The organism is Chelatococcus reniformis (assembly GCF_014640075.1).
GTDB lineage: Bacteria > Pseudomonadota > Alphaproteobacteria > Rhizobiales > Beijerinckiaceae > Camelimonas > Camelimonas reniformis.
The window spans coordinates 247,036-361,439 of sequence record NZ_BMGG01000003.1 but is presented as its reverse complement, the minus strand read 5'-3'; the positions used below and the strand labels follow the sequence as shown (position 1 = coordinate 361,439).

The 114,404-nt window shown below is 68.1% G+C and carries 100 protein-coding genes (1 of these 100 running past the window's edge); 47 read left to right on the top strand and 53 right to left on the bottom strand.

Translation table 11 applies throughout. From position 1 onward, the window contains the following. The 6 genes from IEW34_RS09770 to IEW34_RS09745 all read right to left on the bottom strand — a co-directional run. On the bottom strand, positions 1-244 hold the 5' portion of the coding sequence (locus tag IEW34_RS09770) for a hypothetical protein (RefSeq protein WP_188608977.1). Its footprint begins 215 nt before the window's first position; only the first 244 of its 459 coding nucleotides appear in the window; it begins with the start codon at positions 242-244; its stop codon lies beyond the left edge, outside the window. Between the two features lie 116 nt (positions 245-360). Next, complete coding sequence (locus IEW34_RS09765) at positions 361-1,242, bottom strand: alpha/beta fold hydrolase (RefSeq protein WP_210324477.1); 882 nt, start codon at positions 1,240-1,242, stop codon at positions 361-363. Further along, entirely contained in the window at positions 1,226-2,419 is a 1,194-nt protein-coding gene (locus IEW34_RS09760) for a M24 family metallopeptidase (RefSeq protein WP_188608975.1), read from the bottom strand. The genes IEW34_RS09765 and IEW34_RS09760 overlap by 17 nt, the downstream gene beginning before the upstream one ends. A gap of 24 nt (positions 2,420-2,443) precedes the next feature. Further along, entirely contained in the window at positions 2,444-3,856 is a 1,413-nt protein-coding gene (locus IEW34_RS09755; RefSeq protein WP_188608974.1) for an MFS transporter, read from the bottom strand. A 150-nt stretch (positions 3,857-4,006) separates the two neighbouring features. After that, positions 4,007-4,792 carry an alpha/beta fold hydrolase gene (locus IEW34_RS09750; RefSeq protein ID WP_188608973.1) on the bottom strand — a complete coding sequence of 262 codons (786 nt, stop codon included), beginning with the start codon at positions 4,790-4,792 and terminating at the stop codon, positions 4,007-4,009. Between the two features lie 18 nt (positions 4,793-4,810). Continuing rightward, complete coding sequence (locus IEW34_RS09745; protein WP_188608972.1) at positions 4,811-6,418, bottom strand: FAD-dependent monooxygenase; 1,608 nt, start codon at positions 6,416-6,418, stop codon at positions 4,811-4,813. A gap of 219 nt (positions 6,419-6,637) precedes the next feature. Here IEW34_RS09745 and IEW34_RS09740 point away from each other — a divergent pair, with 219 nt between their 5' ends. After that, positions 6,638-7,381: a TetR/AcrR family transcriptional regulator gene (locus IEW34_RS09740; protein ID WP_188608971.1), complete on the top strand. Its 744-nt coding sequence runs from the start codon at positions 6,638-6,640 to the stop codon at positions 7,379-7,381. 117 nt (positions 7,382-7,498) lie between these two features. On the opposite strand, the gene IEW34_RS09735 is transcribed toward IEW34_RS09740, so the two are convergent. Continuing rightward, positions 7,499-8,485: an NADP-dependent oxidoreductase gene (locus tag IEW34_RS09735; RefSeq protein ID WP_188608970.1), complete on the bottom strand. Its 987-nt coding sequence runs from the start codon at positions 8,483-8,485 to the stop codon at positions 7,499-7,501. Between the two features lie 46 nt (positions 8,486-8,531). Continuing rightward, the gene (locus tag IEW34_RS09730; RefSeq protein ID WP_188608969.1) at positions 8,532-9,695 is read right to left on the bottom strand and encodes an HlyD family secretion protein; all 1,164 of its coding nucleotides are present in this window, start codon (positions 9,693-9,695) and stop codon (positions 8,532-8,534) included. A 318-nt stretch (positions 9,696-10,013) separates the two neighbouring features. Here IEW34_RS09730 and IEW34_RS09725 point away from each other — a divergent pair, with 318 nt between their 5' ends. The 3 genes from IEW34_RS09725 (at position 10,014) to IEW34_RS09715 (ending at position 13,652) form a co-directional block, all read left to right on the top strand. Next, positions 10,014-11,738, top strand: a complete 1,725-nt coding sequence (locus IEW34_RS09725) for an amidohydrolase (protein WP_188608968.1) — start codon at positions 10,014-10,016, stop codon at positions 11,736-11,738. A gap of 60 nt (positions 11,739-11,798) precedes the next feature. Beyond that, positions 11,799-12,245, top strand: a complete 447-nt coding sequence (locus IEW34_RS09720) for an NUDIX hydrolase (protein ID WP_188608967.1) — start codon at positions 11,799-11,801, stop codon at positions 12,243-12,245. Positions 12,246-12,737: 492 nt separating this feature from the next. Beyond that, positions 12,738-13,652: a LysR family transcriptional regulator gene (locus IEW34_RS09715; RefSeq protein WP_188608966.1), complete on the top strand. Its 915-nt coding sequence runs from the start codon at positions 12,738-12,740 to the stop codon at positions 13,650-13,652. 235 nt (positions 13,653-13,887) lie between these two features. On the opposite strand, the gene IEW34_RS09710 is transcribed toward IEW34_RS09715, so the two are convergent. Beyond that, positions 13,888-14,484: a hypothetical protein gene (locus IEW34_RS09710; RefSeq protein ID WP_188608965.1), complete on the bottom strand. Its 597-nt coding sequence runs from the start codon at positions 14,482-14,484 to the stop codon at positions 13,888-13,890. Positions 14,485-14,788: 304 nt separating this feature from the next. On the opposite strand from IEW34_RS09710, the gene IEW34_RS09705 reads away from it, so the two are divergent. Continuing rightward, positions 14,789-15,073 (top strand): hypothetical protein, encoded by a 285-nt coding sequence (locus IEW34_RS09705; protein WP_188608964.1) that lies wholly within the window; start codon positions 14,789-14,791, stop codon positions 15,071-15,073. Between the two features lie 132 nt (positions 15,074-15,205). On the opposite strand, the gene dmeF is transcribed toward IEW34_RS09705, so the two are convergent. The 4 genes from dmeF to IEW34_RS09685 all read right to left on the bottom strand — a co-directional run bounded on the left by dmeF (position 15,206) and on the right by IEW34_RS09685 (position 18,547). Beyond that, positions 15,206-16,195, bottom strand: coding sequence for a CDF family Co(II)/Ni(II) efflux transporter DmeF (gene dmeF / locus IEW34_RS09700; protein ID WP_188608963.1), 990 nt, complete (start codon positions 16,193-16,195; stop codon positions 15,206-15,208). After that, positions 16,192-16,464, bottom strand: a complete 273-nt coding sequence (locus IEW34_RS09695; RefSeq protein WP_188608962.1) for a metal/formaldehyde-sensitive transcriptional repressor — start codon at positions 16,462-16,464, stop codon at positions 16,192-16,194. Before IEW34_RS09695 ends, dmeF begins: the two co-directional genes overlap by 4 nt. Before the next feature lie 102 nt (positions 16,465-16,566). Then, positions 16,567-17,793, bottom strand: coding sequence for a zinc metallochaperone GTPase ZigA (gene zigA, locus IEW34_RS09690; protein ID WP_244641898.1), 1,227 nt, complete (start codon positions 17,791-17,793; stop codon positions 16,567-16,569). A gap of 445 nt (positions 17,794-18,238) precedes the next feature. Next, a complete protein-coding gene (locus tag IEW34_RS09685; protein WP_244641897.1) occupies positions 18,239-18,547 on the bottom strand; it encodes a GCG_CRPN prefix-to-repeats domain-containing protein in 309 nt (102 codons plus the stop codon). Between the two features lie 215 nt (positions 18,548-18,762). On the opposite strand from IEW34_RS09685, the gene IEW34_RS09680 reads away from it, so the two are divergent. Beyond that, positions 18,763-19,290 carry a Spy/CpxP family protein refolding chaperone gene (locus IEW34_RS09680; RefSeq protein ID WP_188608960.1) on the top strand — a complete coding sequence of 176 codons (528 nt, stop codon included), beginning with the start codon at positions 18,763-18,765 and terminating at the stop codon, positions 19,288-19,290. A 289-nt stretch (positions 19,291-19,579) separates the two neighbouring features. Next, on the top strand, positions 19,580-20,068 hold the full coding sequence (locus tag IEW34_RS09675; RefSeq protein ID WP_188608959.1) for a DUF992 domain-containing protein: 489 nt from the start codon (positions 19,580-19,582) through the stop codon (positions 20,066-20,068). A gap of 18 nt (positions 20,069-20,086) precedes the next feature. Here the strand turns inward: IEW34_RS09675 and ku (IEW34_RS09670) are convergent, their stop codons facing one another. Continuing rightward, positions 20,087-20,914 (bottom strand): non-homologous end joining protein Ku, encoded by an 828-nt coding sequence (ku, locus tag IEW34_RS09670; protein WP_188608958.1) that lies wholly within the window; start codon positions 20,912-20,914, stop codon positions 20,087-20,089. 32 nt (positions 20,915-20,946) lie between these two features. Then, complete coding sequence (gene ku / locus IEW34_RS09665; protein ID WP_188608957.1) at positions 20,947-21,825, bottom strand: non-homologous end joining protein Ku; 879 nt, start codon at positions 21,823-21,825, stop codon at positions 20,947-20,949. Between the two features lie 308 nt (positions 21,826-22,133). Between ku (IEW34_RS09665) and IEW34_RS09660 the strand changes: the two genes are divergently transcribed. Together IEW34_RS09660 and IEW34_RS09655 are read left to right on the top strand one after the other, a co-directional pair. Continuing rightward, on the top strand, positions 22,134-23,489 hold the full coding sequence (locus IEW34_RS09660) for a hypothetical protein (protein ID WP_188608956.1): 1,356 nt from the start codon (positions 22,134-22,136) through the stop codon (positions 23,487-23,489). Positions 23,490-23,528: 39 nt separating this feature from the next. Next, entirely contained in the window at positions 23,529-26,636 is a 3,108-nt protein-coding gene (locus tag IEW34_RS09655; protein ID WP_188608955.1) for a hypothetical protein, read from the top strand. A gap of 36 nt (positions 26,637-26,672) precedes the next feature. On the opposite strand, the gene IEW34_RS09650 is transcribed toward IEW34_RS09655, so the two are convergent. Next, complete coding sequence (locus IEW34_RS09650; RefSeq protein ID WP_188608954.1) at positions 26,673-27,896, bottom strand: ABC transporter substrate-binding protein; 1,224 nt, start codon at positions 27,894-27,896, stop codon at positions 26,673-26,675. Positions 27,897-27,948: 52 nt separating this feature from the next. Then, on the bottom strand, positions 27,949-28,605 hold the full coding sequence (locus IEW34_RS09645; protein WP_188608953.1) for a TetR/AcrR family transcriptional regulator: 657 nt from the start codon (positions 28,603-28,605) through the stop codon (positions 27,949-27,951). 93 nt (positions 28,606-28,698) lie between these two features. On the opposite strand from IEW34_RS09645, the gene IEW34_RS09640 reads away from it, so the two are divergent. The 8 genes from IEW34_RS09640 (at position 28,699) to IEW34_RS09605 (ending at position 41,188) form a co-directional block, all read left to right on the top strand. Further along, positions 28,699-29,523, top strand: a complete 825-nt coding sequence (locus IEW34_RS09640) for an SDR family NAD(P)-dependent oxidoreductase (protein ID WP_188608952.1) — start codon at positions 28,699-28,701, stop codon at positions 29,521-29,523. Positions 29,524-29,795: 272 nt separating this feature from the next. Continuing rightward, entirely contained in the window at positions 29,796-31,349 is a 1,554-nt protein-coding gene (locus IEW34_RS09635; protein WP_188608951.1) for a long-chain-fatty-acid--CoA ligase, read from the top strand. A 711-nt stretch (positions 31,350-32,060) separates the two neighbouring features. Continuing rightward, positions 32,061-34,184: a SulP family inorganic anion transporter gene (locus IEW34_RS09630; protein WP_210324476.1), complete on the top strand. Its 2,124-nt coding sequence runs from the start codon at positions 32,061-32,063 to the stop codon at positions 34,182-34,184. A gap of 151 nt (positions 34,185-34,335) precedes the next feature. Next, a complete protein-coding gene (locus IEW34_RS09625; RefSeq protein WP_188609240.1) occupies positions 34,336-35,358 on the top strand; it encodes an LLM class flavin-dependent oxidoreductase in 1,023 nt (340 codons plus the stop codon). A gap of 138 nt (positions 35,359-35,496) precedes the next feature. Beyond that, positions 35,497-36,231 carry a dienelactone hydrolase family protein gene (locus IEW34_RS09620; protein WP_188608949.1) on the top strand — a complete coding sequence of 245 codons (735 nt, stop codon included), beginning with the start codon at positions 35,497-35,499 and terminating at the stop codon, positions 36,229-36,231. A 146-nt stretch (positions 36,232-36,377) separates the two neighbouring features. Continuing rightward, positions 36,378-36,965, top strand: coding sequence for a DMP19 family protein (locus IEW34_RS09615; RefSeq protein ID WP_188608948.1), 588 nt, complete (start codon positions 36,378-36,380; stop codon positions 36,963-36,965). A gap of 202 nt (positions 36,966-37,167) precedes the next feature. Beyond that, the gene (locus IEW34_RS09610) at positions 37,168-39,057 is read left to right on the top strand and encodes a Hint domain-containing protein (RefSeq protein ID WP_188608947.1); all 1,890 of its coding nucleotides are present in this window, start codon (positions 37,168-37,170) and stop codon (positions 39,055-39,057) included. Between the two features lie 226 nt (positions 39,058-39,283). Further along, entirely contained in the window at positions 39,284-41,188 is a 1,905-nt protein-coding gene (locus IEW34_RS09605) for a Hint domain-containing protein (protein ID WP_188608946.1), read from the top strand. Between the two features lie 71 nt (positions 41,189-41,259). Here IEW34_RS09605 and IEW34_RS09600 read toward each other — a convergent pair whose 3' ends face one another. After that, positions 41,260-44,091: a phosphoenolpyruvate carboxylase gene (locus IEW34_RS09600; protein ID WP_188608945.1), complete on the bottom strand. Its 2,832-nt coding sequence runs from the start codon at positions 44,089-44,091 to the stop codon at positions 41,260-41,262. A 130-nt stretch (positions 44,092-44,221) separates the two neighbouring features. Between IEW34_RS09600 and IEW34_RS09595 the strand changes: the two genes are divergently transcribed. Beyond that, positions 44,222-45,574, top strand: coding sequence for an amidase (locus tag IEW34_RS09595; RefSeq protein WP_188608944.1), 1,353 nt, complete (start codon positions 44,222-44,224; stop codon positions 45,572-45,574). A 31-nt stretch (positions 45,575-45,605) separates the two neighbouring features. On the opposite strand, the gene IEW34_RS09590 is transcribed toward IEW34_RS09595, so the two are convergent. Further along, positions 45,606-46,088: a VOC family protein gene (locus IEW34_RS09590; protein WP_188608943.1), complete on the bottom strand. Its 483-nt coding sequence runs from the start codon at positions 46,086-46,088 to the stop codon at positions 45,606-45,608. A 279-nt stretch (positions 46,089-46,367) separates the two neighbouring features. On the opposite strand from IEW34_RS09590, the gene IEW34_RS09585 reads away from it, so the two are divergent. Beyond that, positions 46,368-47,660: a CaiB/BaiF CoA transferase family protein gene (locus IEW34_RS09585; RefSeq protein ID WP_188608942.1), complete on the top strand. Its 1,293-nt coding sequence runs from the start codon at positions 46,368-46,370 to the stop codon at positions 47,658-47,660. A gap of 74 nt (positions 47,661-47,734) precedes the next feature. Here IEW34_RS09585 and IEW34_RS09580 read toward each other — a convergent pair whose 3' ends face one another. The 7 genes from IEW34_RS09580 to IEW34_RS09555 form a co-directional block, all read right to left on the bottom strand. Next, positions 47,735-48,529, bottom strand: coding sequence for a TetR/AcrR family transcriptional regulator (locus IEW34_RS09580; protein ID WP_188608941.1), 795 nt, complete (start codon positions 48,527-48,529; stop codon positions 47,735-47,737). A 3-nt stretch (positions 48,530-48,532) separates the two neighbouring features. Then, entirely contained in the window at positions 48,533-49,828 is a 1,296-nt protein-coding gene (locus tag IEW34_RS09575; protein WP_244641896.1) for a TRAP transporter large permease, read from the bottom strand. Further along, positions 49,825-50,406 (bottom strand): TRAP transporter small permease, encoded by a 582-nt coding sequence (locus IEW34_RS30510; RefSeq protein WP_244641895.1) that lies wholly within the window; start codon positions 50,404-50,406, stop codon positions 49,825-49,827. The genes IEW34_RS09575 and IEW34_RS30510 overlap by 4 nt, the downstream gene beginning before the upstream one ends. A 96-nt stretch (positions 50,407-50,502) precedes the next feature. Continuing rightward, on the bottom strand, positions 50,503-51,240 hold the full coding sequence (locus IEW34_RS09570) for an enoyl-CoA hydratase/isomerase family protein (protein WP_188608939.1): 738 nt from the start codon (positions 51,238-51,240) through the stop codon (positions 50,503-50,505). A gap of 68 nt (positions 51,241-51,308) precedes the next feature. Then, positions 51,309-52,346 carry a TRAP transporter substrate-binding protein gene (locus IEW34_RS09565; RefSeq protein ID WP_188608938.1) on the bottom strand — a complete coding sequence of 346 codons (1,038 nt, stop codon included), beginning with the start codon at positions 52,344-52,346 and terminating at the stop codon, positions 51,309-51,311. Positions 52,347-52,439: 93 nt separating this feature from the next. Next, on the bottom strand, positions 52,440-53,636 hold the full coding sequence (locus IEW34_RS09560) for a TRAP transporter substrate-binding protein (protein WP_188608937.1): 1,197 nt from the start codon (positions 53,634-53,636) through the stop codon (positions 52,440-52,442). 232 nt (positions 53,637-53,868) lie between these two features. Beyond that, positions 53,869-54,330: an Rrf2 family transcriptional regulator gene (locus tag IEW34_RS09555; RefSeq protein WP_188608936.1), complete on the bottom strand. Its 462-nt coding sequence runs from the start codon at positions 54,328-54,330 to the stop codon at positions 53,869-53,871. Positions 54,331-54,457: 127 nt separating this feature from the next. Here IEW34_RS09555 and IEW34_RS09550 point away from each other — a divergent pair, with 127 nt between their 5' ends. Continuing rightward, positions 54,458-55,351 carry an NAD(P)/FAD-dependent oxidoreductase gene (locus IEW34_RS09550; protein WP_188608935.1) on the top strand — a complete coding sequence of 298 codons (894 nt, stop codon included), beginning with the start codon at positions 54,458-54,460 and terminating at the stop codon, positions 55,349-55,351. A 522-nt stretch (positions 55,352-55,873) separates the two neighbouring features. On the opposite strand, the gene IEW34_RS09545 is transcribed toward IEW34_RS09550, so the two are convergent. Both IEW34_RS09545 and IEW34_RS09540 read right to left on the bottom strand, forming a co-directional pair. Beyond that, positions 55,874-56,746, bottom strand: coding sequence for an NmrA family NAD(P)-binding protein (locus IEW34_RS09545; RefSeq protein WP_188608934.1), 873 nt, complete (start codon positions 56,744-56,746; stop codon positions 55,874-55,876). A 45-nt stretch (positions 56,747-56,791) separates the two neighbouring features. Further along, on the bottom strand, positions 56,792-57,214 hold the full coding sequence (locus IEW34_RS09540; protein ID WP_188608933.1) for a DoxX family protein: 423 nt from the start codon (positions 57,212-57,214) through the stop codon (positions 56,792-56,794). A 118-nt stretch (positions 57,215-57,332) separates the two neighbouring features. On the opposite strand from IEW34_RS09540, the gene IEW34_RS09535 reads away from it, so the two are divergent. After that, entirely contained in the window at positions 57,333-58,238 is a 906-nt protein-coding gene (locus IEW34_RS09535; RefSeq protein ID WP_188608932.1) for a LysR family transcriptional regulator, read from the top strand. Positions 58,239-58,318: 80 nt separating this feature from the next. On the opposite strand, the gene IEW34_RS09530 is transcribed toward IEW34_RS09535, so the two are convergent. From IEW34_RS09530 to IEW34_RS09495, 8 genes are all read right to left on the bottom strand, one after another. After that, entirely contained in the window at positions 58,319-59,575 is a 1,257-nt protein-coding gene (locus IEW34_RS09530; RefSeq protein WP_188608931.1) for a TetR/AcrR family transcriptional regulator, read from the bottom strand. Beyond that, positions 59,575-60,564 carry an ABC transporter ATP-binding protein gene (locus IEW34_RS09525; RefSeq protein WP_188608930.1) on the bottom strand — a complete coding sequence of 330 codons (990 nt, stop codon included), beginning with the start codon at positions 60,562-60,564 and terminating at the stop codon, positions 59,575-59,577. Before IEW34_RS09525 ends, IEW34_RS09530 begins: the two co-directional genes overlap by 1 nt. Before the next feature lie 3 nt (positions 60,565-60,567). Then, positions 60,568-61,587 carry an ABC transporter ATP-binding protein gene (locus IEW34_RS09520; protein WP_244641894.1) on the bottom strand — a complete coding sequence of 340 codons (1,020 nt, stop codon included), beginning with the start codon at positions 61,585-61,587 and terminating at the stop codon, positions 60,568-60,570. Beyond that, positions 61,584-63,296 carry an ABC transporter substrate-binding protein gene (locus IEW34_RS09515; RefSeq protein ID WP_188608929.1) on the bottom strand — a complete coding sequence of 571 codons (1,713 nt, stop codon included), beginning with the start codon at positions 63,294-63,296 and terminating at the stop codon, positions 61,584-61,586. The genes IEW34_RS09520 and IEW34_RS09515 overlap by 4 nt, the downstream gene beginning before the upstream one ends. A 102-nt stretch (positions 63,297-63,398) precedes the next feature. Continuing rightward, entirely contained in the window at positions 63,399-65,111 is a 1,713-nt protein-coding gene (locus tag IEW34_RS09510; RefSeq protein WP_188608928.1) for an ABC transporter substrate-binding protein, read from the bottom strand. Between the two features lie 160 nt (positions 65,112-65,271). Beyond that, positions 65,272-66,168, bottom strand: coding sequence for an ABC transporter permease (locus tag IEW34_RS09505; RefSeq protein WP_188608927.1), 897 nt, complete (start codon positions 66,166-66,168; stop codon positions 65,272-65,274). After that, positions 66,165-67,118, bottom strand: a complete 954-nt coding sequence (locus IEW34_RS09500; RefSeq protein ID WP_188608926.1) for an ABC transporter permease — start codon at positions 67,116-67,118, stop codon at positions 66,165-66,167. Before IEW34_RS09500 ends, IEW34_RS09505 begins: the two co-directional genes overlap by 4 nt. Positions 67,119-67,676: 558 nt before the next feature. Beyond that, a complete protein-coding gene (locus IEW34_RS09495; protein WP_188608925.1) occupies positions 67,677-68,069 on the bottom strand; it encodes a YciI family protein in 393 nt (130 codons plus the stop codon). Positions 68,070-68,211: 142 nt separating this feature from the next. Here IEW34_RS09495 and IEW34_RS09490 point away from each other — a divergent pair, with 142 nt between their 5' ends. Together IEW34_RS09490 and IEW34_RS09485 are read left to right on the top strand one after the other, a co-directional pair. Next, positions 68,212-68,676: a hypothetical protein gene (locus tag IEW34_RS09490; protein ID WP_188608924.1), complete on the top strand. Its 465-nt coding sequence runs from the start codon at positions 68,212-68,214 to the stop codon at positions 68,674-68,676. A 23-nt stretch (positions 68,677-68,699) separates the two neighbouring features. Then, positions 68,700-69,716 carry an alpha/beta fold hydrolase gene (locus IEW34_RS09485; RefSeq protein ID WP_244641893.1) on the top strand — a complete coding sequence of 339 codons (1,017 nt, stop codon included), beginning with the start codon at positions 68,700-68,702 and terminating at the stop codon, positions 69,714-69,716. A gap of 514 nt (positions 69,717-70,230) precedes the next feature. On the opposite strand, the gene IEW34_RS09480 is transcribed toward IEW34_RS09485, so the two are convergent. Both IEW34_RS09480 and IEW34_RS09475 read right to left on the bottom strand, forming a co-directional pair. Next, positions 70,231-71,595, bottom strand: coding sequence for an aspartate aminotransferase family protein (locus tag IEW34_RS09480; protein ID WP_188608923.1), 1,365 nt, complete (start codon positions 71,593-71,595; stop codon positions 70,231-70,233). Positions 71,596-71,602: 7 nt separating this feature from the next. Continuing rightward, positions 71,603-73,060: an amidase gene (locus tag IEW34_RS09475; protein ID WP_188608922.1), complete on the bottom strand. Its 1,458-nt coding sequence runs from the start codon at positions 73,058-73,060 to the stop codon at positions 71,603-71,605. A 159-nt stretch (positions 73,061-73,219) separates the two neighbouring features. On the opposite strand from IEW34_RS09475, the gene IEW34_RS09470 reads away from it, so the two are divergent. Then, the gene (locus IEW34_RS09470; protein WP_188608921.1) at positions 73,220-74,353 is read left to right on the top strand and encodes a zinc-binding dehydrogenase; all 1,134 of its coding nucleotides are present in this window, start codon (positions 73,220-73,222) and stop codon (positions 74,351-74,353) included. A 72-nt stretch (positions 74,354-74,425) separates the two neighbouring features. Here IEW34_RS09470 and IEW34_RS09465 read toward each other — a convergent pair whose 3' ends face one another. Then, positions 74,426-74,755, bottom strand: a complete 330-nt coding sequence (locus IEW34_RS09465) for a low affinity iron permease family protein (protein WP_188608920.1) — start codon at positions 74,753-74,755, stop codon at positions 74,426-74,428. A gap of 219 nt (positions 74,756-74,974) precedes the next feature. On the opposite strand from IEW34_RS09465, the gene IEW34_RS09460 reads away from it, so the two are divergent. From IEW34_RS09460 to IEW34_RS09445, 4 genes are all read left to right on the top strand, one after another. Further along, complete coding sequence (locus IEW34_RS09460) at positions 74,975-75,451, top strand: (2Fe-2S)-binding protein (RefSeq protein WP_188608919.1); 477 nt, start codon at positions 74,975-74,977, stop codon at positions 75,449-75,451. Positions 75,452-75,453: 2 nt separating this feature from the next. Continuing rightward, entirely contained in the window at positions 75,454-77,685 is a 2,232-nt protein-coding gene (locus IEW34_RS09455) for a xanthine dehydrogenase family protein molybdopterin-binding subunit (protein ID WP_188608918.1), read from the top strand. A gap of 246 nt (positions 77,686-77,931) precedes the next feature. Beyond that, positions 77,932-79,122, top strand: coding sequence for an efflux RND transporter periplasmic adaptor subunit (locus tag IEW34_RS09450; RefSeq protein WP_244641892.1), 1,191 nt, complete (start codon positions 77,932-77,934; stop codon positions 79,120-79,122). Positions 79,123-79,135: 13 nt separating this feature from the next. After that, a complete protein-coding gene (locus IEW34_RS09445; protein WP_188608916.1) occupies positions 79,136-82,336 on the top strand; it encodes an efflux RND transporter permease subunit in 3,201 nt (1,066 codons plus the stop codon). A gap of 123 nt (positions 82,337-82,459) precedes the next feature. Here IEW34_RS09445 and IEW34_RS09440 read toward each other — a convergent pair whose 3' ends face one another. Continuing rightward, the gene (locus IEW34_RS09440) at positions 82,460-83,500 is read right to left on the bottom strand and encodes a glutamine synthetase beta-grasp domain-containing protein (protein ID WP_188608915.1); all 1,041 of its coding nucleotides are present in this window, start codon (positions 83,498-83,500) and stop codon (positions 82,460-82,462) included. 482 nt (positions 83,501-83,982) lie between these two features. Between IEW34_RS09440 and IEW34_RS09435 the strand changes: the two genes are divergently transcribed. Continuing rightward, on the top strand, positions 83,983-84,180 hold the full coding sequence (locus tag IEW34_RS09435; protein WP_188608914.1) for a DUF2735 domain-containing protein: 198 nt from the start codon (positions 83,983-83,985) through the stop codon (positions 84,178-84,180). Positions 84,181-84,392: 212 nt separating this feature from the next. On the opposite strand, the gene IEW34_RS09430 is transcribed toward IEW34_RS09435, so the two are convergent. Further along, positions 84,393-85,322 carry a glutaminase gene (locus IEW34_RS09430; RefSeq protein WP_373288195.1) on the bottom strand — a complete coding sequence of 310 codons (930 nt, stop codon included), beginning with the start codon at positions 85,320-85,322 and terminating at the stop codon, positions 84,393-84,395. 187 nt (positions 85,323-85,509) lie between these two features. On the opposite strand from IEW34_RS09430, the gene IEW34_RS09425 reads away from it, so the two are divergent. Further along, entirely contained in the window at positions 85,510-86,694 is a 1,185-nt protein-coding gene (locus tag IEW34_RS09425; protein ID WP_188608912.1) for a hypothetical protein, read from the top strand. Positions 86,695-86,851: 157 nt separating this feature from the next. On the opposite strand, the gene IEW34_RS09420 is transcribed toward IEW34_RS09425, so the two are convergent. Then, positions 86,852-87,376, bottom strand: a complete 525-nt coding sequence (locus IEW34_RS09420) for a MarR family winged helix-turn-helix transcriptional regulator (RefSeq protein ID WP_188608911.1) — start codon at positions 87,374-87,376, stop codon at positions 86,852-86,854. 232 nt (positions 87,377-87,608) lie between these two features. Here IEW34_RS09420 and IEW34_RS09415 point away from each other — a divergent pair, with 232 nt between their 5' ends. Together IEW34_RS09415 and IEW34_RS09410 are read left to right on the top strand one after the other, a co-directional pair. Beyond that, positions 87,609-89,243: a long-chain-fatty-acid--CoA ligase gene (locus tag IEW34_RS09415; RefSeq protein WP_188608910.1), complete on the top strand. Its 1,635-nt coding sequence runs from the start codon at positions 87,609-87,611 to the stop codon at positions 89,241-89,243. Then, positions 89,212-90,066 (top strand): DUF1499 domain-containing protein, encoded by an 855-nt coding sequence (locus IEW34_RS09410; protein ID WP_244641891.1) that lies wholly within the window; start codon positions 89,212-89,214, stop codon positions 90,064-90,066. The genes IEW34_RS09415 and IEW34_RS09410 overlap by 32 nt, the downstream gene beginning before the upstream one ends. Positions 90,067-90,147: 81 nt before the next feature. Here IEW34_RS09410 and IEW34_RS09405 read toward each other — a convergent pair whose 3' ends face one another. The 6 genes from IEW34_RS09405 to IEW34_RS09380 form a co-directional block, all read right to left on the bottom strand. Further along, positions 90,148-91,062 (bottom strand): MBL fold metallo-hydrolase, encoded by a 915-nt coding sequence (locus IEW34_RS09405; RefSeq protein ID WP_188609236.1) that lies wholly within the window; start codon positions 91,060-91,062, stop codon positions 90,148-90,150. Positions 91,063-91,169: 107 nt separating this feature from the next. Next, positions 91,170-92,060: a cation diffusion facilitator family transporter gene (locus IEW34_RS09400; RefSeq protein WP_188608909.1), complete on the bottom strand. Its 891-nt coding sequence runs from the start codon at positions 92,058-92,060 to the stop codon at positions 91,170-91,172. A gap of 199 nt (positions 92,061-92,259) precedes the next feature. Continuing rightward, the gene (locus tag IEW34_RS09395; protein WP_188608908.1) at positions 92,260-92,487 is read right to left on the bottom strand and encodes a hypothetical protein; all 228 of its coding nucleotides are present in this window, start codon (positions 92,485-92,487) and stop codon (positions 92,260-92,262) included. Between the two features lie 442 nt (positions 92,488-92,929). Further along, on the bottom strand, positions 92,930-93,421 hold the full coding sequence (locus IEW34_RS09390) for a hypothetical protein (protein ID WP_188608907.1): 492 nt from the start codon (positions 93,419-93,421) through the stop codon (positions 92,930-92,932). 133 nt (positions 93,422-93,554) lie between these two features. After that, positions 93,555-94,250, bottom strand: coding sequence for a TetR/AcrR family transcriptional regulator (locus tag IEW34_RS09385; RefSeq protein ID WP_188608906.1), 696 nt, complete (start codon positions 94,248-94,250; stop codon positions 93,555-93,557). Next, a complete protein-coding gene (locus tag IEW34_RS09380) occupies positions 94,234-94,863 on the bottom strand; it encodes an amidase family protein (protein WP_188608905.1) in 630 nt (209 codons plus the stop codon). Before IEW34_RS09380 ends, IEW34_RS09385 begins: the two co-directional genes overlap by 17 nt. A gap of 283 nt (positions 94,864-95,146) precedes the next feature. Here IEW34_RS09380 and IEW34_RS09375 point away from each other — a divergent pair, with 283 nt between their 5' ends. Genes IEW34_RS09375 through IEW34_RS09360 form a run of 4 tightly spaced genes read left to right on the top strand, consistent with a single transcriptional unit; the run spans position 95,147 to position 99,742 of the window. Beyond that, positions 95,147-96,118, top strand: coding sequence for a BMP family protein (locus IEW34_RS09375; RefSeq protein ID WP_188608904.1), 972 nt, complete (start codon positions 95,147-95,149; stop codon positions 96,116-96,118). Beyond that, a complete protein-coding gene (locus IEW34_RS09370) occupies positions 96,115-97,716 on the top strand; it encodes an ABC transporter ATP-binding protein (RefSeq protein ID WP_244641890.1) in 1,602 nt (533 codons plus the stop codon). Before IEW34_RS09375 ends, IEW34_RS09370 begins: the two co-directional genes overlap by 4 nt. Further along, positions 97,713-98,822: an ABC transporter permease gene (locus tag IEW34_RS09365; RefSeq protein ID WP_188608903.1), complete on the top strand. Its 1,110-nt coding sequence runs from the start codon at positions 97,713-97,715 to the stop codon at positions 98,820-98,822. The genes IEW34_RS09370 and IEW34_RS09365 overlap by 4 nt, the downstream gene beginning before the upstream one ends. A 2-nt stretch (positions 98,823-98,824) precedes the next feature. Continuing rightward, positions 98,825-99,742 (top strand): ABC transporter permease, encoded by a 918-nt coding sequence (locus IEW34_RS09360; RefSeq protein ID WP_188608902.1) that lies wholly within the window; start codon positions 98,825-98,827, stop codon positions 99,740-99,742. Between the two features lie 94 nt (positions 99,743-99,836). On the opposite strand, the gene IEW34_RS09355 is transcribed toward IEW34_RS09360, so the two are convergent. Together IEW34_RS09355 and IEW34_RS09350 are read right to left on the bottom strand one after the other, a co-directional pair. Further along, on the bottom strand, positions 99,837-100,649 hold the full coding sequence (locus tag IEW34_RS09355) for an anti-sigma factor (protein ID WP_188608901.1): 813 nt from the start codon (positions 100,647-100,649) through the stop codon (positions 99,837-99,839). Next, positions 100,646-101,104, bottom strand: coding sequence for a sigma-70 family RNA polymerase sigma factor (locus IEW34_RS09350; RefSeq protein WP_244641889.1), 459 nt, complete (start codon positions 101,102-101,104; stop codon positions 100,646-100,648). The genes IEW34_RS09355 and IEW34_RS09350 overlap by 4 nt, the downstream gene beginning before the upstream one ends. 12 nt (positions 101,105-101,116) lie before the next feature. On the opposite strand from IEW34_RS09350, the gene IEW34_RS09345 reads away from it, so the two are divergent. Further along, positions 101,117-102,148, top strand: coding sequence for a DUF4394 domain-containing protein (locus IEW34_RS09345; protein ID WP_244641888.1), 1,032 nt, complete (start codon positions 101,117-101,119; stop codon positions 102,146-102,148). Between the two features lie 251 nt (positions 102,149-102,399). Beyond that, the gene (locus tag IEW34_RS09340; protein ID WP_188608899.1) at positions 102,400-102,876 is read left to right on the top strand and encodes an anthrone oxygenase family protein; all 477 of its coding nucleotides are present in this window, start codon (positions 102,400-102,402) and stop codon (positions 102,874-102,876) included. 192 nt (positions 102,877-103,068) lie between these two features. Here IEW34_RS09340 and IEW34_RS09335 read toward each other — a convergent pair whose 3' ends face one another. Beyond that, positions 103,069-103,452 (bottom strand): hypothetical protein, encoded by a 384-nt coding sequence (locus IEW34_RS09335; protein WP_188608898.1) that lies wholly within the window; start codon positions 103,450-103,452, stop codon positions 103,069-103,071. A 118-nt stretch (positions 103,453-103,570) separates the two neighbouring features. Then, on the bottom strand, positions 103,571-104,215 hold the full coding sequence (locus tag IEW34_RS09330) for a LexA family transcriptional regulator (protein WP_188608897.1): 645 nt from the start codon (positions 104,213-104,215) through the stop codon (positions 103,571-103,573). Positions 104,216-104,308: 93 nt separating this feature from the next. Between IEW34_RS09330 and IEW34_RS09325 the strand changes: the two genes are divergently transcribed. The 4 genes from IEW34_RS09325 (at position 104,309) to IEW34_RS30905 (ending at position 106,103) form a co-directional block, all read left to right on the top strand. Then, on the top strand, positions 104,309-104,575 hold the full coding sequence (locus tag IEW34_RS09325) for a hypothetical protein (protein ID WP_188608896.1): 267 nt from the start codon (positions 104,309-104,311) through the stop codon (positions 104,573-104,575). Positions 104,576-105,040: 465 nt separating this feature from the next. Next, on the top strand, positions 105,041-105,268 hold the full coding sequence (locus tag IEW34_RS09320; RefSeq protein WP_188608895.1) for a hypothetical protein: 228 nt from the start codon (positions 105,041-105,043) through the stop codon (positions 105,266-105,268). Continuing rightward, positions 105,265-105,867, top strand: a complete 603-nt coding sequence (locus IEW34_RS09315; RefSeq protein WP_188608894.1) for a hypothetical protein — start codon at positions 105,265-105,267, stop codon at positions 105,865-105,867. The genes IEW34_RS09320 and IEW34_RS09315 overlap by 4 nt, the downstream gene beginning before the upstream one ends. A 107-nt stretch (positions 105,868-105,974) precedes the next feature. Next, positions 105,975-106,103: a hypothetical protein gene (locus tag IEW34_RS30905; protein WP_280516271.1), complete on the top strand. Its 129-nt coding sequence runs from the start codon at positions 105,975-105,977 to the stop codon at positions 106,101-106,103. A gap of 408 nt (positions 106,104-106,511) precedes the next feature. Here IEW34_RS30905 and IEW34_RS09310 read toward each other — a convergent pair whose 3' ends face one another. After that, the gene (locus IEW34_RS09310; RefSeq protein ID WP_188608893.1) at positions 106,512-106,727 is read right to left on the bottom strand and encodes a hypothetical protein; all 216 of its coding nucleotides are present in this window, start codon (positions 106,725-106,727) and stop codon (positions 106,512-106,514) included. Between the two features lie 276 nt (positions 106,728-107,003). On the opposite strand from IEW34_RS09310, the gene fabF reads away from it, so the two are divergent. The 5 genes from fabF (at position 107,004) to IEW34_RS31095 (ending at position 114,365) form a co-directional block, all read left to right on the top strand. Then, entirely contained in the window at positions 107,004-108,269 is a 1,266-nt protein-coding gene (fabF, locus tag IEW34_RS09305) for a beta-ketoacyl-ACP synthase II (protein WP_188609233.1), read from the top strand. A gap of 323 nt (positions 108,270-108,592) precedes the next feature. Further along, positions 108,593-111,007, top strand: coding sequence for a tetratricopeptide repeat protein (locus IEW34_RS09300; RefSeq protein ID WP_188608892.1), 2,415 nt, complete (start codon positions 108,593-108,595; stop codon positions 111,005-111,007). A gap of 389 nt (positions 111,008-111,396) precedes the next feature. Continuing rightward, a complete protein-coding gene (locus IEW34_RS09295; RefSeq protein ID WP_188608891.1) occupies positions 111,397-112,341 on the top strand; it encodes a type VI secretion system tube protein Hcp in 945 nt (314 codons plus the stop codon). Between the two features lie 87 nt (positions 112,342-112,428). Next, positions 112,429-114,114, top strand: coding sequence for a type VI secretion system tube protein Hcp (locus IEW34_RS09290; protein ID WP_188608890.1), 1,686 nt, complete (start codon positions 112,429-112,431; stop codon positions 114,112-114,114). Continuing rightward, a complete protein-coding gene (locus tag IEW34_RS31095) occupies positions 114,081-114,365 on the top strand; it encodes a hypothetical protein (protein WP_188609232.1) in 285 nt (94 codons plus the stop codon). The genes IEW34_RS09290 and IEW34_RS31095 overlap by 34 nt, the downstream gene beginning before the upstream one ends. Positions 114,366-114,404: the final 39 nt, after the last annotated feature.

Below are 114,404 nucleotides of genomic sequence, written 5' to 3'. Positions count from 1 at the left end.
TGAGCGCGATGGTGACCGGCTGGCCGCGTTTTGCTGCCCTGCCGAGTGGCACGCTCACCTCGGCCTGGCGCGCCGCGTTGTCGCAGATGAGGGGGAAGCCGCTCTCGCTGCGGTCCCGCTTCTCGTAGACGAGGTAGGGGTTGTCCTCGTCGCCCTGCACCAGCCATTGCCAGTCGCCGGCGGCGCCGGCCGTCTCCGCTGCGAGGCTGGCCAGCACGGCGGCGGGCGCGCGCTGCGTCGTCATCGGCGTCTCCTGCGGGCGCCGGGGCGGCGGCGCCAAGCCGGCCTCATCCTAACCGGGCGGCGCGGGAAATCCGAGAGGCGGGCCGGCCAGTCGTCATGGCGCCGAGCACGATTGCTTTACGCCGAGCCGCCGGCGGAAGGGGCGCGCGGGCCGGCTGGTGCCGCGAGCGCGCCGCAGCCGCCGTCGAGGAAGGAGGCGATGTCCTCGAAAGCCGCCGGATCCTGCAGCAGAAAGCCGTGACCACCCTCATAGAAGCGCAGCACCGCTTGCAGCAGGCGCGCGTGCAAGCGCTCCTGGTTGGCCGGCGGCGCCTGGCCGTCGTAGCGGCCGGCGCAGACGAGCGTCTCTGCCGCGATGCCGCCCAGTCGCTCCCAGGCGTCGTGGTCGGCGCGGGCGCCGAGCTGCCAGCGGCGGCCGGCGGTCGCACCAGGCTCGTGGCCGAAGGGGTCGGCGGCCGCTGCCGCGACGAGTTGGGCGAAGGCCTCGGGATGAGCCGCAGCCCAGGCGCCATCACGGCGTGTATCGGCAATCTCGACCATGCGTCGGGCGCGGTCCAGGGGCTGCAGGTCATGGAGTTCGTGCAGCGGGTAGGATGATCCGCCGGCGCCGCCGGGCGAAGAGCAGCACAGCGCGAGCCTGTGAACCAGCTCGGGCCGGCGGATGGCGAGTTCCTGGGCGACCATGCCGCCGAACGAGATGCCCATCACATGCGTCCGCGGCCAGCCGACCGCCTCGATCAGGTCGGCAGCGTCGGCCGCATAGTCGGCCATGCTGTAAGGCCCCGCCGGCTTGTCGCTGCGCCCGAGGCCACGCTGGTCGTAGGCGAGCAGAGCGAAGCGCCCTGCAAGCGGAAAGTCGAGCGGCGTTGGCGGCTTGCGCAGATCGGCTCCGGTGCCGGTAATGACCAGCAGGGGCGAGCCCTTGCCGGCGCGTCCGGTCCAGAGCCGCACACCGCCCAGGTCGACGAGGCCCATGGAATCCTCAGGGCGCGTCGTCACGTCGGCCGGCACGGTTCCAGCCGCGGCCGCCGTCGCCGAAGGCGCTCGAGCCAGCGGCGGTGACGGCGAGGGTATCCTCCAGCTTGATATAGCCGCGGCGCGGATGCTGCAGCGCCGTCTCGACCGAGATCACCATGCCCGCCTCCAGCGGCCGGTGGGCGTCGGTGGCGGGGTAGGGCACCGGGCCGTGTTCGGTGAGCCGCGGCGCCTCGTGGCTGACGAGGCCGATGCCGTGGGCCGTGAAGTCGAGCACGGCGGCGTGGGGCGAGCGGCGCACCACCGCCTCGCCCGCCGCGATGATCTCCCCGCCCAAAGCCCCCGGCCGGATCGCGGCGCGGGCGGCCTGCTGCACCTCGTCGACCGCAGCGAGCAGGTCGGCCAGCTCCGCGTCCGGCTCGCCCAGGATGCCCATGCGGGAGAGATCGCCGATGTAGCCGCCGTAGGTGCCGCCGGAGTCGAGGGAGATGACGTCGCCGGGCTCGAGCCGCTGAGGCGAGGGCGCCCGGTTGTGGCTTCGGCCGGCGGCGATGAGGCAATATTCGAAGACGAGGTCGCGCTGCTGCTCCTCGCCGCGTAGCCGGCCCACGACGTCGGCCTTGCTCATGCCGGGCGCGCAGGCCGCGAAGACCGCCCGCATGGCCGCGACCACCCGCTCCGAGGCCTCGCGCACCAGCGCGAGCTCGGCGGCCGACTTGAGCGCCCGCAGGCGCTCCAGCGTGAAGGTGGCATCGACGAGCCGGGCCGGCGCGGTCGCATCGGCGAGTGTCTTCGCCGCATCGGAGGGCAGGAAGCCCGGCTCGATGCCGATGGCGCGCACGCCGGGAAGACCGGCGATGTGCTCGATCGCCGCGCCGATGGCGTCGAGCGTACCCCACGACGCGGTGCGCACGTGCGGCGTCCAGAAGCGCCCGTGCTCGTGCTCAAAGCCCTCCATGCGGTTGCCCACATAGAGCGCCTCGTCCGGCCGGCCCCTGCGGTAGACGAAGACCGGCAGGTAGCGGCTGAGGCCGATCGCCTCCATCACGTCGAAGAAGAAGAAGCGATAGCCGCCGAGCAGGTATTGCACGTTGTGCCGCGAGGTGGCGACGAGCACGTCGATGCCGTGCTCCTCCAACAGCCGGTCCAGGCGGGCGACATCGAAGCTGGGACCGCTGGCGGGTTGGATCAGGGTGGACATCGGCAACTTTCCTCGCAGGCGGGATCACGGATGGGCGGGCAGGGCCGGCGCAGGCTGCGCGGCCGGAGCTTCCGGCTCGGTATTGAACAGCGCGACCGGCTTGCCGTGCGACTCGATGCCGAGCAGCGAATAGGCGAGGCCGACCATGAGCCCGCAGGCGGCCAGGAACAGGAACGCCGGCAGCACGGCATCGGCGGTCGCCTTGGGCACCACGTAATTGTCGGCCCCGGCGATGAGGGCGAGGCAGAGCGGCCCGAGGATCTTGCCGATGCCGTTGGCGAACTGCGACAGGCCCACGGCCCGCGCACTGAGCCGCACCGGATAGATCTCCGCCGGGTAGGGCGCGAGGTTGGCGAAGCCGCCGTCGAAGAAGATGGCACCGACGACGAGGCAGATCAGGAAGACCGGCACGCCGCCGATGAAGGCGTCGTGGAAGATGGCGGCGAGCGCCAGCGCGATCGCCGTACCGTAGCCCATGATCTGGCCGCACGGGCGGCGGCCGATGCGCTGGGCGAGCAAGGCGAAGCCGGCGCGGGCGACCATGCCGGCGAGGCCGACGTAGACGAAGACATGCGCTGCGTCCGTGGCGCCGACGCCCAGCAGCAGCGCGACGATGGTCGGCCCCCACAGGAAGACGCCGTAGTTTGCGGCGCTCGCGCCGAGAAAGGTCAAGGTGACCAGCCAGAAGCGGCGTGGCTCGGCGAGGAGATCGCGGAAGCGCGCTGCGGGCGCAGTGGCTGGGGGCGGCGGCAGCACGACGGTGTCGGCATCGACGCGGTGAAGTCGCCCGATGGCGCGCCGCGCGGCGGAAGTGCGGCCGCGGCTGAGCAGCCAGCGTGCCGATTCCGGCACGACGACGAGCGTCAGGAGCGCCAGGACGATGGGCAGGAACCCGAGGGCGGCGAGACCGCGCCAGCCGAGCGTCGGCAGCAGCAGCGCCGACAGGATCGAGGCGGAGAGGATACCGAGTGTCACCGGCACGGCGGCGAGGCTCGTGAGCAGCGTGCGATAGCGGGTCGGCGTCATCTCCACCATCAACGGCACGCCGGCGGTGGCTGCCGCCGCGAGGCCGAAGCCGACGAAGAAGCGCAGCACGCAGAACAACACCCAGGCGTTGTCCGGGATGAAGGCGATGGAGCCGGAGCCTACGGCACAGATGACCACGCCGAGGATCGACAGGAGCTTGCGGCCGAAGCGGTCGGCGAGCGCTCCCCAGGCCACGGCGCCGACCATGGCGCCAACGCCGGCGCTGAGCAGCATGATCGAAGTCTGCCCGAAGGTGAGATGCCATTGCGGCGCCAGCACCGCGACGAGAAAGGCGACGACGAAGAAATCGAAGAAGTCGACGACACCGGTGAGCATGAAGATGACGATCGAAGCCCAGAATCTGGGGGTGACGGGGGCGGCGTCGAAGTCGCCTGTTGCGGCGTTGGACATGGCTTTCTCCCGGTTTGTTCTGTTTTTGGTATTTTTTTCCAAGTGGATGGATGGCCGGGTCAAGCCAGGCCATGACGTTGGGAGTGGTCACTTCACCTTTGATGCCGTCATGGTCGGGCTTGACCCGGCATCCATCTGACAAAAAACTGTCTATACTTGCCCTATTCCGAAAAATGCCAGGATCGCCGCGGCGATCTGCGCCGGCGCCTGGATCGCACCGACGTGGCTGACGCCGGCCAGCGTGCGCGCCTCGGCCTGTGGCAGCTCGCTCTGGAGCGCGAAGGTGGCGGCGGGCGGGATCAGCCGGTCTTCGCTGCCGGCGAGCAGCAGCGTCGGCGCAGTGAAGCCGCTGAGTGGCGCTTCCGCCGGCAGCAGCGCCACCGCTCCGCGCCGGGCCCGTTGACCCTCGTCGCGGCTGCCGCCGCGGAAGATCTCGACGACCTCGGGTCGTGCGGCGATGAACTCGTGCGCAAAGAAGTATTCGGCTATCTTCGGCGCATTTGTTGCCGTATCGGTCCGCAGCGCCGCCAGGGTGCGGAAGACATTTGCGTTCACCTCGATCGGGCTTCTGCCCACGCGCCAGGTGCTGCCGAGGATGAGCTTCTCCACGCGGTTTCGGTGGCGCGCGGCCACCGCCTGACCGATCAGGCCGCCGAGCGAGGTGCCGTAGACGCCCGCCCGATCGAAGCCGAGCGCGGCGATCAATGCGGCCGCGTCGTCGGCGAGGTCGTCGAGCCCATACGGTTCCGATCCGTTCCGCGTGGCGCCGCAGTCGCGCTGGTCGTAGGCGATCACCGTGAGGTGCGGCGCAAGCTCGGCCGTCAGCGCATCGAACATGTGGTGGTCGGCTTCGCCGCCGTGCAGCAGCACCAGCGGCGGCCCGTCGCCGGTGCGCGTGTAGAAGGTCGAGATGCCGTTCGTTTCGACGTGGGGCATGGCGTTTTCTCCCGCCGCTCAGTGCAGGAGTGCGGAGACGGCGGAGGCGAGCTCCCGCGCCGGATCGGGCGGCGTCCATGGCATGCGCCAGGCCACATGCCCGTCGGGCCGCACCAGGGCGGCGCCGCGCAGGCCGATCTGGAACCCGTCCGCCGGATCGGCCGTGGGCAGCCGCTCCGCCTTGAGTGGCACGTCGAGTTTGCCGGCGACGTCGCCGGCGGCCGTCAGCCAATCGTCGGCGGCCGGGCCCGCCACCAGCACGAAATCCTTGTCGAACCAGTCGAGGGTGGAGTGTTGGCGCGCCAGGTCGAGCCAGAGGTGCGGGAAGCGCCCACCCGGTCGGTCGGTTGGCGTGTAGTGGCGGGAGTTGAGCGCCTTGCCGACGGTGCCGTCCGGGATCACGGCGCCGTCCTCGTAGCAATGGCCGAGGTTCTGCCCGATGCTGTGCAGGTGGTTGTCCATGTCGTTGATCCAGAAGCGGATTCGATCGGGGTTGCGCGAGCGGATGGCGTCGTCGGTGAGGCCGATGCGCAGCCGGTTGCCGTAGCTGAAGGCGGCATTGGACTGCGCCACCGGCCGCCGCTCCGTCGAGTAGCTGTCGAGCAGCTTGTCGTCGGCGTAGCCCCGCAGCACGAAGGCGAGCTTCCAGGCGAGGTTGTGGGCGTCCTGGACGCCCGAGTTGAGGCCAAAGCCCCCGGTTGGCGGGAAGCGGTGCGCGGCATCGCCGACGATGAACACGCGGCCCTTCCGGAACGTTTCCGCCACCTGCATGCTCACGCGCCAGGTGGAGCGGTTGATCAGCGTGACGTCGAGGTCCGGGATACCCGCATGGGCGCGGGCGATCTCGATGAACTCCTCATCGGTCCACGGCCGCGGCCGCTCGTCGGTCGTGGTGCCGATCTGGGTGACCGTGAGCCAGCGGTCGCGGCCGTTGGTGTTGAGGATGCCGGCGCGGGGCACCTCGGGGCGATCGGGGATGACCATGAAGCCGGCGGCCTCGCGGGCGACGGGGAGATGCGACAGGTCGGCCCGCCAGTACTCGTTGGACATCACCGCAAGCGTCGCCGGCCCCACCATGTCGATGCCGGCGGCCCGCCGCGTGCTGCTGCCGGCGCCGTCGGCGGCGATCAGGTAGCGCGCCGTCCACACCGTGGGCTCGCCCGAGCCCACCGCCCGGGTTTCCACGCGGACACCGTCGTTTGTTTCCTCGAAGCCGACGAACTCGGTGGAGAACAGCACCCGCGCATGGCGCGAGCGCTGGACCACCTTGAGGATCTCCTCCTCGACGGCGTCCTGGGCGACGAGGCTCTTCCATGCGGGCGTCTGGCCCAGGTTCGGCTCGGGCCGGGTGCGGCCGTATTCGTGTCCGGCGATACTGTCCAGGTAGACGAACACGTCGGAGCTTTCTTGCAGCCCGCGATCGCGGATCGCCTGCTCGATCCCCCATTGGCGGAAGATCTCCATCGTCCTCACCCAGCAGCCGCGCGACTTGGGATGATCGGTCGTCGTCGGGCTCTTCTCGATGACGGTGCAATCGATCCCGAAGCGATCGAGCAGCAGGGCGGTGGCGAGGCCGACGGGCCCGCCCCCGACGATGAGGACGGAGACAGGGGTGCTCTCCGGCATGGCGCTTTCATCCCGCGGGGTGTTGGTGTCTGGCGACGGGTCCGACCCGCTCGGCGCCGCCGCGCTCCCCGCGTCCGGCGAGGCGTTTAGTTATCAAACGATAACCAAAGTCGATACGCCGTGTCAACCGTCTGCGGCGGCCGTCGCGGGCGCGCCTTCGGCGTGCTAAGAGCCAGCCTTCGTTGCGATGGCGGGCCGGGCCCGCGACCGAAGGATGTCATGCCGAGGGTGAGGACCAAGGTGGCGCGCGAGGCGGCGCCGAAGCCGAGTTTCGATCGCGGGGCCGCCCGCGAGCAGCGCGAGGCCATGATCCTCGACGAGGCCATCCGCTTCTTCGCCGACGTCGGCTTCGCCGGCCAGACGCGCGAGCTCGCCCGCCGCCTCGGCCTGACGCAGCCGGCGCTCTACAAGTATTTCCAGAGCAAAGAGGAACTGATCGAGAAGGTCTACCAGCGGGTCTTCATCAGTCGCTGGAAGAGCGAGTGGGAGCGGATGCTGACCGAACCCGCGGTGCCGCTCAAGGACAAGCTCGAGCGCTTCTACCTGGATTACGCGCGGATCGTCGTCGAGCACAATTTCATCCGCATCACCATGCAGGCCGCGCTCGCCGGCGACCGCCTGACCTCGCGCTACGTGACGCAAGTGGGCGAGCGCATCGTGCCGCGGGTCTGCCACGCGGTGCGCGAGGCGGCCGGACTGCCGCCGATCGCCGACGGCGAGCTGTCGGCGCGGGAGCTGCAAACCGTGTGGGACCTGCAAGGGGCCATCATCTATCTGGCCGTCCGTCACCACATCTACGGCTTTGCGCCGCTGGAGCCGCTGGAGACGAGCGTGCGCGGCATCGTCGCCACTTTCATTGCCGGCGCGCCGCAGGTGTTCGGCGAGCTGGCGCGGGTCGACGCGGGCGAGACGGTGCGCAAGGCCCGCACCGGGCGAAAAAGCGGATCAAGTCTTTCCAAGTAGATGGCTGGCCGGGTCTTGGCCCGGCCATGACGGCATTGAGGTAAGGTGCTTCACCGTCCAGCGTCATGGTCGGGCTTGACCCGACCATCCATCGAACTTGAAGCGACCCGCCGCTTCTCAAGCCCGCACCCGGAGCACGATCTTGCCGCGCGGGTGCGGGCGGGCGCCCTCCAGCATCTCGTGCGCGGTGCGGGCGCCGGCGAGGGGCAGTACGGCACCGACCTGCACCTGGAGGCGGCCGTCGGCGATGAGGGCCGCGATGCGGTCGAGCCCCGCGGTGGTGACCTCGACGAGGAAGAAGCGCGCGTCGATGCTGCCCCGCGCCGCTTGCGCCGGGTCGGGTTCCGACACCGCCGAGATCAGCCGCCCGCCAGGCTTGAGCACGGCGAAGGAGCGCTGCTGCGTCTCACCGCCGACGAGGTCGATCACCGCATCCACCCCTTGCGCCGCATCCTCGAAGCGCTCGTGGTCCACGTTGACGACCCTGTCGGCGCCCAGGCAGCGCACGAAGCCGGCATCCTTGCCGCGCACCGTCGCGACGACCTTGATGCCGGCGCGGCGCGCGAGCTGCACGGCGAAGGCACCGACGTTGCCGGCTGCGCCGTGGATGAGGGCGGTTTGCTTGGGTTTGAGCCCGGCCTGGTCGAACAGCGCCTGCCAGGCGGTGACGGCGACGACCGGGACGGCTGCGGCATCCACGTCGGCGAGGTTCGTTGGCTGGCGGGCGACCATGCCGGCGGCTGCTACCGCATATTCGGCATAGGCGCCGGTGAAGCGGGCATTGGTGACGCCAAATACCACATCCCCCGGCCGGAAGGCGGTGACATCGGGGCCGACTGCGGCGACGGTGCCGGCGAGATCGGAGCCCAAGGTGAGCGGCAGCGGCTGGGGCAGGGCGCTACGCCCTGCGCGGATCCAGCCGTCCCAGGGCCCGACACCGGCGGCCGCCACCCGCACCAGCACCTCGCCCGGGCCCGGGGAGGGGCGTGCAACGTCTTCAAGGCTGATGACCTCGGGTGGGCCGAAGCGATGGACGCGGCAGGCCTTGATGGTGTCCGGCAGGGGCTTCAGGGGCCCGGCGAACGGAGCGGTTGCGGCAGTCATGGCTGGCTCCTTTCAGCGTGAGCGGACGCCGCCGGGCTGGCCGGCTTCAGCGCGGCGCGGCAGCGTCCGCCGCGGCGTGCCGCTCGGCCATCACCTCGGGCTTGGTGTCTATGCTCGGCTGCACCGACATGCCCGCCCGCAGCAGGCCAGTGAGGGCGGAGGCATCCAGCGTGATCCTCACCGGGATGCGCTGCACGATCTTGGTGAAGTTGCCGGTGGCGTTGTCCGGCGGCAGCAGGGAGAACTCCAGCCCGCTCGCCGGCGACAGGCTGTCCACATGGCCCGTCAGTCTCACGCCGGGAAAGGTGTCGACCTCCACCGCGACGGCCTGGCCCGGCCGCACTGCGGCGAGCTGCGTCTCCTTGTAGTTCGCCACGACGTAGACGGCGCCGAGCGGCACCACCGCCATCAGCTGCGTGCCGGCGCTGACGTATTGGCCGACGCGCAGCGAGCGCGCGCCGACCGTACCATCCACCGGCGCCGCAATGGTCGTGTAGGAGAGGTTGAGCTCGGCCTGGCGTAGCGCTGCCGCCGCGTGGTCCTTCTGCGCCTTGGCCTGGTCGCGCTGTGTTCCCAGCACCGGCACCTTGGCCTTGGCCTCGGCCAGCGCCGCCTGGTCGCGGCGCAGCTGCGCCGCGGTCTCGGTGGCCGTGGCCTGGGTTTCCTGGGCCTTCTGCAAGGTGCCGGCGCCGGTGTTGACCAGGTTGCGGTAGCGGGCAGCGTCGGCCTGGGCGAAAGTGAGATTGGCCTGGGTCGCCGCGATCGCCGCCTCGGCGCCGGCGATCACCGACTGCTGCAAGGTGAGCTGGGCCTCCAGGTTGCGGATGGCGGCGGCGGCCGCCTCGTCGTCGGCGCGGGCCTGCGCCAGCGCCGCGCGGACGTCGCGGTCGTCGATGCGGGCCAGCGCCTGGCCGGCCTTCACCGCCTCGTTGTCGGCCACGAGGACGTCGGCGATGTAGCCGGAGATCTTTGGCGCCACGATGGTGTAGTCGGCCTTGACGTAGGCATCGTCGGTCGATTGCAGATATTGGCCCGTGGTCCAGTAGGCATAGCCGTAGTCGGCGGCGAGCGCCGTGCCGGCGAGCAACGCCAGCGCGATGGCGCCGCGCTTGAGGACGTTGCGGCGCGGGCGGGATGCGGCCTGCGCCGTCTCGCCATCGGCGCTGTCGGTGCCAGGCTGGAACTGGGCGGTCCGCGGCATCTCGACCATGGTCTCCTCCTGCCGCGGCGCCGGCGGCGATTGCATGCCGGGAAGATGGCCCCTGCGCGGCCCCATGATAATTCGTCCAGGTCGGGAAGGATTATCCGGGCGGAGCGGATAATTGGATCCGCGAGCCGCTGAGCATCAGGCCGGCGCCGTCAGGCCCGGCGCCGGCCTGATGCAGGTGGCGGCGGCGAGGGGCCCTCGCAAGCGTCGCGCCGGCCCAGCTTGAGACGGAATGCGCCGCGGCGGGATGATCTTGCTCGATCGGATAGCCGCCGCCGTGCTACCCCGTGACCCGAACAAGCTGGGACGGAGGGGGAAGCCATGTGCAGGGCCTGCAATCCGGGGATGGTCCGTCTGCTCGATATGATGACGTCTCGACGTGCGGTGCTGGGCGGAGGGCTCGCGGCGCTGACGGCCCCGCTATGGGCGGAGCCGGTGCGCGCGGCATCTGACCGCGCCGACGTGCTGTTCCGCAACGGCACCGTGCTCACCATGGATCCCGCAAGGCCGCGGGCCGAGACGGTGGCGGTGAGCGGCGGCAAAATCATCGCCGTCGGCAGCGAGAGCGAGCTCGAAGGCCTGCGCACGGCGCAGACCAAGGTGGTCGACCTCGCCGGGGGCACCCTCATGCCGGGGCTCACCGATCCGCACATGCACACCGTGTTCGTGATGTTCGAGAGCTGGATCGACATCAGCCCCTTCACCATGCGCAGCATGGACCAGGTGGTGGAAACGCTGCGCGCCGAGGTCGGCAAGGCGCCGCCCGGCACGTGGGTCAAGGCCTGGCAGTTCGACGGCAGCATCACGCCGGGCCGGGCGCAGCTCGACCTGGCGCTGCTCGACCGCATCGCCCCCGACCACCCGCTCTTCGTCTACGAATCCAACGGCCACATCGCCCACGTGAACTCGAAGGCGCTGGCCGCGGCCGGCATCACCCGCGACACGCCCGATCCGCCGCAGGGGCGCTTCGACCGTGACGGCAACGGCAATCTGTCCGGGCGCCTCGACGAGGCGCCGGCCCTGCTGCCGTTCATGATCAAGATGGGCATACCGGCCAAGGAGGAGGTGATGGCCGCCATCGGCCGGCTGTTCGCCAAGGCGGCGAGCCGCGGCTGCACCGGCCTGTTCGACTGCGGCCTGGGCTTCCGCGGGCCGGCCGACCTGGCGCTGGTGCAGGCCGCCATGGCCAAGAACCCGCCGATCCGCTTCGGTGGCTCGCTGGTCTCCACCCACATGAAGGCGTGGCGCGACGCCGGCCTGAAGCCGGGCTTCGGCAACGACCGATTCCGGGTGACCGCCATCAAAGCGTGGGCCGACGGCTCCAACCAGGGGCGCAGCGGCTACCAGCGCGAGCCCTACCTCAATTCCACCAGCCGCGGCGCGCTCAACTACACGCCCGAACAGCTCACCGACGCGATCCGCGCCGCCCACGACGACGGCTGGCAGGTCTGCGTGCACGCCAACGGCGACGCCGCCATCGACGTCACGCTCGATGCCTATGAGGCGGTGCTGAAGGAAAAGCCGCGGACCGACCACCGCCACCGCATCGAGCATTGCTCGATCCTGCATCCCGGGCAGATCGCCCGCCTCAAGGCGCTCGGTCTGTCGCCGTCGTTCCTGATCGGCCACGTCTACTATTGGGGCCGCGCCTTCCGCGACGACATCCTGGGGCCGGAACGCGCCAACCTGCTCGACCCCTGCGCCTCGGTGCTGAAGGCGGGCCTGCGCCCGACCGTGCACTCCGATTGGAACGTCACCGAGATCGGCCCGCTGCGCATGGTGGAGAATGCGGTGACGCGGACGATGCGCGACGGCGGCGAGGTGCTGAACCCGGCCGAGCGGGTGAGCCCGGAGGCGGGCCTGCGCATGGTGACCGCCGACGCCGCCTGGCAATGCCACCGCGACTTCACCGGCGTGCTGGCGGCCGGCAAGGCGGCCGACCTGGTGATCCTCGACAAGGACCCCACCAAGGTCGACCCCTCGACCATCAAGGACATTCCCGTGCGCGAGACCTGGCTCGACGGCGAGCGGCGGTTCCAGGGATAAGGACGGGCGTTGCGATCGCTCGGGTCGTGCCATAGGGGCGTCACTGCTGGGGAGGCTGAGATGACCGTATGGACCCCTGCGGCCGACATCCGCGTCAAGGTCATCGGCCTGGCGTGGAACGGCCCGCGCCTGCTCGCCGCCGAGGTCGCGACGAGCGACGGCACCATCAAGGGCGTGCGGCCGCTGGGCGGCTCGATCCACTTCGGCGAGACGCGCGAGCAGGCGCTGCACCGCGAGTTCGCGGAGGAATTGGGCTGCCCGATCGCCATCGGCTCGCCCTGGCGGGTGTTCGAGAACATCTACGAGCATGAAGGGGCCATCGGCCACGAGATCGTCTTTGCTGCCGACGTCGAACTGATGGACCGATCGCTCTACGATCTGGATCGGATCGCATTCGCGGAGGACGACGGCCTGGCGTGCGTGGCGCGGTGGTTCAGCCTGGACGCGCTCGCGTCGGCCGGCCTGGCGCTCTACCCCGACGGCCTGCGCGACGCCCTGGGCGGCTGACGGATGTCGCGCGTGGCTGCGAGCGCGCCTGCACCGGCGCAGCACACCTAGCCATGTCCGCGAACCCTAAGCGAGCCCGGATTCGCCGGGAGGTTCGCGCTTCCCGTAACGCGTTGAGAATGCAAGGAAAATCTGATTGTCCGATGCCGCCGCAGCGGCGTGCTGAGCCGACCGTGACCAGGTTCGCGCTCGCGGCCGTATTTAGCGAGCGTCGAGAATGGGTTAAGGGTGGTGCCGGTCGCTCCCCTCAGGGGAGCGTGGATCGAAACCTGTCCTCGATCCCCTCGCTCGCTGGAACGCCGGGGTCGCTCCCCTCAGGGGAGCGTGGATCGAAACACCCGCGCGGTTCCTCGCTGCACAAAAGTCGGCCCGGGTGAATACATGGCGCTTGCGCTCGCCTTGCGGCGCGGCGATCGGGCACTTGGCCGGATGCGCCCGGCCGCGCCAAGATCGGCGGGCGACTCATCGCGCGGGGGTGGATCCGGCTGAGCCATGGACCGACTGACCAGCCTGACCGTGTTCACCCGGGTCGTGGAGGCCGGCGGCTTCTCGGCCGCGGCGCGCCGGCTCAACATGTCCGTCACCATGGTGAGCAGCCACGTGCAGGCGCTGGAGCAACATCTCGGCGCGCGCCTGCTCAACCGCACGACGCGCAAGGTCAGCCCTACCGAGATCGGCCACGCCTACTACGAGCGCGCCAGCCAGATCCTGGCCGAACTCGACGACGCCGACCGGCTGGTGGGGGCGCTGCACGCCACGCCGCGCGGCCTGCTGCGCGTCTACACCAGCATGCACCTGCTGCGCTTCCTCTCCCCGGTGGTGGACGAGTTCCTCACCCTCTATCCGGCGGTGGCGCTGGATCTGACGGTGGGCGACCGCATGGTCGATCTCATCGAGGAGGGCTTCGATCTCGCCATCCGCACCATCGTCCCGGCGGATTCCAGCCTGATCGTGCGACGGCTGACGCCGTGGCGGCACGTGCTTGCCTGCGCGCCGTCCTACCTGAAGACGCACCCGGCGCCCCAGGTGCCGGCCGACCTCGCCCACCACAACTGCCTGCGCTACACGTTCTATCCGTTCGGCGACGAATGGCGGCTGGAGGGGCCGGACGGCACGCTCAACGCGGTCAAGGTCTCCGGCAACCTCGTCACCAACAGCGCCGAGACGCTCCGCTACCTGGCCGTGAAGGGCCGCGGCCTGTTCCTGGCGCCCACTTTCATGATCGCCGACGACATTGCGGCGGGCACCCTGGTGCGCCTCATGCCGCAGTACCGCCCGCAGGAGTTCGCCATCAACGCCCTCTATCCGCACCGCCACAACCTGTCGACCAAGGTGCGCAGCTTCCTCGACCTGGTGGCCGAGCGCTTCGCCGAACACCGGCGCTGGATGAACCCGGACGAAGGGTGAGGCCGTGCGCTTCCAGGCGGTCATCCCCGTTCCCGCCATACTGGTTCACGTTCGGGGTATCCAGCTGATCATCGTTGATGTCGGTGCCGTAGGACGTCAAGATCCCGCCTCCTCCAGTTGTCGTCGTGGCGCCTCTGGCGCTCATTCAGGCGCCTGCACCCGTGCACTCGCGCGGTAGCTCGATCGTGCAGCGAGCAGCCTTCAGGGCCCGCAGCGCCTCGACGCCGCCGGCAGGTCAACGCCCGCTGTCGTAACGCGCGAGTAGGGTTTGACACGTCAGCTCCGTCTCCCCCGCCGTCTGGTTGACGGCAACGGTGGAGACCGTGCGCCAGATGAAGGGGGCCGGCGGCCAGAAGCGACGAAGATGCACTTCGTAGCCGCTGTCGGTCGACACCATCCCCCAAAATGTCACGTCGCAGCTCAGCCCGCTCCGCATGAGTTCGGTGCGCCGCGGCGGGGCCCCCAGATCCGCAGCAATGGCCGCGAGGGCCATGATGCCAACGGTCGCCAGCAGGTAGACTGCGGCAATCGGGAGGGCGGCGATCAGCAATGCCGGTATCCGCAGCCACAGCGGTCGGATGCCGAAGCAGGCCGCCGCCAGGGTGCAGTAGGCGCCATAGCTCGCGAGCAGCCACCACAGGTTCGCGGGGCGGTGAACGAAGCTGAGCTGCAGCGCCACCGCCAGAGAACTTGCCACGAGAACGGCGAGAGCGACGTAGGCCGCGATGGGCCGACCGGCCGGGCCGAACCGCGTCGCGATACCGACGACGAGTGCTGCCAGGGGCGGCACCGTCACAGCTCCGATCCAGGCCGAGTAGATCGTCCCCTCCATCGTCCCGCCCTGTTGCGCTCGGCAGCGTCGGTCCTGCCTGACCAGTGCGTTAGCTGAACATCTGTACTGCGTCGACGGCCGCCGCGGCGATAACAAAACTTAGTTGTTGTGAGATGAAACAAGAATTGATGCTGCGCACGGCGCAAGCCCCGTCGGATCGCCTTTGGCGCCGCCGGCGTGCTTGGTGCTTCGGCATCGCGAAGGTCGTGCCGACATCGCCGCCTTTGTCCGCTATCGGCGGGCCTGGAGCGGAACAACCGTGCCGGCGCCCTCGTTGATAGCGGGGCTTGGCAAGGAGGCTCCTATGAAGTTGACACTCACCCTCGCTGCCGCACTCTTCGCCGCCGGTTCCACCATTGCCCTGGCCCAGGCCCCGGGCGGTCAGGGCACGATGGGCGGCAGCGCCAACAGCCCGACGTCGCAAGGGACGTCGCAAGGCATGAAGGGCGGTGCCGCGGATGCGCCCGCTCGGATGGGTACCACGAAGAGCCAGAAGGCCAAGGCGAAGACGACGGCCAAGGCCAAGAGCGGCACTGCCAAGCCGGCGGCCAAGCCCGCCAGCGGCGGCGCGGCCAAGCCGCAGCAATAGCCATGTCGATCAGGCGCCGACGCCAGTCAGGTTGTCGGCGCCCTTCGGCGACCGACGAGGTCGCGTCGACGCAGCCGCGCGGTGCTGGAGCGGCCGTTGATCGGGCTCCGGCGCCGCCACGTCTCGCGTGCTTCAGGCGGCGCGTGGCTCCACCTCGACCGTCAGGTGCGACAGGTCGTGGATGTGGGCGAGCTTCTCACGGTAGTGGGAGGGGGCTTTGGGGGCGTCCGAGACTAGCGACACGATGGCGCCGTGGTGGCCCGGCCCCAGCCGCCAGACGTGGAGGTCGATGATGCGGTCGCCATTCTGCTCGACCGCCTGGCGGATTTCATCGGGCAGGTCCTCGTCCGCCGGCACGTAGTCGAGCAGCACGCCGCCGGCGTCGCGGATCAACCCCCACGACCAGCGGGCGATGACGAGCGCGCCGACGATGCCGATCGCCGGGTCGAGCCACAGCCAGCCCCAGAGGCCGGCGGCTGCGAGCGCCGCGAGGGCGAGCACGGAGGTGAGAGCGTCGGCGAGCACGTGAAAATAGGCGGCGCGCAGGTTGTTATCGCCGCCGTGCGCGCGGTCGTGCCCATGCCCTCCATCTCTGCCGTGGTGATGTCCGCCGTGGCTATGCCCGCCATTGTGATGGTCCCCATGGTGATGGCTCCCGCGGTCGTCGCGCAGCAGCCAGGCGCTGGCGAGATTCACCGCGAGCCCCAGGAGAGCGACCGCGATCGCCTGCGGGATGTCGATGGGCACCGGCGCGCGCAGGCGTTGCACACTCTCCCAGGCGATGACGAGGGCGACGAGGGCGAGCACGATGGCGCTGGCGAACGCGGCGAGGTCGCCCATCTTGCCGGTGCCGAAGGTGAAGCGGGCATTGCCGGCGTTACGCCGGGCGTAGAGATAGGCGAGGGCGGCGATCGCCATGGCCGCCGCGTGGGTCGCCATGTGCCAGCCGTCGGCGATGAGGGCCATGGAGCCGAACAGGGTGCCGGCCACCACCTCGCCGACCATCATCGCCGAGGTCAGCGCGATGACGAACCAGGTGCTGCGCTCGTTGCGGGCGTGGCCGTCGCCGAGGAAGACGTGGTCGTGGCTCGCCGGGGCGAAGCGGTCGGGCGCGCTGCTCATCGGAGGTAGGTCCTCACCACCGCGATCAACTCCTCGGCGCCGGCCCGCCAGGCCTCGGCGTCGGCGGCTTCCACCACATGGGCGCGCAGGTGGTCCTCGATCAGCTCGGCCGTCAGCCCGTTCACGGCGCCGCGCACGGAGGCAACGAGGTTGAGCACCTCGGCGCACGGGGCCTCGGCCTCGAGCGCCCGCTCGATCGCCTCCATCTGCCCTTTGAGCCGGCGCACCCGCGCCAGCAGCTTCGGCTTCTCGCGCAGCATATGACCCATAGGGTAGGGCGCTACCCTATCGAGAGCGCCCTGTCCATAGGGACGTGGCCGGGCTGCGGCCTGGCCTCCGCGAGTGAAGCGCGCGTCCAGGGACCGATCGGCTCAGCGCCGCCACGCCGGGAACGGGTCGGGCAGGCCGGCCCAGGCCTCCGGCTCGAAGCGGGGTGAACTGCCGGAGCCGAGCAGGCAGGCGTCCAGCGCGGTACGCATCGCCGCTTCGTCCATGCCGACGCCGATGAACACCAACTCCTGGCGCCGGTCGCCGAAAGCAGGGTGCCAGCGGCGCTTCAATTGCGCGGCCCAGTCCGGATCCTGCGGCCAGCGCCGCTCCGGGATCGCCGACCACCAGAAGCCCAGGGCGGAGGTGCGGCAGACCGAGCCGGCGATGGAGAGCTCGCCGCACCAGTCGGGCCGCGTGGCCAGCCAGAAGTGGCCCTTGGCCCGGACCAGCCCCGGCCAGCTGCGGCCGAGGACGGCGTTGAAGCGGGCCGGATCGAACGGCCGCGCCGCGCGGTAGACGAAGTGGCCGATGCCGTATTCCTCGATCTCGGGCACGTGATCACGGAAGCCGTAGAGCTCCTTGGCCCAAAGCGGGTGGCTCTCGGCTCTCTCAGGATCGAAGCGCCCCGTGTCGAGCACGGCGGCGAGCGGAACGCGGCCAAATGCCGTCTCGACGAATTCCGCGTCGGGATTGAGGGCTCGCACGACCTGGCGCACCTGCGCGCGCTGCTCCGGCGTGACATCGTCGGCCTTGTTGATGATCACGACGTCGGCGAACTCGATCTGCTCGGTCAGCAGGTCGGCCAGCCGCCGCTCGTCCCCCTCGGCGGCGGTCTCGCCGCGGTCGGCCAAGCGGTCGTGGCTGCTGAAATCGCGGAGCAGATTGATCGCGTCGACCACCGTCACCATGGTGTCCAGACGGGCAACGTCGCTCAGGCTGCGACCCTCCTCGTCGCGGAACGAGAAGGTGGCGGCGATGGGCAGCGGCTCGGCGATGCCGGTGCCCTCGATCAGCAGGTAGTCGTACTTGCCGCTGCGCGACAGGCGATCGACCTCGGCGAGCAGGTCGTCGCGCAAGGTGCAGCAGATGCAGCCGTTGCTCATCTCGATCAGCTTCTCGTCGGTGCGCGACAGGTCGGCGCCGCCCCGGCGCACCAGATCGGCATCGATGTTCACCTCGGACATGTCATTGACGATGACGGCGACGCGGCGGCCCTCGCGGTTGTGCAGGACATGGTTGAGCAGCGTGGTCTTGCCGGCGCCGAGGAAGCCGGACAGCACGGTCACAGGCAGGCGGCTTGCGCGGGGCAATGGGAGGGATGGGCTCACGGGAGGCTCCGAATTTCGCATGACGGGCGACGCACTTCGTGATTTATGCAATGATATAACATTGCATATCAAGGTGGCGACTTTGCCGATGCGAGGCGACAGGCGGCCGGGCGGGACTCGGGGCCGGAATGGTCTGCGAGCAACGACCGCGCAGGTCGCAACAGTGCATCCCGAACTCGGCGCCAACGGGCGCGGCGGCCAAATAAAGGCCCCTTCACCCGGGGGGTGAAGGGGCAGGTCCGTGAGTGAGTGAAGCCGTGCTGCGCGGCACGGACGACGGCGGCGCCAGCGCGATGACCAACCCGGGATCGGCACTGGCGAGCCCGGCACCGCTGTTGCCGCGATGCACCCTAGCAGCTTGCTGACAGTGGGGATCCGCGCCGCGTCCCCTTGTTGGGATCAGGGTTAATGCACGGCGCCGCATCAGCCCGGCGCCGCCACGCCACTATTGCCAGCCGCCATCCGGCAGCCGGCCGTGGTAGGGCGTGTTGCGGCAGTTGCCCCATGGGCCACGCCAGAAGCCCGGCGGGCAGCCGTTGTTGACCACCGCATAGCCGCCGGCGGGCGTCGGGCCGGTGTAGGGGGTGTCGCGGCAGCCGCCCCAGGGGCCACGCCAGAAGCCCGGACCGCAGCCCTGGGCCACAGTCGTTACGGCGCTCGGCGCGGCCGCCGGCACGTGCCCGGGCAGCGCGCTCGCGGAGGCCAGGGGCCAGGCGGCCATCAGGGCTGCGGCGACGGCGGCGGATTTCAGCATCGATGATCTCCTGTGTCGGCATGCGGCACCGCCTGAAGCGGCGCCCGATCCGGCCATACCGCCCACCCTAGGCCTGCCGCCAGCTAAAATGCACGCGGGATTCGCGCGAACGACCTCGTGTAAGGTTATGGACCGGCTTGGCGGTTCCGGATAAGCCAGGCGGCCTGGGGGCGGCTTTGAGCCGTGTCGGATGGTGCCGCGGAAGGAGAGTCTGCATGGGTCGCGAGACGAGAATCGGAGCGGGCGTGGCCGTGCTGGCCGCTGCCCTCACTTGGGGGAGCGCCACCTTCGCCCAGCAGCAGGCGCCGGCCCCGGCGCAGGGCAACGCCGCGGCCCCGGCCAAGCCGCCGGCTGCCGGCTATACGCCTGCCGATGCGCGGGCGGTGCTGAACGCGCGGCTGGTGGCGCTGAAGACCGTGCTGGAACTGACCCCGGAGCAGGAGAAGCTGTGGACGCCGGTGGAGCAGGCCATCCGCGACATCGTCAAGCGCGCCATCGCCCGCGGCGAGCGGCGGGACGACCGGCCGCCGGCGAGCTTCCTCACCGCGCTCGACCGGATCGCGTCGGCCGAGTCGGCGCGGGCCAAGGACCTGCACCTCTTCGTGGAGGCCGCCAAGCCGCTGGTCGATTCGCTCACCGAGGCGCAGAAGCGGCGGATCCCGGCGTTCCTCGGCCTCACCGATCACCCCGGACAGCCGCAGCCGAGCTCGCAGATCTGGCTTTTCGAAGAAGAGCAGAGCTGAGCGCGGCGCGGGCCAGATCATCGAAATCGAGAACGCGTCGATCGGGCCGAGCCCCACCCGGTCGATCAGCGCTTCAGATTTTCGGCTCCTCCCGAAGGCGTGCTCTGGCGGAAGCATCGAACCCCGACGGCGCCCGGTCGCCGAATCTGCTAGATCACGTGCCCTAGAGCGCTTTTGAGCGAAGTGGACGCCGGTTCGCGTAAAGAAAACGCGACAATTCAAACAGATAGAGCATTTCCGCGATTCAAAGAAACGCGGAAATGCTCTAGCCACAGAGGATCAGCACATTATGGCCTTTGCCCGACGCTTTCTCACTCCGCTCGCCGTCGCGCTCGCGCTGACCGGCGCGACCATTGGCACCTCGTCCGCGCAGGAGAAGGCACGCGTGGGCACCCTGTCCTGCGACGTGTCCGCCGGCATCGGCCTGATCCTCGTGCAGAAGCAGAGCCTGAACTGCGTCTTCACGCCGGACAAGGGCGGCGTGCCCGGACGCTACGTCGGCTCCATCACCGAGTATGGCGTCGCGCTCGGCGCCGTCCAGGCCGGGCACCTCGTGTGGGGTGTCATCGCCGCCACGAGCGGCATCGCCCCGGGCGCGCTCGCCGGCACCTACGCCGGCGCCGGCGCGGAAGCGACCGCGGGCGTGGGCGTCGGCGCCAACGTCCTGATCGGCGGCACCGGCCGGGCGTTCTCGCTTCAGCCCCTCTCGGTCGAGGGCCAGGTGGGCGTCAACATCGCGGGAGGCATCACCGCCATCACCCTGACCGCGGCACCGTAAGCCCGCGTCTCGGCTCCCTCAGCGCGGCCGCTGGGGGCGCGATGGGCGCTTGGGCGTCTTGGCCTCCTGGGCGATGCTCTTGCGCAGCACGTCCATGATGTCGATGACCTTGGCCGGCGTCCCGGCCGGCGCGGCCTTGGCCGTCGGCCGGGGCCGGCCGCGGTTCTTGGCGGCGATGAGCTCGCGCAAGCGCTCCTGCACCGGGTCGGTCACCATCTTCCGGTCCCAGTGTTTGGTCCGCTGGTCGATGAGCCGCCCCATCAGGTCGACGACCTTAGGGTCGGGGGCCTCCTTGGCAACATCGCCGAAGTAGAGCTCGGCGTCGCGCACCTCGTCGCCGAACCGCAGTGTCCACAGCACGATGCCCAGATCGCGCGGTTCCAGCATCACCGCGCGCTCGCGGCGGCCGAGCACGAGGCGGGAGATGCCGACGCGCTCGGTGTCGGCCATGGCGTCGCGGATGACAGAGAAGGCTTCCTCGCCGACGGGATCGTCGGGCGCCAGATAATAGGGCGCGTCGAGCCAGACCGGCGTGATCGCGCCTGCCGGCACGAACGTCTGGACGTCGATGGTGCGCGTGCTCTCCAGGGCGACGGACTCGAGATCCTCCTCCTCGAGCTGGACGTAGTCGTGCTCGCCGCGCTGGTAGCCCTTGACCTGGCCGCCGTCGGCCACCGGCTCCCCGGTCTCTGCGTCGATGTACTGGCTGCGCACGCGGTTCTCGGTGCGCCGGTTCAGCGTATGGAAGCGAACTTTCTCGGCCTCCGACTGCGCCGGCATCATGGCGACCGGGCAGGTCACCAGCGACAGCTTCAGGTAGCCTTTCCAGTAGGGCCGTATGGCCATGTCCGCCTCTCCGTCGGGTCAGGGAGCCCTTGTCAGGCCGACTTGCGCCGCGAAGCCGGCCGGGCCGCCGCCTTGGCGGCGGCCCGCGGCTTGGCTTCCGCCGGCGGCCGGGCGGTGCGGGTGCGCCGTGGCGGCGGTGCGGCGCCGGCGCTCTGGCGCAGCGCCTCCATCAGGTCGGAGGTCTTGGTGACCGGCGGCGCTTTCGGCTTGGGCAGAGGCTTGCCTTCCAGCTTGGCGCGGACCAGGTCGGCGAGGGCGTTCTCGTAGCGGTCATCGAACGCGGCGGGATCAAACTCGCCGCTCTTGGTGGAGATGATGTGCTTGGCAAGCTCCAGCATCTCGCCTTCGATCTTGAGCTTGGGGATGCCGTCGAAGGCCTCCTTGGCCGACCGCACCTCGTAGTCGAAGTTGAGCGTGGTCGCGAGCAGCCCGAGTTCGAAGGGCTGCACCAGCACCGTGCGGACACGCCGGAACAGCACCGCCCGCGCCACGGCGACGACGGCCTTGCTCTCGAGGCAGTCGCGCAGCAGCCCATAGGTCTCCTCGGCGCCGGGCCCGGACGGAGCCAGGAAATAAGGCTTGTCGAAGAAGACGCGGTCGACTTCCCCGGCAGGAACGAAGGCTTCCACGTCGAGAGTCTTCTGGCTCTCGGGCATCACGGCGGCGATCTCCTCCGGCTGGAAGATCACGTAGCTGCCGTTGTCGGTGGGAAAGCCCTTCACCTGGTCGTCCGGTGGAACCACCTCGCCGCTCTCCTCGTCGACGAACTGCCGCCGCACCCGGTGCCCGGTCTCTCGGTTCAACGTGTGGAGGGTAATGCGGTCGGAGGTGGACGCGGCGGTATAGAGGGCGACGGGGCATGTCAATTCGCCCACCTTCAAGAAGCCCTTCCACTGCGCTCGAGGAGCCATGACCGGCCTCCGCATCGACGATCGTTAACAGGACCTTAACGAATCAACGCGGGTCGAGCGAGTCGGGGTCCCGGACATCGCGTCTCAGGGTTAACGGCCGGCCCGGCTGGGTGCCGGCGATCGCCTTCACGCCGACGCCCGGCCGACCCCGCTCGCGGCGTGGGCGACCTGCACAGCCGCCGAGGTCGGCAGCCGCCGTTCCCCGGCCGCCGCAGGGGGCAGAAAGCGCTGGGCCCCGGTGCATATAGTCGAGCCTAAGATAAGTTGCAGTCAGTCTAAAAGTGAGAGCAATTGCGCATTTCGGGCATTTGACCTACATTGATCTGTCGACACCGGCGGGGGCGGGCGTGCGAACCAGAAACTCCGACGATGTTTCCGATTTGCTCGCCTATCACGCTGACGAAGACGGCCTGCCGATCACCGGCGGGAAGTATCCCGGCGCTTTCGTCAATCGTTTTTTTCGCCTGTTCCTGAAAGCGCCGTCCGGCCGGCGCGAGATCACCCACGCTGAGGCCGCCAGCCTCAACCTCCAGCCCGGCGATCCTGTCCTCCAGATCGTTCCGACCACGGCGACGTTCGAGCTTGTCAATCCTTTGGACAAGGTCGTGACGACCGGGCTCAAGTACCCAGCGGCCGTTCCGCGGCTCAAGAATCCCGCGAAGCTCTACGCGTCGATCTTCGTGCCGCCGAGCACCTTCGCCTACGTGGCGGAGGCCCGCAAGAAGCGCGTCGCGCCCGAGGTCAAGGTGCTGCTGTTCTTCGGTACCGGGAGCGAACTCGATCGGCACGGGTTGCGGTTCTTCACGGAACGAAGCCCCCGATGCGTCTTCATCAACGTTCCCGGCGTCGAGGCCGGCTATGACTGGACCGAAGGGCACACATGGGCGGTCGGCATCAGCACCAAGATCATTGCCGATCAAATCGATGGGGCTCTGGGCAAGGGCGTGGCCTTCATCGTCGACCGGATGATCGCCTACAGCACCGGCTACCAGGGCTGGTCGGACACCATCCGGAACGGTTTGGTCGACCTCTCCCGCCTGCGCGGCGCCTTCATGTTCGATTGCCTCTACCCGGAGGCGCGGGTCAAAGAGGCGATCGCCCGGCTGCGGCAAGTCACCTCCGACCGGGCCCGCATCGCGCTCTACGCCGCCTCCTATGCGGGCATCAATAAGGGGACCGCCACGCCGGAGAAGCTGGGCGTCAAGCATACGGAATGGATCAAGCTCGTCTATCAGCCTTCGTTTCAGGCCCTCACGCATCTGCGCGTGCTCGCTGCCGGCCTGCATGACCACACCATCGAGTGGTCGGAGATAAACCCCGAGGATGTGCCGAGCCTCCAGAGCGCGATTGCAACCCTGCCGGCGCGGGGGACCGTGATCTCGACGCCGGAGGCATTCCAGGCGCTGCATGGCATCGGGCCGCCGAAGGGTGCGGTCACCGCGGAGGCTTGGTTCAACGGCAACCAAAAGCTCGCCACGTTCTTCAGGGGCAAGCTATGGAAAAAGAGCGGCAAATACCCCGCCCTCGTTCAGCTGATATGGAAGCACCAGGTCGTCGGATGGGACGGATATTATTCGGTAAATCCGGCTCCAGATAACTTGGCGGAGGGGTCACATGATTTCATGGCCCTCGAATATACCTGGGAATGCATGAACCGAACCTGAGTTGATGTGTTGGCGCGCGCCGCTGGCCGGAGGAAGACGATGGACCTGGACAAATTTCGCCGCACCCGCCCCTACGCCAGTCAGCTCTATGGCATCTACCAGCCGCTGCTGGGCTGGAAGTCGCGCCAGCAGGCGCGGCGGATCAGCGACGGCCTGCGTGCCGTCTATATCAGGTCGATCAAGGACCTGCCGCTGCAACGTACGGTCTACGCGCTGGCGGAGACGAGCCCGCGGACAGCAGCCCCGGCTCAGGCCTCGACCGCGCCGATCGCGTTCGGCCGGGGATTGGCTCCCTTCGGCAGCGCCGTCGGCCGCAAGTCGCTCGACGCGATCGGCCCCGTCTCGGCGTCGGCGATCCGCGCGAAGCTGTCGAAGGCCAGCGTGACCGAGCGGCTGGCGGAGATCACGACGGAGCTGCGCGGCGCCGGCGCCGCGGACGTCACCCAGCAGATCGAGGAGGAGACCCAGGCGGCCGACTGGCTGGTGGCGCTCGGCGAGGCGGCCGACGACCGGCAGCTGCAATTGCTCATGGCCTCACCGCGCACCAAGGCCGCGACCGTCGCCGAGCTGATGGTCGACATGCGCTGGATCACCGAGCTGCTCGACCCGGCGCACAGCGAGCTGATGCAGGCCTGCATCTCGCCGATCGGGCTGGTACACCTCTACCGCCAATATTTCTTCGAGTTCGACAGCTTTCTGGGGCCGAGCGTCCAGCATATCTGGATGAGCCCCGGCTCGACGCTCGAGCTGATCGAGGTTTCGACCCGGAAGGTCCTCCAGGAACGGCAGATCGAGCAGGCGAGCGAGAGCCTGGAGAAGTCCGAGAAATCCTCGTCGCTGGAGGACGAGCTGAGCGAGGCGCAGAAGCAGGAGAATTCCCAGAACACCAAGATCGGCGTCAGCCTGAGCAACACCCTCAACGTCGGCCCCGCGTTCATCAACAATTCGACGAACGTGAGCTCGTCGCTCAATTACGACACGACGTCGACGAGAAGCCGCGAGCAGACGCACCGGTCGCGTCGCAACCAGTCGGAACAGACCGCAACCGAGCTGAAGCAGAGCTATAAGTCGGTGTTTCGCACGCTCACCGAAGACACCGATACCCAGAGCAAGCGCTACGTGCTCGCCAATTCCACCGACAAGCTGCTGAACTACGAGCTGCGGCGCAAGATGCGGCAGGTGGGCGTGCAGCTCCAGGACGTCGGCAGTTACCTGTGCTGGCAGACCTATATCGACGACCCCGGCCGCGAGCTCGGCATCGCCGATCTGGTGCATGTGGCGCAGCCGGCCGATCTGTCCCAGGTCGCCGATCCGGTCCGCCCGCCGCCCGTCGGCGAGTACGCGGACCCGCCGTTCACGGTGCAGTGGACCTGGAAGTCCAACGACGACCGCTGGCGCGTCGGCATGCGCGTGATCACGACCAAGCTGGTGACGCCGCAGCCAGGCTTCGTCTACTCGCGCTCGGAGGTCCGCATCGTCAGTGGCGAGCCCTGGGCCTTCGGCACCTGGCCGCAGGGCGACATGCCTGACAATGCAAGGCAAACGGTGGCCTATCAGAAGGGCAACATGGCGCCGGATTCGCTGACGATACCGGCGACGCAGATCCCGGCGCCGAACGGCGCGACCGAGCGCAACATCACCATGATCTTCATCGGCATGATGATCTATCGGGAGATGGGAGACGACGACGAGCATCCGTTCACGCTGGAAGTGACGGTCTACTACAAGCCCTCGCAGCAGAACCTGGCGGACACGGAGGCCCGGTATCTGAAAGCCGTGGACGAGGCCACGGAGGAAAAGAAGCGGCTCTACGCGGACGCGGTGTTCAAGTCGGCGCGCGACCGCATCAAGGCGGCGAGCAACCTCCAGCCCCGCAAGTTCGAGGATCTGCGCGAGGAAGAGCGGATCGTCGTCTATCGCAATCTGATCCGCAAGCTGCTCGATGTCGCCGGCGTCAAGAGCCCGACGTCGCAGATCCGCCACGTCTTCGCCGAGCTGGTGCAGTCGATCTTCGACGTCGACCAGATGCTGTATTTCGTGGCGCCGGAATGGTGGCAGCCGCGCCCGCTCCCGGACGAGCTGCCGCAGCCGGTCCAGGGCGACACCTCGTTTGCCCTGGCGGATGGCCTGACCCGGCAGGTCGGCTGGAACGGGCCGCAATCGGCCCGACACGACAATTACTACGTCACCGAGGAATCGGCCCCGGCGAAGATGGGCAGCTCGCTCGGCTGGCTGCTGCAGCTCGACGGCGACACGCCCCGCAACGCCTTCCTCAATGCGCCGTGGGTGAAGGCGGTGGTGCCGATCCGCGACGGCATGGAGCTGCGCGCGCTGGGCTGGCTCAGCGACGATGCGATCGAAGGTTCGGATGGGCTCACCGCTCTCTATGCGGCCAGGGACGATGCGGAGCGGGCGGCGATCCTCGCGACATTGCGAGCTTTCAGCTTTGCCGATGCCGGCCTGAACGCACGCTACGCGCAACTTGATCCCGCGAGCCTCACGATCCGCGACGCCATTCACGCGATCATCGCCCGCCTGCAGGCCAAGAGCGCCAAGGGCCGGGCGGTGGCCATGAATCCCAACGCCCAGCCCGGCGAGGTCATGGGGGCGCTGCCCGTCGATCAGGTGTTCGAATTCGGCTTCGCGCCCATCGACGGCTTCAAGGCGGAGCAGACCGAGCCGTTCGACATCTTCGACCAATGGATCGAGACGGTGCCGACCGACCAGATCGTGCCGGTGGAGGTGCGCTACGATCCGGTCACCGGTGCCATGATCGATACGGAGGGCGAGACCGAACCCGGCACCGGGACGGGGACCGGCCCGGTGCCGGTTGCGGGCGGCCCCATCTACTTGCAGATCGCCGACCAGACGCAGCGGCTTGCCGCCACCGACATCATCGACCGCATCCGCACGATCATGCCCGGCGTGCAGGTGGAGGACGGCATCGACCTCGAGCCCTCAAGTTCACCGGATGGGACGGAGGTGCGCTATTTCCATCCCGCCGACCTGACGCTTGCGGCGGCCGTCGCCGGCTGCGTGCAGGACGTGCTCTCCAGCGGGCCGTCGTTGACGCGGATCACCAACGTCCCGGTGACCGTCAGCGCCGGCACCGTCGAGGTGTGGATCGGCCGCAACCAGGCTCTTTGAGACGCGTGCGGCGCACTGCAACGGCCATCGCGAGCCTCACCGCGTCGCCGCCTCGACGTCGATCGGCTCGCCCTCCATCACCCAGGTCGTGCCGTCGAAGCGGCCGACGCTGAGCTTGCGGAAGGGCGTGACGCTCCGGGGCGTGGTGGTGATGGTGACACCCGGCAGCAGCAGCGGCGCTTCGAGCGCGTCGATCGTCGTTGCCTGCGCCATGAGGTTGTCGCGGGTGAGATTGTCGCCGCAGCGCTCCAGGAGCTTGGTCATGACGTAGGTGCTGATGTAGGCGATGATGTTGCTGCTGTCGTCGAGCTTGCCGGCCGGGTACCAGCGCTCGAGGAACGCCTTGTAGGCGACGACGTCGGGATCATTCGCCCAACGCGGGTCCTCCGGCCGTTTGAAGGCGAAGGCGCTCATGACCCCGACCGCATTGTCGACGCCGGCCGGCTTCAGCACGGTCTCGATCGAGGTGGTGACGCTCGCGACGTACATCTGCGGCTTCCAGTTGAGCTCGGCAATCTTGCGGATGGCCTGAGCGCCGAACTTCGGCGTCGCCATCATGAACACCGTGTCGGCCCCGGTCGCCTTCAGGGCGACGATCTGGGAGTCGATCGTGGGCTCCGACGGTTCGTACGTCATCTCCTTGAGAATCTGGCTCGATACCTCGGCGCCGAGCCCTTCCTTGAAGCCCTTGATGTAGTCGCGGCCGGCGTCGTCATTTTGCGACAGCAGTGCGAGTTTGGCGTCCGGCTTGTGGCGCATGAGGTGCGTCGCCATCGCCAGCGCCTCCAGGCGGTAGGAGGGGTAGAGCGGGGTGGACCAGGGAAAGGCGGTCGGGTTGTCCCACTTGGCCGCGCCGGAGATGACCAGGATCTGCGGCACCTTGCGCCCGTTGAGGTATTTCTGGGTGGCCGAATTGGTCACGGTGCCCACCGAGCCGACCATGGCGAGCACCTCGTCCTGCTCCACCAGGCGGCGCGTCTGCTCCACCGCCTTGGCCGGCGTGTAGGCGTCGTCGAGGCTGATCAGCTTGACCTTGCGGCCGTTGATGCCGCCTCCGGCGTTGATCATCTCGTAATAGGCGGTCTGCAGGCGACCGACGGTGCCGTAGGCCGACACCGGTCCGCTGTAGGCGGTGGTGCTCCCGATCTTGATCTCCGTGTCGGTGACGCCTGGACCGTAGTCGGCAGCCGCCGCGCCGGCGGATCCCAGGGCAGCCGTCAAGAGCGCCGATGCAACCACGCTCGTCTTGACCCTGATCATCTCTTTCCTCCCGTCTTTGCCTTATGTTTGGCTGAGTGACGCGGCTCGGCTCTTAAGAGCCATCGCCGGCATGCCGCCTGGGTGGCGCGCGGTTGTGCGCCTGATGCGCCTTGGGTGCAGGGGGCGACGGATGGCTTGCGAGCGTCTCGACATAGGCTCGCGCCACGGCCTCCAGCGACTGCGGTCCGTCCGGTGCCCACCACCGCGGCAGATGGTTGAACGCGCCAAACAGCATGTTCGCCATCAAGAGGTCGTGGCAGGGCCGCACCGAGCCGTCGGCGACGCCGGAGCGGATCAGGCCCTGCACGTCACGGCGTACGCTGCCCTGGCGCGCGCGGCTTATCTCGCGCAGGCCGGCGGGGATGTCGCTGGGATTGGCAAGCGCCAGGCAGCGGCCGAAATCGCTGACGATGAGCTCGGCGTAGCGGCGAAAGAAAATGGCGAGCCGGCTGTAGCCGTCGGCGCCCGTGGTTCTGCCTTCCTCCAGCGCGGCGTCGATGGCGTCGAGGCCGATCTGGCGGCAGTCGCCGAACAGCTGGTCCTTCGACTTGGCGTAATAGTAGAGCGCCGCGGCGGTGGTGCCGAGCTCGGCGCCGATGTCGGCCAGCGTCGCGGCGCGGAAGCCGAGCCGGGCGAAGACGCGGCCGGACGCGCGCAGCACCTCGTCCCGCTTGCTGTCGAAGCGCTGGGTCCGTGTCGCCGCGCGCATGCCTTCCCCGTCGATCGAGCCTCTTGACAAGCGGCATTGTAAGCGAAATTCTACTAAACGTTAAATAGAAAATGCGGGAAGGACGAGACACCCATGGGACAACTCGACGGCCGCGTCGCCATCGTCACCGGTTCGGGCCGCGGCATCGGCCAGCAGATCGCGCTGCGCCTGGCGCGCGAGGGGGCCAGGATCGTCGTCAACGACCTCGACGAGGGCCCGGCGCAGGAAACCATCGCGCTCATTGAGAAGCTGGGCGGCAGAGCCGTGGCCTGCAACGGCGACGTGGCGGCGCTCGACTTCGGTCCGCGCGTGGTCAAGACCGCAGTGGACAGCTTCGGCGACTGCCACATCCTGGTGAACAACGCCGGTTACACCTGGGACAGCGTCATCCAGAAGATGACCGACGAGCAGTGGGACGCTATCATCGGCCTGCACCTGTCGGCGCCGTTCCGCATTCTGCGCGCCTTTTTCGATCATCTGAAGGTGGCGACCGAAGCCGAGAAGGGGCGCGGCGAGCGCGTCGTGCGCAAGGTGGTCAACATCTCCTCGACCTCGGGCGTCAACGGCAACGCCGGCCAGGCCAACTACTCGTCCGCCAAGGCCGGCATTGTCGGGTTGACCAAGGCGGCGGCCAAGGAATGGGGCCGCTACGCCGTCACCGTCAACGCGGTGGCCTTCGGCTACATCCAGACACGGCTGACCAAGCCGTTGCAGGAGGGCGAGGCGGGCACCATCGAGGTGCAGGGGCGCGAGGTGAAGGTCGGCGTCCAGGGCGGCCGGCTCTCGGCCATGAACCAGATGATCCCGCTCGGCCGCGGCGGCACGCCGGAGGAGGCGGCCGGGTCCGTCTACCTGTTCTGCAGCCCCGACAGCGACTACGTCAGCGGCCAGTGCCTGGTGGTGAACGGCGGGCTGTGACCCTCCAGCTCCACCAGCGTCATGGCCGGGCTTGACCCGGCCATCCATCTGCTAAGTAATACTGGAATGCTGGCGCCGCGGGCGTCCAGTCGTTCTTGAGACGATGGATGGCCGGGTCAATCCCGGCCATGACGATCTACTTCACTGATCGGCCTTAGAGCGCATATCCGCCGCTCGATACCCCAGACGGGGCCGCCCCGCACTCACGGTCATGGTGGACCCGCTCCTCGACAAGGAACCCGCCGAACCAGAGCGGGACGGGAGAGATGCCCATGCAGCTGACGGAACCCCTCGCGCGGGCCGCAGCCCGCCGGCCCGGCGAGACCGCGCTCGTCTTCGGCGAGCGCAGCCGGACCTGGTCCCAGTTCGCCGACCGGGTCGCGCGCCTCGCCACGGTCCTGCGCCAGGCGGGCGTGGGGGAGGGCGGCCGGGTCGCCATGCTCGCCGCCAGCAGCGATCGCTACATCGAATATTACTATGGAACACTGTGGTGCGGCGGCATTGTCTGCCCGCTCAACACGCGCTTTGCTCTGCGTGAGATCATCGAGCAGACGACCGATGCCGAGCCGACCGTGCTGATCGTCGACGACGTCTTCGCGGCCCAGGCCGAGCCGATCAGGGCCGCGGCACCGTCGCTTGCCCATGTGATCTTCGCCGGCGACGGGGAGACGCCGGCGGGAATGCTCAACTACGAAGAGGCGCTGGCGGCCGCCGAGCCCTCGGCCGACGCCGGCCGTGGCGGCGACGACGTGGCCTGCCTGTTCTATACCGGTGGCACCACCGGCCGCGCCAAGGGCGTCATGCTCAGCCACGGCAACCTGATGTTCAACGCCGCCAACACCGCTGCCCTGACCGGTTTCGACGAAACGCTGGTCCACCTGCATGCGGGCCCGCTGTTCCATCTCGCTGCGGGCGGGCGCGCGCTTTCCACCACCGTCGTGGGCGGCCGCCACGTGGTGCTGCCGCGCTTCGGGCCGGCGGAGGTGCTGGCGGCGGTGGCGCGCCATCGCATCACCGCGCTGACCGTGGTGCCGACCATGCTCAGCATGATCCTCCAGCAGCCGGATTTTGGCGCGCACGATCTCTCCAGTCTGCGCGCCGTCACCTATGGCGCTGCCCCCATGCCGGAGGCGTTGCTGCGACGGGCGATGGAAGCGCTCCCGGGCGCCCGCTTCATGCAGTCGTACGGCATGACCGAGCTGTCGCCGGTGGCGACCTTCCTCGCTGCCGCCGATCATCGCCCGGACGCTCCGGCTCAGCGGCTGCGCTCGGCCGGCCGGCCGGCGCCGGGGGTCGAGGTGCGCGTCGCCGACGCTGACGACCGGACGCTGCCGGTCGGGGAGGTGGGCGAGATCCTGGTGCGTGGGCCCAACGTGATGTGCGGCTATTGGCGCCGGCCCGAGCAGACGGCGCAGGCCCTGCGCGGCGGCTGGATGCACACCGGCGACGCCGGCCGCTTCGATGAGGACGGCTACCTCTATGTCGTCGACCGGACCAAGGACATGATCATCTCCGGCGGCGAGAACGTCTATTCCACCGAGGTCGAGAACGCGCTGGCCGAGCACCCCGACGTGGTCCAGGGCGCCGTCATCGGCATTCCCGACGCCAAGTGGGGCGAAGCGGTGCATGCCGTCGTCGTGTTGCGGCCGGGCGCCGGCCTCGACGCCGCCGCACTCATCGCCTGGTGCCGCGAACGGATCGCCGATTACAAATGTCCGCGCAGCATCGACTTCGCCGCCGAGCTACCGCTGTCCAGCGTCAACAAGGTCGACAAGGCTGCGCTGCGCAAGCCGTTCTGGGCCGGCCGCGAACGCCAGGTGAATTGAGCGCGCCCGTGAACCACGGATCTCTTGCCGCTGTCTGTGCTTTCGCACGGGGCTGAGCCACGACCTGCGGCTAAGCCCACGCCGGTGACGGCTCGCGACGCTTCATCGCCAAACTAGGCCGGTTCATCGGCTTCCGCCGTCGATTCGTCGAAAATGCAGAGAACACGGCACTTGTGATCTGAAGGTGCCGCCGCGTTTTTTCGGCTTGACAGCCCATGAAACAAAAGTTTCACAGAGTTCCCCTAGGGGTTATCGGCTTCAGCGGTCTGTGAGCGCGGCCGCGGCGCGCGAGCTTGGAGGGTGAACTCACGGTTCGGCGAGGCGGAGCGGACGCATCGGTCTCCGGGGCTGCGCCTCGGTGGGCCGATCGAGGCGCTCGCAACGGGCCGGCGTGAACCAGCTAAGGCGTCGATTTGTCAAACTATACATGAGTATATGGAGCCGTAAGACTTAAAATATTTGCTATCGCGGTTAGTTGGGGTGGTGGGGGCGCGCTTGGCGGCAGGCTCCCACCGACGGACAGGGTTCGATCGAGGCGAGGCACGCCGCGGCTCGCCCCTTCAGCGGCCGGATGGCGGGGCAAGCGCCGCAGCCGAGCCGGCTTCGATACGGGGCGAGATCATGCGGGGCAGCTCGAGGAGTGCGTTCGTCCGCCCGTTGCTCAACTGGTGGGGCGCGCCGGCCGACGGAGGCGACGGCGGCGCACCGGCTATGCCGAGGCTGACCGGCGGGGCGCGGGCGGGCCTCGATGCCGGTCTGTCCGTCGCAGCGCAAAGCCTGACCCATGGCATGATCGTCTTCGCGCCGCTGGGGGCAGGCATGGCGCCGTTCGGCATGGCGGCGGCGCTGGCAGCATCCGCGGCGGTCGGGCTCATGGTGGCGCTGCTCGGCAGCAGCCGGCCGCTCATCGGCACCACCAGCTCATCGACAGCGCTGCTCGCCGCCGCCTTCCTTGCGGCAAGCCATGTCGCAACCCCCGAAGCGGGCGTGCTGCTGGCTATGTTGCTTGCGTTCGGCGCAGGGCTGGCGATGCTGGCGCTGGCGTTCACCGGCCAGGCGCGCCTGGCCGGCATGATCCCGTCGCCGGTGACGGTCGGCTTGATGAATTCCATCGTCGTGCTGGCGGTGTTCAGCCAACTGCCGGTAGCGCTGGGCCTGGCACCCGGCCAGAAGCTCGCCTGGGCGTTGCTGCATCCCGCCTCTCTGATCGTGGCGGGCCTTGCGGTGGTGCTGATGCTGCGTCCGCTGCCCGGGCTGCCACCCCCCATGGTCGCGCTGACCTCCGCGACGCTGCTTCACCAGGCCTTGGCGGCAGTCGGAGTGGAGCTTGGGCCGGTGGTCGGCGCCTCACCCTCGCCAGCCGAGTTGCTCGCCGGCTTGGAGAGCGCGTGGACGGCCTGGGATCACCTGCCGGACGCGGGTCCGTTGCTGGGGTACTTGTTGCCGGCGGCGCTGTCGCTGGCGGCGCTGGCGGCGCTCGAGGGCCTGACGGCGGGCGCCGCGCTGCGCGAGAACACCGGCCGGCGCGGCGATCCCGGAAGGGATCTGATGGGCACCGGGGCCGGCATGCTGGCCTGCGCCGTGCTGGGCGGGGTCCCGGCCGGCGCCTCGGCGAGTGCCTCCGTGGCAAGTCTGCGGGGAGGAGGCCAGGGCCGCCTGGCCATGCTGACGCGGGCGCTGGTGGCGCTGCTCGCGCTGCTCGTCGCAGGCCCGGCGATCGCGCTGCTGCCCTATGCGGCATTGAGCGGGGTTCTGGTGGGAGCAGTGGTGCATCTGCTGCAATGGCGATCGCTGGTACCGGCCAGCGGCCCTGGATTGGCGCGCCGGTTGGCGGATGCGGGTGTAGCGCTGACCGTCATCGGCAGCACGATATGGCTGGGCCTGGTGGCCGCCGTGGGCATCGGTGCAGTCCTCTCGGTCGTCATCTTCACCGCATCGATGGCGCCCGCCATCCGCAAGCATTCCCGCAATCCGGTCGGCCGCTCGCGCGTGCGCCGCCCGGCGGCGGTGGAAGCGATGCTGCGGGCGGCCGGCGAGCGTATCGAACTCATTGAGCTCGAGGGCGCGATCTTTTTCGGCAGCGCGGACAACATCGTGGTGCATGCGGAAGCCGCACGCGCCGCGGGCGCCGAAGTGATGATCCTCGATCTGAGCCGGGTGTCGCGCATCGATACGTCCGGCGGCAAGCGGCTGCTCGAGCTGTGCTGCGCCATGCCGGGTCGCGTCGTGCTCTGTCCGTTGCATGAGACGAGCCGAGCCCACGACGAACTGGCGGCCCTGGGTCTGCTGGCCCGCTTGCCCGAAGGAGCGACTTTTCCCAGCCTCGCCGCCGCGGTGGAGGCGGCGGAAGAGTTCGTTCTGAAGCGGGCTGGTGTGATCCAGGCCCGGGAGTGCAGGGAAGCAAGGCAGATGCTCGAGGAGCTCGGCCTGCCGCCGACCGCCATGGCCGCGACGCTGCCGCTGATGCAGGAGCAGCGCTTCGCCGAGGGCGAGACGATCATCCGCCACGGCGATGCCGCCGATGCGGCCTATCTGCTGTTGGAGGGGCAGGCGATCGCCAGCCTTCCGGCAACGGAGGGGCGTCAGGCGACGCGCCTCGCGGTGCTCGCGCCCGGCGTCTTCTTCGGCGAGGCAGCTCTGCTGCGGGGCACCCGCCGTAGTGCCGACATTACGGCAAGGACCGCTCTGCGCTGTCTGCGCCTGCCCGCGGCGCAGATGCGGGCGCTGCGCGCACGCGACCCGGATGCGGCGTGGGAGCTGATGGTCTGCATCGCCGCTCAACTGGCCAGCAACGTGGCGGCCGCCAATGCCACCATCGACCGTCTGGAAGGCTGAGGCTTTGGCACGCGTGGACTCGGGGCTCGACTGCTGGCGCCGGCGCTGCCCGGTGTCCTAACGTCGAGGGCATCGGCGCACGGCAAGCGCGCGGCCGGCAGCAACCCGGCCCATGGTGAAAGCGGGCCGCTGCACCTACATTGGCGACGGCATGAAGAAGATCGGCTTCCTCTCGTTCGGGCACTGGACCCCGTCACCGCAATCGCAGACCCGCTCGGCGGGCGACGCGCTGCTGCAATCCATCGACCTTGCCGTCGCCGCCGAGGAGTTGGGCGCCGACGGCGCGTATTTCCGCGTGCACCACTTCGCCCGCCAGCTGGCTTCGCCCTTCCCGCTGCTCGCCGCCGTCGGGGCCAAGACCAGCCACATCGAGATCGGCACCGCCGTCATCGACATGCGCTACGAGAACCCGCTCTACATGGCGGAGGATGCGGGCGCGGCCGACCTCATCGCCGGAGGGCGCCTGCAGCTCGGCATCAGTCGGGGCTCGCCCGAGCAGGTGATCGACGGCTGGCGCTACTTCGGCTACCAGCCGGCCGAAGGACAGAGCGATGCCGACATGGGCCGGCGCCATACCGAGGTGCTGCTCGACGTGCTGCGCGGCGTCGGCTTCGCCCAGCCGAACCCGCGGCCGATGTTCGCCAATCCACCGGGCCTGCTGCGCCTCGAGCCCCATGCGGAGGGGCTGCGCGAGCGCATCTGGTGGGGAGCCAGCTCCAACGCCACAGCCGTATGGGCGGCGAAGCTCGGCATGAACCTGCAAAGCTCGACGCTCAAGGACGACGAGACCGGCGAGCCCTTTCACGTCCAGCAGGCGGCCCAGATCCGGGCTTTCCGCGCCGCCTGGGCGGAGGCCGGCCACGCGCGCGAGCCGCGGGTTTCGGTGAGCCGCAGCATCTTTGCGCTTATCGACGATCGCGATCGCCTCTATTTCGGGCGCGGCGAGCAGGAGGAAGACCAACTCGGCTTCATCGACGCCAAGACGCGGGCGATTTTCGGCCGCAGCTATGCCGGCGAGCCGGACGCCCTCATCGAGCAGCTAAAAGGGGACGAGGCCATAGCCGAAGCCGACACGCTGCTGCTGACCGTTCCCAACCAGCTCGGCGTCGCCTACAACGCCCACGCCATCGAGGCGATCCTGACCCACGTCGCCCCCGCCCTCGGCTGGCGCTGAGGCGGGCTGGCTCGCGCCGCCGGCCCGGCGCCAGGGGCGGCGCGAGCCGGCGGTGCAGCTTGCACCGTCGACATACCTCTCCGTCATGCTGCCGCGGTAAGCTCGCGCGACGCGCAGCAATGCCAGGGAGTTCCAGCCATGATCGAGCAGCAGATCGCCGTGCCCACGGCCGCCGGTGCGATGAGCACCTTCATCTGCCATCCCGAGCGTGGTGGCCCGCATCCCGTCCTTCTGTTCTTCATGGATGCGCCGGGGATCCGCGAGGAACTGCGCGACATGGCGCGGCGCCTCGCCACCGTCGGCTACTACGTCATGCTACCCAATCTCTACTACCGGTCCGGGGTGGAGGAGCTCGGTCCCTACATGGGCGAAGCCAACGCGCCCGTGCGCGAGAAGATGATGGGGCTGATGGCGACGCTGACCATCGATCTCGTCATGGACGATGCCGACGCGCTGCTCGCCTTCGCCGCGACGGATGCGGCGGCCGCCACGGGCAAGGTCGGCGCGGTGGGCTATTGCATGAGCGGCCGCTACGCGCTGAGCGCCGCCGCGCGCCATCCCGGTCGTGTCGCGGCGGCGGCATCGATCTACGGGACGGGTCTGCTGACCGACCAGCCGGACAGCCCGCACCGCACGGCCGCTCGCGCCAAGGGCGAGCTCTATGTCGCCTGCGCCGAGAAGGACCATTACGTGCCGCTCGAGACAGTCGAACCGCTGCGGCAGGCCCTGCGCGAAAGCGGTGCCCGCGCGGAAGTCGAGCTCTACCCGGGCGTCGATCACGGCTTCGCCTTTGCCGAGCGTCCGGTCTACGACAAGCCCGCGGCCGAGCGCCATTGGGAGCGGCTGTTCGCCCTGTTCGGCCGCAATCTGTAGGCCGTCGCCCGCGCCGTCCTCCCGTTCCCGATCCGATCGCTATGTCCCTGTCCCGTCGTGTCGTCGTTGCCTACCCGTTTTTCGCAGCCACCGTTTGCAAGGCCACGTCGGCTGGCGCGGCATCCACTCAGGATCTGCGGCGGCCGGTGACGCGCGAACTGTTCGCGGCGTTTCTTGCCGCGCCGAACGAGAGATTCGACTACTGGACCTTCCTGTTCGAGCGCAACCAAGTGCTCTGTGCCGGCGGCGATTGCCTGATGTTCGACGATCCGGCGGCGCTGACCTATCAGGCCTTGACCCGCCCACAGCAGGTGCTGGTGTTGGTCGGTCTCCTCGACAGCAGGATCCGAAACGGGGGCATCGGCCAGTTCTTCTTCAATCGCGCCGACACGGCGCGGCCGACAGCGGACGCCATCGACGCCTTAGGCGATGGCGAGCTCAGCCGCCGATTCCGCGAGCTCTACGACCGCTACGCTGCGTCGGCGCCGCTCCGTCAGAGGCTGCGCAACAAGCACCTTGAGCGCGACGAGGCCCTTGCCCGCGGCGACAGCGATGCCGCCACGGCAGCCTATGATGTCGCCATCGAGGGCATCGTCGGGCCGCGCAATCGCCTTGGCCGCGACGGCTTCACCGCCTGGTTCCTCACTTGGCGTTCCGCGCGTGGCGGATTTCTCGACTTGGTTCGCGCTTACATTCGCGGGCACCGGGTGGAGCTGATCCGCATCGCCGAATAGCCCGACGTTGCCGCGACATCGGGTCGCCATCGCGTCGTCTAGGGCACTCGCCTTAAGCGCCTCAAGGCTTTCAAGATGCCTGGGCGGGCGGACGGGCGCGCCGCGCAGCCGTTGCGCGATGCCATCCGTCACAGCGCTGTTGTCCTGTTCGTGCTCCCTCGACAAAGATGGGCGCAGCCCGGTCGGGGCGTGGGGGTAGGGCATGGCGACGGTTCATTGGAGCGGCGGCGACGGCGACTGGAGCGTGGCGGCCAACTGGCTGGAGGGCGCCGTGCCCCAGCCGGGGGACACCGTCGTCATCGACAGCGGCAATCCGCATGTGACCACCAACGTCGGTGCGATGGGCTCCATCACAGTGGGCACAGCGGGTGCGCTGACGGTGCAAACCTCCGGCTTCTTCAGCGGCCCCCTGGTCAATCATGGCCATATCGATCTCCTCGCAGGCCAGCCCAGCGTAACAGGCAGCTACGTCAACGACGGAACCATCGACATCCACCCCGGAGCCGGTTTGTTCTTCGGCGCCATCGCGCTCACCCCCACCGATCTGTCGGACGGCATCACCAACGCGGGGCGAGTCATCGTCGGCACCAATGCGCATCTGGATCTGGGCGGCGGCACCTTCGACCTCGCCGCCTACGGACGGCTCGAACTCAGCTTCGGCACCATCGCCAACGGCACCATCGTCGACGACGGCACCAATCCGCCGCTCCAGCGCGGGACGTTCGACGCCATCGTCTACCAGGGCGATCTCGACATCGGCGATGTCACCGTCGTCAACGGCCTTACGGTCCTGAACGCGGCCGGAGGTGCTCCGGGAACGTTGAACATCGGCTTCGCGCTCACATTCAGCGGCGCCGGAACGATCGACAACGTCATTATCAACTGGACTGCCAACGATGCCACTGGTGGTGGTCAGATGACGGCGGCCACGGGAACGACGATTCTCGGCCCCAACGTGATGATGAATGCGACCGTAAGGGTGACGACCAACGGCAGCTTCATCAACCAGGGCCAGATAGATGTCACGGGCCCGCGGGGCCGGTTGCAGGTCGGCGGTAGCCTCGAGAACGAGGGCGAGATCGCCGTTGCCGCCGGCGCCAACTTCACGGACACGGACCTCGCCAACAACGGTACGGTGGAGGTTTACGGCACAGCCGTCCTGTCCGGCACGCTGACCGGCGACGGGGTGATCGCCCTGCGCGACGGGGCCACGGTGACCCTCAACGGCGCCACCGGCGCGTCGCAGACCATCACGCTCGTCGACGGCGAGCTGAGGCTGGCCAACGCCGCCGCCTTCGACGGCACCATCGCCGATTTCAACGGTGCCGATGACGCCATCGACCTGCTCAACATCACAGCGGTTACGGTGCTGCTGACAGCCGGGAACGTTCTGGCGATCACCACCGCTGCCGGCGAATTGATCAACCTGCGGCTCGATCCGGACGAGGATTTCAGCGGCAAGACCTTCCAGCTGACACAGGACGGGACGGGCACGGAGATCACCGTGGCCTGCTTCCTGGCCGGAACGGGTGTCGCTACGCCGGAAGGAGAGCGGGGCGTGGAGACGCTGGCGATCGGGGATAGGGTGCTGACGGTGGACGGCAGGAGTCGCCCCGTGCGCTGGATCGGCCGGCAGGCGGTCGCGGCCCCCTTCACCGATGCGCTGCGTCATCATCCCGTCCGCATCGCCGCCGGCGCCCTGGCCGAGGGCGTGCCCGTGCGCGATCTCCACGTGTCGCCCGAGCACGCGCTGCTGATCGACGGCCTCCTCGTCGAGGCCGGCGCCCTGGTCAACGGCGCCAGCGTTGTTCGCACCAACCCCGTCGGAGCCTTCGTCTATTTCCATGTCGAGCTCGACGACCACGCCCTGATCGTGGCGGAGGGCACGGCGGCGGAGACCTTCGTCGACAACGTCACCCGCCGCCGCTTCGACAATTACCCGGAGTACGAGGCGCTGTTCGGCGAGAGCCGCGCGCGCATTCCGGAGCTGGAGCTGCCGCGGGTCAAATCGGCCCGGCAACTGCCCGGCGCCGTGCGTGCGCGGCTGGCGCACCGGGCCGTGATGCTCGGGTTCGTTGCGGACGCTGCCTAGGTATTAGAGCGTGATTCCAGAAGGGGAACACTTGCTTCTGAATAAGATCGCGCTCGAGAAAGGAGTTAGCGCGAGATGATGATGATCGGATGATGGTCATCTCGCTCGGATCGAGTCCATGCTGGGGCCGACACAAGGCGCTCAAGGGCGGCGTTCGGCTGTCGAGCCCATGCATGATGTGAGGTGCACGAGCATGCTGGCTTGGGGGCCGGCCGGGGGTGGTTTGATGGCTCAGAAGACCTGGATCGGCGGCGACGGCAATTGGCACGTGGCTGCGAATTGGCAGCCGGCGGGCGTGCCCGGCTATAACGATGACGTCGTCATCGACAGCGGCAATCCGGTGGCGACGAGCGGGGTTGCGATCGAGTCACTCACGGTGGGCGCGTCGGCTACGTTGGTCGTAGCGAGCATGAACGTGTTCAACGGCGTGACCAACGCCGGTCATATCGACGTGCCCAACGCTTTCCTGACCATCATCAACAACTATTCAAACACCGGTACGATCGACGTGGGCGTTGGCGCGCAACTCGACCTCAGGTACGTGGACTTGGTGCCGGCGGATCTTGAGGCGATCCGCAATGACGGGTCGATCTCGATCGGCTACGGCGCCGCGCTCGACTTGGGCGGTGGCGTTCTCGACCTGGCAAGCGTCGGCAATCTGGGGACCGCCTCCGGAGGCACGATCGCGAACGGCAGGATCGTCGACGACGGCAGCACCGAGACGAACTGGACCGGCAAGTTCGACGACATCATCTATCAAGGCGTGCTGAACCGGGGTGAGCTCAACCTTGATCCCGGCACGAATTTCACCATCGTGAACAGCCTGACGGTGTTGGGGGCGGACGGTCAAGCGCCGGGCACGATCAACGCCGATCGCACGATCATCTTCGACGGTGGGGTCCAGCTCGACGGCGTCATACTGAATACGTCGGCATCAGTTCAAACCGTGAACGGCACATTGGTATTCGGTGCCGATACGGTTGTAAATTTAACCGGTGGCAATATCAGCATGTACGGAGATATTATCAACCAAGGTCATATCAATATTACTGCAAGCCGAAGTTTTGCTTATTCATTGGTCAACGAGGGGAGCATTGCCATCGCCCCCGGTGCCTCCTTCACCCGCGACAACTTGCTCAACAATGGCACCATCACGATCGAGGGCGGCGGCACCGCCACCCTCTCCGGCACGCTGAACGGCGACGGCGCCGTCGAACTGCGCGATGGCGCCACGGTCACGATTGGCGCGGCGGACGCCCAGCAGACCGTCGCGATCATCGCCGGGGAGCTGGTGCTCACCAATGCAGCTGGCTTCGCCGCCACTATCGACGACTTCGACGATGCGGCGGACATTATCAACTTGGCCAATGTCAGCTTCGACGCGGGCGACACCGTGACCCTGCTCGCCGGCAACGTCCTGCAAATCACCCAGGGCGAAGATGGCAGCATCATCAGCTTGCAGCTCGATCCGGCCGGCAGCTACGGCGGCGTTCCCTACCAGCTGGTGGACGACGGAGCCGGCGGCACCGACATCGTGGCGACCTGCTTCTGCGCCGGCACCCGCATCGCCACGCCTACGGGCGAACGGGCGGTGGAGACGCTGGCGGCCGGAGACCTGGTGCTGACGGCGGAGGGCGAGACCCGCCCCGTGCTGTGGATCGGCCGGCAGACTGTCGCGACCGCCTTCGCCGACCCATTGCGGACGAGCCCCGTACGCATCGCCGCCGGCGCCCTGGCCGAGGGCGTGCCCGCGCGCGACCTCCACGTCTCTCCCGACCATGCCATGCTGCTGGAGGGCGTGCTGGCGCAGGCGGGTGCCCTGGTCAACGGCACGACCATCGCCCGCGTTGCGCCGGCGGAAGCGCGCTTCACCTATTTCCACATCGAGCTTGCGGACCACGCCCTCGTCCTGGCCGAGGGCGCGCCGGCCGAGACCTTCGTCGACAACGTCACCCGCCGCCGCTTCGACAATTACGCGGAGTACGAGGTGCTGTTCGGCGAGAGCCGCGCCCGCATGCCCGAGCTGGAGCTGCCGCGGGTGAAGTCGGCCCGGCAGTTGCCGAGCGCCGTGCGCGAGCGGCTCGCGGTCCAGGCTGAGGCGCTGGGTCTGATACACGAGGCTGCGGCATAGGCAGAGCGGCGCGGACATTGCCCATCTGATCGGGACACGCCCCAGGCCTCGTCGTCTTCGGGAGCCGGCCGTTACCCGAAGGCGCCGATGTCGTGCTGGATGGCACCGGAGATCTCGCGCACCAGCTCGAAGGCGCGGCGCATAGGGGCGAACACCTCGCGGTGCAGCGCCTCATAGGTGCCCCCTTCGCGCGGGCCCGGCGGCTCGCCGAAATCGAGGCCGACGGTCGGATCCGCCTTCTGCGGGAACACGTCGGCGAGCACCTCCAGTGAGCCCGGCACGTCGAGCCTGAGCAGGCGCTCGATCAGCGCCTCGCGGGTGACGCCACCCTGGGGTCGGAAATCCGGAATGTGCATGGCGAGCAGCCAGATGCGGTGGATGGCGGCGAGGCGGAGCGCGTGCATGGCGGCAAGCCGGGTCGGCATCGTCGGCGTGTCGCCGGCCGCAGTTCTGAGCTTGAGCCAGTCGGTGGCGAAGCGGCCGAACAGGCGACGCAATGCCGGCGCGTGGTCGAGCCGTTCCAAGGCGACGGCAACACCGATCAGCTCGTCGCGGCGCCCCGCGCGCGCCGTGCGCCGGGCCCGGTCGAACCAGCTGCCCGGATCGAGCGTGTCGAGATAGGCGCGCAGCACGTCGAGGTCGCTCGCCCCCATGGCGTGCTCGGCCAGCCCCAGCGCCCGGCTAAAACGGTCCGAGCCCTTACGCATGGCGCGGAACAAATCCGGGGACCGCGAGGCGGCGTGGCCGATGCCGTGCAGGCTGTTGGCGAGCCAGCCCAGCTGCTGGAGGATGGCATTGTTGGGGATGGCGCGGAGCTCGCGGGGATGGCGGATGCGCGCCGGGCCGCCGGCGTCCGATTGGCGGGCCGCCGGGCGCGAGCCGGTCTTGTCCAGGAGCGAGGGGCCGAAGGTGCCGATGAGCGCGGCGTAGCCGGGGTCGTCGACCAACGCGTTCATTTCCTGGCGCACGGTCTGGAAGAACTCGGTGGCGAAATCGGGCTCGTCATAGATCGGATCGGCCTCGTCCCCCGCGACGTCGGCGAAGCTGTGCTCAGCGATGCGGGCGATGGTCGCCGCGGCCAGCGGCCCGGTGCCGAACAGCAGGTAGCCGTCGGTGCCCTGGAAGCTGGTCTCGCGCACGGTGCGGATGCCGGCGCGCGCGAACATCCGCCGCGACCAGCGCGGATCGAGGTAGGCGAGGCGGTCGGCAAGGCTCGCCGGATGGGCGCCGCGGCCGACCGACTCGCCATGGGTGTCGAAGATGACGAGCTCTAGGTCGGTGAGCCCATAGCGGACAAGCAGGTCGCCGATGCGGGCGCGCAGGCGCTCGACCCAGAAGGTGGAGGCGATCTGGCCGATGTAGCGGCCCGAGTCGGAATAGCCGAACTGGATGCAGAGGCGGCCATGCCGCTTGAGGTAGTCGCGCCAATGGGGGCTACGCAATGCCTCGTCGATGATGCGCGGGCCCTGCTCGAGCGCGTCCGAGGTCTCGAACAGCGGCGAGATCTCGACCTTGTCGGCGATGCCGAATCGCTGGGCCAGCCACAGGGCGCTGAGCAGGGTGTAGCCGGTCTCCGTCTCGGCGACGAGGAAGCGCACGGGCCGCGAGCCGTCCACGTGCTTCACGATCTGCGCGATCGTCATCATCATGCGCGCCGCCGACGCCCGTTCGGCCGCCAGCGCACCGAAATCGACGGCCACCGGCTCGACGGCGGCAAGCGCGCCATTGATCGCCGCCAGGAAGGCGCGGCGCTGGGCCGGTTCCGTCGGCTCGGACTCCACCCGGATGACGCCGCGTAGAGCGTTGTGAAGCTGGGAGGCGTTGAGGCGGAAGTGCGGCAGCGCGATGGAGGCGCCGTGCGCCACGCAGCCGGCCTTGATCAGGCACAAGGTCAGGCGCGGCTCGTCGTCGGGGGCTGCGGCGACGGCTCGATCGAGGGCGGCAATCAGGCTCGAAGCCTCGTGGATCGCCGCGTCGCGCTCGCCGACGAGGACGAGCGCGAAATCGCGCAGCTCCGCCAGGTCCGGTTGCCGGCCCGGCGCCGGCGCCTTGGCCAATTGTCGCTCGACGGCGGCCAGCGCCGAGTCCACCATCCCGCGGACCTCGGCTGTCGCAGCAATGTCCGGCAGCTTCTCCAGCATGCGCGTGAACTGGCCGCGCTTGGATTCCAGCCGGTAGCGCAGCGTGTCCCACCAGCCGATGTCGGTGCGCCCGTCCGTGTCGCAGCCGACCCAGGAGGCGAGGGTGACCGGCTGCGGCGCGAACTCCGTCCACCGCTCCGGCCAGCGTTCGCGGGCCGCCGCGAGCAGGGCGGCGTTGAGGCGGTCGATGGCATCGCGCGCGTGGCGCACGGCGAAGCGTGCCTGGGCGAACTCGTCCTGCAAGGTGATGCCCGGATCCGGGCGGAACGACAGCGCCTCGGTGCCAAGGCGCGCGGCACGGCCCTCGCTCATGGTCGCCATGTCGGCAATGGCATGGGCGAGGTCGCGGCGCATGCCGAAGGTGGGGTGGGCGGTGAACACCGCGGCGAAGCGGTTGCGACCGGCCTGCGCCACGAACGTCTCGAAGCCCGGCGCGTTCTCGTCGCCGAGCCGGCCAGCCAACTGCTGCGCCAGCGCGGTGAACGGCGCGTCGGTGTCGCCATCAGGCCCGACGTAGGCGCGCAAGCGCCCGGCGCGGTCGACGACGGCCGCCCGGCCGAGGTGCTGCAGCAGCGCCAGCGCCGCCGCCTCGTCGAGCTCGCCGCGGTCCATGCGTCGCGTCAGCCACAGCGCAACGAACAATACCGGGTTGCCGAACGGGTCGTCGCGTGCATCGGCGCGGGCCGCGGCGACGAGGGCTTCGAGTTCGGCGGCGAGGGCGGCGGCGCCTTCGGGCCGGTCCGGCTGCTCGGCTGCGTTCATGGCGCGATCTCCCTCGGTCGGCCGCTCGGACGCAAGATCCACGCCCGCGCATGCAACGCGAAGGCAATGACAGGTGCGTCTGGCACTCACGCGGGTTAGATACGACCGCCTTCACCGCCAGGAAACAGCCATGCCGACCAAATCGCCGACTCTCGCTGCGCTCGCGCGTGACCTTGCCGCCGGTGCCACCACCAGCCGCCAACTGGTCGAGGACTGCCTGGCACGCATCGACGATCCGGCCGGCGAGGGGGCCCGGACGTTCGTCAGCGTCGCTCACGAGGCTGCACGGCGCAGCGCCGGCGCCATGGACGACCTGCGCCGGGCGGGCGCCGCGCCGTCGCCGTTCGCCGGCATCCCGCTCGCCATCAAGGACCTGTTCGACATCGCCGGCGAGGTGACCACCGCCGGCTCCACGGCGCTCGCCGGCCGGCCGGCCGCCAGCCACGACGCGGCCGCGGTGGCGCGCCTGCGGCAGGCGGGCTTCGTCGTGATCGGCCGCGCCAGCATGACCGAGTTCGCCTATTCGGGCTTGGGGCTGAACCCGCACTACGGCGACCCGCGCGCGCCCTTCGAGCGGTCGGTCGGGCGTGCCTCCGGCGGCTCCACCTCCGGCGGCGCCGTTGCGGTCGCCGACGGCATGGCCCACGGCGCGCTCGGCACCGACACCGGCGGCTCCTGCCGCATCCCGGCCGCCTTCTGCGGCATCGTCGGCTACAAGCCCACGGCGCGGCGGGTGCCGCAGCAGGGCTGCGTGCCGCTGTCGCCGAGCCTCGATTCGATCGGGCCGCTGGCCCGCTCGGTCGCCTGCTGCGCCGCGCTCGACGCGGTGCTCGCCGGCGATGCGGCGGCGCCCGTCGTGCCCCTTGGTCCCGCCGGGCTGCGGCTCGCCGTGCCGACAACCGTCGTCCTCGACGATCTCGGCCCGGAGGTGGCGGCGGCCTTCGAGCAGGCATTGGCAGCGCTGGAGCGGGCGGGGGCGCTGGTATCGCGCATCGCCGTGCCGGAGTTCGCCGAGGTCGGCGCCATGAATGCCAAGGGCGGCCTGGCCGCGGCGGAAAGCTATGCCTGGCATCGCGGCCTGATCGCCGAAGCCGGCGCGAGCTACGATCCGCGCGTGCTGAGCCGCATCGAGAAGGGCGCCGCGCAAAGCGCGGCGGACTATCTCGATCTCCTGGCGGCGCGGCGCGGCCTCATTGCCCGGGTCGAAGCGCGCTTCGCCACCTACGACGCCATCGTCATGCCGACGGTGGCGAGCCTACCGCCGCGAATCGCCGACCTGGCAACCGACGAGGCCTTCGGCCGGGCCAACGCGCGGGCGCTGCGCAACGCATCGCTGATCAACCTGATCGACGGCTGCGCCATCTCGCTGCCCGTGGCCGCCGCCGGCGGCGCTCCCGTCGGCCTGACCATCGCCGGCCTCGCCCGGGCCGACCACAAGGTGTTCGCCATGGCCGCCGCCGTCGAGGCATTTCTGGCGGGCTGAGGCTGCTCCGCCGGGCGTGCGACCGCCGGCGCTACGCCTCGGCCCGATACGCGCGCTCCAGCGCTGCGATGTCGATCCTGACCATCTCGAGCATGGCCTCGGTCACCCGCTTGGCGCGGGCGCGATCGGGGTCGGCTGCCATCTCGCCGAGGATGCGCGGTACTACCTGCCAGCAGAGGCCCCAGCGGTCCCTGAGCCAGCCGCACTGCTCGGCCGCGCCGCCGTCGGCGAGCAGCCCGTCCCAGATGCGGTCGATCTCGGTCTGGCTCTCGCAGCGGACCTGGATCGAGAACGAATGGTTGAACGGATCGAGCGGGCCGGCCTGAAGGGCCACGAAGTGCTGGTCGCCGAGGCGGAACTCGATGATCTCGACGCTGCCCGGCGGGCCGCTCGGTGTCTCGGCCGCAAGCGTGCTGCCGCTGATGACGGCGGAGCCGGGAACCAGCGAGACGTAGCGCTCGACCGCTCGGCGCGCGTCCTTCTCGAACCACAGGTGGGAGACGATGGTGGGCATGCAGGGCTCCGTTTCGCGCAAGATGTCGTCCGTGGCCTGAGGACGCGCGGCGGCTGCGGATCCCGACATTGTCGCTTCGCGGCGTTCTCACCGGCGCGGCAGACGCTCCAGGTTCCAAACGGACGCGCCCAATGTGCGGCGACGCAACTGCACTAAAAATGACAAGTGGATCATTAATCATTTTATTGTCGGCATCTCCGACAGCGAGCTACGATCCCCGTCGCCAGCCCGGCTCAGCCGGCTCGCAGGCGAGAACAATGAGCAAAGGGAGAAGAGCGCATGCGAAGAGGCAGGTCGTTGCCGGCGCATCAACCGAGGCCGGCGGAGGCGCAGACGCCGCTGGCAGATGTAACCATCGTCGATTTCACGCACTTCATCGCGGGTCCATTCGCCACGCTGATCCTGGCCGACCTTGGGGCGCGGGTGATCAAGATCGAAAATGCCGACGAGGGTGACGGCTTCCGCAGCTATCCTCCGCATATCGGGAGCGAAGGCGTTCCGTATCTATGGGCGAACCGCAACAAGGAGAGCGTGGGGCTCGACCTCAAGTCGCCGGCCGGGCGCGAGGTGGCGCTCGACCTGATCGAGCGAGCCGACGTCGTGGTCGAGAACTTCGCCACCGGTGCGATGGAGCGGCTCGGGCTGGGCTATGAGCTGCTCGCTTCGCGCAAGCCCGACCTGATCTTCTGCTCCGTCTCCGCCTACGGCCGCAGCGGGCCGTCGGCCGGACGGGTGGGGTTCGATCCGATTGTCCAAGCCGAGAGCGGCTTCATATCGATGAATGGCTTTCCCGAGCAGGAGGGGGTCCGTGCCGGGCCGTCGATCATGGACATGGCCGCCGCGATGATGACGGCCAACGCGATCCAGGCGGCGCTCATCGCCCGCATGCGCACGGGTGAGGGACAGCGCATCGAGACCAAGCTGATTGAAGCGGCGCTCAACATGCTGGGAAATTTCCACATGTCGTATCTTGCGACGGGCGTGAGCCCCACGCGGTTCGGCAACACCCAGAACACCGCCGTGCCGGTCGGGTCGTTCGAGACCAGAGACGGCCCCATCTATCTCGCCTGCGCCAACGACCGCATTTTCCGCCGACTGATGACGGACGTGCTGGGCCGGCCCGATCTTGCCCATCATCCGGACTACGCCACCAGCAAGGCGCGGCGGGACAACCAGAAGCCCTTGCTCGCCCTGATCGGCGAGGCGCTGCGCCGGGACGATCGCGCCAATTGGCTGGCCAGGATGCACGCGGCGGGGGTGGCCGCCGGCGCGATCCGTACGGTGGGCGAGGCGCTGCAATCAGCGGAGGTCGCCGCGCTCGACCTGCTCAGCGAGATCGAGCATCCGGTGCTCGGACCGGTGCCCAACGTCGGGCTGCCCATTCATTTCAGCCGAACGCCGCTGGCCGATCCCGTCGCCGCGCCGATGCTCGGTGTTGACACCGATGCCGTCCTCGGCGCGCTGCTTGGATACGGCCCCGACCGCATCCTCCAGATCGCGCGCGAGGGCGGTCTTGGCCGGGCCAGACAGGACGCGGCGCGAGAGGTGCTTGGGACCATGGAGGGCAACTGACGGGAAGCCGCGACGTCGCTTCCTGCGGCTTCATCGGGGCTGACTCGCGCCATCGACTTCGGAACGTGTCGCCCTCAAGTCGTCGACGGCGGCTCCGCCTCGGACCCCGCCTGGGGTTCGGGCAGTCCCAGGCCGCGCGCGACGAAGCGGACATACGCCGAGACCACCCACTCCGGCACTGCCCGGGGGCCATCCGTGTCCTTGCCGTAGTGCTGGAAGAGATAGGCGCGTGACGCCAGCATGATTTGCGTCAGGACGCCCAATTCCTGCTGGCTGAAACCCTTCACTTCGCCCCGCCGCCAGGCCGTGGTAATTGAATCGAGAAAGCGCCCTGTCCGATCCGCGGTATACTTGCGGTAAGCAGCCGGCGCAGCCGCCTCCGCTTCGGTGAGGATGCGGAAATAGGCCGGGTTCTTCAGCACATAGCCAAAGAACGCCCGTAGGCCGCGCTCCTCCATTGTAATGAAGTCGGGCGGCACGCCGAGCTGCTCGCGGATCTCCGCCAACGCCTCGCCCCCGATCTCGGGCAGCAGTTGATCGAACAAATCCTGACGTGATTCGAAATAGAGATAAAATGTTCCATGAGCTAGTCCAGCCCGTTCGACGATGCGCGCCACCGATGCTTCGGTATAGCCGAGGGCGCCGACCACTTCGGCGGCGGCGTGCAGCAGCTTCAGCCTGTTCTCGGCCGCCTTCTCTTGCCGGGTCTTCTTTTTTTCTCCCTTGCGTATCGGCATATGTCTCGTGTCGCTCTCGGGCATGTCGCGTCTAGAGCGAGATGATGATTCCACTTGAATCATCCTCTCGCTCCAAGTCGTTGGTTTGGGCGTGATCCTGCCGAGAATCCGGCGGCCGCCCTTCGAGATCATGCTCTATTTCATCGTGCTCGGCAGCCATAGCACCAGCTCGGGGAAGATCGTCAGCACGGCAATGGCGATCAGATGCGCGAACACGTGCGGCGTCACGCCCCGGAACACCTCGATGACCGGCTGCTTGGTGACACGGGCGACGACGAAAACGTTCAGGCCCACGGGTGGCGTCACCAGCCCGACCTCGCCCAGCACGATCACCATGATGCCGAACCAGATCGGATCGTAGCCCAGCGATACGACCAGCGGCAGCACCACGGGAATGGTCAGCACCAGTATGGCTGCGAGGTCGAGGAAGCAACCGAGGATCAGGAAGATCGCGTAGATCACCATCAGCACGCCCCAGCGCGGCAGGCCCAGCCCGTTCACCCAACTGATCAGATTTTCCGTCACACTGGTCAGCACGAGGAAGTAGGCGAGCACGTGGGCGGCGACGATCACCATCAGCACCATGCAGGTGGTCCGCGCTGCCGCCGAGGCCGCGGCAAGAACGTTGCGCCGGTCGAGCCGGCGCGCTGCCATAGCGATGACGAAGGCACCCAAGGCGCCGATCGCCGAGGCTTCGGTCGGCGTGGCCACGCCCGAATAGATCACTCCCGTCACGCCCGCGAACAGCAGCATCATCGGCATGGCAACACGCAGCGCCTGCGACCGGTCCTTGCGTGAATAGTGGGTGATGCGCGGCGCCTTCGACGGGTCGAGCCAGACGATGGCCTGCACGGTCAAGATGATGGTGACGGCGACCACGATGCCCGGGATCACGCCACCGACGAAGAGCGCGGCGATGCTGACGTCAGCGATCAGACCATAGAGCACCATGGCCACGCTCGGCGGGATCAGCATGGCGAGCGTGCCGGAGATGGCGACGACGCCGTAGGCGAGCTTCGGCTCGTACCCCTCGCGCAGCATGGCCGGGACGGAGGTGGCCGAGAGCGTCGCCGCCGCCGCCGTGCTCGAGCCGGAGATGGCACCGAAGCCGGCTCCGGCGAGCGCTGTGGCGACGGCCAGCCCGCCCGGGAATCGCCCGACCCATGCCGCCGCCGCCCGGAAGATCCCGTCCGCGACACCGCTGATGACGACAAACTCGGCCATCAAGAGGAACATCGGCACGGTAACGAACTCATAGCTCGCGGCCGCCGAGACGGGCGTCGTCTCCAAGATGCCCATCAACACGTCCGAGCCTGCGACCAGCCGCAAGCCGAGCGAGGCGGCGGCCAGGATCGAAAACGCCACTGGGATGCGCAACAGCAGCAGCAGGCACAGCACGCCCAGAATCAAGAAGACGGCAGAGGTATTCACCGGGCCCGCCCTCCGCCAGCCGCTTCGCCGAGCGCGGCAGGAGGCAGCGCCCCGGCATCGTGGGCGTCCTCGGTGTGGAATACTCGCGCATCGGCGCCCGTCAGGCAGAAGCGCGTCAGCCGCAGGCCGATGCGCACCACCAGAAGTGCCAGGCCGAAGGCCACGATCCCCTTCTCCAGCCAGACCGGCCATTCATACAGGCCGGGATGCACTTCGCCGGCGATCAGGCTCCGGATCGCCGCACCGCCGATCTGCCAACAGGCGAGGGCCAGAACTGCGGCGACCGCCAACCATGCCGCGCCCTGCAGCAGGGACCAGACGCGCTGCGGCAACAGCCGGACCTGAAGGTCGAGCGCGAGATGGCTGCCCGACCGCAGTGTCTCCGAAGCCATGAGGTAGAGAATCGCATTGAGGAAATAGATGGCGACGATGTCGTAGACCCAGGAGATGGGGCTGTTGAATGCATAGCGTCCCACGACGTCGAAGAATATAATAAACATGACAAGTATTAAACATGCTCCGATAAATCCACGCAAAACATAATCAATTGAATCTATCGTGCGCTCGATATGTCTCAACACGGTGCGCCCCCAGGTATCGTTGTGGTGTGCCGCCATTAAGGGACAGGCGAAGCGCGTCCGGGCGGGCCTCGTGAAGCCCGGACGCGGCGGACGTCACAGCAAGCCGTTGTCGCGAGCCAGGCGAAAGGATTGCGTCTGCGCTTCCACATGCGTGGCCATTGCTTCGCGCATGCCGGTGAACAGCCCGGCGGCCAGGGAGCGCTTGCCGACCGCGAACGCCCCCGGAGAGATCTGCGCGAGCTCGGCGCACAGCGTTTCCAGGCGCACTTCGAGCGCCTCGGAGGCACAGACCTCGGTCACCAACCCCATCTGCTGCATGGCCTGGGCGGTGTAGGTGCGTCCGAGCAGCACCATCTCGGCCGCCCGCTGCTTGCCCACCAGCCGCGGCAACAGGTAGCCGCCACCGGCCAGACCCCTGTGGACTTCCGGCAGCGCGAACAAGGCGTTGTCGGCGGCGATAACGAAATCGGAGAACAGAGCGACCGCGGCGCCGCCGCCGCGCGCGTCGGCATGCACGAGCGAAATCACCGGCTTGCGCACCTCGGCCATGGCTGCATACATCTCGAGCACCGCGACCATGTAGCCGCGAAACCCCTCCTCGGTGATGGTGCCGAACTCCTTGAGATCGGCACCGGCGCAGAAGCAGCGGCCGCTCGCCCGGAACAGGATGGCGTGCGGCGGCTCGACCGTATCCAGGCGTCGCAAGCCGTCATGCATCGCGGCCACGGTCGAGCTGGATAGCGGGTTCATTCCCGACTGTGATTGGAGATGGAACTCGCCGATGTCGACGCCGGCGATGCGGCGGACGCTGTAGCTTGCGGTGGTCGGCATCGACTGGCCTATCTGCGAGGAACGGCAGCCGGCCGCGGCAGCGGCCGGCGGAGAGAACGCTGCCGCCGTCAGGGCGTCGGTATTGCGGCGCGGAAAGCTTTCAGCGTCTCGCTGCCGGCGCGGCCCTTCTTGTCCTGCCCATCCGCCCATTCGACGGCGACCGGCGACAACAGCGCATTGAACTTCTCCCGCTGCTGGTCGGGAAGTGTCACCAGCGCGGTGCCGCCTTCCCGCAGCCGCTCGAAGGCCGCCTTGTCATCGGCGTCAATCAATTTGCAGCCGTGGCGGGTGGTTCGCTCGCCCGCCTCGGCCATGACTTTCTGGACGTCTGCCGGCAGCTTGTCCCAGACTCTGGTCGAGATGGCGTAGAAGGTTATGCTGCTGCCGAAGCTCAGGCCCGTGGTGGCGTATTTGGCCTGTTTCTGCAGGTCGTAGGAGAAGATGCTGGCGGCGGGGAAGGCGGTGCCGTCGACGGTGCCGCGCGAAAAGGATTCGTTGAGCTCCGCCGCGCTCATGCGGATCGGCGTGATGCCGAGCTGGCGCAGGCCCGAGTCCATCGCCGGTCCCGTCGAGCGCACCTTCAGTCCCTCGAGGCTGGCCAAGTCCCCGATCTGCTTGGAGGTGAAGAGCTGGTAAGCGGGCAGTCCGACCGCATAGAGCAGCCGCAATCCCTGGCGCTTGAGTTCAGCCTTGTCCAAGAGCCCGCCGGGCCTGGCCAGCGCCTCATAGGCGAAGGAGGCGGCGCAGGCGGTAGGGACGATGCCGGGCAGTTCGCCCACGGTCGACAGCGGCATCTGATCGCCGAGGTAGCCCGGCACATACTCGCCGATGTCGACCACGCCGGACTTGGTCAGCATCAGCATGTCCTTTGACTTGCCGAGCCGCTCGCTCGGGAAGCGCTGGATTGCGACCTTCCCGCCGGTGCCCTTCTGCACCTCGTCGATCCAGTATTCCGTGGTGTAGCGGGCGACGTAGTGCTCCTGTGGCAGCCGGTCGGCCAGCTTCAGCTTGATCGTCTCGGCTATAGCGGTGCCGGCACCCAGTAGCGCGACCACACCGATCGCCAGCCCTGCGCCCATCACGCCGCGACTGATCATCCGCTGCATGTCCTTGTCCTCCCTCTCATGTCCATCGCGTCACGCCCCTCGGCGCCCGGCGGTTCATTCGCCTGCCGGTCCGATGGTTATGCGTTGTTGGCCCTATTGGCCGCGGGCGACTGCCTCGCGGAACCTGGTCAGCACCTCGCTGCCGGGCTTGCCGCGACCATCCAGGGCCGTCGCCCATTCCTGCGTCACCGGCGCGTAGAGCGCACGCAGCGCTTCGCCCTGCTCGGGCGTGAAGCGGACCAGCGTAGCCCCGCCTTGCTCCAGCGTTCTGAAGGCTTCCTCGTTGTCGCGGTCGATCAGCGCGCAGGCCCGCCGCGTCGTCCGCTCGCCGGCCTCCAGCATCGCCGCCTGGACGGCGGCGGGCAGCTTGTCCCAAACCCGGCTCGATATGCCATAGAAGGTGATGCTGCTGCCGAACGTGCCGCCGACGGTGCCATATTTCACCAGCTTCGCCAGGTCGTAGGGGTAGAGGCTGGCGATGGGAAAAGCGGTGCCATCGACGGTCTTGCGGGAGAACGATTCGTGGAGCTCGGGCGCGCCCATGCGGATCGGGACGATGCCGACGCTGCGCAGGCCCGCATCCATGGTGGCGCCGCTCGAGCGGATCTTCAGGCCGCCCAGGCTGGCCACAGACTCGATCTTCCGTGACGTAAAGAGTTCGTACTGCGGCAAGCCCACCACGTAGAGCATGCGCACGCCGGCCGGAACCAGCTCGGCCTTGTCGATGATCCCGCCGGGGCGGGCCAGTTCCTCGTAGGCCAGCGAGGCAGCGCAGGCGTTCGGCACCAGGCCCGGCAATTCGCCGATGGTGGAGAGCGCCATCGGCGCGCCGAGATAGCCCGGGAAGAACTCGCCCATATCGGTGACGCCGGCCTTGACCAGCGTCAGCATGTCCTTTGACTTGCCCAAGCTCTCGCTCGGATAGCGCTGGATCTTGACCGCCCCGCCGGTCGCCTTCTGCACTTCGTCGATCCAGTAGAGCGTGGCGTAGCGGGCGATGTAGTGGTCGACCGGGAAGCGATCGAGCAGCTTCAGCTCGATGGGCTGCTGCGCTGCTGCGCCGCCGGCCGCCGATGTCGCCAGAACGAGGGCTATCGCGGCGATCGCGCGCTTAACCGGACCAATGCGCCGGTCGATGGACAACGTCCAACGGCGCAATGCTCCAATTTTTTGAATCTGAAGCGCTTCCCTTGCGATTGGGTGGTCCCACTCAATCGCCACGCGCTTGTGTCGGCCCAAGCTATTCAGCCGCCTGCATCGCCGGGATGCGGAGTTCATCTGCTGGACCACGAGCGTTTCCCATCGATCCGGCCTTGGTTAGCTGCGGCGGAGGCCGAGCGTCCTTGCCTGTTTCGAGGTCGGCGGATACCGCCGACCACCGCGACTGAACACCCGTTTGGCGGTCATCGCAACAAAAATGACTAAAGGATCATAAATCATTCTTCGCGCGCAGGCGTAGCTGCGGGCCGCCACGGTGTGCAGCCGTGAGGACCTGTCCGACCGCCGCTGCACGGGACGGTGTTCAGCGCGACGGCGACTGCTGCCCGGCCGGTCCGCAGGCGGCGCCGTACCGCGCATCGAAGTCGCGCGCGAGGTCTCCCAGAGTGACCTCGCCGAAGCGCTGGAGGACGAGACCCTCGGCCTCGCGCATGGTCTCGCCGAGCGCGCCGTTCACCGCCTGCTCCACCAGGCACTCGGGATGGTCGACCGCCAGCCCGATGGCGAACAATTGGGGGGCGCCGAGCGCCTGGTAGATGTCGCGCAGAGTGATGGCGTCGAGCGGACGGGCGAGGGCCCAGCCGCCGCCGTGGCCCTTCTCGGAGCGGACGTAGCCGGCGGCCTTGAGGCCGGCCATTGTGCGGCGCACCACGACCGGATGGGTGCTCAGCATCGCGGCCAGCGTCTCCGACGTGACGGCGCCCGCGTGCCGGTCCATGTGGATCAGCACGTGCAGCATGCGCGAAAGCCGGCTGTCGTTTCGCACCGAGTGGGCCCTCCTGGTCGCGCGCATCATAGGGCAACCCAATCACGTAACAAATAGGGTTGCGTGTTGAGTTGATCGTCGGCATTATCTCGTAACTTCATTAGATGCGTGAGAGGAGCCATCCCCTTTGCCTTATGACGCCATCATCATCGGCGGCAGCTTCGCCGGCCTGTCGGCGGCCATGCAACTGGTCCGCGCCCGCCGCCCCGTCCTGCTGATCGATGCCGGCCTGCCCCGCAACCGCTTCGCCAAGGCCGCGCACGGCTTCCTCGGCCAGGACGGGGTGGCGCCGGCGGCCATCGTGGCCGAGGGCCTGAAGCAGCTCCGTGCCTATCCCACCGTCGCCGTGCACCATGGTGTCGCCACGGCGGCCGCGGGCGAGCACGAGCGGTTCACGGTGTCGCTGGGCGACGGCGGCGAGAAGGCGGCGCGCCGCCTGATCCTGGCGACGGGCGTCCGCGATGTGCTGCCGTCGATCCCCGGCCTCGACGAGCGCTGGGGCGAGAGCGTGCTGCATTGTCCCTATTGCCACGGCTACGAAGTCGCCGGGCGGCCGCTCGGCGTTCTCGCCAACCATGCCAGGGCGGACGAGCAGGCGCTGCTGATCGCCGACTGGGGCCCGACCACCCTGTTCACCCAAGGGCGGCTGGAGCTCAGCGAGGCGGCGCGGGGGCGCCTGGCCGAGCGCGGCGTCGCCATCGAGCTTATACCGGTGGTCGCCTTGCTCGGCCCAGCCCCGGCGCTCGATGCGGTGCGCCTCGCCGACGGCCGCACGGTGCCGCTCGGCGCCCTGTTCACCGCTCCCCAGACGCAGATGGCAAGCCCCCTTGCCGAGCAACTCGGCTGTGCCGTGGACGAGGGCCACACAGGTCCGCACCTGCGCGTGGACGAGTGGAAGCAGACCACCGTGCCCGGCGTCTACGCCGCCGGTGATGCGGCCGCCGCCATGCACAATGCCACCATGGCTTCGGCAGCCGGCGTGCTCGCCGGCGTCGGCGCGCACCACTCGCTGCTGGGATAGGCGAGGGCAGTTGCGTTCGGCACTCGGCGCCGCCAAGCCGATCTGGGCCGGCGTACCGCCATCGGCCAACGCAGCGCCAGCGACTGTTCCTCTTCAGCAGACCCTCTGGCCGCCGTGATTGACGGGCGCCGTGGGGTGACGACCGTCTCGTGCCGAAGGCCAGAAGTACGCTGGAGCGGAGCACGACCCGGTTGTGCGTTGCAATGGCCGACCACCGTCAGGATCGGCTCGTCCATCCGGCGGCGTTCACCCTCATCGAGCGTGGCATAGGCACCCATGTAGCCGTGCAGCTCCCGAACATCGTCAAGGTAGGACTGGCCAGCGGGCCCTTCCCAGACGACCTCGATCTCTTCGATATCGAGCGCCGAGGGCCCCGCTTCCTTTAGCTTCGTGCGCAATCGGCCCGGGCCGGCAAGCGTTGTGAACCCCTCAGGCGGCGCCGACGGTGCGTGTTCGGATAGACGGGGACGCGTCCGAGGCAGAAGCGGGCAGTCTCCCCCTCATGCCTGATCCGGCCCGGACTTACGCCTTGGCGGCGTTCTGTGCAGCCTCGAATACATCGCGTGCGGACGTCGTACCCGCTACGTGCTCCGTATCCTCGGCTCCGAGGTCCATCCATCCCGCGTTCACGGCCTCAAACATTTCTTCGGCAGGTCCGGTGTGGCCCTTCGGGATGCCGAACTGCTCGAACGCCTCCGCCCACCCTGCGCGCGGGACGGCGAAGGCTTTCACGTCAAGCTTCAAGACCTCACCCAATTGCTCGGCGACTTCATCCGCGCTGACCATCGAGCCAAGCTCGACGACGCGCCGCCCTGACCAGGCCGGCCCGCTCAAAAGGGTTGCGACCTCCGCGCCGATGTCGTTCGTCGCGACCATGGTTGATCTCCGGCTTGTCGGATTATAGTAGACCGGTAGCGCTCCGCTCTGGGCGACCTGCAAGCCGTAAAGAAAATTTTCGAAGAATCCGCCGGCGCGCACAAATGCGATTGGAGATGTCAGGTCACGAAGACCTTGCTCCAGAAGCGACAAGGCCGTGATCATCCCGAGCCCGCTGGTTCTGTTCGCACCCATCGACGAAAGCGCAACCACGCGCGGCGGCGTTGCTTTGGTGATCGCTTCGACATAGGTTGCGATCAGGCCTTTTGCTTCTCTGTAATCAGGCGAGGGCGCCCAGACAGCCGGCAACATGACAAACGCGCCTTCGACGCCTTTGAGCGCTTGCACGATGGCTGCCGAATCAGTCCAATCGCCGTCTACCAGTTCCACGCCCCGGTTCGCCCAGTTGGCCGCCTTCTCGCGATTGCGGACGAGCGCGCGTACTTTCTTGCCGTGCGCCAGCAGATGTTCTGCCGTTGCACTGCCCACTTTTCCGGTAATTCCCATGACTAAAAACATGCGTTTTCTCCTGATCTTGAAGGACAGAGCAATGCCCCTGTCGGTTCAATGGACGATTGGCAGAAGGGCCCGGATACGGGGATCGCGCGCGTAGAGGCCACCCCATGTCATCGCGCCCAGAAGCAGGGAAATAAGTTCCGGCGGCGATCCCAACTCGCCGATGCGGACATGGGCGCAGATTGCGCCTCCCAGAAAGCCCGTCACCAGGATCGCGCCGAGGACGGAGGTGGCCGGAATGGCGTAAAAGATGGCGCAGACAAGTATGGTCGGGCCCACGGTACGGGTCAGGTCCACCGCGAACCCGGTTTCCCGCAGCATGCCCGCGACCTGTGCCGGCACGAGAAGCTGAATAGTCCCGTCTGCCACCAGAGCGACAACGACAATCGCGCTCAATATCCGGCCGGCCCACAGGCTGCGATGCAAGGTCATAGCTTCAGGCACTTGATGCAGGTTCATAGTTTCGGACACTTGTCGTTCTCCCATGGGCTCGCCCGATTTCGAATCCTACTGTGCCTCCTGGATATGATAAACACCGACAAAGCGAACTCACCGTTCTCTCTGAGGTGAACAATGACGAGGCACGAAAATGCAGAATCTCGAACCTCTCCTCATCTTCATAACGGTAGCGGAAATGGGGAGTTTCACCCACGCGGCTGCTAGCCTGGGCATCCAGAAGGGGAGGGCCTCAACGGCGATCCGCAAGCTGGAAGAAGATGTCGGTGCCAGGCTCCTGCACCGGACGACGCGCAGCGTGCAGTTGACCGAGGACGGACGCGCATTTCATGCCCGTGCCCGCGATTTGCTTGCTGAAGTCGATGACCTGCACTCGATGTTTGCAGGCGATCGCGTGGCACTTCGCGGGCGTTTACGGGTCGATCTTCCGACCGAGGTGGCGCGCACAACGATCGTGCCGGCCTTGCCGGGTTTCATGGCGGCTCACCCCGAGTTGGAGCTGGAGGTGTCGAGTACGGATCGGCAAGTCGATCTGGCTCAAGAGGGGTTCGACTGTGTATTGCGGCTTGGGCCGATAGGGGACGAGACGCTGATTGCCCGTCCACTGGGCCTGTTGCGCATGGTCAACGCTGCCAGTCCTGCCTATCTGGCGCGCTATGGCGTCCCTCGATCGCTAGAAGATCTCCAGCATCAGGAACATCGGACAATTCATTTTTCGACGATGCTGGGCGCAAAACCCTATGGATGGGAATATCCGGACGGCGACAGCTACGCGACGCTTCAGTTGCCAGGTGCGCTACACGTCAACAGCGCGCAGACCTACGAAGCCGCTGCCCTCGCCGGCCTTGGCCTGATTCAGGCGCCACTCTTGGGGATTGGCCGATACCTGGAGAGCGGAGCGCTTGTGGAGATCATACCCGATTTCCGTCGCCGGGCGCTCCCCGTGTCCCTCGTCGTCGCACATCGGAGCAACCTGTCGCGCCGGGTCCGCGCATTCATGAAATGGATCGAAGATGTGCTGACGCCATATCTGGAATAGCAAGACAAACAACTTTGCCCGGTGCTGGAAATCAACACTCTGGAGTTATGCCTGCCGGTCGGCCCGAAACCCGTGGCCCACTACCCACCCCCCGCCAGAATCCCCTCGAACAGCGGCCGCATGTAGAGCTCCACGGCCTCGTCGCCGCTAACGCCCGGGATCCAGCGCTCGAGCTCGCAGGCGGCGTTGATCATGCCGGCCACGAGCTGGGCGGCGATGGCCGGCTCCAGCGGGGCGATCGCGCCGGCCAGCATGCCGTCGACGATGAAGACGCCGAACCGCTCGGTGAGCTGGTCGAGCCGGCGGCGGGCGTCGGCGCGCGGCGCCTCGGGCAGCGCGCTGGCCGCGGTCACCAGCACGAGCGGGCCCTGCGCTGACAGCTGGTAGAGCACCAGTGCCCGCGCTGCCGCCAGCAGCCGGTCGACGTCCGACGTGAGGCCCGCCACGGCGCCGAGCTGGGTCTGGCGGATCACCTCGAAGGTGCGCTCGAAGCAGGCGGTGACCAGTTCGTCCTTGCTTTCATAGTGATGGTAGAAGGAGCCCTTGGTGAGGTTGATGCGCGCCGCGATGCGCTCCACCGAGGCGCCGCGGAAGCCCTGCTCGTTCACCAGCTGCGTGGCCGCCCGCAGGAACGCCTCGGATACGGCGCGTTCGCCCGTGGCCCGGCGCAGCGCGGGCAACTGCGCGGGCAAAGGACGCGTTGCGCCGCAGCCGCCGCGCAGCAGGCCGCCGACGATGATGTCGCCCATGCGCTCGGCGGCATAGGCGTAGTCGTCCGGCTCGAAGCGCCTGATCCACCAGCGCATCCAATGCACCAGCGAAAGCAGCAGATGCGCCCGCGCGTTGCGTGACGGCCGGTCGGTTCCCTCCTTCGGCAGCACGCGGCGCACGCTGCGGAACATCTCGGTGTAGGCGGTGAACACCTCGTCGGCGAGGGGCGGCCGCAGGCTGCGCAGGTCGTTGAAGCTGACGAGGTCGTCGTGGCGGCCGGCCGCGATGTCGGCGAGCAGAGCGGCATGGCCGCGGATCAGGGCACGCACGCGCGCCTGCGGATCCGGCGCAGTGAGCGCGGTCCGGGCGAGCGTCTCGACCGCCTCGATCGAGCGCATAAGGCAGGCGGCGATGAGCTCGTCCTTGCGCTGGTAGTAATAGGTGACGCTGTTCGTCGTGAGGTCGACGCTGGCGGCGATATCGGCCAGGGTCGCACCCTTCAGGCCGTGCCGGTTGAAGTGCCGGGCCGCCGCGTCGAGGATCGAGGCGCGCTTGGCGATGAACTTGTCCGTATGCGCGGGCTTGCGCTCGTCGAGCCTGGCGTCGTCCACGTCCTTCGGCAGCATTACCCGTTCGCTTCATCGAGATGGCAGGCTACGGCCTGGCCGTCGCCGAGGTCGCGCAGCGCTGGTAGCTCAGTTCGGCAGCGCGCGAAAGCGTGCGGGCAGCGCGTGTGGAACGCGCAGCCCGGCGGGGGTTTGGTGGCGCTCGGCACCTCGCCGGACACGATCGCTCGGCTGCGGCTGGCTTCGACGACCGGATCGGCCACGGGAACGGCTGCCAGCAGCGCCTGGGTGTAGGGATGCTGCGGTGAGCGGTAGAGGGTATCGCGCTTGGCGATCTCCACGATACGGCCCAGGTACATCACGGCGATCCGATCGCTCACGTGGCGGACCACGGCGAGATCGTGGGCGATGAACACATAGGCGAGGCCCAGGCGCTGCTGGAGGTCGACGAACACGTTGACCACCTGCGCCTGGATCGACACGTCGAGCGCCGACACCGGCTCGTCGCAGATGATCAGGCTCGGCTCCAGCGCGAGCGCACGGGCAATGCCGATGCGCTGGCGCTGCCCGCCCGAGAATTCGTGAGGATAGCGGTCGGCCATCGCGGGCAGCAGTCCGACCGTGCGCATCAGGCTGGCGATCTTGTCCTCGTAGGCGCGGCGATCGCTGGCGAGCCCATGCACGACGAGCGGCTCGCCGATCAGGTCACGCACCTTCATGCGCGGATTGAGTGAGCCGTAGGGGTCCTGGTAGACCATCTGCATGCGCCGGCGCAGCGGGCGCATCTGCGCCTTGTCGTAGGCGGTGATGTCCTGCCCCTCGAAGGCGATGCGGCCGCCGGTCGGCGTCAGCATGCGCATGATCGCGAGGCCCGTGGTCGACTTGCCGCAACCGCTCTCGCCGACGAGACCAAGCGTCTCGCCGCGGTTGACGGTCAGCGACACACCGTCGACGGCGCGGATGCTGCCGACCTGCTTGCGCAGCAACATGCCGCCTTCGATGGGGAAGTGTACCTTCAGGTCGTCCACACGCAACAGCGGCTCGGCCATCGATCAGTTCTCCAGCGTGCAGGCGACCTGGTGCCGCGTGCCAACCGCGCGCAGCGGCGGCCGGCTGAGCCGGCACGTCTCCGTGGCCTCCTGGCAGCGCGGCGCGAAGGCACAACCCGGCGGCAGGGCCGAGAGGTCCGGCGGCTGCCCCTCGATCGGAACCAGCCGCTTGGCGGTGTCCCCGTCGAGCCGCGGCACCGAGGCCATCAGCCCGCGCGTGTAAGGGTGCCGCGGCCGCGCATAGAGCTCGCGAGCCGGCGCCGTCTCGACCACCCGGCCCGCGTACATCACCACCACGCGGTCGGCGTAGCGGGCGACGACGCCGAGGTCATGGGTGATCAGGATCAGCGCCGAGTTGGCCCGCTTCGCCAGGTCCTGCAGCAGATCGAGGATCTGGGCCTGGACGGTGACATCGAGGGCCGTCGTCGGCTCGTCGGCGATGATCAGCTGCGGATCGCAGGCGAGGGCCATGGCGATCATCGCGCGCTGGCGCATGCCGCCCGAAAATTGGTGCGGATAGGCGCCGACGCGCGCGTCCGGATCCGACATGCGGACCCGCCCCAGAAGGTCGCGCGCCTGCCGCAGCACCTTTGCCCACGGGGCGCCACGGTGCTGGTGGATCGGCTCGCCGACCTGCATGCCGACCGTGAGCGCCGGATTGAGCGAGCTCATCGGCTCCTGGAAGATCATGGCGATGCGGTTGCCGCGCACGGCGCGAATCTCGGCCTCCGAAAGCCCGAGCAGGTCCTGGCCGTCGAACAGGATCTGGCCACTCTCGATCGAGCCGGGCGGGTCCGGGATGAGGCGCAGGATCGACAGCGCCGTGACGCTCTTGCCCGATCCGGATTCGCCGACGATGGCCAGGGTCTCGCCGGCGCGGACGTCGAACGAGACATGATCGACCGCCGTGACGGCGCCGCGATCGGTGCGGAAGCGGGTGACGAGGTCGCGCACGCTGAGCAGCGGCGCGCCCCCTCGAGCCTCGTCCGTGCCGGACAGCTCAGGTTTGACCGGCGCGTTCAAAAGCCCATCGCCTTCTTCATGTCCTGGTCGATCCAGATGCGCGCGTGGATCGGGCCGGCACGTTCGGCGCCGGCGCGCAGCTCGCCGCCGTAGTTCTTCACCCACGGCCACCAGGCGGTGTAGCCGTAGCCGGTCGGCAGGTAGATATAGGTCGCTTGCTCCAGCGCGTTGCGCGTCAGCTCCTTTATCGTTTCCTGGCGCTTGTTCTCGTCGCGCTCGGCGTAAACCCCATCCATCTTCTTATCGAGGGCCGGGTCGGAGTAAACCGATGGGTTATAGGGCTGCCCCGTAACGAAGTTCTTGCGGATCGTCGCCGTCGGATTGGTATGGCCGTTGCGCAGGAAGAAGCCGGGCGCATGGGTCTTGGTCGTCAGGGCCGAGATGAAGGCGCCGACCTCCGTCGGCTTGATGTTGATCTTGACGCCCACCTGCTCCAGGTAGGCGGCGACCAGTGGCAGCAGCTCCAGCTGGTTCGGCGAGCACGAGCAGACCTGCACATCGAAGGTGAAGCCGTTGGGATAGCCAGCCTCGGCGAGCAGTTTCTTGGCCTTCGCGGGGTCATAGACGAACAGCTCCTTCACCGACTCGGGCATCTTATCGAGCGGCTCGAAGTAGCCCACGTAATCGGGATGCTGCGGATAGGCGAACAGCTCCGCGTGACCCCCATAGAAGGCGGACATGATCTCCTGCTTGTTCACGGCCATGTTGAGGGCGCGGCGCACGCGGATGTCGTCGAACGGCTTCTTGTCGACGCGCATGGCGAGGAAGGTGCCGCCGGAATCGAGCCAGCGCGACCACTGTAGCTTCGGTGCGCTCTTCTTCAACTCGTCCACCGCGGACCAGCGCACGCTCTCCAGGATGTCGAGCTTGCCGGTGCGCAGCGCCGCCAGATAAGCGGCCTCGTCCTTGATGGTGCGGTAAATGATCTTGTCGGTGAAGGGGAGCTTGTAGGCTTGCCCGTCGATCGTCTCCTTGTCCCAGTAGATGTCGTTCTTGGAGAAGGTTACGGCGTTGCCCTGCACGTAGTCGGTGAGCCGGAACGGCCCCGTGCCGTTGACGTTGCGCCAGTTGCCGGCGCCCGCCTCGAACACCTCCTTGGGTACGATCCCGGAGTAGTAGCCCCAACCAAAGCGATAGTCCCACTCCGAATTATAGTTATTGAAGTTGAAAACGACCGTGTGCTTGTCGGTGGCTTCCACATTTTTGATATAGTCAAAGAAGGCGGCGACACGTTTGGGGCTTTTGTTAAGCCGGTTGAAGCTCTCCACGACATCGTCCGCGACCAGCTCGCGCGAGGCCATGACGCCGGGCTTGTCGGGGAACATCACGCCCTGGCGCAGCTTGATCTCCATCCGGAGCGGATCCGTCCATTTCCAGCTCTCGGCCAGCTCGCCGCGAATGGCATCGGCTGGCAGCCACGCATCGGCGACGAAGGGATAGGGGCCGCCGTTGCGCTTGGATTTGCTGAGGTCGGCGACGAAGAGCTGCTCGTAGACGAGCGCCGTGTCCTGCGAGAACTTCCATGGCCAGTCGACCGGATCCCACGACAGCGGCGAGAGGGTGAGGTAGATCGGGCCAATGTTGAGCGTGCCACCGTATTGCGGGGGCTTCTCGGCCTGCGCGCCGGCCACCGACGGCAGCAGGCAGGCGAGCGCCGCTGCGGCGGCAATGCTGCGCAACGGCCTGCCGATTCCTCGTCCAATGCTCATCGTTCCCTCCCCATATTATTGTGTCTTACCCCCGTCATGGCCGGGCTTGATGCGGGCATGACGCCGGCAGCGCCTCGCTTTCGGTCGGCTCGACCGGCGCGCTCAATAACCCATCGTCTTCTTCATCTCCTGATCGATCCAGATACGCGCATGGATCGGGCCGGGGCGCTCGGCGCCGGCGCGCAGCTCGCCGCCGTAGTTCTTCACCCACGGCCACCAGGCGGTGTAGCCGTAGCCGGTTGGCAGGTAGATGTAGGTCGCCTGCTCCAATGCGGTGCGCGTCAGCTCCTTCAACATCGCCTGGCGCTTGCTTTCGTCCCGCTCGAGCAAGACGTCGGCCATCTTCTTGTCGAAGGCCGGGTCGCTGTACTGGGACGGATTCCAAGGCTGGCCGGTGGTGAAGCTCTTGCGGATCGTCGTCGTCGGATTGGTATGGCCGTTGCGCATGAAGTAGCCGGCCGCATGGGTCTTGGTCGTCATCGCCGAGAGGAAGGCGCCATATTCCATCGGCTGGATCACCACCTTGACGCCGACCTGCTCCAGGTAGGCAGCCACCAGCGGCAACAGCTCCATATGGGCGGCGGAGCACGAGCAGACCTGCACGTTGAAGGTGAAGCCGTTGGGATAGCCGGCCTCGGCCAGCAGCTTCTTGGCCTTTTCGGGGTTGTAGACGAACAGCTCCTTCACCTGCTCCGGCATCGTGTCGAGCGGCTCGAAATAGCCGATGTAGTCGGGATGCTGCGGATAGGCGAACAGCTCGGCATGACCTGAGAAATAGGACGAAACGATCTCCTGCTTGTTCACGGCCATGTTGAGGGCGCGGCGCACGCGGATGTCGTCGAACGGCTTCTTGTCGACGCGCATGGCGAGGAAGGTGCCGCCCGTATCGAGCCAGCGCGACCATTGCAGCTTCGGCGCGCTCTTCTTCAGTTCGTCCACGGCGCTCCAGCGCACGCCCTCCAGGATGTCGAGCTTGCCGGTGCGCAGCGCTGCCAGGAAGGCGGCCTCGTCCTTGATGGTACGGTAGGTGATCTTGTCGACGAACGGCAGCTTGAAGGCTTGTCCGTCGATCGTTTCCTTGTCCCAGTAGATGTCGTTCTTGGAGAAGGTTACGGCGTTGCCCTGCACGTAGTCGGTCAGGCGGAACGGCCCCGTGCCATTGACATTGCGCCAATTGCCGGCGCCGGCCTCGAACACCTCTTTCGGGACAATGGCGGAATAGTAGCCCCAGCCGAAGCGATAGTCCCATTCGGCGTTATAGCTGTTGAAGGTGAAGACGACGGTACGCTTGTCGGTCGCTTCCGCCTTCTGGACATGGTCGAAGTAGCCCGCGACCTTCTTCGGGCTGTTGCTGAGCCTGTTGAAGCTCTCCACGACATCGTCGGCGACCAGCTCGCGCGAGGCCATCACGCCGGGCTTGTCGGGGAACATCACGCCCGGCCGCAGCTTGATCTCCACCCGGAGAGGATTGTCCTTCCATTGCCAGCTCTCGGCCAGCTCGCCGCGAATGGCGTCGGACGGCAGCCACGCATCGGCGATGAAGGGGTAGGGGCCGCCGTTGCGCTTCGATTTGCTGAGATCGGCGGCGAACAGATGCTCGTAGACGAGCCCGGTGTCCTGCGAATGCTTCCATGGCCAGTCCGCCGGATCCCAGGACAGGGGCGACAGGGTGAGGTAGACCAGCCCGATGTTCAGGGCTCCGCCATATTGCGGTGGCTTCTCCGTCTGCGCGGCGGCGACCGGCGGCAGGCAGGCGAGGGCGCCTGCCAAAGCAAAGCCGCGCAACCGCGTGGCGATCCCGTGCCCAGTCCTCATCGCTTCCTCCCGCTTTGTCGTGTTCTCAACGCGCGCTCGGATTGCGGCGGTGCAGCGCTCGGGCCCTGGCCAGGCGCGGCCGGCAGCTGTCCTCCACGCCGCCCCCCGCGCCCGTCGCGCCGGCGCGAAACCTGTCCCCGCCGTGGGCGCATCCCGTCCATCAGCGTGTGCCGCGCATGCGTGGGTCGAGCAGGTCCCTGAGCGCGTCGCCGAAGACGTTGGTGGCGAAGATGACGCTCGTCAGGCACAGGCCCGGGGCGAGGGCGAGCCAAGGCCCTTGAAACATGTAGGTGCGGCCGCTGCCGGAGAGCAGGCCACCCCAGGTCGGCGCCGGGGGCGGCACGCCGAGGCCGAGGAACGACAGGCCCGACTCCGCCAGGATCACCGTGCCGACGCGCGTGGTGAAGAGCACGATGATCGGCGGCATGATGTTCGGCAGGATGTGCCGCCAGAGAATGCGGCCGGTCGAAGCGCCGATCGACTGGGCCGCGTGGACATACATGTGCTCGCGTACGGAGATCACGGCGCCGCGGATGATGCGGGAGCCGGAGATGCCCAGGATGAGGCTCAGGATAACGATGATCTGCGGCATCCCCGGGCCGACCACCGACACCACCGTGATCAGGATGATGAGCTCGGGAAACGACATGTAGGCATCGACGAAGCGCTGGGTGATCATGTCGAAGCGGCCGCCGAGATAGCCGGTGAGCGTGCCGATCAGGACCGAGATGACGGTCGCCAGAGCCGCTGCCGAGAGCCCGATGATCACCGACAGCTGGGCGCCGTAGAGGCACCGGGACAGGAGGTCGCGGCCGAGGTTGTCGGTACCGAAGGGGTACGCCCAAGACGGCGGCTTCAGCCGCTGGATCGGACTGATCTGGTTGTAGCCGTAGGGCGCCAGCACGTCGGCGAAGATGCCGCACAGGAGGAAGAGCACGAAGACCACGCCGGCCGCGGCGCCGAACGGTTTCTCGCGCACGAGCCGCCGCAGGAATTGCGCGACCGGATGGCGGGGTGGGGCGGAAGCGGTGACCGCAATGTCGGAGACGGCGCTCATCTGTGCCTCACGCGCGGGTCGAGCATGCCGTAGCTCAAGTCGACGGCCAGGTTGATCAGCATCACAGCGAGGCCCACCACGAGGAACACGCCGGTGACGATCGGATAGTCGCGCTGGTTCACGGCTTCGAGCAGCAGCAGCCCCATGCCGGGGATGACGAAGATCTGCTCGATGATCACGGCGCCCCCGATCAGCAGCGGCGCCTGCAGGCCGACCAGCGTCACGACGGGGATGAGTGCATTACGCAGGGCGTGGCGCATGACCACGAGGCGGCCGGGCAGGCCCTTGGCCCAGGCGGTGCGGATGTAGTCCTGGCGAAGCACCTCGAGCATCATCGTGCGGGTCATGCGCATCGTCACCGCCGACAAGGCGGCGCCGAGGACCAGGGCGGGAACGATCATCTGCTTGAGGTTCTGGATCGGGTCGTCCGTGAAGCGGACGTAGTTCACCTCCGGCGACCATCCCCACCAGATCGAGGGGAACACCGTCACCATGGTGCCCAGCCAGAAGCTCGGCACCGACAGCAGCAGGATCGAGAACGACCGTGCCGCGATATCGCCGGCCGTGTCCTGGCGGACCGCAGAGTAGATGCCGATCGGCATGGCGATCACGAGACCGACGATGAGCGCCAGCAGCCCCAGCTCGAAGGTCACGGGCAGACGGTGCATGAGCTCGTCCAGGACCGGCGTCGACTGCCACAGCGATCGCCCGAAATCGCCCTGGAGGATGCCGCCGAGCCAACGCAGGTACTGCTCGGGCATCGGCCGGTCTAGCCCGAGCGCCTGGACCAGTTGCTCCCGGCTCGGCTTGTCGGCGGACAGGTCGTTCTGGGTGAGCATCATGTCGATCACGTCGCCCGGGATCAGGCGAACCGTGACGAAGACGATGATGCTGACGAACAGCAGTGTCGGGATGAGTGCCAGCAAGCGGCGGACGACGTAGGCCCGCATGGCGCCGGCCCCTAGAGCGCTTCCCGATCGGCGCGCATCGCCCGATCGGGAAGCGTTCCGGCTTCAAGAACGCGGCGTGTCTCTCGCCATTCGGATGATACCGTCTGAGCCGCTAGAGATACGTTGACCGCAGGGCGGCGCGACAACGCGACGCCACCGCGGGCGCAAGCCCGGTGCCTCAATGCATTTCCTCCTGTCAGCGTCGACGGCGCCCTGACGGCCGCCCGAGCTGCCGTACCCCGTTTTCGAGGATCTACGGCAGGATCGACGCTTCGGCGGAAGCTTACCATCAGATGTGCCGCTTGCAAGCGGCTCGTCAGACGATCAAGGCTGCATCGTGGCCATACCGGAATTACGAAAAACCGCGTAGCCGGGGCGCAGGACCACGCCCGCGCGCGTTCCGCGCCCCCTGCGGGTGCCTATCGGGGCTTATGGCCGAGGCCGTTGCGCGCCGGCCCAGGGTGCTTTCGCCCTTGGATGATCACCCACACACACCAACCCACGGAGGCTGCGGCGCTTCCTTCGCGCTCGGGTGATTCCACCCAAGCGCGAAGCGTTCTAGCCGTCGCCCGGAGCCTCTGTCTCCGGAAAGGACGCGCCCGGCAGGTAGAGCTGGATGGGACGGATCTCGTAGACCGCGGTGGGGTTGGCACGGCGCAGTTCGCGCGCGGCCTCGACGGCCGCCTCGCGCGTCGGGCGATCAACCACGTAGAGGCCCAGGAGTTGCTCCTTGGTCTCGGCAAAGGGGCCGTCGATCACCACGCCGGAGCCGACCCCCCGCAGCGTGCAGGCCTTGCCGGTTGGGCCGAGCCGGGCGGCGGGCCCGAGCACCTGGTCCGCGTTCATTCGGTCATGGACCGCGAGCAGGCCGGTCATCACCGCCGCGTCCTCCTCTGCGGTCCAGGAGGCGACCACCTCCTCCACGTGATAGGCCAGGATGGCGTAGAGCATCGATGTCACCTCTTTTCGTGCGGGACGGGGGCATGTCCCTGAAGACGACCGAAGGGGCCGGCTGCCGACGGCACGCGCCCCCGTGCCGGGCCGCACGGTGCGCGGCGTCGATCGGTTCCACAGTAAGGCTGCAAGGGGCCACGTGCCCAGCCGAGCCGTCGCCATGGGCACCACACGCATTCAAATCCTGTCGCTGGTTGCCGGAGGCCTTCAGACCGCCTTCTGGATCTACACCTTCGTGGTGATCGGCCGAACCGCCAACCCGATGGGCGACGGGATGGAGCTTGTCGCGCTGGTGCCGATGACGATGATCTGGGCTTGCCTCACCCTGCCGGCCACGGTGTTGTCGATCTGGCGACGGTCGGTGCCGCTGGCGCTGCTGCTGCACCTTGTCGCCATCGCTGCCTTCGGTTGGATCTGGAGCGAGATCTCAGCCGAACTGGCGCGGCCCCGCACCGCTGGGCCGCGGACGCTGGTGATGGATCGGCCAGGGCCTGTTGCGGAGGGGCGACGCCACGTCGGCCGCATGTTTCGCGCGCGAGGAGCTGACGCCGGCGCCGGGGTAGCGCGGGAGCCCTCCGGCGGCGATGATATCTCCTGCGCCTGATGCGCCGGGGGAGGAACTGAGCATTGTCCACTCGTGTGCCGGACCGGCGCGCGGCGCGCATCATCGGGACTGCGGCTGCGGTCGTCGCGATGTCGGCCGTGGTCCATGCCTGGCTGGCCCGCCGGGCCGAGCGCCGCCATCCGCCCGTCGGTCGCTTCATCACGGTGGGCGGCGTCAGGCTCCACTATGTGGAGTGCGGCACCGGCCAGCCCCTGGTGCTGCTGCACGGCAACGGCGCGATGCTTGCGGATTTCGCCGCGAGCGGCCTGCTCGATCTGGCAGCGGCGCGCTACCGGGTCGTGGCCTTCGACCGGCCGGGCTTCGGCCACAGCACGCGGCCACGCGGCCGCATCTGGACGGCGGCCGCCCAGGCCGAGCTCATCGCTGCTGCGTTGCGGGAGCTGGGGATCGAGCGAGCGATCGTGCTCGGCCATTCCTGGGGAGCGAGCGTCGCCATCCGGCTGGCGCTCGCCCATCCCCCGCTGGTCCGCAGCCTGGTGCTGGCCTGCGGCTACTACTATCCGACGTTCCGGCCCGATGCCCTCGGGGCATCGATCCCGGCCGTTCCCATCGTCGGCGATGTGCTCAGCGCGAGCGTCGTTCCCGTGCTCTGCCGCGTCCTCTGGCGTTCGATCGTGGGGCGGATCTTCGGACAGGTGACCGTGCCGGCGACGTTCGCCGCCTTCCCGAAGGAGCTGGCGCTCCGCCCCTCCCAATTGCACGCCATGGCGGCCGAGTCGTTCCTGGTGATCCAGGCCGCGGCCGCGGCGCGGCGGCGCTACGGAGGCCTCGCCGTGCCCGTCGTCATCGTCGCGGGCGAGGGCGACCTCCTCGTCGGCGTCGACAGCCACGCGGTGCGCCTGCACCACGACGTGCCCGGCAGCCGGCTGCGGCGCCTGCCGGGCGCCGGCCATATGGTCCACCACACTGCGACGGCCCAGGTGATGGCGGCGATCGACGAAGCCGCGGGCATGGCAGCCGCGCAGCGCGGATTGGCTGGCTGCGGCGGCGCAGGTCCCGATCGCGGCACGCGGGCCTAGAGCGTTTTCGAGCGAAGTGGACGCCGGTTCGCGTGAAGAAAACGCGACAAATCAAACAGATAGAGCATTTCGGCGATTCGAAGAAACGCGGAAATGCTCTAGCGAGTATTTTGCCGTTGGATGAGGCCATCCAATGGAGAGAAATGCTCGTAGCGCCCGGCAGCGGCTCATGCTGAGCCTCAACGCGGTGCGCCTGGCTGCGCCGGCACCCGCTCCGATCGCCTTGACGCAGGTCCGGATGCAGCTGGCCGCGGCGCTCGGCGAGATCGGCGAGGGGCGGCCCGTGGGACCGCCTGGGTTTGCGGCGCTGCGCCCCGCCGTGCCGGAGGTCGGCGCTGCCAGCGGGCCGGCAACGCATTTTAGGATGCGCGAGATCGACCGCAGGGTGGCGCAGACGGAGATGCTGTCGGCGGCGCTGGCCGATCCGGCTCCCCGACAGCGGTGGTTGCGGCGCCGACGACGGCGCAGCCGAGCAACTGAGGGTGGCGACGCGGAACTTGGCGTCGGCGGCCCTTCACCCCGCCGCGATCCAATCCCGGGTTCCGTCGAGTGCCCGGGTCAGGCGGTCGAACATGTCGTCGACCTGCGCCTCGGTGATGATCAGCGGCGGGCAGAGCGCCACGGAGTCGCCGAGGTTGCGGACGATCAGGCCCTCCTCAAGCGCCAGCGCGGTGCAGCGGGCACCGACGCCCTTGGCCGTCGGGTAGGGCGCCTTGCTCGCCTTGTCGGCGACGATCTCCAGTGCGCCCACCAGACCCATGCCGCGCGCCTCGCCGATCAGCGGGTGCTCGGCCAGCGCCTTCAGGCGCCGCTGAAACGGCACGGCGACCCGTGCCGCGTGGCCGACGATGTCGTCGCGCTCATAGATTTCCAGCGTCTTCAGCGCCACCGCCGCCGCCACCGGATGGCCCGAATACGTGTAGCCGTGGCCGAAGGTGCCGATCTTGCGGCTCTCGTCCAGCATCGCCTGGTACATGCGCTCGGGGATCATCACGGCGCCGATGGGCAGGTAGGCGGACGACAGGGCCTTGGCGACCGAGATGCTGTCGGGCCTGATGTCGAGCGCCGTCGAGCCGAACAGGGTGCCGAGGCGGCCGAAACCGCAGATCACCTCGTCGGCGATCATCATCACGTCGTAGCGCTCCAGCACGGCCTGGATCTTCGGGAAGTAGGTCCTGGGCGGCACGATGACGCCGCCGGCGCCCATCACCGGCTCGGCGATGAAGGCGGCAACCGTCTCCGGCCCCTCGCGCAGGATCATCTCCTCCAGCTCTGCCGCCAGGCGCGTGGCGAACGCCTCCTCGCTCTCGCCGGCCTCGGCGAAGCGGTAGTGGTGCGGACAGGCGGTGTGCAGGATGTTGGCGATCGGCAGGTCGAAATCGGCATGATTGGCGGTGAGGCCGGTGAGTGAGGCGCTGGCGATGGTGACGCCGTGGTAGGCCTTGATACGCGAGATGATCTTCTTCTTCGCCGGGCGTCCGAGCGCGTTGTTCATGTACCAGACGAGCTTCACCTGGGTGTCGTTGGCCTCCGAGCCCGACGAGCAGAAGAACACCTTGGAGATGGCCGCCGGGGCAATCTCCTTCAGCTTCTCGCCGAGCGCGATGGCCGGGTCATGGCTGCGGCCGGCGAAAATCTGCGAGAAGGGCAGCTTGGCCATCTGCTCGCGGGCCGCTTCCACGAGCTCGGCGTTGGCGAAGCCGAGCGAGGTGCACCATAGGCCGGCGAGCCCTTCGATGTAGGGCTTGCCCGCCGTGTCGTAGACGTAAATGCCTTCGCCGCGTTCGATGACGAGCGGGCCCTGCTCGCGGAAGGTCGCCAGATTGGTGTAGGGGTGGACGAGCGTTTCGACGTCGCGGACGGCGAGATTGCTGAGCATGGCGTCCTCACAACCGGGTGACGAGGGGCGGCGGCACGAAGCCACCGGTCAGGGATTCGAGCATGCCGGCGACGGCGACGGCGGTGCGGTCGGCGCCCTCGGCGGCGACGATCTGCACGCCGGCCGGCAGTCCGCCGGGCGAGTGCAGCACCGGCGCCACCGCGGCGGGCAGCTGCGCCACGGTGGCGAGCGACGACCACTTGAGGAAATCGAAATAGGGCAGGGTGGCGCCGTCGCCGAGGTCGAGGCTGCGGCCATGGATGTCGCGGCCGTGGTCATGGTGGATGGCGGCGACCGGGGCAGGCGGCATCAGCACCGCGTCGTAGGTGTCGAAGAACGCCTCCCAGGCGCGCTTGAGCGCGTCGCGGCGAGCTCTGAGGGCCGCCCACTCGGCGGCGCCGACCAGGGCACCGCGTGCCTGCAGCGCCTTGTGGGCGAGGTCGCCGGGTGCATAGGCGGCAGCATCTGCGGCAAGACGCTCCCGCACCTTCTCCGGCAGCCCGGCGACCGTGATGGCGTGGTTCATCAGCGCATAGACCTCGAACGCCTCGGCAAAGGCGAAGGCGGGCCGCGCCGTCGCCTCGACGGTGGCGCCGGCGCCGGCCAGCAGGCGGGCGGCCTCGCTCACCGCATCGGCCACGGCCCGTGAAACCGGCGCCATCGGCTCGTCGAGCCAGAGCGCCAGGCGCAGCTCCTTGGGCTCGCTGGCCCGGGGCGGCGCGAGCTGCGGCTTGACGCCGTCGAGCGCGGGCGGCCCCGCGATCACTGCGAGGATCAGGTCGAGGTCGGCCGCGGAGCGGGCGAGGGGGCCGGCGACACCCAGGTCGTTCTCCGCATCCACGCCGGGTGGCGGCGGCACATGCCCGCGCAGGGAAACGAGCCCCCAGGTGGTCTTGAGCCCATAGAGGCCGCAGGCGTGCGCCGGCCAGCGGATGGAGCCGCCGATGTCGGAGCCGAGCTCGAAGGACGCCATGCCGGTGGCGACCGCCGCGGCCGCGCCGCCGGAGGAGCCGCCGGGCGTGCGGCTCACGTCCCAGGGATTGTTGGTGGCGCCGTAGACGGCGTTGAAGGATTGGAAATCGCCCGAGAACAGCGGAACGTTGGTCTTGCCGACGATCACGGCGCCGGCGCTGCGCAGGCGCGCCACGGCGGCCGCATCGGCCTCGGGGATGCGGTCGCGATAGGCCGGCGCCCCGCCGGTGGAGACCAGCCCTTGCGTCGAATAGGCGTCCTTGACGGTGATCGGCAGGCCCTCGAGCGCACCGGCCGTGCCGGCGCGCCGCCGGGCGTCGCTCGCCTGCGCGGCCGCCCGCGCGGCGGCCGCGTCGAGCGCGACGACGGCGTTGAGGGCTGGGTTCACCGCCGCGATCCGCGCCAGCGTCAGGTCCAGCAGCTCGACGGCCGAGGTGGCTCCGGCCTCGAGAGCTGCCAGCTGGGCTCGGGCCGATTGGGTCAACAGGTCCATGCTCGCCTCCACCGTGCACCGTGCTCATGGATACACCGGGACCGACGTGCCCGCAAAAGCATCAGCGCGGCGGATGGATTCGGCACTGGGTATGACTATGTAGCTGCACGGTGCAACGGAGCGGACGACCGCCGGTCGCCGCAACTGGGGAGGATTGTCATGGCGACCACCGCAACGACGGGGCTCGAGCTGCGCTCGCGGATCAGCAGGGACGGCGAGCTCGACCTATCGCTGGTCGATGTGCCGGTGCCGACGCCCGCTGCCGGGGAGGTGCTGGTGCGGGTCGAAGCCTCGCCGATCAATCCGTCCGATCTCGGCCTGCTGCTCGGCCCGGCGGATGTCGCCACGATCCGCGGCGGCGGCACGGCTACGCATCCGAAGGTGACGGCCAAGGTGCCGGCCCAGCGCTTAGGCGGACTCGGGGCCCGACTCGATCAGTCGATGGCGGTGGGCAACGAGGGGGCCGGCGTCGTCATCGCCGCCGGTTCCGGCGCCGAGCCTCTGGTCGGCCGCACCGTGGCCATGCTCGGTGGCGCCATGTACGCGCAACATCGCCTGATCAAGGCCGCCGATTGCCTCGTGTTGCCGGAGGGTACCACGGCCGCGGCCGGCGCCTCCTGCTTCGTCAACCCGCTGACCTCGCTCGGCATGACCGAGACCATGCGGATGGAGGGCCACACGGCGCTGGTCCATACCGCCGCCGCCTCCAATCTCGGGCAGATGCTGGTTAAGATCTGCAAGAAGGACGGCATCGGCCTCGTCAACATCGTGCGCAGCGCCGAGCAGGCGAAGATCCTGAAGGACCTCGGCGCCACTTATGTGCTGGATTCGACCTCACCGGACTTCGCGGCGGAGCTGACCGAGGCGATCGCCGCCACCGGCGCCACCATCGCCTTCGATGCCATCGGTGGCGGCAAGCTCGCCGGCCAGATCCTCGTCGCCATGGAAGCGGCGCTGAACCGCAAGGCCGGCGCCTACAGCCGCTACGGCTCGACCACGCACAAGCAGGTCTACATCTACGGTGCGCTCGATGTACGGCCGAGCGAGATCGACCGCAGCGTCGGCATGGCCTGGGGCGTCGGCGGCTGGCTGCTCACGTACTTCCTGATGAAGATCGGGCCGGAGGCCAACAAGCGTCTCAGGGACCGGGTGGTAGCCGAGCTCCATACCACCTTCGCCAGCCACTATACCGCGGAGATCTCCCTGACCGAGGCGCTGAAGCCCGACGTCATCGCAGCGTATGCCAAGCGGGCGACCGGTGAGAAGTACCTGATCAACCCGAACAAGGAATGAGCGCCGGCAAGCGCCGGTAAACCCACGTGCGAGCAACCCGGGACGGCCGCGGCCGCCCCGGTGCCTGTGCGCTCAATCGCCGGCCCGGGCGTGGTCGCGGTGGGCCTCAATGTCTTCGGGCTCGCGTTCGTCGATGTGCGTGAGGCGGTTGCTGGATTTCTGGCTGCTGTGCAGCAATTCGTCCAGCTTGGCGTGCAGGGCCTGGGTATCGCGGTGCTCGGCGCGCTGGATCACCAAGGTCATCGCCAATGTGATGAACGTCGCGACGGCATGCCATTCATGGCTCTCGGGTGCGACGGCGAGCCAGATGGCGCCGTAGAGGCCGAGCACCACGAACGCCCAGGGGCTCGCCGTCAGGACGCCCAGTCGGGTGGCGATATAGCGGATCGGATGGTCGGCCATGCCACCGAACGGCCGGACCGGAAAAAGGTTCCGAAAGGCCGGGGCAAGCGACGGTCCACGGCAGCTTCCGCGGATTCCAAGCAATCTCCGAGAGACCCTCAGCCATACCTAGGTGTTATTCCACGGCTGCGTTTGCGCTACCTTATAATTGGACGCATTCGTAGGAATGGACCGACCGATCCGCCGCGCGGCGTCGGGCCCTGGCTCCCGGAGGACACGATGGCCTATACCCTCAAGATCAACGGCCGGAGTCAGACGGTGGACGTCGACGACGATACCCCGCTGCTGTGGGTGCTGCGCGACGTGCTCGGCATGATGGGCACCAAGTTCGGGTGCGGCATGGCGCTGTGCGGTGCCTGCACCGTGCATCTCGACGGCCAGCCGGTCCGCTCCTGCATCACCACCGTCGACAGCGTCGGCACGGGGGAGATCACGACGATCGAGGCCATCGGCCGCACACCGGCCGGGCAGCGCATCCAGCAGGCCTGGATCGATCTGGAGGTGCCGCAATGCGGCTATTGCCAGTCGGGCCAGATCATGTCCGCGGCCGCCCTGCTGGCCGCCAATCCGCGTCCGACGGATACCGACATCGACGATGCCATGTCGGGCAACATCTGCCGCTGCGGCACCTACGTGCGCATCCGCGAAGGTATCAAGCGGGCTGCTGCCGGCGGCAGCGGCCGGACGGGGGGCTGATCATGGCACAGACCGCAGGCAACAAGGCCGGAGAGCAGGTCCCGACGCGGCGCGACATCATCAGGGCCGGCGTGGGCGCCGGCGGCGCGCTGTTCGTGGTTTTCGGCATCCCGTCGATCGCCAAGGTGGTGCAGGCCGATGCCGGCGCTACGGCGCGGCCGGCGCCGGCGCCGGCGCCGGCACCCGCGGCGGCGGCGGGACCGCCGTTCATGCCCAGCGGCTTCGTCCGCATCGACCCGGCGGGCACCGTCACGCTGACCATGCCGCAGGTCGAGATGGGGCAGGGCACCTACACCTCGATGCCGATGCTCATCGCCGAGGAGCTCGAGGTGGAGCTGAGCCAGGTCAAGCTCGCGGCCGCCCCGGCGGACGACAAGCTCTACGGCAACCCGCTGATCGGCTTCCAGGTCACCGGCGGATCGACCTCGGTGCGCGGCTTCTTCAAGCCCCTGCGCGTCGCAGGCGCCACGGCGCGCGAGATGCTGATCGCGGGGGCCGCCAAGACCTGGGGCGTCGATCCGGCAAGCTGCCGGGCCGAGAAGGGCGTCGTCGTGCACGATGCCAGCGGCCGCCGGGCGCCCTACGGCGAACTGGTCGCGACAGCGGCGGCCGTGGCGGTGCCGACCGACGTGAAGCTGAAGGATCCCAAGTCGTTCAAGCTCATCGGCACATCGGCCAGGCGCCTGGACGTGGCGGACAAGACCACCGGCCGCGCCCAGTTCGGCATCGACGTGCGGCTGCCGGGCCTGCTGATCGCGACGGTGGCCGCCTCGCCGGTGATCGGGGGCAAGCTGCGCTCGGTCGACGACACGGCCGCCAAGGCCGTCAAGGGGGTGCGCCAGATCGTGCGCCTCGAGGATGCGGTGGCGGTGGTCGCCGATCACATGGGCGCGGCCCGCAAGGGCCTGGCGGCGCTCGCCATCGTCTGGGACGAGGGCGCCAACGCGAAGGTCGGCACGGCCGATGTGGTGGCGACGTTGCAGGCGGCGACCACGCAGAGCGGCGTGGTGGCCGAGCGCAAGGGCGACGTGGACGCGGCGATGGCCGCCGCGGCGAAGACCGTCGAGGCGGTGTACGAGCTGCCGTTCCTGGCGCACACGACCATGGAGCCCATGAACTGCACGGTGCATCTGCGCAAGGATGCCTGCGACCTCTGGGTCGGGAGCCAGGTGGTCTCCCGTGCCCGAGCCACCGCGGCCGACGTGACCGGCCTGCCGCCCGAGCGCATCGCCGTGCACAACCATCTGCTCGGCGGCGGCTTCGGCCGACGCCTTGAGATCGATTTCGTCACCCAGGCCGTGCAGATCGCCAAGCAGGTGGACGCCCCTGTCAAGGTCGTCTGGAGCCGCGAGGAGGACATCCAGCACGACATCTACAGGCCGTACTACGTGGACCGCCTGAAGGCCGGCCTCGATGCCGGCGGACGCCCGAGCGCTTTTCACCACCGCGTCACGGGCTCCTCCATCATGGCCCGCTGGGTTCCCGCCTACTTCAAGGACGGGCTCGATGCGGACGCGGTGGACGGCGCCGCCGGCCCCTACGATTTCGACAACCTGCTGGTGGACTACGTGCGCCGGGAGCCACCGGCGGGGCTGCTCACCGGCTGGTGGCGCGGCGTCGGCGTCACCCACAACGCTTTCATGGTGGAGAGCTTCATCGACGAGCTCGCCCAGGCCGCGGGTCGGGAGCCGATCGACTACAGGCGCGCGCTGCTCGCCAGGCAGCCTCGGGCGCGGGCCGTGCTCGATCTCGTGGCCGAGAAGGCGGGCTGGGGCGCGCCGATGCCGAAGGGCAGAGGCCGCGGCGTCGCGCTCCTCTTCGGCTTCGGCACCTATGTCGCCCAGGTGGCCGAGGTCGACGTCTCGCCCAAGGGCGAGGTCCGGGTGTCTCGTGTCGTCTGCGCCGTCGACTGCGGCATCACCATCAATCCGGACACGGTGCGGGCCCAGATGGAGGGGGGCATCGTGTACGGTCTCACTGCCGCACTCTACGGCGAGATCACCCTGAAGAACGGGCGCGTCGAGCAGAGCAATTTCGACAACTACCAGGCTCTGCGCATCAACGAGGTGCCGGCGATCGAGGTGCACATCGTGTCCAGTCTGGAGGAGCCGGGCGGGATCGGCGAGCCCGGCACGTCGGGCATCGCGCCGGCGCTCGTCAACGCCATCTACGCCGCGACGGGCAAGCGGCTGCGCAAGCTGCCTATCGACGGGCGCCAGCTCGCCGCGACGTGAGCGACGGGCCGGCAGAGGCGGCCAGCACGCCGCCTCTTCCCTCATCTCTTTCTCGATAGCAATGCCTGCTCCGGCGACACCTGCCATTGCAGGCCCGCGCCGGGACGGGTGGCGTGAGGCCTGCCGCGCGGGCTAAGTTTCTCCGCTCGACGGTGGATATGCGAGGAGACCGGATCGATGGCCTGCAATTCCACCCACGCTAGAGTATTTCCGCGTTTCTTCGAATCGCGGAAATACTTTGTCCGTTTGAATTGGCGCGTTTTCTTCACGCGAACCGGCGTCCAATTCGCTCGAAAACGCTCTCAGCCCAGCACCTGCTGCGTTGCGGCGCTCGGCTTCCTGGCCTCGATCGCCGGCGCGGCGGCGCAATCGACCGCCCCCCCGCCGCCGGTCGTGTCGGTCGCCAAGCCGGTGGTGAAGCAGATCGTCGAGCGCGACGATTTCATCGGTCGCTTCGAGGCGGTCGACACGGTCGACCTGCGGGCTCGCGTGTCGGGCTACCTGGACAAGGTGCATTTCCAGGACGGAGCCCTCGTCAAGGCGGGTGACCTGCTCTTCAGCATCGACCCGCGCCCCTATCAGACGGCGCTGCGCTCTGCCCAGGCGGCCGCGGCGTCCGCCACGGCGCGGGTCCAGTTTGCTAAGACCGACCTGGAGCGCGCCGCCAATCTGCGCCAGTCCGGCAACATCACCGAGCAGCTGGCCGACCAGCGACGACAGGCGCTCCTCACGGCCCAGGGTGATCTCGACAGCGCCAACGCGGCGATCGACAGGGCCAAGCTCGACCTCGACTATGCCCAGATCCGGGCGCCGTTCTCCGGCCGGATCTCGCGCCGGTTCGTGTCCGCCGGCAACTTGATCAACGCCAACGAGACGCTGCTGAGCACGATGATCTCGCTGGACCCGATCCAGTTCTACTTCGATGTCGACGAGCGCTCCTATCTCGCCTACCTGCAGGACTTCGCCAGCGAGCCCGGACGACCGGCGCCCCGCGACGCGACCGTCACGGTCTCGCTCACCGGCGAGGACAACGGCACGCGCAAGGGCAGGATCGACTTCGTCGACATCCGTCTCGACCAGCAGAGCGGCACGGTGCGCGGGCGGGCGGTCTTCGACAACAAGGATCTGGCCCTCACCCCGGGGCTCTTCGGACGCGTCCGGGTTCCCGGATCGCGGCCCTACAAGGCCGTGCTGATCCCGGATGAGGCGCTCGGCTCCGACCAGAGCCGGCGCATCGTCTACACCATCGGCGCCGAGAACAAGATCGTGACCAAGCCCGTGCGCACCGGCCCCCGCATCGATGGCTACCGCGTCATCCGCGATGGCCTGGGGCCGGACGACGTGATCGTGGTCAACGGCCTGGCGCGGGCGCGGCCGGGCACGCAGGTCTCGCCAAAAATGACTGAGTTGCCGGCGAGTCGCGAGCCGTCGAACTGAGCGGAGACGCATCATGGGCTTTACCCACGCCTTCATCGAGCGGCCGATCTTCGCCAGCGTTCTCGCCATCGTCATCATGCTCGTGGGCGCGATTTCCTACCTGACGCTGCCGGTGTCGCAATATCCGGAGATCGCCCCGCCGACGATCGTCGTCCGGGCGAGCTATCCCGGTGCCGACGCCAAGACCGTGGCGGCGACGGTCGCGACGCCCCTCGAGCAGCAGATCAACGGCGTCGAGGACATGATCTACATGTCCTCCTACTCGACCAGCGACGGCAACATGCAACTCACCGTCACGTTCAAGCTGGGCACCGACCTCGACAAGGCGCAAGTGCTGACCCAGAACCGGGTGGCGATCGCCACCCCGCGCCTGCCACAGGACGTGACGCGCCTCGGCATCACCACGCTGAAGGCCTCGCCGGACCTGATGATGGTCGTGCACATGCTCTCGCCCGACGAGACCTTCGACCAGCTCTACGTCTCGAACTATGCCCGCAACAACGTGCGCGACGAACTGCTCCGGCTGGACGGGGTCGGCGACATCTCCATCTTCGGCGAGCGGCAGTATTCGATGCGGATCTGGCTCGATCCCGACAAGCTCGCGGCGTTCGGCATGACCTCGAGCGACGTGGTCGCCGCCGTGCAGGAGCAGAACGTCCAGGTCTCCGGCGGCGCCCTGGGCCAGGAGCCGGCGCCAAACAGCCTCGCCTTCCAGCTCACGGTGACGACGCAGGGCCGCTTCCAGGACCCTCGCGAGTTCGCCGGTATCATCGTGCGCGCGACCGACGACGGCAGGCTCGTGCGCCTGCGCGATATCGGGCGCGTCGAGCTCGGTGCCCAGGATTATTTCACCAATTCCTACTTGAGCGGGAAGCCGGCGGTGGCGCTGGCGATCTTCCAGCGGCCAAACACCAATGCGCTGCAGGCGGCCGAGCAGATCAACGCCAAGATGCGGCAGCTCAAGCAGGAGTTTCCGCGCGGTCTCGACTACACCGTCGTGTACAATCCGACGGAGTTCATCGCGGAATCCGTGCGCGAGGTCTACAAGACGCTCTACGAAGCGCTGGCGCTCGTGGTCATCGTGGTCATCGTCTTCCTGCAGTCGTGGCGAACGGCGATCATTCCGATCATCGCCATTCCGGTCTCGCTGATCGGCACCTTTGCCGCGCTCGCGGCGCTCGGCTTCACCTTGAACAACCTCACCCTGTTCGGCCTCGTTCTGGCGATCGGCATCGTGGTCGACGATGCGATCGTCGTGGTCGAGAACATCGAACGCAACATCGCCGAGGGGTTGTCGCCGCGCGACGCCGCCCACAAAACCATGGACGAGGTGGGCTCGGCCGTGCTGGCCATCGCGCTCGTGCTGGCCGCGGTGTTCATCCCGACGGCCTTCATCCCCGGCATCACCGGGCAGTTCTATCGCCAGTTCGCGTTGACGATCGCGGTGTCGACGCTCATCTCCTGCTTCGTCTCGCTGACGTTGTCACCAGCGCTCGGCGCCATCCTGCTGAAGGGTCACGAGCATCGCCAAACGCGCCGACGTGGGCTCTTCGGATTTCTCGGCCGGGGCGCGGATCTATTCAACCGCGGCTTCGACCGCACCTCGTCGGGCTACGCCAAGGCCGTCGGCGTGGTTGTGCGGCGCAAGCTCATCGTGCTGCCCATCTATGTCGGGCTGCTCGCCGGGACGGTGTGGATCGCCAACGCCGTGCCGCGCGGCTTCATCCCGACGCTGGACCAGGGCTACGCGATCACCGTCATTCAGCTCCCCGACGGCGCCTCGCTGGCTCGCACCGACGCGGTGACCAAGCGCGTCCAGGAGATCGCGCTCAAGACCCCCGGGGTGGCCAATGCGGTCGCTTTCGCGGGCTTCTCCGGCGCGACCTTCACCAACGCCACCAACGCGGCCGCCGTCTTCCTGCCCTTCAAGCCGTTCGATGAGCGCGTCAAGGAGGGGCTGACGGCGGACAAGATCATCAAGGATATCTTCGGCCGGATGCAGGAGATCGAAGAGGCCTTCATCATCGCCATTCCGCCGCCGCCAGTCCGCGGCATCGGCAACGCCGGCGGCTTTAAGCTGCAGCTCCAGGAGCGCAACGGTGCCGAGGTCGAGCGCGTCCTGGCCGCCACCTACGACCTGATGGGCCGGGCCCGGGCCGACAAGAACCTGGCGGGCGTATTCACGACGTTCTCGGCGGCAACGCCGCAGATCTTCCTGGCGCTCGACCGTCAGAAGGCCCGGATGCTGAACGTGCCGGTCGGCAACATCTTCCAAACGCTGCAGAACAACCTCGGCACTGCGTATGTGAACGACTTCAACGCATTTGGCCGCGTCTACCAGGTCCGGGCCCAGGCCGACCAGCGCTTCCGCCTGGACCAGGAGGATATCAACCGGCTGCGCGTGCGTTCGGCGACGGGGGCGCTCGTACCCCTCGGCACGCTCGTCGAGGTCAAGGAGGTGTCGGGCCCCGATCTGGTGCAGCACTACAACATGTACACGTCGGTGCCGCTGCAAGGTACGCCGGCGACGGGAGTGTCGTCCGGCGCCGCGCTCGACACGGTCGAGACCTTGGCCAAGGCGACGCTCCCTCCCGGGATCGGCTACGATTGGACCGAACTGGCCTTCCAGGAGCGCGGAACCGGAAATCTCGCGATCTTCATCTTCGGGCTGTCCGTGCTGTTCGTCTTCCTCGTGCTGGCGGCCCAATACGAGAGTTGGTCGCTGCCCTTCGCTATCATCCTGATCGTGCCGATGAGCGTGCTGTCAGCCCTCATCGGCGTGATGATCCGCGGGCAGGACAACAACATCCTCACCCAGATCGGCCTTGTCGTGCTCGTTGGGCTCGCGGCCAAGAACGCCATCCTCATCGTCGAGTTCGCCCGCGATATCGAGGCGCGCGACGGCGTCGGGCCGGTCGAGGCTGTCGTGGAGGCCTGCCGCCTGCGGCTGCGGCCGATCCTCATGACGGCGTTCGCCTTCATCCTGGGCGTCGTGCCGCTCGCCATCGCGACCGGCCCGGGCGCCGAGATGCGGCAGGCGCTCGGCGTCGCGGTGTTCTCGGGCATGCTGGGCGTGACGTTCTTCGGCCTGTTCCTGACGCCGGTCTTCTACGTCACGATCCGCCTGCTCGTCCTGCGCAAGGCCGGCGGATCGACCCTGACGGCAGCGAGGCAGCCGCGACCGAGCGAGACGACGGGCCCGACCGGCGCCTGAGCCGTCCCGGTGCGGACACCCCAGCGGGGCCGAGAGCGGGCTCGGTTGGCTCTGGGACCGATGAAAAAGAAAGGAGCCCGGATCGCTCCGGGCTCCGTGCGCCGAGAGAAACGCTGAAGGGGCTTACGCCGCAGCCGCGTCCTTGGCGTCGGTCGGCACCGTCGCAATGGTCTTCAGCACCTGCGAGGCGATCTGGTACGGGTCGCCCTGTGAGTTCGGCCGGCGGTCTTCCAGGTAGCCCTTGTAGTCGTTCTTGATGAAGCTATGGGGCACGCGGATCGAGGCGCCGCGGTCGGCCACGCCGTAGGAGAACTTGTTCCACGGAGCCGTCTCGTGCTTGCCGGTGAGGCGCATGTGGTTGTCCGGCCCGTAGACCGAGATATGGTCCTCGAGGTTCGTTTCGAAGGCGCCCATCAAAGCTTCGAAATAGGCTTTGCCGCCGACTTCGCGCATGAACTTCGTCGAGAAGTTGCAGTGCATGCCCGAGCCGTTCCAATCGGTGTCGCCCAGCGGCTTGCAGTGCCACTCGATGTCGACCCCGTACTTTTCGGCGAGCCGCTCCAGGAGGTAGCGGGCCATCCACATCTCGTCGGCGGCACGCTTGGAGCCCTTGCCGAAGATCTGGAACTCCCACTGGCCCTTGGCCACCTCGGCGTTGATCCCTTCGTGGTTGATGCCGGAGGCGAGGCAGGCGTCGAGGTGCTCCTCGACGATCTGGCGCGCCACGTCGCCGACCTTGCTGTAGCCGACGCCGGTGTAATAGGGGCCCTGCGGCGCCGGGTAGCCACTCTCGGGAAAGCCGAGCGGGCGGCCGTTCTTGTAGAAGAAGTACTCCTGCTCGAAGCCGAACCAGGCGCCCTCGTCGTCGAGGATGGTGGCGCGCTTGTTGGAGGGGTGCGGGGTGACGCCGTCGGGCATCATCACCTCGCACATGACGAGAACACCGTTGGTGCGCTGGCTGTCGGGGAACACGCGGACCGGCTTCAGCACGCAGTCGGAGCTGCGCCCCTCCGCCTGCTGCGTGGAGCTGCCATCGAAGCCCCACAGCGGCAGTTGCTCGAGCGTCGGGAAGCTACCGTATTCCTTGATCTGCGTTTTCCCGCGCAGATTGGGGACGGGCGTATAGCCGTCCAGCCAGATATACTCGAGCTTGTATTTCGTCATCTGCGGTTCTCTCGTACGTGTAAGCGAAGTGTGATGGACGTCCCGATGTGCGCTCGGCCCCAAGGCGCACGCCGGCCGCCGACCTGCCGCCTCGCAAGCATGGAGCGTGCCAGCCTTGCGCCGGGCGCGGCGGAACAACGGCTTCGCATTGGCCGTTCCGGCATAGACCGTTGATCTGGGCCGGGCTACGCGGTGTGCGCGCCGCGGCCCGGCGTTGTGAGGGCGGTCTTTCAGCCTATCAATTAGGCATACTGCATATTTGTCGTTCAAATGCAGGACGCTGCGCTCAGAACAAGCAGAAAAACGCGATTCTGGAGCGGATGCTTTTCAAATATGCAAGAAATGAGCTGCACATAATGTATTCATTCGGCGAAATTGAGTAAGGCTCGTTGCATAAGCCTGCTGCAGAACATAGTTGCCGCTGCTAGGGTTGTTGTGCACGGAGCCGCAGCGCCCGAATTCCCAGTGAGAGAGGCAGGCTAATGACTACCGGTTTCGAGCGCCCCTCGGCGCAGATCTACCAGTTCCCCCTCGGGGGGCGGGCGGTGCTCGCCCGTCGCCGCGACGAGACACGCAGCGCGGCCGAGCCGACCCCCGCGTCCACGCCGGCGATTGCAGCGGGCAGCGGCTGGTATCACGAGGCGGCCATGCAAGAGGCTGACCGCAGCCGCAAGAGCTGAGCGGACCATGCGCATGCTCGATGGCCATTCGGCTGGACGGACCCCGGTTGCGCCCAGCCATCGTCGCTCATGAAGCCGGACGCTGACGTGGACGGCTGACTTCGCCGGCCAGACCGCGGGCGTCGCAATTCAAGCGAAGCGACGAGCGCTGTGATCGCCGCCCATCGCTACGACGCAGAACTCATCCCTGTCGGATCGATCCACGGTGACTGTCAGGCGCCGAAGACCGACCAGCCCAACCGCTTGGTCAGCGCTTCGAGCGCGACGCGCCCGAGATGGGAGTTGCCGGCCGCGTCCAGGCCTGGCGACCACACGGCGATGGAGGCCTTGCCGGGCGCGATCGCCAGGATCCCGCCGCCGACGCCGCTCTTGCCGGGCAAGCCGACGCGATAGGCGAACTCGCCGGACCCGTCATAGTGGCCACAGGTCAGCATGATGGCGTTGATGCGCTTGGCCCGCTCGGCTTGCACCACCGCATGGCCGGTTGCCGGGTTTCGGCCGGATAGGGCAAGGAAGCGTCCGGCCATGGCCAACTGCCGGCACGACATGGCGATGGCGCAGTGATGGAAGTAGACGCCGAGCGTAAAGTCTACCGGATTGTCCATCACCCCGAATGACTTCATGTAGTTGGCCAGAGCTGCGTTGCGGAAGCCGGTGCGCTGCTCGGACGCCGCCACCGCTTCGTCGATGGAAATCGATGGGTCGCCGGCGAGGAACTGCAGGAAGCGGAGGATCTCGCCCAGCACCTCGCGCGGTTGATGGCCCGACAGGATCAGGTCGGTGATGGCGATGGCGCCGGCGTTGATGAAGGGGTTGCGCGGGATGCCGCGCTCGCGCTCGAGCTGGACGATGGAATTGAAGGGGCTTCCCGAGGGCTCGCGGCCGACCCGCTGCCACACGCGGTCGCCGAACTTGCCGAGCGCCAGGGTGAGCGTGAAGACCTTGGAGATGCTCTGGATCGAGAACGGCGTGTCGGCATCGCCGCCCGCCGCGACGTGGCCATCGGCGTCCACGACGGCGAGGCCGAAGGCGCCTGCGTCGACCCGGGCCAGCTCCGGGATATAGCTGGCGACCGCGCCGCGATCGGCGCGCGCGCGCATCTCCTCGGCGATTTCCTTCACGACGCGGTCAAGATCGGGCACGGGCTTGCTCATTTTGTCTGGGGTGGGAATACGGGAGCGCCAGATCTCAGGCAGATCCCAGGCCAGCGACGCAGCCGGCCGGCCCAGTCTCCCACCGGGCGGACTTGAGATGCTCCCGCTTTTCGCTGCATTGCAATAATTCCGCGTCCGCTTTAGTTCTTGGGAATCGATTGCGGGGGACGTGCCGATGCTTGAATCGAGACTTCGTCAGGAGCCGATCGAGATTGTGATCCTTGGCCCGACGGGTGAAAAGGACGAAGCGGATCTCGTACCGACACGGGTGCTCAAGAAGGCTGTCGTCGATATCACCCGCCGGCTGGCGGGCGCCTTTCCGGGTGAGGCGTTCAACGTATCCAGGCTACAGGCCCACGGCACGGGCGCGCCGGTCGCCACCGTCGTCGGCGGCATCGAGGACGCCGATCTGGTCGTGGTGAACCTCGGCGACCGCGAGGCGGATGCCGCCTACGAAATCGGCATGCTGCACGCGCTCGGCGTGCCCCATATCCTCGTCACGCCTGGGCGCGAGCTTCCGTTCTACGGCAAGGATCTCAAGGTCGTGCCGGGGTTTGCCGTCAATCCCGGTCGCACCAGGGGGCGCTACAAGCTGGTCGAGCACAAATTCGGCCTGCGGCTGGAGGAGGCGCTGAGGGATTTCATTGCGCCGTTCGTCGCGGTCCGGGATACGGTCCTGCCGCGCCAGCGCTTCGTCGAAGCCGCTACCGCGCTCGATGCCTACACGAGCCGCGCCGCCAGCGACCATTTCCGGAGGCCGATCGTCGACAGCGCGGGCCCGGAGGGCCTGGCGGCGGCGTACTACATGGGCGCAGTCGGCCAGTTTGTCGGCGAGAAGGGCTTTTTCTCCGGGCCGTGCCATGTGGAGAGGCCGCCGTCGAAGACCGACCCCGGCGGACCCGCCACCCGGATGCAGGTCGCGATCGACCGCTACATCGGCGTGCTGCCACCCGCGGACATGACCTGCTACGAGGAGGACTGCAAGCGTCTCGCGGAACTGCTCGATGCCTGCGGCCTGCATATCGAGCAGCGCATCGTCCGGGCGAGGGGCGCGAAGGCCTTCCGCACCGGCTTCCTTGCTCGCGCCGATGGCAGCCTCGCCTCGCCCGTCACCGTCGTCGAGATCCCGAGCCTCGTCTACGCGCTCGGTCAGACCCGCCGCTACAGCGTGTTTTGTCAAAGGCACAGCGGCCAGGCGGAACGCCATCAGCGCAAGCTGTTTGCCCTGCTCGGCAGCTTCGAGCGCGCTATGCAACTGCGCCTGGAAGCTCAAACGGCGTGGCCCGACAAGAAGGCGGTCGTGACGCGCATGGGCCACCTGGGGGAAACGCTGCGCGAGCTCGGCGTGATCGCGGCTTAGAGCGGATGATTTTTCTTCGAATCATGCCGCTCTAAGCCTTTCTCCTGAGCATGATCTTGTCCGACATCGGCATCCACTTTCTGGGATCACGCACGAGCCGGTCGCGGCCGTTACGGCCCTGCGCCGCGAGCCGACGCGGCGCGCCCGGAGGCCTGCCTCAGCCACCCTTGGACTTGCGTCCGCTCCCGCTGCCATCTTGCCTCAGGCGGTCACGCCAGGCGCCGAGCACGCGATCGAGCGCGGCAATATCGGCCGGGGCCAGCGCCCCCAGGGTGCGTGACACGTAGGTGCGCTGGATGGCGAGGCCGCGCCCGACCGTCTCCCGGCCCAACGCCGTCAGGCATAGCGCGTGCGAGCGCCGGTCCCCGGCCAGCGGGCGGCGCTCCACCAGGCCGCTGGCCACCAGGCGGTCGACGAGGCCGGAGACGTTGCCCTTGGTGACGTAAAGCCGGTCGGCCAGATCCTGCTGACTCAACCCCTCGGCTTCGCTCAGCGTCGACAGCAGATCGAACTGCGAGATGGAGAGCCGAGCGGCCTTGAGCTCGGCGGTCATGGCGCCGTGCAGCCGACGATTCAGCCGCACGAAGCGCAGCCAGACGCGCAGCGCGTCCGGTGCCGCCAGCGGCTTGGGGGCCGTATCGGCGGCGCGGCGGTCGTGTCTGGAAGCGCCCTCCAGGGCCATGGGCGGTCTCGTGCGGCGGTGAAGGATGATCGTTTAGATGCAAACTATCGCAAACCCCGGAGGCAGGTGCAAACCCGCACGTCGCGGCGATGCCCCGGCCAGCCCGGCGGATCTGACAACCTGTTGAGAAGCTTGGGACAACGCGCGGAAAAACGGTGTAGAATCGCTTGGCAGGTCTCGCAGGCTGCCGCTATGGTCCGGCCACGGTCCGCTGTGCGGAGGGGAGGTTTCCATGCAAGGCATGATGCAGGATTGGCCGCTGCTGATTCACCGGGTCATCGACCACGCGGCGATCCAGCACGGCGCTCGCGAGGTCGTGACCCGCTCGATCGAGGGCCCGATTCACCGCACGACCTACGCCGAGATCCGCAATCGGGCGCTCAAGGTGGCGCAACGGCTGGCGCGGGAGGGTATCCGCCCCGGCGACCGGGTGGCGACTCTCGCCTGGAACACGGCCCGCCACCTCGAGACGTGGTACGGCATCACCGGCGCCGGCGCCGTCTACCACACGATCAATCCGCGGCTGTTCGAGGAGCAGATCGTCTATATCGCCAACCACGCCGAAGATAAGCTGCTGTTCGTCGATCTCACCTTCGTCGCGACGATCGAGAAGCTGCAGGATCGGCTGCCGACGATCACGCGCTTTATCGTGCTGACCGATGCCGCCCATATGCCGCAGACCCGGCTGCGCGGGGCGGTGGCGTACGAGGACTGGCTCGCCGAGGCCGACGGCGACTTCAGCTGGGTGGCTCTGGAGGAAACCGCGGCCGCCGGCATGTGCTACACCTCCGGCACCACCGGCAATCCGAAGGGCGTGGTCTATTCGCACCGCTCCAACGTGCTGCACGCCATGATGTGTGTCACCCCGGACGCCTTCAACCTCTCGGTCAACGACTGTGTGCTGCCGATCGTGCCGCTGTTCCATGCCAACAGCTGGTCGCTCGCCTTCTCCGGCCCCATGTCCGGAGCGAAGATGGTGATGCCCGGCATGAAACTCGACGGCGCCTCGGTCTATGAGCTGCTGGAAAGCGAACAGGTGACGGTGACCGCAGCCGTGCCCACGGTCTGGCTGATGCTTTTGCAGCACATGGAGAAGACCGGGCTGAGGCTCTCCTCGCTGAAGCATGTGCTGATCGGCGGCTCGGCCTGCCCGCGCGCCATGATCGACGCCTTCGAGAACCAGTATGGCGTGAGCGTTGCCCACGCGTGGGGCATGACCGAAATGAGCCCGGTCGGCAGCATCTCGTCGATCAAACCCGACTATGGGGCGCTCGCCCATGATGCCCTGCTCGACCTCAAGGCCAAGCAGGGCTCGGCGCCGTTCGGCGTCGAGATGAAGATCACCGACGATGCCGACAACCCGCTGCCCTGGGATGGCAAGACGTTCGGTCGCCTCAAAGTGCGCGGCATGGCCGTCGCGAGCGCCTACTTCCGTGGCGAGGGCGGCGAGATCCTCGATGCGGACGGCTTTTTCGACACCGGCGATGTGGCCACCATCGACCCCTACGGCGCCATGCAGATCACCGACCGGGCCAAGGACGTGATCAAGTCCGGCGGCGAATGGATTTCGTCGATCGATATCGAGAACCTCGCCGTCGGCCACCCGGACGTGGCGGAGGCGGCGGTGATCGGCATCTCTCACCCCAAGTGGGATGAGCGGCCGCTGCTGATCATCATCCCCAAGGAAGGGCGCTCGCCGACGCGCGCCGACATCCTGGATTTCATGCAGGGCAAGATCGCCAAGTGGTGGATGCCGGACGACGTCGTCTTCGTCGACGCGATCCCGCACACGGCCACCGGCAAGATCCAGAAGATGCAATTGCGCGAGCAGTTCGGTGCGTATCGTCTACCCGACGCAGCGGCCTGATGGCCCGCTGTTCGGCATCGGCCGTCGGTCGGGGCGCGCCTTGCAGCGTCTGACGGTCGTCGAGCCGTTCAGCGGCTTCGCCCTGTGGAGCCCGCGGCTCGCCTGGTTCGGGGGCGTGGTGACGGCGATCGGCGTGGCTCTGCTGCGCTTCGGCAAAGTGGAGACCAGCGCGGGCTTCGCCGTCATCGGGGCGGGCCTGTTCCTCGTGCTGGCGGCCATTGCGCTGGCCGTCGCCGCCTTCGTCGCGATCTGGGCCGAGGGGCAGCGCGGCGCCGGCAGCGCCGTCTGGGGCTTTGTGCTGGCCCTGCTCATCCTCGCCTGGCCGGCCATGCTGGGCATCAAGGCGGTCACCCTGCCGCAGCTCAACGATGTGACGACCGATATCGACAGCCCGCCGGAGTTCTCCCGGTCGCGCGTAGCGCTGGCCGCTCGCGGCGGCTTCATCCCGCCGGAACTGGCGCCGGAGCGGCGCGCCGCACAAGCAGCGGCCTATCCGCTTGTGGCGCCGCTCTACCTGGATGTGGCGCCGGGGCAAGCCTACGAGACCGTGCGCAGCGCCGCCGAAGGTCTGGGCTGGCAGATAGTCGAGGGCCAGAAGCCCGGCGGACGCATGGGGCAGGGGCGGCTGGAGGCGATTGCCCACACGCCGCTGCTGAACCTGCCGGAGGACGTGACCGTGCGCATCCGCGCCACGGCCGATGGCACCCGCATCGACGTGCGCTCGGTCTCACGCTTCGGCGCTCACGATCTGGGCACCAACGCCGACCGCGTCCAGACCTTCCTCGACGCCGTTTCCGAGGAGGTGGCGGAGGACGCTTCGTGAGCCGCTTCCGCGCGTCTTGGCTGAACGCTGAAGGCTGGCCGGCTTGACCCGGCCAGCCAACCACCATGGCGCTTATCCGGCTCACGTCGGACGGTAGTGGCTCCTCAGCGTTGGCAGGCCGTCGGTCGCCGCGACCTTGCCGCGCTCCACCAGATCCTCCAGGTGGGCGTACACCGACAGGCCGGCCGCCGGGATCAGCGCCGGATCCAGGCCGTCGTAGAGCTTGGGCACGATCTCGTCGATGCTCGTGTCGCCGGCCTCCAACCGCGCCAGGATCGCCGCCTCGCGCTGGCGGCGATGGCCTGTCAGCGCGCGCACGAAGCGTTGAGGGTCGCGCACCGGGCCGCCGTGGCCGGGCCAATAGACAGCATCGTCGCGTGCCCTGAGCTTGTCCAGGGACGCCATGTAGTCGGCCATGGCGCCGTCCGGCGGAGCGACGATGGTGGTCGACCAGCCCATGACGTGGTCGGCCGAGAACAGCGCCTGCTCCTGCGGCAGGGCGAAGGCCAGGTGGTTGGCCGTGTGGCCCGGCGTCGCCACCGCGACCAGCGACCAGCCCGGGCCGTCGATGCGATCTCCGTCGGCCAGCTCGAGGTCGGGCCGGTAGTCCATATCGCCGCTGGCGTCGAGGCGCGTCACCTCCTCTCCCGAGAGGGGGCGGGCGGGCCGATGCGGGCCGCAGCCGGCGAGCACCGCGCCGGTGGCGGCGACGAGCGCTTTGGCGCCCGGGGAATGATCGCGGTGGGTGTGGCTGATGACCACGTGGGTCACGCGCTCGCCGGCGACCGCTGCGAGCAGCGCCGCGGTATGGCCGGCATCCTCGGGCCCGGGATCGATGATCGCGACCTCGCCCCGCCCGACGATGTAGGTGTTGGTGCCACGGAAGGTGAACGGTCCCTCGTTGGGCGCCAGCACCCGACGAACGAGCGGCGTCAGTTCGGCGACCGCGCCGGGCGGGGTCTCGAATTCGCGATTGAAGGGAATCTCGTCTGCCATCAGCGTCTCCTTGCCGGCGACCTTGGCATAGAAGCAAGCCGCGGTCATGGGTGCCAAAGCATCGTCCAGCGCCTGCGGCGGAGGCGATTTTTCTCCTGGCGTGCCGGTCACACGACCGGTACGCCGCCGGGGTGCTTGGCTTTCTCCTCGGGCTCCACGTGGATCGAGACCACCACGTCCTCAATGCCCGCGCGCAGCGCGTCTTCGATGCGGTCGCACACGGCGTGGGATTCCGAAACGGTCATCGTGCCGGGCACGACCAGGTGGAAGTCGATGAAGGTGACGCGTCCGGCGTGCCGCGTGCGCAGGTCATGCGCTTCGAGCGCTCCTTCGGCGTGGGATGAGATCAGCGCACGCACGCGCTCCAGGGTGTCGGACGGCGCCGCCTCGTCCATCAGCCCGCCGACGGATTCCTGCACCAGCTTCCAGCCCGCCCACAGGATATTGACGGCGACCAGGGCGGCGAAGATCGCATCGAGCTGGAGCCACCCGGTGAGCGGCACCAGGGCGACGCCGACGACAACGCCGGCCGAGGTGATGACATCGGTCCACAGGTGCCGCGCATCGGCCAGCAACGCCGGCGAGCGCCAGCGCCTGCCCCAGCGGAACAGCACCGCGCACCACACGGCGTTGATCACGCTGGCGCCGGCGTTGATGGCCAGGCCGATGAACGGGGCGTCGAGCGGCCTGGGCGCCAGGAACCCGACGTAGGCTTCGCGCAGGATCGTCAGGGCGGCGACCACGATGAGCACGCCCTCGAGCACTGCCGAGAGATACTCCGCCTTGTGGTGGCCGTAGGGATGGTTGGCATCCGGCGGAATGGCACTGAGGCGCACGGCGAAGAATGCCGCGATCGCCGTTGCCACGTTAATGATGCTCTCGATCGCGTCGGAATAGAGCGCGATGCTGCCCGAGACGTGGAACGCCAGGTACTTCAGCGCGAAGACGACGATGCCGACGGCGATGCTGCCGATGGCCAGCTTGAGAGTTCCCGACATGACGTCACTCGATCACGATCGCACGGGGGCGGCGCTGCCCGTGCGCGCCGACGATGATCCGGCTCAATACTGAAGCCCGTGCTGCCGGGCGCTGGGTATAGCCATCCGGCGCAGGGGAGCAATGCTTTTGTTTGCTAGTGAAAACTATTCGCAATACGGGCCGCGGATCCATCTGCCGCTCGAGCCGGAACGCGCTGGCTTAATCCACCAGCGCCCGGCAGCTTGGCGCGTGGGTAATCGCGCAATCCATGAGCGCCGCCGAATCTTTCGCCCGCTTGATCAGCACTGCGGCCAGAACGATCAACCCGATGACGAACACGATGCCGATCAGGCCTCGGAAGCCCGGATCCGGCGGCAGGTCCGAGGGCTCTTCGTGCGGGGGCGGCGAGCGGCCCACGGGTGGCGAGTGATGCGGTTGCTCCGTCATGGACGCATCATACAGGGCGAGAGATGCGGTAGGTCACGCCGAGGGGATAGCGGTTGTGCATGACAGGCATGAGATGGCGCCGCCGATCCGGCCGGAAAACTAGGCGCGCGATGCATTTGGGCTGCGCCGGGTAAGGGGCGGGGCGGCCGATCTGCTCGCCATGTGCGCCGGCGCACGTCCAAATTCCGCAGATCGGGTACATATATGCGTCACCAAGGGAAATCGAGACCCCTTGAGACCTTGGAGACTGGGCCCTGCGCACGCCCCCCGCGCAGGGCCCTTTTCATGTCGCCGGTTCGCTCGTGGCGCACGCCACGCACGAGCCTCTGCTCGACAGGCATGCGGCCGCCAGCGAGCCGCCTCAAGGGCCAAGGCGCCCTGCGGGCCAGCCGCCACGAGCGCGATGCGGCCCGGCGCGGACGATCCCCTTTGCCGCGCAGGCTCAGGCGCCGGGCTTCTTCCGGGCCGCTCGGGCCTTGGCCGTCGTAGCTGGAGCCTTGGTCGCCGGCGCCTTACTCGCCGGCGCCTTCTTGGCGGCGACGGGTGCCTTTTTCGCCGCTGCGGCAGGCGCCTTCTTCGCTGCTGCCGCTGCTGCTGGCTTGGTCGCGGCTGGGGCTGGCTTCGCCGCTGTGGCAGCCGGTTGCTGCTCCGCGGCTTTGGCCTGCTGCTTGGCGGCGAGACCGATGGCGCCGTCGATGGCGGCGCGCAATTCCTGCAGCGCATGGGCATTGCATTTGAGATAGGCGACGGCACCGACGACGTTCGGGATGGTGCCATTGCTGAGCGGGATCGGGCGCCCGGCCACCAGGCCGAAGGTAAAGGTGCCGTGGGAGCTGCCGACGGCGCTGACCCCGTCGAACGCTATGATCGGCGCATGCTCCGCACCTGAAATCAGGTTCACGGCACGGGCTGGACTGGTTTCAACTTCAGACATCAGCACACTCCTTGGCTGGCGGCGACAATAGGCCGACGATAATCACCGCGACAAGCCACGGGTTTACGAAAGGTTAACCGAACCGCCCCGTGTGGCATCGCCGCACGCGTCCGCACTATTGGTCGCGATCAGGCTACCGCGCCGCTCGCAGGAAAGCCTTCAGCATGAGCCGGGCGTCGTGCTTGCGCGCCGCCCGCCAGCTCGTCGTCGACAGGTCCTCGTCGAAGATGAACGACAGGGTGTGCATGTTGGACAGGTGGAACTGGCACAGGGCGAGCATCAGGACATAGATGCGTAGAGGATCCAGATTCTCGGCCAGACGTCCTTGCGTGCAGCCGCTCTCGATTAGACGTGCGATCATCGTCAGAACCGGAGACGACATCTCGCGGATCCTCGGCGATGTTCTCATGAAGCGCGCCTTGAGCACGTTCTCGTTGCGGAACAGGCTGACGAGGGCCTGGTTCGATTCGAAGTGGTCGTTCATGAAATCAAAGAGCTGCAGCAGCCCTTCGAGGGGATCGGCGTGGTCGACATCGAGCTTGAGCTCATGGCGGCGCAGGTCGGCCAGCGCATCCTCGAGCACGGCGACGTAGATCTCCCGCTTGCTGCCGAAATGGTGGTAGAGCATGCGCGAGTTGGCACCCGCCTTGGCCACGATGCGATCGACGCGGGCACCTGCGAAGCCGTGCTGGGCGAACTCCGCCTTCGCCGACGCGAGCAGCCGCTCGCGCGTCGGCACCGCCTCTCGTCCGCGCTTGGCCCGCAGCCGCGGCGGTGGGGGGGCGTCGCCCCGATCGCTCGGTGCGGCCATCTCAGCTGTCTGCCGCATGATGCTCCTTGGCAATTCGCGCCGCCGCCGCCAGCAGCGCTCCGTCGGCTCCGCAAGGCCCGATCAGCGAGCGGCCGTGGGTGGGGCGGATGGCGAACAGTCCGCAGAAGGCGGCCGGCACCCGCACCGAGCCTCCGGTGTCCGTTCCGAGGGCGAAGTCCACCACGGCGCCGGCGACGGCGGCCGCCGATCCGCTCGACGAGCCCCCCGGCAGCCGGCCGGGCGCGCGGATATTGAGCGGCGTACCGTAATGCGCGTTGGCCCCCTCCAGGCTGAAGCCGAACTCGTCGGTGAGGCTCTTGCCGCGAAGCCGCGCGCCCGCCAAGAGCAACTGCTCGACCACTGGTGCCGAGCGGGCGGCGGGCGCCTGCGTTGCTGCCCAGTCCGGATTGCCGCCACCGGTCACGGTGCCTGCCACGTCGATCAAGTCCTTGACCGCGAATGTCAGCCCGTCGAGAGGGCCCGACCCCGTCGGACGCAACGCGACGCGGGGCCCCGCCACGAAGGCTCCGAGATCGGCGGCTGCCGCGACCGGCGCGCCGACGTGGCGCGCGCGCTCCGCGCTCCGCTCGATCCCGAACGACATGTCGACCTCGTCTGCCCGACCACTCATGGCGATCCCGCCCGCTGCATCGACACGACGACAGCAAGTCCCTTGCCATGGGTCCTTTCCACAGGTCGCGCACGATGCGGCCCGCTCTCTGCCGCTCCTTGCGGCAATCGGCGGAGCACTGTGCCCAGTAAATAAACACTTACTTTTCAGGTCGGCATCATGGCGCTGATATCGTTCAACTATTCATCGACCTTCGTATTGGCATGTCGCGTGCTACGGCGGCCGCGTGCCGGCGGCGCTGCTGCCGGTCCGCTCGACCACACTGCGCTTGCGAGGACCGTTCATGCATCTCACCCGCCGCAATCTCCTGGCGACAGCCGCCAGCCTGGCCGCCGTCGCTCTGGCCTCCCCGGGTTTGGCCGCAGATCCGATCAAGATCGGCATCCTCATCCCCGGCTCGAAATCCGACAAGGGCTGGATGGAGTCCGGCTACGACGGGCTCGTGGCCGCGCAGAAGGCCAACGGCGACAAGATCAAGGTGCAGGTGATCGAGAACATCAACTATGCCGACATGGAGCAGGCGCTGACCCAGCTCGCCAGCGCCAACCAGCTGGTGATCGGTGTCGGCGGCCAGACGCAAGCGGCGGTGTTCAAGATCGCCAAACGCTTTCCCAAGACCAAATTCTCCATCGTCGGCGGCAACGCGGGCGACAGCTTGCCCAATGTCGCGGGCTACGACGTCAAGCAGGCGGAGATCGCCTTCGTCGCCGGCGCCGCCGCGGCGATGCTGTCGAAGACGGGGGCGGTCAGCTACGTCGGCGGCATGGAGATCCCCTCAATCGTCAATGCCGGCAAGGAATTCGGCAAGGGTGCGAAGTACATAAATCCGGATATCAAGTACTTCGAGAACTATACGGGTGACTTCGACAACGTCGCCAAATCCAAGGAAGCGACGCTGGCGGCCATCGCTCAGGGAGCCGACGTGCACTATCACATCCTCAACCTGGGTCTGCGCGGCATGGAACAGGCGGCCAAGGAGAAGGGCACACACATCATCGGCAGCTACACCAACTATTGCGGCACCGATCCGCTGTACACCGCCTATTCGATCACCGGCGTCGGCTTCCAGGTGCGCTACGCCATCGACCAGATAGTCGCTGGCACCTGGGCCGCCGGCTACAAGCCGTTCGGCCTCAAGATGGGCCCCGAGGCATCCGACATCGTCGTCTGCTCCGGCACGCCGGAGATGAAGGCCAAGCTCGACGCCATCAAGGCCGACATTCTCGCGGGCCGGATCAAGGTGCTGGAAGGGTGAGCGCCATAGCGGCAGCGCACGATCAAGCCGTTGCGTCTGGACACCCCGGCGTGCTGGCCCTGCGCGGCGTGGGCAAGCGCTTCGGTGCCTTCGCGGCGCTGACCGACGTGGATCTCGAGATCAGGGGCGGGGAGGTGCATTGCCTGCTGGGCGAGAACGGGGCCGGCAAGTCCACCCTCTGCAACCTGCTCTTCGGCATCCACGTGCCGGATGCCGGCGAGATCAGGCTCGACGGCGCGGCCTACGTGCCGAGGGGGCCGCGCGACGCGCTCGCTGCCGGCGTCGCCATGGTGCACCAGCACTTCAGCCTGATCGACGACATGAGCGTGGTCGACAATCTGCTGCTGGGCCAGGCGCGCGGCATGGTGAATCGCAAGGCCTACGCCGCCCGGCTCGGTGAACTCGCCGACCGCTACGGCCTGGCGCTCGCACCCTTCGCCCGCGTCGGCGACATCTCCATCGGCGAGCGCCAGCGGGTCGAGATCGTCAAATGCCTCATGCGCGAGCCGCGCGTGCTCATCCTCGACGAGCCGACGGCCGTGCTGCTGCCGGACGAGATCAGGAGCCTGCTCGCGGTGGTCCGCCGCGTGGCGGCGCAGGGCTGCGCCGTTATCCTCGTCACCCACAAGCTGGCCGAGATCCGCACGGTCGCCGACCGTGTCTCGGTGCTGCGCCAAGGCCGCATCGCAGCCACCTCGGACGCGCCGGCCGACGACATCGGTGCCCTGGTCCGCGCCATGATCCAGCGGCCGATGGAGGGGCTCGACCCGGCCATGATGGTCACGCTCGGCATGGCCCAGGACGCCGCGCCGCGCGCGCCTGCGCCGCACCGGCGCGCGACTCTGCCGCCGCGGGACATGCTGCAGCTCGACGGCATCACCGTGCGGGACGCCGACGGCGCGATCCGCCTCGACACGCTGACCGTGACGGTCAGGCCGGGCGAGATCGTCGGCATCGCGGGCGTCGAAGGCAACGGCCAGAGCGAGCTCGGGGCCGTGCTGGCAGGGCTCGCGGTGCCGGACGAGGGGCGCGTGGTGGTCGACGGCGCCGATCTGACGGGGCGCCGGCCTCAGGCCTTCACGGCCGCCGGCGTCGGCATCGTCCCCGAGGACCGGCACCTCGTGGGCGCCATCGTCGACATGAGCCTCACCGAGAACTTGTTTCTCGACCGGGCCCGCGTGCCGACCCGCTTCGGCCTGCTGCGACGGGGCGAGATGCGCAAGACCGCGCTCGCCATGATGGCGCAGTTCGACGTCCGTGCCGCGGGCCCGGACGTGGCATTCGGCAGCCTGTCCGGTGGCAACCAGCAGAAGGCGGTGCTCGGCCGCGAGCTCACCACGCCCGGCCTCAAGGTGCTGCTCGCGGCCCAGCCGACGCGCGGCCTCGACGTCGGAGCGGTGGAGGCGGTCTACGGTCTCATTCGCGACGCCTGCGCGCGCGGCGTCGCGGTGCTGCTCATCTCCTCGGAGCTCGACGAGATCATCGCCGTCGCCGATCGCGTGCTGGTCCTCTACCGCGGGCGCATCGTCGGCGAGCGACCGGCCGATCCGGCGGAGCGCGAGCGCATCGGCGCGCTGATGGCAGGGCAATCGACATGACGACCGAGGCGACGTCCACTCCCGCCCGCGCACCGTCGTGGCGACCGCACGCCGTTGCCGTGCCGCAGGGGCTTCTCGTCCCGGTCGCCGCCGTGCTGGGCGCCTTCGCCTGCGGCGCATTGCTGGTCGTCGCCACCGGCTTGCCTCTCGGCCAGGCGGCGAGCGCTTTCGTCGACGGCGCCTTCGGTTCGGCCTACGCCATCTCGGCCTCGCTCAACCGGTCGGTGGTCTATGCCCTGGTCGGCCTGGGATTCATCTTCGCCAACCGCGCCAACCTGACCAACGTGGGCGGGGAGGGCCAGATCGCCGTGGGCGGTATCGCCGCGACCGCGGTGGCGCTGGCCCCGGGCGTCGGGCAGCTGCCGTTCGGCCTCGCCTTCATCGTGCCGATGCTGGCGGCGACGCTCGCCGGCGCCTTCTGGGGCGGCATTGCCGGCGTGCTGAAGGCGCGGGTCGGCACCAACGAGGTGATCAGCACGCTGCTCCTCTCGTTCATCGCCACATGGCTCGTCTATTGGTGCGTGCAGTCGCGACAGCTGCTGCGCCAGCCGATGACGTCCGCGGCCACGCTGCCGGAATCGCCGGCCATCCCGGAGGCGGCGCAACTGCCGCTGCTGACCGGCGACTATGCATCGCCCGTCACCATCGGCCTGCCGATCGCCGTCGGGCTCGCCATCCTCGTCGCCGTGGTGCTCGGCCGCTCTCGCCTCGGTTTCCAGCTCAAGGCCGTCGGCCTCAACCCGGTCGCGGCGATGCGTGCCGGCTTCTCCACGCAACAGACGGTGGTGCTGGCTTTCCTGGTCGCCGGTGGCTTCGGCGGTCTTGCCGGCGCCGTGATGCTGCTCGGCGACCAGTATTCGCTCAAGGCCGGCTTTTCGTCGGGCTACGGCTACGACGGTCTGGTGGTCGGCCTTCTGGCGCGCGGTTCGGTGAGCGGCGTCATGGCGGCGTCCCTGCTGTTCGGCTTCCTGCGTTCGGCCGGCATCACCATGGAAATGAGCGCCGGCGTGCCCACCGCGCTCGTCGTAGTGATCCAGGGCCTGATCGTCGTCGCCGTGGCGGGCGCCGCCTTCTGGCTCGACCGCAAGCAACCGGCGAGGGGCTGACCATGACGACCGAGATGCTGGCCGTCTTCCTGGGCTCGTCGATCCGGCTCGCCATGCCGCTGCTGCTCGCGGCTATCGGCGAACTGGTGAGCGAGCGCGCCGGCGTACTGAACATGAGCCTCGAGGGCATGATGTTGACGGGCGCCTTTGCCGGCGCCGTCGCCGCCTGGGCGACCGGCAGCCCGGTGCTGGGCCTCGTCGCTGCCGTTGCCGCGGTGGTGCCGGTGGCGCTGCTCCAGGCCTTTCTCACCAATACGCTGAGGGCCAACCAGATCGTCTCGGGCCTGGGGCTCAACATCCTGATCCTGGGTGCCACGACGCTCGGATATCGCGAGATCTTCGGCGCCCGCTCGCGCGAGGCCATCCCGGGCTTCGACAAATGGAGCCCGCCCGGCCTCGGCGACATCCCGGTGTTCGGCGAGGCGGTGTTCACCCAGGTCTGGCTCGTCTATGCGGCGCCTCTGATCGTCATCGCCGTTGCAATGATGCTGCGCACCACGGCGCTCGGCATCGCGCTGCGGGCGGCGGGCGAGAGCCCGCGCGTGCTCGACCGCGCCGGCCTCTCGGCGGTGCGGCTGCGCTACGGCGTGGTGATCTTCACGGGCATCATGGCGGCACTGGGCGGCGCCTTCCTGGCGATCGGCGATATCCACACCTTCACTGAAGGCATGACCAACGGCGCAGGATACCTCGCCATCGCCGCCGTGATCTTCGGCAAGTGGGACATCGTGCGCACCGCCATCGCCTGCCTTCTGTTCGGCGCCGCGACCGCGCTGCAGTTCCAATTGCCGGCGATGGGCATCGAGGTGCCGAGCGCCCTGCTGATCATGTCGCCGTATCTCCTGGCGTTTCTGTCGGTCGCCGGCCTCGTCGGCCGTCAGACGGCCCCGCGGGCGCTGGCGGTGCCTTACTGGCGCTGAACGGAACAGCCGGCGGACCAGCCTGCCACGGCATCCTGAACGCTCCGTGTCCTGGAGACACAACGCGTTTCGGCGAGGGCGGCATCGGGCCTCTTCAGAGGGGGCGCACCGTATTGCCCTTCATCAAGATCGGGCCGGTGGGTCGGCCGGTCGGCGAGCCGCCCGCAGGCTCCAGGGTTATTTCGAAGAGCTGGTCGGCATCTGGCGCCGGCAGTCCCCGCACGGCCAGATCGATGCTCCTCATGCCGTCGATGAGGCCGACGGACACCGGGCCCCTGGCCCTGTCCCACAGCGTCCAGACCTGCAGGGCGCGGCCGGCCGGTACCGCTACATCGGCGAGAGGCACGAGCTCGGCCCGGCCGTCGCGATACGCATTGACCAGGGCGGCAGGGCGAGTGCCGGTGTCGGATATCAGCACCGCAACCAGGCTCGGCGTGCCGGTGCGCTCCCGCGTGGGCGCCACCAGGGCAATCGCCATGAGGATGGCAGCCGCCGTCGTCGACAGGCCGAGTCCCCGCCAAACGCTCAGGCTGTCCCAGAGCCGGGCAAGACCTCGGCCCAGATCACGAACGGGCCGGGTTCCCACGCCTGCGCCACCGGTCCGCGCGGTCGCCGCGCTCGCAGGCGCCGGCTGCTCCCTGGGGAGCGCTTCGATGCCCGATCGAATGCGCGCCCACAGCTCGTCCGCTCCGGCCTCGGGCTGTGCGGTCTGGTCGATCTCGGCAAGCCACCTTCGCCACACGTCGACGCGGGCCGCGAACACTCCGTCCGTGGCCATCAGATGCTCGCACCGCGCGGTGGCTTCGGCATCGAGGACGCCGAGCACGTATTCTGCGGCGACGTGGTCGATCTCCTCCGGATCTCGATCGCGGCCGGGGGTGCCGTTTCCGTTCTGATCTTGGCTCATGCCATGCAGTCCCGTAGCGCGACGATGCTCCGCCTGATCCAGGATTTGATGGTTCCGAGCGGGACCCCCAGTCGTCCGGCAAGCTCGCCGTGGCTCAGGCCTCGTGCGTAGGCGAGCACGATGACATCGCGGCGCGCCGGCTCGAGCCGGTCGAGGCAGCGGCGCAGCGCCCCGGCGTCGGAAAGAGCCGAGACGATGGCCTCGGCATTAGGACCCTCGGAGGTCAGGCCCATGGGCTCGAAGTCGTCGATTAGGTCCGTGCGCGCCTCGCCGCGCAGCACGTCGAGGGCGCGATGACGCAGGATCGCGTACATCCAGGTTACCGCTTCCCCGCGTTCCGGATCGAAGCTGGCGGCCTTCTGCCAGATCCGCAGAAACGTATCGTGCACGACCTCCTCGGCCAGATCACGGCGGCGCAGCAGCCGCAACGCCACGCCCAGCATCTGCGGCGCCATGAGATCGTAGATGTGGCGCAAGGCAGCTTCGTCGCCGCCCGCGCATCGCTCGAGCGCTTGCGCCAGCCTGGTGCGATCCGAAGCCGAATGGGCGGATTGGGCAATCGTTCGCATCGATCCTCGTCCGTTGAGGGCTGCGCACAATACGCATCGCAACCGGCGGCGGATGCGGCGCAGGAAAAATTTTTCGGCTGCCGCATCCAACCGCCCGGCCCGTGGGTAACCGCTTCGTCCAGCCGACTGGGTCGGCCTCGAAGGGAGACGGTCATGAAGAGTGCGATGATGGTTATCAGCCTCGCCGGCGTGCTTGCGGCGGGCGGTGCGTCCGCCCAGAGCGTTGCGGCACTCGTCGGCGACGACACGATCGTGGTGCTCGACGCCAAGGCGATGACAGCGGCCAAGCCAATGAAGGTGTCGGGCATCGACGGACAGATCGTGGGCATCGACGTGCGGCCCGCCGACGGCATGCTCTACGGACTGCTCTCCGATGGCACCATCGTGACCATCGATACCACCTCCGGCAAGGCTGCGCGCAAGTCCAAGCTCGACACGATGCTGCCCAGCGCGACCATGGCGACGGTGGACTTCAACCCCGCCGCCGACCGGCTGCGGGTGATCGGCAGCGATGGCACCAATCTGCGCGCCAACGTCGACGACGGTAAAGTCACGACCGACGGCAAGCTGAAGTTTGCCGAGGCCGACATGCACAAAGGCGCGACGCCCAAAATCGTTGCCGGGGCCTACACCAACTCGGTCAAGGGTGCGAAGGAGACTGTCCTCTTCGACATCGACGCGGGCACTGGGACGCTCGTCAAGCAGGCCCCCCCGAACGACGGCATCTTGAATGCGGTCGGCAAGCTCGGCGTCGACGGCAAGTCCTTCGCTTTCGATATCGTCTCGGCAGAGGGCGCCAATGCGGGCTGGCTGCTGGTCGACGACGGCCTCTACAAGGTCGACCTGACGACCGGCAAAGCGACCTCGATCGGCAAGCTGAAGGGGCTTTCAGGTTCCGTGCGGGACATCGCGGCTCTGCCGGGCACCTAAGGCGTGAATTCAAAGAATGGATCGGAGTTTGACAAGACCATGCTCAACTAAAATTTGGACCGAGATGACGATTCAGGCAAAACCTTTCCGATCCAAGTCAATTTGATTTCATCAGGCGGGGCCACGCGTGTGCGTGGCCCCCGCGCCGCGGGAGCGACCACGACGCGGCTCTGGCGATTGCCGACGACGGCGGTTGGCCCGGCGCGTCGGGCTGATAAGCTGACGGCCGGCGAAACCCCAGGGGGCCCAAGATGCTCGACCGCCTGTTCGTGCCGCTCGTCTTCATCGCAGCTATCGGCACCGGCGTCGTCGGCGGCGTCTTCTATGCCTTTTCTACCTTCGTCATGACCGCGCTCGGCCGGCTCCCTCCGGTTCAAGGTGCGGCGGCGATGAAGACGATCAACATCACAGTGATCAACCCGCTGTTCATGACGGCGTTCTTCGGAACGGCGCTGATCTGCCTCGCCCTTGCGGCTGCTTCGTTCGCTTGGCCGAGCGTGACCACCGCCCGGCTGGTCCTGGCAGCTGCGCTGCTGTACCTGGTCGGTTGCATCGGCGTCACCGTACTGGCCAACGTGCCGCTCAACGACCGGCTCGCAGCTGTGGCGCAGGCCGAGGAGGCCGCCGTCTGGGCACGCTACCTCGATGTGTGGACGCTGTGGAACCACGTGCGCACGGCGGCCTCGATCCTTGCGGGCGCGCTCTTCATCATGGCGCTGACGGTCTAGAGCTTCGAGCCATGTTGCCTATCGCATCTGCGACGTGACGGCCAGGAACACCCAAGCACTCGAAGCCCGAGCGATCCGCGCCGCGCTTCCGTGAATGACAACTCGGGAAGTACGCGCCGACAGCGCTGGCAGGTACACTTGGCAGGTACACTTGGGCAGGCGGTAGCCCTGCGCCGGGACCATCCGGAGCGCCTATCGGCGGCGGTTGGCGCGGTAGCAATCCTCCTCATAGAAGGCGAAGCCGTAGGCCTCTATCCAGCCGCGTGCGGTGTCGGACGGCGTCGCGAGGCGCATGAAGCTCAGCGCCGACATGATCTCCGCGATCTCGGCGTCGGCGATTGCCGCCGTGCCCGCCGCCGGCTGGCAACGGACCACGCCGATGATCCGCTCGTGCTCGCCGTCGAAGATGGCGGCGGCGACCCGCTCGGCGGTCGCGGACGCCAGTGCCGTCTCGGGCACGAAGTCGCCGTCCGCATGGGCGAGAAGGACGAGATAGAAATCGCGGTCCGTCGCGGAGGACAGCGCACGGCGCGGCACCGGAGCAGGATCGGGCGTGCGGATGGATGCCATGCGCATGGAGTTCTCCGGCGACGGTGTGGCCACCGCTCGTCAGATCAATTTTTCTCATAATGCGAAAAATGACAATCACATAATATTCTGATTATGAGAAATAGGGCAGGGGCGCCAGGTCGCCTCAGGCCTCGTACTTGCCGACGATGCGCAAGGCCTTGCTCCATACGCGTCGGGCGAGGGCGAATTCGCTTTGAGGATTGTACTGCTTGACCAACCAGTCGACCGGCGTCGCCTTGACAAGTTGCTTCACCGTCGCCTTGAACTCGCCGAGCACCGTTTCGGCCACGAAAATGTGCTTCTTGTTGGTAAGTGGTGGGAGGCGCGGGTTGATGATCACCATGTCGCCCGGTTCGTAGACCGGCGACATGCTCTCACCGGTGACCAGCACGGCGAAGCCGTCGCGCACGTCGCCCATGTACCAGGGACGCGGCACGTGGTCGATCGGATCGGTCGAGACCACCATCTCCCCGGGCCCGCCCTCGACCGCCGCGTAGACCGGCAGGTCGCGGGGGCCGAACGGCGGCGACGGCGGGCGGATCGGGCCCGTCGGCGCGGGGCTCGGCCCGGCGACGTGCTGGGCATCTACTGCCAGGGGTGACGGCACCTCCAGGTACTCGGCGATGTAAGGGATTTCCGACGCCTTGAGCTGCCGGGCGCCCTTCAGCAGCGCGGTCACGGCGGAGGGTTGCCAGTTCATGTGGGCGGCCAGGCCCGACCGGGTCTTACCCTCCTTGTCGAGCCCGCGGCGAATCCAATCGACAGACATACCTATATATTTCTGTAAATCAGAACAAAATGCAATAGCAAAAATGCGAAATCTATCTTGACCTGATTTTCAGGTTAGCTGAATGTTAACCGCATGGAACCGGCACGCAGCATCATCAAGCGCCTGGGCGGAGAGGCCGCCGTCGCCGCGGTCACCGGCACGGCCTATACCGCGCCTTACCGCTGGCAGTATGCCAAGGCCAAGGGTGGCACCGGCGGCGTGATCCCGCAGCGCCATCACCGACGCCTGCTGAGCTTCGCCGCCAAGGTCGGCGTGGCGCTGCAGCCGGAGGATTTTCTGCCGCCGGCCGAGGTGGCGGCGTCGGGTGCGATCCTCCAGCCGCAGCCGGAGGCCCTGTGATGGCCGCCGCCCGCCGCTTGCCGCGCCGTCAACCAACCCTGTGGGTGGCTGCCCGCGCGGCGCGCCTTCGGGCGCTGGCGGGAGCCGATTCGGGCGGGGATCGCGGAGCCCGGGTGGGCACCGGCAATGGGCTCAAGATCAAGATGCGCAAACGCTCCGACCGGCTGGGCCGGCGCTGTCCCGACGTGTGGCCTCGGTGCCGGGTTTCTCGATCGAAATGGGGCCTCGATCGCGTTCCGATGGGGTGGAGCTATCCGATCGAAGAGAAGCCCTCCCGATGAAATAACGATAAAGTATTTATATACGATCGGGTGGTTTTCAATCCGATTTGACCGGAAAAGAAGCTCATCATCAAGTGAAAAGTCTCAGATTAAAAGACGTTGAGCAGGTCGGGATCATTGGAAATACCCATCCAATGGCGAAATGCTCCGGCCCGGCAACCCAAACATGCATAGGAGCAAGGACATGGCATCCGAGACCGACTCGGCCGGCGACGCCACCGCGTCACCCGCACTTATCGACCACGTGGCCAAGGCGCTGCTCGACCATGATCGGCGCTTCGTCAATCCGTTGCGCTCCTGGGCGGACATCCACCGCCGGACGGAGTACCGCGACCGCGCCGCGGTGGCGCTCGAGGCCGCGGCCGCCTGGCGTACGGGCGAGCCGTCGACCGCCTGCGGGCAGAGCCGATGAGCGCAAAACGGGACAGCGACGGCCGCTACACCGGCATTCATCGCGGCAGCGTGCCGGGTGAGTTGCCCAAGGCGGGCCAGCGCCGCTTCAACGTGCACATCGTGCACGGCATCGTCGCCGACCCCAACGCAGCCCGTCCGGGTGGCAAGCAGCGCGTCGCCATCAACGCACGCACCGACGCCCTGGAGACAGAGTATGCCCACAAGCGCATCGACGATGCGGCCTACGCGGCGGGCCTGCGCTACCAGCGGGCGCTGGAGCGCACCGGCATCCACGCGCTCGGCAGCGCCTGGGCGATGGAGGGGAGCCGCAGCGATCCGGCCGACCGGCGCGATGCGCGCATCGTGCACGGGCTGGAGGTGGCGCAGGCCGCGGTCAAGTTGCTCGATGCCACCCGGCCGGTGGTGGGCATGCTGGGCGAACGCGTGCTGGTCATGGTTCTGGGCGAGCGCCTCACCCTCGGGGATGCTGCCTATCGGCTCAGCGGCGGCCGACGCGACAAACACGTCACCGACCGCTACGCATGGATGTTCCGCCAGGCGCTGGAACTCCTGGCTGAGCATTGGGTTGCCGTTGGGCGCCCCGGCAAGCGAGGGTAGGGGGCCTGGCGGGCCGACACCGGGGACACGGCTTCACCAATGGCCAGCGCGATCGGCGATGGCGCGGAGGCCGATGCAAGCTATGCGGAGTTGAAATGGAAGCCCTTATGTCCACGTCGCCAAACGATCGGTTCGCGGAGAAGGGCCTCAACGCGTGCCGTGGCATCGCGATGGGGCTCTCCATCGAGATCATCGCGGCGAGCGTCATCGTCGTCGCAGCCCGCCTGCTGACGTGACCAACTGCGCGGCCGCGCCGGTCGACAAGGGATGGTCTGCCGTGCTGCCTGTGAGGCGCCGGCCGCCGCGCGTCCTGGTGCCGGTCACCTTCGCAGTTTTTCGGCGGCCGCCTTCAGCTTCTCGGGATTATTGCCCAATCTTTGCAGGAGCCTCAGAGCCTTATCCTTCGAGATCCCGTGCACCCTGGCGAAGTGGTGTGCTCCCATGGCGGCTGCGCCACGATCCGCAGCGGCCTGCGGCGTCTTGTTCTCGGGCATAGTATCCCCCGCGCCGGACGCCAGCCTGCTCCCGGCTTCCCCTAGGACATCCGGCTCAAGCGATCAGCTCAGCATGGCTTCGACCGGTGCACAAGGCCTGCGCGCGCATCCCTCGCTGTGGGAGCGAGCAGGCCAGTGTCCACGGCTCGCTTACCGTCGCCGCACCTCGATGCCGCTCGCCCCAAGCCAATCCGTGATTTGCTCCGGCGTTTCCTTGACGTGGAATTGCCGTTGCTGCGCCTTCGTGCCGTCGGAGAACCCGAAGCTCAGTCGGGTCAAAAGCCCGGCAGCTTGAAAATGCGTGACGCAATCCATGTTGACGGTCACGGATTCGTCAGATGTGTTGGTCAGCTGAAGCCAGACCATTGTTTTCTCCCCGCCCCATGTTCTTATCGTATGATTCAGGAACAGGAGCGTGAGACGTCGGCTCTACAGCGTCAAGATGGTTGCAATCGCGGCGGGCGCCGTGCCGGAGGGCCGCTGTCCCATCTGCGTCCTCAGCGCCGGGCGCGTTGCGCGCCGCCGGTCCGGCCGGGAGGACGATCCGGAACGATGCGACGACGGGCCGGGGCTGGCGCTATTGGATCCCGCGCCGGCTGAAGCGGAAGAGGAGCCACCTCGATGTCTGCCGTAGGATCGCACATGCGCCGTGTCGTCGTGACCGGGATCGGGGTCGCCAGTCCGCTCGGGATCGGCGCGGAGATGGCCTGGTCACGGCTGCTCGCCGGCCGCTCCGGCATCCGGCGGCTTGCCGATGCCATGGTGGCCGAGTTGCCGGCCAAGGTTGCCGGTACGGTGCCTGATGCGGAGGCGGACCCGGAGGCCGGCCTGGATGTGGAGCGCTTCATCTCCGCCAAGGACTTGCGCAAGATGGATCGGTTCATCGGGCTTGCCCTCGCAGCCGCGGATGAGGCCGTCACGCAATCGGGGTGGGCACCGCGGACCCAGCGCGATCAGGAGCGGAGTGCGACCGTGATCGCATCGGGGATGGGCGGCTTTCCAGCGATTACCGAGGCGGTGCGCACGGCCGACACCCGGGGCGTGCGGCGGCTGTCGCCGTTTACCGTGCCGTCGTTCCTGGTCAACCTGGCCGCCGGTCAGGTCTCGATCCGCCACGGCTTCAAAGGCCCGATCGGTGCGCCGTTCACGGCTTGCGCCGCCGGCGTCCAGGCCATCGGCGACGCCGCGCGGCTGATTCGTTCCGGCGAGGCCGATGTAGCCGTCTGCGGCGGCAGCGAGGCCTGCATCAACAGCTTGAGCCTCGGCGCCTTCGCCGCGGCGCGGGCCCTCTCCACCGCCTTCAACGACACGCCCGAGCGCGCCTCGCGTCCCTTCGACGCCGAGCGGGACGGCTTCGTCATGGGCGAGGGCGCCGGCATCCTGGTGATCGAGGCGCTGGATCACGCGCGCGCCCGCGGCGCCCAGCCCCTGGCCGAGGTCGTCGGCTATGGGACGACGGCGGACGCCCATCACATGACAGCCGGACCCCAGGACGGCGCCGGCGCCCGCCGCGCTATGGGGATCGCGCTCGATCAGGCCGGGCTTACTCCGCGCGACGTGCAGCATCTGAACGCCCACGCCACCTCCACGCCCGCCGGCGATCGGGGCGAGATCGAGGCGATCAAGGCGGTGTTCGGGACCCAGGGCGGCATCGCCGTCAGTGCCACCAAGTCCGCCACGGGTCACCTGCTCGGCGCCGCGGGCGGGCTGGAGGCGATCTTCACGCTGCTGGCGCTGCGCGATCAGATCGCGCCGCCGACGCTCAACTTGCGCCGCCCCGACGCGGCGGCTGACGGCGTCGATCTGGTCGGCCCGGCCGCCCGGCCCATGGCCATGGAGCATGCCATCTCCAATGGCTTCGGCTTTGGCGGCGTGAATGCGAGCATCGTCCTGCGACGTTGGAGCTAGAGCCCCTTCGCCATCGGATGGGATCATCCAGTGGCACAGGCATGCTCATCATTCTTAGAATCTGGAGCGTTGGGTGATATCACCCAGCAAGACGCGCTGGGAACGCTTGCCGATCGGGTGGCAGCCGAGCGGGGCGGCATGGGCGTCGCCGCGTCGCCGGCTGTAGCGTCCTTGATGCGGTTCGCTATTCCGGCATAAGGACAGTGTTGAGCAACGCAACGTGATACGGCGGCATGAATCGTCCAGTAGTTGAGCAGCCAACGCCCCAGCCGCCGCCTGGCGCAAATCCGGCACCCTGGATCCGGACCACCGCGGCAGCTGGCATGAAGGCGCTGGAGCAGGGCGATCTCGCCGCTGCCGCCGCCTGCTTCTCAGCGGTATTGGCGCTCGATCCGGTCGCTCCGCGCGCCCTCTATGGCAACGCGGAACTGGCCCGCCGTCGAGGCGATTCCCGCGAGGCCTTCTCGCTGGCCATCGCGGCCCTGTCCGGAGACCCGACGCACGTTGGCCTGCACCAGCTGGCGCGCGCCCTGGTCAAGGAACTGGGCGGGGAGACCGGCTCGTCGGAGGCGGCGCGGGCGCTGTTGCTCAAGCATCCGTCGGTCGCCAACGTGGCGCGCCTCTACTGCATCCACGCGCGCCAGAACGGCGGCGCGGAGGTCATGTACGACGGCCTCCTGGCCGCCATGGGCGCGGCGCCCGATGACGACGCGTTGCGCTTGCTCGCTGCCCAGGAGCTGATCCGCGCCGGGCTGCCACGGGCGGCCAAGGGCGTGGTAGGCCCGCTGCTGGCGGCGCGGCCGGACGATCGGGCGGCCCTCATCGCCGCCGGCGATGCCGCGCTGGCGCTCAAGGACGACGAGGGTACGGTGGCCTACCTCGGCCCCGCGCTCGCGGACGAATCCGGGCCGGCCGACAACCGGCGGCGGATCATGCTGGCGGCCGCCTTGAAGCGCCTCGACCGCCTCGACGCCGCCGAGGCGGCTCTGGCCCCCGTCCTCGCCCAAGCCGACGCGCCGGCGTTGGCGCATGAGCAGGCCGGCCATCTCGCCCGGGCGCGTGGAGATACGGCGGCGGCGATCGGGCACTTCGAAGCGGCGGTCGGGGCTGAGCCCGCTTCGGTGCGGCTGCGCATGCTGTTGATGCGGGGGTTGCGGGATGTGGGCCGCCGGGCCGAGGCGGCCGCGGTCGTCGATGCGATCCTGGCCGACGATCCGAACGTGGCCGACGCTCATTTGCAGCGCGGCGAGTTCGCGTTGGCGTCAAAGAATTACGAGCGGGCGCGCGAGGCCTTCGAGTGTGCCAGCCGGCTGGCGCCGGCCGATGCGCGCCCGTGGCAGCGGTTGGCGCACCTCGCCGGGTTGACGGCCGGGGCCCACGCAGCACTCGAGATCATGGCCCGAGGCATCGCGCAGGCGCGAGGGCCGGAGTTGCTGCTGGCCCAGTCGGACCTGCAATTCCGCCGGGGCCTCGATGCCGAGGCCGAGACGTCACTGCGCGCCGCCGAGTCGATCGAGCCGGATGCTGCGGCCGTTCGCATCATGCGCATCAAGCGCGCCATTGCGACAGGCGAACACGAACGGGCCAGGATCATGACGGCGGCGTTGCCGGCCGACAGTCAGCGCCAGCGCACGGTCCGTCACGATTTGGAGGGCGTTCTGGCAGAGGCCCAATGGCGCTTCGATCCCGCGGCGGCGGCTTATGCCGCCGCGGCCGCGTGCGACGCCCGTTCGTCGTCGCTCCAGGAGAGCCTCGGCCGCTGCGTGCTGATGGGGCTGGACCCACGCCGGGCGCGCAGGCACTTCGCCAGCGCGCGGGATCTGAACCGTGTCACCATCCTCGGCCGCGGAGGTTCGCTCAATCCGTCCCAGAGCCGCTACGGAGCCCTCGTCAACGACGCCTGGTGCGACGGGGAGGCGCTGGCCATGGCGCAGCAGGCGGCAGGAGCCGAGGACATCGGGCCCCTTCTCGACGCTGTCCGCAGCCTGCCGCACTACACGCTCGCCGCCATCGCCCTGCTGATCAGGTTGCGTCACGCCGGCCGGCTCAACCCCAAGCCGGACACCGAGCGCGAAGGGGAGGCGAACCGACGCATTCCGCGGTTGATCCACCAATACTGGGACACGCGGCTGGTACCGGACGACGTCGTCGACCTCATGGGGTCGTGGGCGGCGCTCAACCCGGCCTGGCACTACCGCAGGCTCGATAGGAACGAGGCGCAAGAATACCTGCGCGCGCACTTCCCCCCGAATGCCGCCCGCGCCTTCCGGCGGCTGCGCGTTGCGGCGCAGCAGGCCGACCTCGTCCGCCTGGGCGTCCTGCTGCGCGAAGGCGGCGTCTACGCCGACGCCGACGACCGTTGCCTGGCCGATCTCTCCCAGCTCACGGCCCGCGCGTCGCTGGTGCTCCGCCAGGAGCATCTGGGCAGCTTGGCCAACAACTTCATCGCGACAGCACCCGGCCATCCGGTCGTGGCGGCGGCTTTCGAGCTGGCGGTGGAATCGATCCTGCGGGGCGACGCCGACTCGATCTGGCTGTCGACCGGGCCCGGGCTCATGTCGCGCGCCGTGGCCACCTATCTCGCCGCCGAGCGGGAGCGGCTCGACGAGATTGGCCGCGATCTCCTGGTGCTGACTCCCTGGCAGATGCGCCGCTTTACCGCGCCGGCCTGCCAAGCCTCGTACAAGGCCTCTGCGAAGAGCTGGCTGAACCAGGAGTTCAACGCCCGAGCCTCGTGAACCAGAGAGCGGCGCCCGCGAGCCGGTCGTAGAGCATCTTCCGATCCGGTGGGGTCATCTGATCGGACAGACATGCTGCTGATCGGACAGAAATTCTGCAAATTATTGAAACTATCGCCTTTCTTTTTGCGCGTGAGTGATTTCACCCAAGTGCAGGGTGCTTTGGTATCCATCGGGCGTCATGGGCCATCTATTGTGAAGTCGGGCAGATTACACAAATGTGATGGCCGCCGCGACTCGGCCAAACCTGAGAAATCTCAAAGCTGTAGGATGCGGGGCGTTGTATCGGATGGTCCTCAACTTCGCGGGCTCCTCCTATCTGTTGAGTAGCGCCGACCTCGTTCTGTGCTAGGCAGCCGCGGGGCAGGGGTTCGGGGCACGGGCGCGCCATGGCGGCTGCAAAGTATTTTCTGATCGTCGATGGAGTGAACGGCGGCTCGTCCGTCAAGGGCTACGAGGGGGCGTTCGAGATCAGCGCCTACGACCTCGACATCGCGCACCTGGTCAACCTCGCCGGCGGCGGCGGCTCGACGGCCACGCTGCCCGCGTTCGATCCCCTGGCCCTGACCCTGCCGCTCGGCAGTGGACTGACGGATCTGCTGGCCGCGGTCGCTGCGAGTCGGCACATCAGAAGCGTCAAGATCGAAGGCGTCACCGACAGCGCCGATCCGCAGACGGTGTTCGAACTCAAGCTCGGCGATGTCACCATCAGCCAGCTGAGTGAGGTGAGCGGTGCCGACGACCAACTCGACTTCAGCTATAACCAGATCAGCGTCACCACATGGGCGCAGGAGCCGGAGGGTGCGCTCCGCCCGCCGTCGACGTTCAGCTACGACCTCGTCACCCACCAGACCGAGACGAACATTCCCGAGCCTGTGGCACCGGCCGCGGCGGGGTCGGTGCCACAGGCGACGAAATTCTTCCTGCTGATCGACGGGGTCAACGGCGGCTCGCTCGATAAGGATCATCAGGGCTGGTTCGAGATCTCGAGCTACGACCTCGACATCGCCGGGATCCTGGCGCAGACGGGAAGCGACGGCAGGGCGGTGTTCGATCCCCTCGACGTCACGCTGCGGCTCGACGGGGGGCTGACAAGCCTGCTGAGCAAGCTGGCCGGAGGCCAGCACGTCCGCAGCATCAAGCTCGACGGTGTCGCAGGCGGCGCGAGCCCGCAGACGGTATTCTCCCTCAAGCTCGGCGACGTCGTCATCACGCACGCCGGCGCAGTGGAGGGGGGCGATGATCAACTGACGCTGTTCTACAGCCAGATCAGCGTCACCACCTCGCCACAGCAGGCCAACGGCGCGCCCGGCGTCCCCGCGACCTTCAGCTAGGACCTGGCGACGAACCGGCCTGGCCCGTCGATCCCGGATCCGACACCCGCTCCGGGGCCGGCCGCCGCGGGCGCGACGACATACTACATGCTCATCGACGGGTTGGACGGCGGCTCGACAGCCGCCGGGCACGAGGGCTGGTTCGAGATCAGCGGTTACGATCTCGATCTGACGCGGCTCGCCAGCCTGGCGGGTAGCGGGACGGTGGCCGGCAGGGTCACCTTCGATCCGCTGGATGTGACTCTGCCCCTGGGCGATGGGCTGACCGCGCTGCTTACCAAGCTCGCCGCGGGCCAGCTGATCAGGAGCATCAAGATCGACGGGGTCACCGACGGCCCCCGCCCGCAGACCGTGTTCCAGCTCAAGCTCGGCGACGTCGCGCTCACGCATGTCGGCGAAGGCCACGGCGAGGACGACCAGCTGAGCTTCTTTTATGGTCAGATCAGCGTCACGACCTGGCCGCAACTCGCGACCGGCGCCCTCGGGACGCCCTCGACCTTCAGTTACGACGTGCTGCGGGACCGGCCAGAAGTGAGCATTTCCGACGCGCAGGTCGGCAGCGTGACAGGCACTGTCCTCGTTCCCGCGACCTATTATCTGCTCGTCGACGGCGTGAATGGCGGATCGACGGACTCGGGGCACGAGGGTTGGTTCGAGATCAGCGGCTACGATCTCGACATCGGACGCCTCATCGATCTCGCGCACCCCGGCTTGCAGAGGCCGCAGTTCGATCCGCTGGACGTGACTTTGCAACACGGCCAGGGGCTGACGGCGCTGCTCAACAAGGTCGCCACCGGCCAGCTGATCGAGAGCATCAAGATCGAAGGGGTCACGGGAGGCAGCAACCCGCAGCGGGTGTTTCAACTCAAGCTCGGCAATGTAGCGCTCACCCACGTCGGAGACGGGAGCGGCGCGGCCGATCAGCTGAGCTTCGTCTACGGCCAGATCAACGTCACGACCTGGCCGACGCTGCCGACGGGCGCGCTCGGTGCGCCCGCCACCTTCAGCTATGACGTGCTTCGCGGCCAGGTCGGTGTGACGGTCCCGGATCCCCAGGTCGCGCCGGGCAGCGGCGCGGTGCCGACGCCGGTCACCTATTACTTGCTCATCGACGGTGTGAACGGCGGCGCGACCGCCAGGGGGCACGAGGGCTGGTTCGAGATCAGCGGCTATGATCTCGACATCGAGCACCTCGTCAGCCTGATTGCGGGTGGCGGGGGAGCGGCGGAAAAGCCTGAATTCGATCCATTGGGCGTGACCCTCGCCCTGGGCAGTGGGCTGACCGACCTGTTGGCCAAGGTGGCCACGGGCCAGCTGATCAGGAGCATCAAGATCGACGGTGTCACCGCCGGCGAGCGTCCGCAGACGGTGTTCTCCCTCAAGCTCGGCGACGTCACGGTCAGCCAGCTGAGCGATGCAGCCGGCCCGAACGATCAGCTCAGCTTCAGCTACGGTCAGATCAGCGTCACCACTTGGCCGCAACAGCCCAATGGTGCCGTCGGCGCGCCCACGACCTTCAGCTATGACGTTGCCAGGAACCAGCCGAATGCCAGCATTCCCGAGCCACGCGCCGCACCCACATCGGGCGCGGTGTCCGCGGCGCCCCATATTTTCCTGCGGATCGACGACGTGGATGGCGGCTCGACCGAGGCGCGCCACGAGGGCTGGTTCGAGATCGACGGCTATGAACTCGACATCGCCGGGATCCTCACGGCGCCGGTCGGGCCGACTTTGATCCACTGGTCGTCACCCTGCCGCTCGGCGCAGGGCTGACGGCCCTCCTCGGCAAGGTGACCACGGGCCAGCTGATCGAGAGCATCAAGATTGAGGGCGTCACCGACGGCGAGCGTCCGCGCACCGTCTTCGAGCTCACTCTCAAGGACGTCGCTGTGACCCACGTCGGCGACGGGAGTGGTGCGCAAGATCAGCTCAGCTTCGCTACGGCAAGATCCTCGTGGTGGCCCACACGCTGCTGTCCAACGGAGCGCCCGGCCCCGCCCAGGAATTCGGCTTCGACCTCGTGACCAACGAGATCATACCGGTCTGTTTCCTGGCGGGGACGT

Bases quoted from the DNA above. Each gene is read 5' to 3' on its own strand.
- IEW34_RS09760 (WP_188608975.1), bottom strand. From the start codon at position 2,419: ATGTCCACCCTGATCCAACCCGCCAGCGGTCCCAGCTTCGATGTCGCC.
- IEW34_RS09755 (WP_188608974.1), bottom strand. From the start codon at position 3,856: ATGTCCAACGCCGCAACAGGCGACTTCGACGCCGCCCCCGTCACCCCC.
- IEW34_RS09750 (WP_188608973.1), bottom strand. From the start codon at position 4,792: ATGCCCCACGTCGAAACGAACGGCATCTCGACCTTCTACACGCGCACC.
- IEW34_RS09745 (WP_188608972.1), bottom strand. From the start codon at position 6,418: ATGCCGGAGAGCACCCCTGTCTCCGTCCTCATCGTCGGGGGCGGGCCC.
- IEW34_RS09740 (WP_188608971.1), top strand. From the start codon at position 6,638: ATGCCGAGGGTGAGGACCAAGGTGGCGCGCGAGGCGGCGCCGAAGCCG.
- IEW34_RS09735 (WP_188608970.1), bottom strand. From the start codon at position 8,485: ATGACTGCCGCAACCGCTCCGTTCGCCGGGCCCCTGAAGCCCCTGCCG.
- IEW34_RS09730 (WP_188608969.1), bottom strand. From the start codon at position 9,695: ATGGTCGAGATGCCGCGGACCGCCCAGTTCCAGCCTGGCACCGACAGC.
- IEW34_RS09725 (WP_188608968.1), top strand. From the start codon at position 10,014: ATGTGCAGGGCCTGCAATCCGGGGATGGTCCGTCTGCTCGATATGATG.
- IEW34_RS09720 (WP_188608967.1), top strand. From the start codon at position 11,799: ATGACCGTATGGACCCCTGCGGCCGACATCCGCGTCAAGGTCATCGGC.
- IEW34_RS09715 (WP_188608966.1), top strand. From the start codon at position 12,738: ATGGACCGACTGACCAGCCTGACCGTGTTCACCCGGGTCGTGGAGGCC.
- IEW34_RS09710 (WP_188608965.1), bottom strand. From the start codon at position 14,484: ATGGAGGGGACGATCTACTCGGCCTGGATCGGAGCTGTGACGGTGCCG.
- IEW34_RS09705 (WP_188608964.1), top strand. From the start codon at position 14,789: ATGAAGTTGACACTCACCCTCGCTGCCGCACTCTTCGCCGCCGGTTCC.
- dmeF (WP_188608963.1), bottom strand. From the start codon at position 16,195: ATGAGCAGCGCGCCCGACCGCTTCGCCCCGGCGAGCCACGACCACGTC.
- IEW34_RS09695 (WP_188608962.1), bottom strand. From the start codon at position 16,464: ATGGGTCATATGCTGCGCGAGAAGCCGAAGCTGCTGGCGCGGGTGCGC.
- IEW34_RS09685 (WP_244641897.1), bottom strand. From the start codon at position 18,547: ATGCTGAAATCCGCCGCCGTCGCCGCAGCCCTGATGGCCGCCTGGCCC.
- IEW34_RS09680 (WP_188608960.1), top strand. From the start codon at position 18,763: ATGGGTCGCGAGACGAGAATCGGAGCGGGCGTGGCCGTGCTGGCCGCT.
- IEW34_RS09675 (WP_188608959.1), top strand. From the start codon at position 19,580: ATGGCCTTTGCCCGACGCTTTCTCACTCCGCTCGCCGTCGCGCTCGCG.
- ku (WP_188608958.1), bottom strand. From the start codon at position 20,914: ATGGCCATACGGCCCTACTGGAAAGGCTACCTGAAGCTGTCGCTGGTG.
- ku (WP_188608957.1), bottom strand. From the start codon at position 21,825: ATGGCTCCTCGAGCGCAGTGGAAGGGCTTCTTGAAGGTGGGCGAATTG.
- IEW34_RS09655 (WP_188608955.1), top strand. From the start codon at position 23,529: ATGGACCTGGACAAATTTCGCCGCACCCGCCCCTACGCCAGTCAGCTC.
- IEW34_RS09650 (WP_188608954.1), bottom strand. From the start codon at position 27,896: ATGATCAGGGTCAAGACGAGCGTGGTTGCATCGGCGCTCTTGACGGCT.
- IEW34_RS09645 (WP_188608953.1), bottom strand. From the start codon at position 28,605: ATGCGCGCGGCGACACGGACCCAGCGCTTCGACAGCAAGCGGGACGAG.
- IEW34_RS09640 (WP_188608952.1), top strand. From the start codon at position 28,699: ATGGGACAACTCGACGGCCGCGTCGCCATCGTCACCGGTTCGGGCCGC.
- IEW34_RS09635 (WP_188608951.1), top strand. From the start codon at position 29,796: ATGCAGCTGACGGAACCCCTCGCGCGGGCCGCAGCCCGCCGGCCCGGC.
- IEW34_RS09630 (WP_210324476.1), top strand. From the start codon at position 32,061: ATGCCGAGGCTGACCGGCGGGGCGCGGGCGGGCCTCGATGCCGGTCTG.
- IEW34_RS09625 (WP_188609240.1), top strand. From the start codon at position 34,336: ATGAAGAAGATCGGCTTCCTCTCGTTCGGGCACTGGACCCCGTCACCG.
- IEW34_RS09620 (WP_188608949.1), top strand. From the start codon at position 35,497: ATGATCGAGCAGCAGATCGCCGTGCCCACGGCCGCCGGTGCGATGAGC.
- IEW34_RS09610 (WP_188608947.1), top strand. From the start codon at position 37,168: ATGGCGACGGTTCATTGGAGCGGCGGCGACGGCGACTGGAGCGTGGCG.
- IEW34_RS09605 (WP_188608946.1), top strand. From the start codon at position 39,284: ATGGCTCAGAAGACCTGGATCGGCGGCGACGGCAATTGGCACGTGGCT.
- IEW34_RS09600 (WP_188608945.1), bottom strand. From the start codon at position 44,091: ATGAACGCAGCCGAGCAGCCGGACCGGCCCGAAGGCGCCGCCGCCCTC.
- IEW34_RS09595 (WP_188608944.1), top strand. From the start codon at position 44,222: ATGCCGACCAAATCGCCGACTCTCGCTGCGCTCGCGCGTGACCTTGCC.
- IEW34_RS09590 (WP_188608943.1), bottom strand. From the start codon at position 46,088: ATGCCCACCATCGTCTCCCACCTGTGGTTCGAGAAGGACGCGCGCCGA.
- IEW34_RS09585 (WP_188608942.1), top strand. From the start codon at position 46,368: ATGCGAAGAGGCAGGTCGTTGCCGGCGCATCAACCGAGGCCGGCGGAG.
- IEW34_RS09580 (WP_188608941.1), bottom strand. From the start codon at position 48,529: ATGATCTCGAAGGGCGGCCGCCGGATTCTCGGCAGGATCACGCCCAAA.
- IEW34_RS09570 (WP_188608939.1), bottom strand. From the start codon at position 51,240: ATGCCGACCACCGCAAGCTACAGCGTCCGCCGCATCGCCGGCGTCGAC.
- IEW34_RS09565 (WP_188608938.1), bottom strand. From the start codon at position 52,346: ATGCAGCGGATGATCAGTCGCGGCGTGATGGGCGCAGGGCTGGCGATC.
- IEW34_RS09545 (WP_188608934.1), bottom strand. From the start codon at position 56,746: ATGTTTTTAGTCATGGGAATTACCGGAAAAGTGGGCAGTGCAACGGCA.
- IEW34_RS09535 (WP_188608932.1), top strand. From the start codon at position 57,333: ATGCAGAATCTCGAACCTCTCCTCATCTTCATAACGGTAGCGGAAATG.
- IEW34_RS09530 (WP_188608931.1), bottom strand. From the start codon at position 59,575: ATGCTGCCGAAGGACGTGGACGACGCCAGGCTCGACGAGCGCAAGCCC.
- IEW34_RS09525 (WP_188608930.1), bottom strand. From the start codon at position 60,564: ATGGCCGAGCCGCTGTTGCGTGTGGACGACCTGAAGGTACACTTCCCC.
- IEW34_RS09515 (WP_188608929.1), bottom strand. From the start codon at position 63,296: ATGAGCATTGGACGAGGAATCGGCAGGCCGTTGCGCAGCATTGCCGCC.
- IEW34_RS09510 (WP_188608928.1), bottom strand. From the start codon at position 65,111: ATGAGGACTGGGCACGGGATCGCCACGCGGTTGCGCGGCTTTGCTTTG.
- IEW34_RS09505 (WP_188608927.1), bottom strand. From the start codon at position 66,168: ATGAGCGCCGTCTCCGACATTGCGGTCACCGCTTCCGCCCCACCCCGC.
- IEW34_RS09500 (WP_188608926.1), bottom strand. From the start codon at position 67,118: ATGCGGGCCTACGTCGTCCGCCGCTTGCTGGCACTCATCCCGACACTG.
- IEW34_RS09495 (WP_188608925.1), bottom strand. From the start codon at position 68,069: ATGCTCTACGCCATCCTGGCCTATCACGTGGAGGAGGTGGTCGCCTCC.
- IEW34_RS09480 (WP_188608923.1), bottom strand. From the start codon at position 71,595: ATGCTCAGCAATCTCGCCGTCCGCGACGTCGAAACGCTCGTCCACCCC.
- IEW34_RS09475 (WP_188608922.1), bottom strand. From the start codon at position 73,060: ATGGACCTGTTGACCCAATCGGCCCGAGCCCAGCTGGCAGCTCTCGAG.
- IEW34_RS09470 (WP_188608921.1), top strand. From the start codon at position 73,220: ATGGCGACCACCGCAACGACGGGGCTCGAGCTGCGCTCGCGGATCAGC.
- IEW34_RS09465 (WP_188608920.1), bottom strand. From the start codon at position 74,755: ATGGCCGACCATCCGATCCGCTATATCGCCACCCGACTGGGCGTCCTG.
- IEW34_RS09460 (WP_188608919.1), top strand. From the start codon at position 74,975: ATGGCCTATACCCTCAAGATCAACGGCCGGAGTCAGACGGTGGACGTC.
- IEW34_RS09455 (WP_188608918.1), top strand. From the start codon at position 75,454: ATGGCACAGACCGCAGGCAACAAGGCCGGAGAGCAGGTCCCGACGCGG.
- IEW34_RS09445 (WP_188608916.1), top strand. From the start codon at position 79,136: ATGGGCTTTACCCACGCCTTCATCGAGCGGCCGATCTTCGCCAGCGTT.
- IEW34_RS09440 (WP_188608915.1), bottom strand. From the start codon at position 83,500: ATGACGAAATACAAGCTCGAGTATATCTGGCTGGACGGCTATACGCCC.
- IEW34_RS09435 (WP_188608914.1), top strand. From the start codon at position 83,983: ATGACTACCGGTTTCGAGCGCCCCTCGGCGCAGATCTACCAGTTCCCC.
- IEW34_RS09425 (WP_188608912.1), top strand. From the start codon at position 85,510: ATGCTTGAATCGAGACTTCGTCAGGAGCCGATCGAGATTGTGATCCTT.
- IEW34_RS09420 (WP_188608911.1), bottom strand. From the start codon at position 87,376: ATGGCCCTGGAGGGCGCTTCCAGACACGACCGCCGCGCCGCCGATACG.
- IEW34_RS09415 (WP_188608910.1), top strand. From the start codon at position 87,609: ATGCAAGGCATGATGCAGGATTGGCCGCTGCTGATTCACCGGGTCATC.
- IEW34_RS09405 (WP_188609236.1), bottom strand. From the start codon at position 91,062: ATGGCAGACGAGATTCCCTTCAATCGCGAATTCGAGACCCCGCCCGGC.
- IEW34_RS09400 (WP_188608909.1), bottom strand. From the start codon at position 92,060: ATGTCGGGAACTCTCAAGCTGGCCATCGGCAGCATCGCCGTCGGCATC.
- IEW34_RS09395 (WP_188608908.1), bottom strand. From the start codon at position 92,487: ATGACGGAGCAACCGCATCACTCGCCACCCGTGGGCCGCTCGCCGCCC.
- IEW34_RS09390 (WP_188608907.1), bottom strand. From the start codon at position 93,421: ATGTCTGAAGTTGAAACCAGTCCAGCCCGTGCCGTGAACCTGATTTCA.
- IEW34_RS09385 (WP_188608906.1), bottom strand. From the start codon at position 94,250: ATGCGGCAGACAGCTGAGATGGCCGCACCGAGCGATCGGGGCGACGCC.
- IEW34_RS09380 (WP_188608905.1), bottom strand. From the start codon at position 94,863: ATGAGTGGTCGGGCAGACGAGGTCGACATGTCGTTCGGGATCGAGCGG.
- IEW34_RS09375 (WP_188608904.1), top strand. From the start codon at position 95,147: ATGCATCTCACCCGCCGCAATCTCCTGGCGACAGCCGCCAGCCTGGCC.
- IEW34_RS09365 (WP_188608903.1), top strand. From the start codon at position 97,713: ATGACGACCGAGGCGACGTCCACTCCCGCCCGCGCACCGTCGTGGCGA.
- IEW34_RS09360 (WP_188608902.1), top strand. From the start codon at position 98,825: ATGACGACCGAGATGCTGGCCGTCTTCCTGGGCTCGTCGATCCGGCTC.
- IEW34_RS09355 (WP_188608901.1), bottom strand. From the start codon at position 100,649: ATGAGCCAAGATCAGAACGGAAACGGCACCCCCGGCCGCGATCGAGAT.
- IEW34_RS09350 (WP_244641889.1), bottom strand. From the start codon at position 101,104: ATGGCGCCGCAGATGCTGGGCGTGGCGTTGCGGCTGCTGCGCCGCCGT.
- IEW34_RS09340 (WP_188608899.1), top strand. From the start codon at position 102,400: ATGCTCGACCGCCTGTTCGTGCCGCTCGTCTTCATCGCAGCTATCGGC.
- IEW34_RS09335 (WP_188608898.1), bottom strand. From the start codon at position 103,452: ATGCGCATGGCATCCATCCGCACGCCCGATCCTGCTCCGGTGCCGCGC.
- IEW34_RS09330 (WP_188608897.1), bottom strand. From the start codon at position 104,215: ATGTCTGTCGATTGGATTCGCCGCGGGCTCGACAAGGAGGGTAAGACC.
- IEW34_RS09325 (WP_188608896.1), top strand. From the start codon at position 104,309: ATGGAACCGGCACGCAGCATCATCAAGCGCCTGGGCGGAGAGGCCGCC.
- IEW34_RS09320 (WP_188608895.1), top strand. From the start codon at position 105,041: ATGGCATCCGAGACCGACTCGGCCGGCGACGCCACCGCGTCACCCGCA.
- IEW34_RS09315 (WP_188608894.1), top strand. From the start codon at position 105,265: ATGAGCGCAAAACGGGACAGCGACGGCCGCTACACCGGCATTCATCGC.
- IEW34_RS30905 (WP_280516271.1), top strand. From the start codon at position 105,975: ATGTCCACGTCGCCAAACGATCGGTTCGCGGAGAAGGGCCTCAACGCG.
- IEW34_RS09310 (WP_188608893.1), bottom strand. From the start codon at position 106,727: ATGGTCTGGCTTCAGCTGACCAACACATCTGACGAATCCGTGACCGTC.
- fabF (WP_188609233.1), top strand. From the start codon at position 107,004: ATGCGCCGTGTCGTCGTGACCGGGATCGGGGTCGCCAGTCCGCTCGGG.
- IEW34_RS09300 (WP_188608892.1), top strand. From the start codon at position 108,593: ATGAAGGCGCTGGAGCAGGGCGATCTCGCCGCTGCCGCCGCCTGCTTC.
- IEW34_RS09295 (WP_188608891.1), top strand. From the start codon at position 111,397: ATGGCGGCTGCAAAGTATTTTCTGATCGTCGATGGAGTGAACGGCGGC.
- IEW34_RS09290 (WP_188608890.1), top strand. From the start codon at position 112,429: ATGCTCATCGACGGGTTGGACGGCGGCTCGACAGCCGCCGGGCACGAG.